The organism is Parabacteroides sp. AF18-52, from assembly GCF_003479145.1.
GTDB lineage: Bacteria > Bacteroidota > Bacteroidia > Bacteroidales > Tannerellaceae > Parabacteroides > Parabacteroides faecis.
On sequence record NZ_QUGR01000004.1, the window covers coordinates 115,344 to 230,686 of the forward strand.

At 46.0% G+C, this 115,343-nt stretch carries 83 protein-coding genes (2 of these 83 cut by a window edge); 59 read left to right on the forward strand and 24 right to left on the reverse strand.

Annotated features, from left to right (window positions below):
• The 6 genes from DWX23_RS09130 to DWX23_RS09155 form a co-directional block, all read left to right on the forward strand.
• Window positions 1–403, forward strand: the end of a protein-coding gene (locus DWX23_RS09130; protein ID WP_122374253.1) for an ADP-ribosylglycohydrolase family protein. It extends 1,154 nt beyond the left edge of the window; only the last 403 of its 1,557 coding nucleotides appear in the window; the start codon falls outside the window, past its left edge; it ends in the stop codon at window positions 401–403.
• A gap of 9 nt (window positions 404–412) precedes the next feature.
• On the forward strand, window positions 413–1,426 hold the full coding sequence (locus DWX23_RS09135) for a nucleoside hydrolase (protein ID WP_122374254.1): 1,014 nt from the start codon (window positions 413–415) through the stop codon (window positions 1,424–1,426).
• A 7-nt stretch (window positions 1,427–1,433) separates the two neighbouring features.
• Entirely contained in the window at window positions 1,434–2,435 is a 1,002-nt protein-coding gene (locus DWX23_RS09140; RefSeq protein ID WP_122374255.1) for a GRP family sugar transporter, read from the forward strand.
• A 155-nt stretch (window positions 2,436–2,590) separates the two neighbouring features.
• Window positions 2,591–3,346, forward strand: coding sequence for a hypothetical protein (locus DWX23_RS09145; RefSeq protein WP_122354923.1), 756 nt, complete (start codon window positions 2,591–2,593; stop codon window positions 3,344–3,346).
• Window positions 3,321–3,701: a GtrA family protein gene (locus DWX23_RS09150; RefSeq protein ID WP_075557103.1), complete on the forward strand. Its 381-nt coding sequence runs from the start codon at window positions 3,321–3,323 to the stop codon at window positions 3,699–3,701. The genes DWX23_RS09145 and DWX23_RS09150 overlap by 26 nt, the downstream gene beginning before the upstream one ends.
• 5 nt (window positions 3,702–3,706) lie before the next feature.
• Complete coding sequence (locus tag DWX23_RS09155) at window positions 3,707–4,639, forward strand: glycosyltransferase family 2 protein (protein WP_122374256.1); 933 nt, start codon at window positions 3,707–3,709, stop codon at window positions 4,637–4,639.
• A gap of 82 nt (window positions 4,640–4,721) precedes the next feature.
• On the opposite strand, the gene msrA is transcribed toward DWX23_RS09155, so the two are convergent.
• Window positions 4,722–5,228, reverse strand: a complete 507-nt coding sequence (msrA, locus tag DWX23_RS09160; protein ID WP_122374257.1) for a peptide-methionine (S)-S-oxide reductase MsrA — start codon at window positions 5,226–5,228, stop codon at window positions 4,722–4,724.
• A 63-nt stretch (window positions 5,229–5,291) separates the two neighbouring features.
• Between msrA and DWX23_RS09165 the strand changes: the two genes are divergently transcribed.
• From DWX23_RS09165 to DWX23_RS09190, 6 genes are all read left to right on the forward strand, one after another.
• Window positions 5,292–6,482: a uracil-xanthine permease family protein gene (locus tag DWX23_RS09165; RefSeq protein ID WP_122362527.1), complete on the forward strand. Its 1,191-nt coding sequence runs from the start codon at window positions 5,292–5,294 to the stop codon at window positions 6,480–6,482.
• Window positions 6,483–6,622: 140 nt separating this feature from the next.
• Window positions 6,623–8,005 (forward strand): polyamine ABC transporter ATP-binding protein, encoded by a 1,383-nt coding sequence (potA, locus tag DWX23_RS09170; RefSeq protein WP_122362526.1) that lies wholly within the window; start codon window positions 6,623–6,625, stop codon window positions 8,003–8,005.
• 38 nt (window positions 8,006–8,043) lie between these two features.
• Window positions 8,044–8,817 (forward strand): ABC transporter permease, encoded by a 774-nt coding sequence (locus DWX23_RS09175; RefSeq protein ID WP_122354913.1) that lies wholly within the window; start codon window positions 8,044–8,046, stop codon window positions 8,815–8,817.
• A complete protein-coding gene (locus DWX23_RS09180; protein WP_122354911.1) occupies window positions 8,814–9,605 on the forward strand; it encodes an ABC transporter permease in 792 nt (263 codons plus the stop codon). Before DWX23_RS09175 ends, DWX23_RS09180 begins: the two co-directional genes overlap by 4 nt.
• 22 nt (window positions 9,606–9,627) lie before the next feature.
• A complete protein-coding gene (locus DWX23_RS09185; protein WP_122354909.1) occupies window positions 9,628–10,956 on the forward strand; it encodes an ABC transporter substrate-binding protein in 1,329 nt (442 codons plus the stop codon).
• A 17-nt stretch (window positions 10,957–10,973) separates the two neighbouring features.
• Window positions 10,974–11,579 (forward strand): HAD family phosphatase, encoded by a 606-nt coding sequence (locus tag DWX23_RS09190; RefSeq protein WP_122374258.1) that lies wholly within the window; start codon window positions 10,974–10,976, stop codon window positions 11,577–11,579.
• Window positions 11,580–11,707: 128 nt separating this feature from the next.
• Here DWX23_RS09190 and DWX23_RS09195 read toward each other — a convergent pair whose 3' ends face one another.
• Complete coding sequence (locus tag DWX23_RS09195; RefSeq protein ID WP_122374259.1) at window positions 11,708–12,391, reverse strand: queuosine precursor transporter; 684 nt, start codon at window positions 12,389–12,391, stop codon at window positions 11,708–11,710.
• 99 nt (window positions 12,392–12,490) lie between these two features.
• Window positions 12,491–13,159 (reverse strand): DUF2490 domain-containing protein, encoded by a 669-nt coding sequence (locus tag DWX23_RS09200; RefSeq protein ID WP_122374260.1) that lies wholly within the window; start codon window positions 13,157–13,159, stop codon window positions 12,491–12,493.
• Between the two features lie 92 nt (window positions 13,160–13,251).
• On the opposite strand from DWX23_RS09200, the gene DWX23_RS09205 reads away from it, so the two are divergent.
• Complete coding sequence (locus DWX23_RS09205; RefSeq protein ID WP_122362521.1) at window positions 13,252–13,923, forward strand: SGNH/GDSL hydrolase family protein; 672 nt, start codon at window positions 13,252–13,254, stop codon at window positions 13,921–13,923.
• Between the two features lie 222 nt (window positions 13,924–14,145).
• Window positions 14,146–14,700 (forward strand): GNAT family N-acetyltransferase, encoded by a 555-nt coding sequence (locus tag DWX23_RS09210; protein WP_122374261.1) that lies wholly within the window; start codon window positions 14,146–14,148, stop codon window positions 14,698–14,700.
• Between the two features lie 98 nt (window positions 14,701–14,798).
• Here DWX23_RS09210 and DWX23_RS09215 read toward each other — a convergent pair whose 3' ends face one another.
• The 7 genes from DWX23_RS09215 to DWX23_RS09245 all read right to left on the reverse strand — a co-directional run bounded on the left by DWX23_RS09215 (window position 14,799) and on the right by DWX23_RS09245 (window position 20,827).
• Window positions 14,799–15,560, reverse strand: a complete 762-nt coding sequence (locus DWX23_RS09215) for an exodeoxyribonuclease III (RefSeq protein ID WP_122354893.1) — start codon at window positions 15,558–15,560, stop codon at window positions 14,799–14,801.
• 117 nt (window positions 15,561–15,677) lie between these two features.
• Window positions 15,678–16,418, reverse strand: coding sequence for a LytTR family DNA-binding domain-containing protein (locus DWX23_RS09220; protein ID WP_122354890.1), 741 nt, complete (start codon window positions 16,416–16,418; stop codon window positions 15,678–15,680).
• A complete protein-coding gene (locus tag DWX23_RS09225; protein WP_122354888.1) occupies window positions 16,415–17,551 on the reverse strand; it encodes a sensor histidine kinase in 1,137 nt (378 codons plus the stop codon). Before DWX23_RS09225 ends, DWX23_RS09220 begins: the two co-directional genes overlap by 4 nt.
• 5 nt (window positions 17,552–17,556) lie before the next feature.
• Window positions 17,557–18,231: a DUF2490 domain-containing protein gene (locus tag DWX23_RS09230; protein ID WP_122354886.1), complete on the reverse strand. Its 675-nt coding sequence runs from the start codon at window positions 18,229–18,231 to the stop codon at window positions 17,557–17,559.
• 21 nt (window positions 18,232–18,252) lie between these two features.
• Window positions 18,253–18,936, reverse strand: a complete 684-nt coding sequence (locus tag DWX23_RS09235; protein WP_122374262.1) for a DUF4956 domain-containing protein — start codon at window positions 18,934–18,936, stop codon at window positions 18,253–18,255.
• Window positions 18,920–19,699, reverse strand: coding sequence for a polyphosphate polymerase domain-containing protein (locus DWX23_RS09240; RefSeq protein ID WP_122374263.1), 780 nt, complete (start codon window positions 19,697–19,699; stop codon window positions 18,920–18,922). Before DWX23_RS09240 ends, DWX23_RS09235 begins: the two co-directional genes overlap by 17 nt.
• 240 nt (window positions 19,700–19,939) lie before the next feature.
• Window positions 19,940–20,827 carry an Rpn family recombination-promoting nuclease/putative transposase gene (locus tag DWX23_RS09245; RefSeq protein WP_122374264.1) on the reverse strand — a complete coding sequence of 296 codons (888 nt, stop codon included), beginning with the start codon at window positions 20,825–20,827 and terminating at the stop codon, window positions 19,940–19,942.
• A 779-nt stretch (window positions 20,828–21,606) separates the two neighbouring features.
• Between DWX23_RS09245 and DWX23_RS09250 the strand changes: the two genes are divergently transcribed.
• From DWX23_RS09250 to DWX23_RS09260, 3 genes are all read left to right on the forward strand, one after another.
• On the forward strand, window positions 21,607–23,220 hold the full coding sequence (locus tag DWX23_RS09250) for a carbohydrate-binding domain-containing protein (RefSeq protein WP_122374265.1): 1,614 nt from the start codon (window positions 21,607–21,609) through the stop codon (window positions 23,218–23,220).
• An 84-nt stretch (window positions 23,221–23,304) separates the two neighbouring features.
• Window positions 23,305–24,546: a PLP-dependent transferase gene (locus DWX23_RS09255; RefSeq protein WP_122374266.1), complete on the forward strand. Its 1,242-nt coding sequence runs from the start codon at window positions 23,305–23,307 to the stop codon at window positions 24,544–24,546.
• Window positions 24,546–25,196: a response regulator transcription factor gene (locus tag DWX23_RS09260; protein WP_122374267.1), complete on the forward strand. Its 651-nt coding sequence runs from the start codon at window positions 24,546–24,548 to the stop codon at window positions 25,194–25,196. Before DWX23_RS09255 ends, DWX23_RS09260 begins: the two co-directional genes overlap by 1 nt.
• A 32-nt stretch (window positions 25,197–25,228) precedes the next feature.
• On the opposite strand, the gene DWX23_RS09265 is transcribed toward DWX23_RS09260, so the two are convergent.
• From DWX23_RS09265 to cysK, 5 genes are all read right to left on the reverse strand, one after another.
• Window positions 25,229–26,833 (reverse strand): MFS transporter, encoded by a 1,605-nt coding sequence (locus tag DWX23_RS09265; RefSeq protein WP_122374268.1) that lies wholly within the window; start codon window positions 26,831–26,833, stop codon window positions 25,229–25,231.
• Between the two features lie 47 nt (window positions 26,834–26,880).
• Window positions 26,881–27,951, reverse strand: a complete 1,071-nt coding sequence (locus tag DWX23_RS09270; protein ID WP_122374269.1) for an HlyD family secretion protein — start codon at window positions 27,949–27,951, stop codon at window positions 26,881–26,883.
• A gap of 18 nt (window positions 27,952–27,969) precedes the next feature.
• A complete protein-coding gene (locus tag DWX23_RS09275; protein ID WP_122374270.1) occupies window positions 27,970–29,280 on the reverse strand; it encodes a TolC family protein in 1,311 nt (436 codons plus the stop codon).
• Window positions 29,258–29,698, reverse strand: a complete 441-nt coding sequence (locus DWX23_RS09280; RefSeq protein WP_122374271.1) for a MarR family winged helix-turn-helix transcriptional regulator — start codon at window positions 29,696–29,698, stop codon at window positions 29,258–29,260. Before DWX23_RS09280 ends, DWX23_RS09275 begins: the two co-directional genes overlap by 23 nt.
• Window positions 29,699–30,015: 317 nt before the next feature.
• Window positions 30,016–30,963 (reverse strand): cysteine synthase A, encoded by a 948-nt coding sequence (gene cysK / locus DWX23_RS09285; RefSeq protein ID WP_122374272.1) that lies wholly within the window; start codon window positions 30,961–30,963, stop codon window positions 30,016–30,018.
• A gap of 151 nt (window positions 30,964–31,114) precedes the next feature.
• On the opposite strand from cysK, the gene DWX23_RS09290 reads away from it, so the two are divergent.
• The 5 genes from DWX23_RS09290 (at window position 31,115) to DWX23_RS09310 (ending at window position 40,616) form a co-directional block, all read left to right on the forward strand.
• Window positions 31,115–31,657: an RNA polymerase sigma-70 factor gene (locus DWX23_RS09290; RefSeq protein ID WP_122352378.1), complete on the forward strand. Its 543-nt coding sequence runs from the start codon at window positions 31,115–31,117 to the stop codon at window positions 31,655–31,657.
• Between the two features lie 105 nt (window positions 31,658–31,762).
• The gene (locus DWX23_RS09295; protein WP_122374273.1) at window positions 31,763–32,740 is read left to right on the forward strand and encodes a FecR family protein; all 978 of its coding nucleotides are present in this window, start codon (window positions 31,763–31,765) and stop codon (window positions 32,738–32,740) included.
• Between the two features lie 169 nt (window positions 32,741–32,909).
• Window positions 32,910–36,305, forward strand: coding sequence for a TonB-dependent receptor (locus DWX23_RS09300; RefSeq protein WP_122374274.1), 3,396 nt, complete (start codon window positions 32,910–32,912; stop codon window positions 36,303–36,305).
• A gap of 12 nt (window positions 36,306–36,317) precedes the next feature.
• The gene (locus tag DWX23_RS09305) at window positions 36,318–38,018 is read left to right on the forward strand and encodes a RagB/SusD family nutrient uptake outer membrane protein (RefSeq protein WP_122352381.1); all 1,701 of its coding nucleotides are present in this window, start codon (window positions 36,318–36,320) and stop codon (window positions 38,016–38,018) included.
• A 117-nt stretch (window positions 38,019–38,135) separates the two neighbouring features.
• Window positions 38,136–40,616 carry a hypothetical protein gene (locus tag DWX23_RS09310; protein WP_122374413.1) on the forward strand — a complete coding sequence of 827 codons (2,481 nt, stop codon included), beginning with the start codon at window positions 38,136–38,138 and terminating at the stop codon, window positions 40,614–40,616.
• 141 nt (window positions 40,617–40,757) lie between these two features.
• Here the strand turns inward: DWX23_RS09310 and DWX23_RS09315 are convergent, their stop codons facing one another.
• Entirely contained in the window at window positions 40,758–41,351 is a 594-nt protein-coding gene (locus DWX23_RS09315; RefSeq protein WP_122352604.1) for an RNA polymerase sigma-70 factor, read from the reverse strand.
• A gap of 141 nt (window positions 41,352–41,492) precedes the next feature.
• Here DWX23_RS09315 and DWX23_RS09320 point away from each other — a divergent pair, with 141 nt between their 5' ends.
• From DWX23_RS09320 to DWX23_RS09345, 6 genes are all read left to right on the forward strand, one after another.
• Entirely contained in the window at window positions 41,493–42,425 is a 933-nt protein-coding gene (locus DWX23_RS09320; protein WP_122374275.1) for a FecR family protein, read from the forward strand.
• 160 nt (window positions 42,426–42,585) lie between these two features.
• Complete coding sequence (locus DWX23_RS09325; protein ID WP_122374276.1) at window positions 42,586–45,987, forward strand: TonB-dependent receptor; 3,402 nt, start codon at window positions 42,586–42,588, stop codon at window positions 45,985–45,987.
• Between the two features lie 12 nt (window positions 45,988–45,999).
• Window positions 46,000–47,700: a RagB/SusD family nutrient uptake outer membrane protein gene (locus DWX23_RS09330; RefSeq protein WP_122352384.1), complete on the forward strand. Its 1,701-nt coding sequence runs from the start codon at window positions 46,000–46,002 to the stop codon at window positions 47,698–47,700.
• Between the two features lie 157 nt (window positions 47,701–47,857).
• Window positions 47,858–49,765, forward strand: coding sequence for an FAD-dependent oxidoreductase (locus DWX23_RS09335; RefSeq protein WP_122374414.1), 1,908 nt, complete (start codon window positions 47,858–47,860; stop codon window positions 49,763–49,765).
• Window positions 49,766–49,781: 16 nt separating this feature from the next.
• Entirely contained in the window at window positions 49,782–51,641 is a 1,860-nt protein-coding gene (locus tag DWX23_RS09340; protein WP_122374277.1) for an FAD-dependent oxidoreductase, read from the forward strand.
• A gap of 197 nt (window positions 51,642–51,838) precedes the next feature.
• Complete coding sequence (locus DWX23_RS09345; RefSeq protein ID WP_122374278.1) at window positions 51,839–53,494, forward strand: glycoside hydrolase family protein; 1,656 nt, start codon at window positions 51,839–51,841, stop codon at window positions 53,492–53,494.
• A gap of 651 nt (window positions 53,495–54,145) precedes the next feature.
• On the opposite strand, the gene DWX23_RS09350 is transcribed toward DWX23_RS09345, so the two are convergent.
• A complete protein-coding gene (locus DWX23_RS09350) occupies window positions 54,146–54,706 on the reverse strand; it encodes an RNA polymerase sigma factor (RefSeq protein WP_199673258.1) in 561 nt (186 codons plus the stop codon).
• A 660-nt stretch (window positions 54,707–55,366) separates the two neighbouring features.
• Here DWX23_RS09350 and DWX23_RS09355 point away from each other — a divergent pair.
• The 8 genes from DWX23_RS09355 (at window position 55,367) to DWX23_RS09390 (ending at window position 70,056) form a co-directional block, all read left to right on the forward strand.
• On the forward strand, window positions 55,367–56,251 hold the full coding sequence (locus DWX23_RS09355; RefSeq protein WP_122374279.1) for a FecR family protein: 885 nt from the start codon (window positions 55,367–55,369) through the stop codon (window positions 56,249–56,251).
• A 212-nt stretch (window positions 56,252–56,463) separates the two neighbouring features.
• Window positions 56,464–59,832 carry a TonB-dependent receptor gene (locus tag DWX23_RS09360; RefSeq protein ID WP_233587559.1) on the forward strand — a complete coding sequence of 1,123 codons (3,369 nt, stop codon included), beginning with the start codon at window positions 56,464–56,466 and terminating at the stop codon, window positions 59,830–59,832.
• A 22-nt stretch (window positions 59,833–59,854) separates the two neighbouring features.
• Entirely contained in the window at window positions 59,855–61,714 is a 1,860-nt protein-coding gene (locus tag DWX23_RS09365) for a RagB/SusD family nutrient uptake outer membrane protein (protein WP_122374281.1), read from the forward strand.
• 30 nt (window positions 61,715–61,744) lie between these two features.
• A complete protein-coding gene (locus tag DWX23_RS09370) occupies window positions 61,745–62,233 on the forward strand; it encodes a hypothetical protein (protein ID WP_122374282.1) in 489 nt (162 codons plus the stop codon).
• 94 nt (window positions 62,234–62,327) lie between these two features.
• Window positions 62,328–63,836, forward strand: coding sequence for an endo-alpha-N-acetylgalactosaminidase family protein (locus tag DWX23_RS09375; RefSeq protein ID WP_122374416.1), 1,509 nt, complete (start codon window positions 62,328–62,330; stop codon window positions 63,834–63,836).
• Between the two features lie 20 nt (window positions 63,837–63,856).
• Window positions 63,857–66,901, forward strand: a complete 3,045-nt coding sequence (locus DWX23_RS09380; RefSeq protein ID WP_122374283.1) for a glycoside hydrolase domain-containing protein — start codon at window positions 63,857–63,859, stop codon at window positions 66,899–66,901.
• Between the two features lie 50 nt (window positions 66,902–66,951).
• Window positions 66,952–68,679 carry an endo-alpha-N-acetylgalactosaminidase family protein gene (locus DWX23_RS09385; protein WP_122374284.1) on the forward strand — a complete coding sequence of 576 codons (1,728 nt, stop codon included), beginning with the start codon at window positions 66,952–66,954 and terminating at the stop codon, window positions 68,677–68,679.
• Window positions 68,680–68,706: 27 nt separating this feature from the next.
• Window positions 68,707–70,056 (forward strand): endo-alpha-N-acetylgalactosaminidase family protein, encoded by a 1,350-nt coding sequence (locus tag DWX23_RS09390; RefSeq protein ID WP_158607064.1) that lies wholly within the window; start codon window positions 68,707–68,709, stop codon window positions 70,054–70,056.
• A gap of 6 nt (window positions 70,057–70,062) precedes the next feature.
• On the opposite strand, the gene DWX23_RS09395 is transcribed toward DWX23_RS09390, so the two are convergent.
• The gene (locus DWX23_RS09395; RefSeq protein ID WP_122374286.1) at window positions 70,063–72,207 is read right to left on the reverse strand and encodes an outer membrane beta-barrel protein; all 2,145 of its coding nucleotides are present in this window, start codon (window positions 72,205–72,207) and stop codon (window positions 70,063–70,065) included.
• A gap of 174 nt (window positions 72,208–72,381) precedes the next feature.
• Here DWX23_RS09395 and DWX23_RS09400 point away from each other — a divergent pair, with 174 nt between their 5' ends.
• Window positions 72,382–73,842 carry a HAMP domain-containing sensor histidine kinase gene (locus DWX23_RS09400; protein ID WP_233587560.1) on the forward strand — a complete coding sequence of 487 codons (1,461 nt, stop codon included), beginning with the start codon at window positions 72,382–72,384 and terminating at the stop codon, window positions 73,840–73,842.
• Between the two features lie 10 nt (window positions 73,843–73,852).
• Window positions 73,853–74,524: a response regulator transcription factor gene (locus tag DWX23_RS09405; protein WP_122374288.1), complete on the forward strand. Its 672-nt coding sequence runs from the start codon at window positions 73,853–73,855 to the stop codon at window positions 74,522–74,524.
• A gap of 10 nt (window positions 74,525–74,534) precedes the next feature.
• On the opposite strand, the gene DWX23_RS09410 is transcribed toward DWX23_RS09405, so the two are convergent.
• Complete coding sequence (locus tag DWX23_RS09410) at window positions 74,535–75,806, reverse strand: Gfo/Idh/MocA family protein (protein WP_122374289.1); 1,272 nt, start codon at window positions 75,804–75,806, stop codon at window positions 74,535–74,537.
• A 568-nt stretch (window positions 75,807–76,374) separates the two neighbouring features.
• On the opposite strand from DWX23_RS09410, the gene DWX23_RS09415 reads away from it, so the two are divergent.
• From DWX23_RS09415 to DWX23_RS09430, 4 genes are all read left to right on the forward strand, one after another.
• Window positions 76,375–76,911, forward strand: coding sequence for a hypothetical protein (locus DWX23_RS09415; protein WP_122374290.1), 537 nt, complete (start codon window positions 76,375–76,377; stop codon window positions 76,909–76,911).
• Between the two features lie 101 nt (window positions 76,912–77,012).
• Window positions 77,013–80,195 (forward strand): SusC/RagA family TonB-linked outer membrane protein, encoded by a 3,183-nt coding sequence (locus tag DWX23_RS09420; RefSeq protein ID WP_122374291.1) that lies wholly within the window; start codon window positions 77,013–77,015, stop codon window positions 80,193–80,195.
• Between the two features lie 15 nt (window positions 80,196–80,210).
• Window positions 80,211–81,698: a SusD/RagB family nutrient-binding outer membrane lipoprotein gene (locus tag DWX23_RS09425; RefSeq protein ID WP_122374292.1), complete on the forward strand. Its 1,488-nt coding sequence runs from the start codon at window positions 80,211–80,213 to the stop codon at window positions 81,696–81,698.
• A 104-nt stretch (window positions 81,699–81,802) separates the two neighbouring features.
• Entirely contained in the window at window positions 81,803–82,822 is a 1,020-nt protein-coding gene (locus DWX23_RS09430) for a metallophosphoesterase family protein (protein ID WP_122374417.1), read from the forward strand.
• Window positions 82,823–82,982: 160 nt separating this feature from the next.
• On the opposite strand, the gene DWX23_RS09435 is transcribed toward DWX23_RS09430, so the two are convergent.
• Window positions 82,983–84,152 carry an MFS transporter gene (locus DWX23_RS09435; protein WP_122374293.1) on the reverse strand — a complete coding sequence of 390 codons (1,170 nt, stop codon included), beginning with the start codon at window positions 84,150–84,152 and terminating at the stop codon, window positions 82,983–82,985.
• 227 nt (window positions 84,153–84,379) lie between these two features.
• Between DWX23_RS09435 and DWX23_RS09440 the strand changes: the two genes are divergently transcribed.
• The 9 genes from DWX23_RS09440 to DWX23_RS09480 all read left to right on the forward strand — a co-directional run bounded on the left by DWX23_RS09440 (window position 84,380) and on the right by DWX23_RS09480 (window position 95,379).
• Window positions 84,380–85,561 (forward strand): 6-bladed beta-propeller, encoded by a 1,182-nt coding sequence (locus tag DWX23_RS09440; protein ID WP_122374294.1) that lies wholly within the window; start codon window positions 84,380–84,382, stop codon window positions 85,559–85,561.
• Window positions 85,562–85,654: 93 nt separating this feature from the next.
• Window positions 85,655–86,956, forward strand: coding sequence for a phenylacetate--CoA ligase family protein (locus tag DWX23_RS09445; protein WP_122374295.1), 1,302 nt, complete (start codon window positions 85,655–85,657; stop codon window positions 86,954–86,956).
• A 22-nt stretch (window positions 86,957–86,978) separates the two neighbouring features.
• The gene (locus DWX23_RS09450; RefSeq protein ID WP_028726750.1) at window positions 86,979–87,404 is read left to right on the forward strand and encodes an amino acid-binding protein; all 426 of its coding nucleotides are present in this window, start codon (window positions 86,979–86,981) and stop codon (window positions 87,402–87,404) included.
• Between the two features lie 67 nt (window positions 87,405–87,471).
• Window positions 87,472–88,284, forward strand: coding sequence for an outer membrane protein assembly factor BamD (locus DWX23_RS09455; protein WP_122352405.1), 813 nt, complete (start codon window positions 87,472–87,474; stop codon window positions 88,282–88,284).
• A gap of 25 nt (window positions 88,285–88,309) precedes the next feature.
• Window positions 88,310–88,642 carry a DNA-directed RNA polymerase subunit omega gene (locus DWX23_RS09460; RefSeq protein ID WP_122352406.1) on the forward strand — a complete coding sequence of 111 codons (333 nt, stop codon included), beginning with the start codon at window positions 88,310–88,312 and terminating at the stop codon, window positions 88,640–88,642.
• Between the two features lie 76 nt (window positions 88,643–88,718).
• Window positions 88,719–89,180, forward strand: coding sequence for a DUF4293 domain-containing protein (locus tag DWX23_RS09465; protein ID WP_122352407.1), 462 nt, complete (start codon window positions 88,719–88,721; stop codon window positions 89,178–89,180).
• 369 nt (window positions 89,181–89,549) lie between these two features.
• Complete coding sequence (locus tag DWX23_RS09470; RefSeq protein WP_233587563.1) at window positions 89,550–92,819, forward strand: TonB-dependent receptor; 3,270 nt, start codon at window positions 89,550–89,552, stop codon at window positions 92,817–92,819.
• Window positions 92,820–92,830: 11 nt separating this feature from the next.
• Entirely contained in the window at window positions 92,831–94,789 is a 1,959-nt protein-coding gene (locus tag DWX23_RS09475; RefSeq protein ID WP_122374297.1) for a RagB/SusD family nutrient uptake outer membrane protein, read from the forward strand.
• Window positions 94,790–94,935: 146 nt separating this feature from the next.
• Entirely contained in the window at window positions 94,936–95,379 is a 444-nt protein-coding gene (locus tag DWX23_RS09480; protein WP_122374298.1) for an HU family DNA-binding protein, read from the forward strand.
• 358 nt (window positions 95,380–95,737) lie between these two features.
• On the opposite strand, the gene DWX23_RS09485 is transcribed toward DWX23_RS09480, so the two are convergent.
• Both DWX23_RS09485 and DWX23_RS09490 read right to left on the reverse strand, forming a co-directional pair.
• On the reverse strand, window positions 95,738–98,842 hold the full coding sequence (locus tag DWX23_RS09485; RefSeq protein ID WP_122374299.1) for a glycoside hydrolase family 2 TIM barrel-domain containing protein: 3,105 nt from the start codon (window positions 98,840–98,842) through the stop codon (window positions 95,738–95,740).
• Between the two features lie 5 nt (window positions 98,843–98,847).
• Window positions 98,848–101,163, reverse strand: coding sequence for a family 20 glycosylhydrolase (locus DWX23_RS09490; RefSeq protein WP_122374300.1), 2,316 nt, complete (start codon window positions 101,161–101,163; stop codon window positions 98,848–98,850).
• A 511-nt stretch (window positions 101,164–101,674) separates the two neighbouring features.
• Between DWX23_RS09490 and DWX23_RS25135 the strand changes: the two genes are divergently transcribed.
• Window positions 101,675–102,121: a two-component regulator propeller domain-containing protein gene (locus DWX23_RS25135; RefSeq protein WP_255419759.1), complete on the forward strand. Its 447-nt coding sequence runs from the start codon at window positions 101,675–101,677 to the stop codon at window positions 102,119–102,121.
• Window positions 102,122–102,178: 57 nt separating this feature from the next.
• Window positions 102,179–105,601, forward strand: a complete 3,423-nt coding sequence (locus DWX23_RS09495; protein ID WP_233587565.1) for a hybrid sensor histidine kinase/response regulator transcription factor — start codon at window positions 102,179–102,181, stop codon at window positions 105,599–105,601.
• Window positions 105,602–105,612: 11 nt separating this feature from the next.
• On the opposite strand, the gene DWX23_RS09500 is transcribed toward DWX23_RS09495, so the two are convergent.
• On the reverse strand, window positions 105,613–106,281 hold the full coding sequence (locus DWX23_RS09500) for a porin family protein (RefSeq protein ID WP_122374301.1): 669 nt from the start codon (window positions 106,279–106,281) through the stop codon (window positions 105,613–105,615).
• Window positions 106,278–108,077, reverse strand: a complete 1,800-nt coding sequence (locus DWX23_RS09505) for a LysM peptidoglycan-binding domain-containing protein (RefSeq protein WP_122352415.1) — start codon at window positions 108,075–108,077, stop codon at window positions 106,278–106,280. Before DWX23_RS09505 ends, DWX23_RS09500 begins: the two co-directional genes overlap by 4 nt.
• An 80-nt stretch (window positions 108,078–108,157) precedes the next feature.
• On the opposite strand from DWX23_RS09505, the gene DWX23_RS09510 reads away from it, so the two are divergent.
• From DWX23_RS09510 to DWX23_RS09535, 6 genes are all read left to right on the forward strand, one after another.
• Window positions 108,158–109,537, forward strand: coding sequence for a gliding motility-associated C-terminal domain-containing protein (locus tag DWX23_RS09510; protein WP_122352416.1), 1,380 nt, complete (start codon window positions 108,158–108,160; stop codon window positions 109,535–109,537).
• Window positions 109,515–110,489: a transglycosylase SLT domain-containing protein gene (locus tag DWX23_RS09515; RefSeq protein ID WP_122374302.1), complete on the forward strand. Its 975-nt coding sequence runs from the start codon at window positions 109,515–109,517 to the stop codon at window positions 110,487–110,489. The genes DWX23_RS09510 and DWX23_RS09515 overlap by 23 nt, the downstream gene beginning before the upstream one ends.
• Window positions 110,490–110,507: 18 nt before the next feature.
• Complete coding sequence (gene uvrA, locus DWX23_RS09520) at window positions 110,508–113,351, forward strand: excinuclease ABC subunit UvrA (protein ID WP_122374303.1); 2,844 nt, start codon at window positions 110,508–110,510, stop codon at window positions 113,349–113,351.
• Between the two features lie 2 nt (window positions 113,352–113,353).
• Window positions 113,354–113,572 carry a hypothetical protein gene (locus DWX23_RS09525; protein WP_122352419.1) on the forward strand — a complete coding sequence of 73 codons (219 nt, stop codon included), beginning with the start codon at window positions 113,354–113,356 and terminating at the stop codon, window positions 113,570–113,572.
• A gap of 3 nt (window positions 113,573–113,575) precedes the next feature.
• Window positions 113,576–114,172, forward strand: a complete 597-nt coding sequence (locus DWX23_RS09530; RefSeq protein WP_122374304.1) for a YigZ family protein — start codon at window positions 113,576–113,578, stop codon at window positions 114,170–114,172.
• 102 nt (window positions 114,173–114,274) lie between these two features.
• Window positions 114,275–115,343: the 5' portion of a sodium:proton antiporter gene (locus DWX23_RS09535; RefSeq protein WP_122352421.1), read on the forward strand. It continues 134 nt past the right edge of the window; the window shows 1,069 of its 1,203 coding nt (coding positions 1–1,069); it begins with the start codon at window positions 114,275–114,277; its stop codon lies off the right edge, out of view.

Below are 115,343 nucleotides of genomic sequence, written 5' to 3' on the forward strand. Positions count from 1 at the left end.
AGACCAGGTACTTATTTCCTGCCAGCAGCCTGTCCCTGTGAAATTGGAGAAAGCATTCGACGGCTTGTATCCTGTAGATCGTATCGGTGTCAATAAGCGTGTTGCCGATGTGGGAAATGTCGGATTTGAAGGAACCGGTATTGTCTTTAAAGGACATGTGCAGTCGAATAATAATGAATATGTGGCCCGTGTGGAAATGTATATGGACGGGGAGTTGGTCGAAACAGCCAACTTGCCTGCTTCGTATATTACGCGCCGCCATGAATTGTTCTGGAAATATCAGTTGCCGAAGAAACCGCATACAGTCTCTTTCAAGTGGCTGAATCCGCAACCGAATGCATCCGTTAATTTCGGAGAAGCTATCGTTTATTCCGATACCCCGTTGAAAATAAACCATCAATAATGTCTTATCATGAAACAATCCTTTTTGTTAATCTGTGTATTATCCCTGCTGGTCGCCTGTAACGGAACAGCGAAGAAAGCAACGCAGGAAGCTGCCGTACAACCAGTGAATCTGATTCTGGATACCGATTTGGGCCCTGATTACGACGACGTAGGGGCGATGGCTGTTATGCATGCACTAGCCGACAGCGGTTATGTGAATATACTCGCAACCTTGTCTTCTAACCACGATGAGTTGGTTATTCCTTGTATAGAGGTGTTGAATACATATTTCAACCGCCCTGATATTCCGTTGGGAGCACCTAAAAGCGAAGGTGGTGTAACAATGACTTCCGGTCATAAAATAAAATGGACGGAGATATTACCGGCTAAATATCCGCATAAGACCAAAAGGACATCGGACGCTCCGGATGCAGTCCAGGTATATCGTAAAATATTAAGTTCGCAACCGGATGGCAGCGTTGTCATTTGTACTGTCGGCTTTTTCACGAATCTGAAGGACCTGCTGCTTTCTGTCGGTGATGAATACAGCCCGTTATCAGGAAAGGAACTGGTTGCTAAAAAGGTAAAAAGAGTCGTGGCGATGGCTGGCTTGTTCCCGCAGGGACGTGAGTTTAATGTGCTTTGTGACACACCGGCATCGAAAGTAGTTGCCGAACAATGGCCTACAGAGATCGTTTTCAGTGGCTTTGAGATCGGTAATGTCATTTTTACCGGGAAGAAACTGGTGGCATCCGATATAGATAATAGTCCTGTCAAAGACACCTATGCACAGTGTTTTGCAGAAGGCGATCCGGACGGTCGGATGAGCTGGGACCTGACGGCGGTTCTGGTTGCGATCAAAGGTTATGAACCGTACTATAACGTAGAACGGGGAATCTTTAAGGTAATCGATGAAGAAGGCAGCAACACCTGGATCCCGGATGAGAACGGCCGGGACCTTCGGCTGATCGAAAAAGTTCCGGCCAGCCAGATGGCAGCTTTGCTGGATAATTATATGATGCATCAACCTGTATTAAAATAGAAAAGTTATGTTTATCGTACAAAGTTATACTTTAGCAATCGTTTTCTGTGTCGTTACCATGCTATGCTGGGGCTCCTGGGGAAACACACAGAAGTTGGCTTCCAGAACATGGAGGTACGAGTTCTTTTATTGGGATTATGTGATCGGAGTACTTTTATTCTCCATCCTTTCCGCTTTTACCCTGGGTAGTTTTGGTTCGGAAGGGCGCAGTTTTCTGCCCGACCTGATACAGGCGGACTGGAACAATATAGGCAGTGCTTTTCTGGGAGGTGTTATTTTCAATGCTTCCAATATTCTGCTTTCGGCGGCAATCGCTATATGCGGAATGTCCGTCGCTTTTCCAGTGGGAGTTGGGTTAGCCTTGGTGCTGGGCGTGCTGATCAATTATTTCGGTGCGGCAAAAGGAGAACCGTCCTATATCTTTGCAGGTGTAGCTTTGATCACGGTTGCCATTATATTGAATGGCCTGGCTTATAAAAAAGCCCTGGTCGGATCGAAGAAAGTATCCGGTAAAGGTATCTTTATTTCTGTTGCCGCCGGTGTGATTATGGCTTTCTTCTACCGTTTTGTAGCTGCTTCGATGGACCTGGATAATTTTGCCTCTCCGGCAGCCGGAAAGCTGACACCTTATACGGCTGTATTCATTTTTGCTTTGGGGGTTTTTGCCAGTAATTTCCTGTTCAATACGATCGCGATGAAGAAGCCGGTGGAAGGTGCGCCTGTCTCCATAAGCGGTTATTTCAAAGGCAATATCCGGACTCATCTTGTCGGAGTATTGGGAGGTGTGATCTGGTGTGTCGGGCAATCATTCAGTATGATCGCATCCGAAAAGGCAGGAGCGGCAATATCCTATGGTTTAGGGCAGGGAGCGACGTTAGTCTCCGCCTTATGGGGGATCCTGGTTTGGCATGAGTTCCGGGGAGCACCTAAATCTTCCGATTATTTGAATCTGGGTATGTTTATCTTTTTTGTCATAGGATTGGGTTTCCTCATCTACGCGGGTGCCTGATACTTTGTAATTGAAAGAAATCCGGGGATAGAGTGCTTTTTATGGGCCTTTATCCCCGTTTTTGTACGATAATACCAAAAATATCGGGAAAAAGCCTTACTTTTGTCTTAGTTTCTTGTTTATTGGGTATAGTATATAACTAAAAAAACAGGTCTATGAAAGAAGAAGGCGATGTATTCAAGAGGTTCCGTGACTCTTTTAGTAAGATGGACGGACATTTCCATATTTTAGAACAGCGTGTTCCGGTAGAACTTCAGATGGAATATTTCAAATATTCCGAACAGGTTCGTAAAGGCAAAGTGAAGCAAGATTTGGATGATATGGATTATACAGCCTTCCGCGAAAGTCTGTCTAATCCGGAGGCGACAACCGATTATAAGAAATATATTTTATCCATGTTAGCCACTTCAAAGGAAGTGAAGGCCTATCGGATGCTGGAAGATTATGTGCAGCATCCCGATGAAGATGTCAGCAATTGGGCATATATGGCTTTGATGGAAAGCCGTATCTCGTTGGAGTCGGAATTGTCGGATGAGAAACAAATATATATTTCAACAGGGCTGGGAGGCAAAGGTGAAAAATTGCGCTTTTACGTATTGATGTTGTCCAAGGACAGGAACCCTTTTCTGGACTATCAGCGTAAAGTGATCGAACGTGAATTCGCTTACTTTTTGCCGCAGGCAGACTGTGAGATAGAACGGTTGACGATCGGTGAACAATATGTGGAACTGGTATTTTTGATACCGGTGCGTGCAGACATCAAGTTAACTCTCGACAGGGTTATCAATGAATGTAATCAGTACGGTGATTTCCTTTCGGATATCTTTACGATAACGAACGTAAAAGAACTTACGCAGCAGGAGATTACTGATATTATAAATAAGAATGGAAACAGTAAAACAAGCCATTAAGTATGGCGTGGTAGGGGTGAGTAACACCTTGATAACAATGGCTGTTATCTGGGTGATGATGAAACTCTTCGGATGTCGGGAAGGTTTATCTAATTTAACGGGATATGTAGCAGGATTGCTGAATAGTTTCATCTGGAACAAGCAATGGACTTTCAAGGGAAGTTCTACCGGGTGGACGAAAGGTGCAATCCGCTTCGGTATTGCGTTTGCGGTATGTTATGTCCTGCAATACGGGCTGGTACTTCTATTAAATTCCCAGTTAACGATCGATCATTATTACAACCATTTAATAGGTATGGTTTTCTATACAGCGATCAATTTTTTAATAAACAAGTTTTATACCTTTAAGGCTTAACGGAAATGAAGAAGCTCGCAGTCATAGTTCCCTGTTACAACGAAGAGTTAGTCATCGGTGAATCCTATCGCCGTACGAAAGCTGCTTTGCAGTCCATGCCCATCGATACCGAGATCATTTATATAAATGACGGAAGCCGGGATAAAACCCGGGAGTTGCTGGATGGCATTGCCGCCTCCGACCCGCATGTGAAGGTAATCCATTTTTCCAGAAATTTCGGACATCAGCCGGCGGTTACTGCCGGTATCAATAATTGTGATGCAGATTTGGCCGTTATACTCGATGCCGATATGCAGGATCCTCCGGAGTTGATCCCCGGCATACTGGAACTGCAGGAGAAGGAAAATGCCAATGTCGTGTATTGTGTGCGTAGGTCGAGAGAAGGTGAGAGTCTTTTCAAGAAGTTTACGGCAAAAGCCTTTTACCGTTTGCTCAATTATATGAGTGATGTCAGTTTTCCGTTGGATACGGGTGATTTCCGTATGGTCGACCGGAAGATCATGGATCAGTTCGATCGTTTCCAGGAACGGGGTAAATACATCAGAGGGCTGATAAGTTGGCTCGGCTATAAACAAGTACCGTTTTACTATGAACGGGAAGCACGTATTGCCGGCGAGACAAAATATCCTTTCAGCAAGATGTGGAAGTTCGCTTCGACAGCCATGTTGTATTTTTCCAAGAAACCGCTTCGTCTGGCCACCAGTTTAGGTTTTATAGCCGTCGTGGTCGGTATCGTTCTGGCTGCCTGGTTTACGCTCGGGAAGATATACGGGTTCAGTAATGCGGAAAGTGGCTGGACTTCCATTATGACATCGGTTATTTTCTTTGGCGGCGTTCAGTTGCTGACGGTGGGTGTCCTGGGGCAGTATGTCGGGATTCTCTTTGATGAGATCAAGGCGCGTCCCGAATATATTATCGACGAAAAGAGGAATTTCTGATAAATACATTCTTATAGTTCCTTTCGGATGAAAATTATATTTCATCCGAGAGGAATTTTATTTTCTTCCGAAGGGAATGGAATCAGTCATGGAATATCTTTCGATAAATATGACAGTAAGGAGTTTCTCCTTTTTTGTCGTAATAATGCTGGTGATAATCTTCCCCGATCCAGAACTTTCCGGCAGGTTCTAATGCCGTAGCCACTTTAAATCCCATTCCGAATAATTTGCTGATATATTCTTCTGCGATCGCTTTCTGTTCTTCGCTGCAATAGAAGATAACCGAACGGTATTGACTGCCGATATCCGGTCCTTGTCCGCCAACCTGTGTAAAATCATGTGTTTCGAAGTAAAGACGTACTAATTGTTCGAAACTGGTTTGAGACGGATCAAAGATCACTTCCACTGTTTCCACATGGCCGGTAGTACCGGTTTTTACTTCGGGATAGGACGGATTATCAAGAGTTCCACCCATATAGCCGACATGCGTACTGTCTACACCTTTTACTTTTTCGAGATGGTATTGTGTTCCCCAAAAACAGCCGGAAGCGAAATAAGCTGTTTCCTTATGAAAATTATTCTGTGTCATATTCTTTCTTAGCGTTTGGATTATTCTGATTATATTTGTGCAAATATAATCTTTTATTTCGCAATGGACAGCAAAAAATCACTGGGCCCTGCTCAAAAGACGGTAGTAGGCGTTCAATTTCTCTTTGTAGCCTTTGGTGCCACCGTCTTGGTCCCTCTACTGGTGGGTTTAGATCCTTCGACAGCCCTTTTCACTGCCGGATTAGGAACATTGATCTTTCATTTGGTAACAAAGGGGAAAGTGCCGATTTTTCTGGGAAGTAGCTTCGCTTTCGTGGCACCCATCATTAAAGCGACTGAATTATATGGTTTACCGGGGACAATGTCGGGACTGGTGGCTGTCGGTGCTGTCTACGGACTGATGAGCATGTTGGTGAAGTGGCGTGGCATCGGGTTCATCAAGCGGTTATTTCCGCCGGTTGTGATCGGGCCGGTCATCATATTGATTGGTCTGTCGTTGGCGGGTTCGGGTGTGAATATGGCGAAAGAGAACTGGCCGCTGGCTCTGATCGCTTTGTTTACTGCTGTTCTGGCATCGTTGTTGGGACGGGGGATGATCAAGCTGATTCCTATCTTCTGCGGGATTATCGTCGGATATATTGCTGCATGCTTTTTTAAGGTGATCGACTTCGAGCCGATCATTGCGGCCCCCTGGTTTGCGTTGCCTCAGTTCGTCAAGCCGGAGTTGTCGTGGGAAGCTGTGATCTTTATGATCCCGGTGACGATCGCCCCGATCATAGAACATATCGGAGATGTATATGCCATTAACGAAGTGACGGGCAAAGATTTTGTGAAAGATCCGGGATTGCACCGGACTATGCTGGGCGACGGTTTAGCTTGTGTGGCTGCCGGGCTGATCGGCGGACCTCCTGTAACCACTTATTCAGAGGTGACCGGAGCTATATCGCTGACGAAGATCACGGATCCGGCCGTTATCCGTATTGCAGCGGTGGCAGGGATTGTCTTTTCCGTTTTCGGCAAGGTCAGTGCTTTCCTTAAATCGATCCCGCCTGCCGTACTGGGCGGAATTATGCTGTTGTTGTTCGGAACGATTGCTGCTGTCGGTATAAATAGTCTGATACAGAACAGGACAAATCTGGGGGATACCCGTAATCTGATCATAGTCTCGTTGATTCTCACCTTTGGTATCGGCGGAGCCTCTCTGGAGTTTGGTGAATTTACGATGGCGGGGATCGGCCTGGCGGCTCTGCTGGGAGTGATCCTGAACCTGGTCTTGCCCAAGGGAAGCCAATAAAGTTGGATATTGTTCTTTATATATATCCATCTCTTAACGCTCCAAACCCTTTGTATGTCCCCTAAATTGTATACCTTTGTGCCGCTTTTTAAGAAAGCAAGCGATTATATGTTTAACTTGTAAGGAAAAGGGATAAATCTATGCAAAAGTCCGACTGCATTATTGGTGTGGAACATGTCTCCAAGTTCTTTGGCGACAAGGCCGTGCTGAATGATGTAAATTTGTTTGTCCGCAAGGGCGAGTTTGTTACTATTTTAGGACCTTCCGGTTGTGGAAAAACAACCTTGTTACGTCTGATAGCCGGATTTCAGACAGCTTCGGAAGGGGAGATCTCTATTGCAGGAAAAGAAATAACGCAAACGCCGCCGCATAAACGTCCGGTCAACACGGTGTTCCAGAAATATGCATTATTCCCTCACCTGAACGTTTTTAATAATATTGCTTTCGGTCTGAAACTGAAGAAGCTACCGTCTGCCGTGATCGAGAAAAAGGTCAAACAGGCGTTGAAGATGGTAGGTATGACCGACTACGAATACCGCGATGTGGATTCCCTTTCGGGCGGACAGCAACAGCGTGTGGCGATTGCCCGTGCCATCGTGAACGAACCGGAAGTGTTGCTGCTCGACGAACCGCTGGCTGCCCTCGACCTGAAGATGCGCAAGGATATGCAGATGGAGTTGAAGGAAATGCATAAATCGCTCGGTATCACTTTTGTTTACGTAACTCACGACCAGGAGGAGGCATTGACTCTGAGCGATACGATCGTCGTTATGAGTGAAGGCCGTATTCAGCAGATCGGAACTCCCATCGATATTTATAACGAACCGATCAATTCGTTCGTTGCCGACTTCATCGGTGAAAGTAACATCTTGAACGGATTGATGATCAAAGATAAACAAGTCTCTTTTGCCGGACATGACTTTGAGTGTGTCGATGAAGGCTTTGGAGAGCAGACACCGGTAGATGTCGTGATCCGTCCGGAAGATATCTATATTTTCGATCCGTCGGAAGCGGCGATGCTGACCGGTACGGTGACATCTTCTATCTTTAAAGGAGTCCATTATGAAATGATGGTACAGACTCCCGAAGGTTATGAATTCATGGTACAGGACTATCATTGTTTCGATGCGGGACAGGAGGTTGGATTACTGGTGAAACCTTTCGATATCCATGTCATGAAGAAAGAGCGCGTCTGCAATACGTTTGAAGGCAAAATGATCGATCCGACGCATGTCGAGTTCCTGGGAACAACCTTTGAATGTAAGGAAGTGACGGATGTGGAAGGCGATACTCCGGTAAAAGTCGAGGTCGATTTCCGTCATGTCATTCTGGAAGACAATGAGGAAGACGGTACACTGACGGGTGAAGTGAAGTTTATCCTTTATAAAGGAAACCATTATCATCTGACCGTGTTTACAGACTGGGACGAAGATATTTTCGTCGATACGACAGATGTCTGGGATGACGGTGACCGTGTCGGTATCCGGATTGCCCCTGAAAATATACGTATTATTCATAACTAAAAGGGAAGGAAGTGATAAATAAAGTTGCAGCTTTTTTCATGCGTCGCAGGAACTGGACAATTCCTTACGCACTATTTCTGGCAGTATTCGTAGTCATGCCGTTGCTCCTGATCGTCCTGTATGCGTTTACAGATACGGAAGGAGCCTTTACCTTTGCCAATTTCCGTAAGTTTATGATGCATCCCGAGGCGTTGAATACCTTCGTCTATTCGATCGGGATTGCTATTATAACCACGCTGGTTTGCCTGATACTGGGATATCCCGCCGCTTATATATTGAGCCAGGCCCGGTTCAATACTTCCCGTACAATGGTCGTACTGTTTATCTTGCCGATGTGGGTGAACATCCTGATCCGTACGCTGGCAACGGTCGCTCTGTTCGACTTTCTGAACCTGCCGCTGGGCGAGGGAGCTTTGATCTTCGGTATGGTGTATAACTTCCTGCCGTTTATGATCTATCCGATCTACAATACGTTGCAGAAGATGGACCGTAACCTGATCGAGGCGGCACAGGACCTGGGGGCTAATCCTTTTCAGGTGTTTATGAAGACAATCTTTCCTTTGTCGATGCCTGGTGTGATGAGCGGTATCGTGATGGTCTTTATGCCGACTGTATCGACATTCGCCATTGCCGAGTTGTTGACAATGAATAATATTAAGCTGTTCGGTACGACCGTTCAGGAAAATATCAATAACGGAATGTGGAACTATGGAGCCGCCCTTTCTCTGATCATGTTGCTGCTGATCGGCATTACGATCTTGTTCACCAATGAGGAAGATAATGCTTCAAATGAAGGAGGAGGTGTGATATGATGACGAAAATAATGGCGAAAGCCTACCTGTGGCTGCTTCTTATCCTGCTTTATTCCCCGATCCTGATCATTATGATCTTCTCTTTTACCGAGGCGAAGGTGCTCGGTAACTGGACCGGTTTCTCAACAAAACTGTATAGTTCGCTGTTTACCGGAGGTGTGCAACGCTCGCTGGTAGGGGCTTTGTGGAATACATTTGCGATCGCTATGCTGGCAGCATCGATCTCGACAATTCTGGGAAGTATTGCGGCTGTAGGTATCTTTAACCTGAGGTCCCGTCCGCGCCAGGTAATGAATTTTACGAATGCCATACCGATGATGAATGCCGATATCATCACCGGTGTTTCTCTGTTTTTGCTGTTTGTCAGCCTGGGAGTTTCCCAGGGATTCACGACTGTCGTGCTGGCGCATATCACCTTTTGTACGCCTTATGTGGTATTGAGCGTGATGCCGCGTCTGAAAAAGATGAACCAGAATGTGTATGAAGCAGCACTCGATCTGGGAGCAACCCCGTTCCAGGCACTCCGTAAAGTGATCCTGCCGGAGATTCGTCCGGGAATGATCAGTGGCTTTATCCTGGCTTTTACTCTTTCGATCGATGATTTTGCCGTTACGATCTTTACGATTGGTAACGAAGGGCTGGAGACACTTTCCACCTTTATCTATGCGGATGCCCGGAAGGGAGGGCTTACCCCTGAACTGCGTCCGTTGTCGACGATCATCTTTGTCACCGTACTGGTATTGCTGATCGTGATCAATAAGAGAGCCGATAAATCATCCGCTAAGTAGCGTCAAAAACAGGAATAGAAGAATGAATAGACTGATTAAAATAATATGTGTGCTGGTTGCTTGTCTGGGTGTTTTGTCTTCCTGTGCACGCACGGAGAAGGAACGCAGCAAAATATTGAAGATATACAACTGGGCAGATTATATCGATGAAGATATCCTGGATGAGTTCCCGGTCTGGTATAAAGAACAGACAGGCGAAGACATCCGCATTATCTACCAGGTTTTCGATATTAACGAGATCATGTTGACCAAGATCGAACGGGGTCATGAAGATTTCGATCTGATTTGTCCTTCCGAATATATTATCGAGCGAATGCTGAAAAAGGGCTTGTTGCTTCCTATCGACCGCAATTTCGGTAAGACTCCCGATTATCTGGATAACATATCTCCCTATATTCAGGAACAATTGAATAAACTGAGCCAGCCGGGTATGAAAACGACCGACTATGTGGTTCCTTATATGTGGGGAACGGCCGGTTTGTTATATAATAAAAAGTTTGTATCGAAGGATGAAGTAATGACCTGGGATTGTTTGTGGAATCCTAGGTATAAGAACAAGATCCTGATGAAAGACAGCTATCGCGATGCCTATGGAACGGCTATTATCTACGCCCATGCCAAAGAGTTGGCCGACGGAACCGTTACGGTAGAACAGCTGATGAACGACAACTCGCCGGAAGCCATCGCCATCGCAGAAGATTATCTGAAACGGATGAAACCCAATATCGCCGGATGGGAAGCCGACTTCGGTAAGGAGATGATGACCAAGAACAAAGCATGGCTGAACCTGACCTGGAGCGGTGATGCCGTTTGGGCTATGGAAGAGGCGGATGCTGTCGGTGTCGAGCTGGGGTACGAAGTCCCTCTGGAAGGCAGTAATATCTGGTATGACGGCTGGGCGATCCCTAAATATGCCCGTAATGTAAAAGCTGCCAGTTATTTTCTTGATTATCTTTGTCGTGCGGATATTGCTTTGCGTAATATGGATGCCAATGGGTATGTGAGTGCTGTGGCTACTCCCGAAATACTGGAAGCAAAGATAGACACGACGGTTGAAGAGTTCTCGAACCTCAGCTATTTCTTTGGCCCCGGAAACGATAGTATCCAAATCAATCCGGTGCAATATCCCGACCACAAGGTGGTGGAGCGGTGTGCCATGATCCGTGATTTCGGCGACGAGACCGAACTGGTTCTGGAAATGTGGAGCCGCGTAAAAGGGGATAACCTGAATACGGGGATCGTTTTGTTGATCTTTGCCGTCTTCGGCCTGTTATTGGTCTGGGTACTTTACCGCAGAATACGTGAATATAAACAGAAAAAGCGTTATCACAGACGTCGCAGACGCTGGTGAATAGATTATTATGAAGTATGGATGGAATTAAAAACTTGATTATAGACTTTGGTGGGGTGATTATCAATCTGACCCGTAACCGTTGCGTGGAGGCCTTTGAAAGTTTTGGTGTACCCAATGTCCGCGATTGTATTTTGAACAGCAAGGACTTGTTCATGCAGATAGAAATAGGCACTATCACATCGACGGAGTTCAGGGATGGGATCCGCCACCTGACCCGTCAGCATCTGACCGATGAACAGATCGATACTGCCTGGATCGCCATGCTCGACGATATTCCCGCTTATAAGCTGGAACTGCTGATGGAACTTCGTAAGAAATACAACACGATGCTGCTCAGCAATACGAACGAGATCCATTGGCAATGGGCGGAAAAGAACAGCTTTGCTTATCAGGGTCACCATGCCGGGGATTTCTTCAATAAGATCTACCTTTCTTACGAGCTGAATATGCTGAAACCCAATGCTGATATCTTTGAATATGTATTGAAAGATGCTGTGATAAAACCCGAAGAGACCCTGTTCCTGGACGATTCCGTCCCTAACTGCCGTACTGCAGAATCTCTGGGTATCCGTACATATACACCCCAGGCCAGAGAAGACTGGTCGTATCTGTTTAAATAAGTGAAGTGGCTTTGCCAGCATTATATGGCTATGGTGCTGAGTTCGCCATCCTGGCCAATTGACTTAGCTATCTCAATAAACTAGCATAGGCATCCCGTCTCGGTGAGATAGCGAAGCTGGTCTGGAAGTTATATATCCTTCACCTTTAATATATTATAGGACGTTCCTATATCATACACATCATTGCCGTCTACTTTCTTTATGTATTTCACAACGCGGACGGTTACCGGGAGGATTATCACTTCATACAAAGACTTCAGGACTGCCTGCGTTCCGATCATGATCAGTAGTTCCTTAGCCGGTATCAGTCCGGCGAAAGCTATCGGGAAAAAGATCATAGAATCAGCACTTTCACCGACTAAGGTCGAGACGATTGCCCGTACGGAAAAGTGTTTCCCGTTCGACGCAATTTTCATTTTACTCATAACGTATGCATTCAGGAAAGAACCGACCAGGAAAGCGATCAGGCTGGCAATGGCTATGCGCGGCGCCATCCCGAAGACGAAATTAAATCCATCTTCGCCTTCCCAGAAAGGGGCGGCAGGCAACATAACAGCCAGTTGGGCAAATCCGATAACCAGGAAATTGGATGCGAACCCGCTCCAGATGATCAAACGTGCTTTCTTGAATCCCCATACTTCGGCTATACAGTCGTTGATAATATAGGAAATAGGGAATACAATCAGTCCGGCAGTGGCGGTGATGCCGAATACCTGTACGACTTTTGTCTCTAAAAGATTGGAAGCTACCAGGCATATATTAAAGAGAATACCCAGCAGCATGAACGGGATTGTGACAGTTGTTCTCTGCATAATTCTTGTTTTTTACGAGGTTTATCAAGCACTCGGGAAAGCACGGGCTTTCCGTATCATGTCTTTTTATTTATTCAGGTTGCAAAGGTAATTATTTTTTTAGAATCTGTGCGAATAGGTCAGCCCTATTGCATGTTTGTAGTTGACAGGATCGTATACATTAAATATGTGGTAACGGTAATATAGTTGTAACGCATTTTGCTTATTGATTTTATAATCGCTTCCGGTAGAGAGGCGGATACGCTCTGTGTACATATTCCCTTGGTGGCCGGTGTTATTGAACAATTCTCCGTAAACGAAAGGGGAGAAGCCTGTTTTACCGATTTTGTATGAAACGGTCAACATAGTCCTGAGATAATTTTTAGGATGTTGGCCACCCGTCTTAAAAGTACTTTGAAATCTTTCCCGTAAAGAGAAAGAAAGGTTGCCGATCGGATAAGATGCCGAAGCATACACATAATAACGATTGCGTAATTCTTCCGAAGCTTTATACTGGCAAAGCAGCATATAGGCCACTCCGGCTTTTACATACGGATTGAATGTATAGTTGACTTCCCCTGTAGTCAGAAACCATTCTGCTTGCTTGAAATTGGATTTAGGGCGGATGTCTTCTTCAAATAAAAAGGAAAACTTATGATAAATCTTTCCCGACAAACTGACCTTAAATGCCATACCGGCTCCGTCTATTGCATATAAGGAAGAATGAAACAGAAGTATCCAAAAAGCAGACAGAATAAAGAAACGATTTCTTCTGAAATAGTTTTTCATGAGAATATGACGTGTTTTTGATTTAGATTCTTTGCAAAGATAAAGATAAAAGCGTTACTTTTGTTTCTTCTGGAACTTAATAAAATCATATTATGAAGAACATTAAGAAATGTTTTATGTTGGCAGTATGTATATTCACTGCATCGTCTCTTTTCGGCCAGCAGAAAGATTGGGCACAGTTTGGCCGTTACGCAGAGGCTAACAAGACAGTGAAAACTCCCTCCAAAGTAGTTTTCATGGGAAACTCGATTACAGATGGGTGGTGGTCGACCGATTCGTTATTCTTTAAGACAAATGGATTTATAGGCAGAGGCATCAGCGGACAGACAACGGCAGAAATGCTAGTCAGATTCCGTGCAGATGTAATTAACCTGAAACCTAAGGCTGTCGTGATCCTGGCCGGTACGAATGACATCGCGCAGAATAACGGATATATAGCAATGGAGAATATCCTCGGAAATATAATCTCTATGGTTGAGTTGGCAAAGGCTAATAATATAGATGCGATCCTTTGTTCCGTATTACCCGCATACGAATTCGGATGGCGTAAAGGCTTGGAGCCTGCCGGTAAAATTATCGAACTGAATAAAATGATCAAGGCTTATGCCGATCGTAACAAGCTGACTTATATCGATTATCATTCCCGACTGGCTGATGAAAGGGGAGGATTGCCCGAGAAATATTCAAAGGACGGTGTACATCCCACTTTGGATGGATATAAAATAATGGAAGAAATACTTCTTCCGGCACTGAAACGTTATTGACCGGATTATTTTATTATATTTGCTCCCGAATTATAAAAACAGTTTTTTGAAAACACTACATTCTACATCTATAAGTGCGTAATAACAGCCTATAACTCTTTATAGGCTGGCCACTTTTCTTTTTCGGATATATATCTTTATCCGAACCTTCTTTTTATTTTCTTTTTTGTACGAATAAAGTGTTCCCATAAGGGAGCATAATAACCATTAATATAAATAATCATGAATTTGAATGACGTACATGTTAGGAAGGCTACTTCCGACGATTTCAGTGACGTAATGAACGTCGAACGGCTTGCTTTTGGCGAGGAAGACGAAGCTCGACTGGTGAAGGATCTGCTTGCAGATGCGAGTGCCGAACCATTTGTTTCGCTACTTGCCTGTTACCAGGGGGAAGCCATAGGGCATATTCTTTTCACCAAGGCCTTACTGGAGGGATCCAATCCTTCTCCTTCTGTGTATATCCTGGCTCCATTGGCTATAAAACCAGCATATCAGAAGCAAGGAATTGGCGGTTTATTGATCCGCGAAGGGTGTCGGATATTGAAGGAGATGGGTGTGGAGTTGGTATTTGTTCTGGGGCATAAAGAATATTATCCCCGCCACGGATTTATAGGAAAGGCAGAAGAGGCCGGTTATCCGCCTCCTTATCCGATCGAAAGCATCTATGCAGATTGTTGGATGTATCAGTTCCTCATCCCGAAAACGAAAGATTTCCCCAAAGGGAAAGTTAAATGTGCTGAAGCGTTGGATAAGCCGGAGTATTGGCGGGAGTAGGTTTAAGTAGATATATCAAAACAAATAAACCGGACGCAGATGTCTTAGAATTCTGCGTCCGGTAAATATCGTCTTTTGATACAATTTCTTCTTGTCTTTTATTTGATTTCCAATACCGCCGGGCAATGATCCGAGTGTATGGCATCGTTCAATATGTAGGCTTCTTTCAGTAACGGCTTTACCGGTTCGCTCACCATGCAGTAGTCGATACGCCAGCCTTTATTGTTTTTGCGCGCATTGAAGCGGTAGCTCCACCAGGTATATTGCTGCTTGTCGGGATTCAGGAAACGGAACGTGTCGATAAATCCGGCATCGAGAAACCGTGTCATCCATTCGCGTTCTTCAGGAAGGAAACCACTATTGGTCGCATTCCGTACAGGGTCATGGATATCTATCGGCTCATGGCAGATATTATAGTCGCCGCAAAGGATCAGTTGCTTGCGTGTTTTCTGCAATTCTACTACGTAGTTCCGGAAGTCTTCCAGCCATTCCATCTTAAACGCCTGGCGTTCATCGCCGCTGGTTCCTGAAGGGTGGTAGACGCTAACGACAGAGATATCGCCGTAATCTGCACGGATAAAGCGTCCTTCATTATCGTATTTCTCTATTCCCATGCCGGTTTCCACATGATCGGGTTCTTGTTTGGTCAGGATGGCGACGCCGCTGTATCCCTTCTTTTGTGCACTGAATAAATAGGCTTTATAGCCCAGAGCCTCGAATGCTTCTGCCGGAAACTGGTCCGGTTGCAGTTTGGTTTCCTGCAGGCAAAGTACATCCGGTTGCTGCTCACCGAGCCATTCGGGCAATCCCTTTCCAACGGCTGCACGCAGACCGTTTACATTGTATGTGATGATCTTCATATGAACTGTTTGTTTGTCCGTTTTTATATGAATTCAAAGATACGATTTAACGTTTGGATCTGCTAATATTTGTTTGATAATTCTGTAAGATGCCTTATATCTACAGATAAATAACATCTATTTCCCGAGGAAGCGGGTATCCAGATATTGAGTGAATTTATCTTTATACTGGTTGCCGATAGGGATATAAGTGTCCTTTCCGAAAATGATACGGTTATTGGCTACTGCCGTTATCTTTGAGAGGTTTACCATATACGAACGATGCACACGCATGAATTTGCCCGAAGGTAATTTCTCTTCCAGTAATTTCATGCTGATAAGAGACATGACCGGCTTCTGGTCTTCGGTAAAGATGCGGACATATTCATTCTGGCTTTCGATATACAGGATCTTGCTCATATCTATCCGGATCATTTTGTAATCCGCTTTGATGTAAAGGTCTTTGCTTTCCGACGGGCTGTTTTCATCTTTTACTTCAGGGACTATGGCGGATGGTTTTAGTAATTCCATCTGTCGCAATGCTTTGTTTGCCGCTTTCAGGAAATCGCCGTATCCGAATGGCTTTAGCAGATAATCGAGCGCATCCACGCGGAAACCTTCTACGGCATATTCCGAATAAGCGGTTGTAAAGATAACAAGCGGTTTCTTTACCAGTGACTTAACGAAATCCATCCCATTCAGATCCGGCATATTGATGTCGGCAAAAATAAGGTCGACGGGTTGCGAAGCAATCACGTCGAGTGCTTCGAGTGCACTCGAACAACTTTTGACCAGTTGAAGAAAAGGAACTTTTTCTATATAACCGGTTATTTGTGTGAGCGCCAGCGGCTCATCATCAATGGCAATACATCTGATCATGATTGTATGGGTATTATCAGTAAAACACGATATTCATTATTCTCACTTTGGATATCCAGCGTATAATCATTGTCGTATAACAAACGGAGCCGCTTCTTCACATTTTCAAGTCCTATCCCTTTGTGTTGTTCGGTCGCATTGTTGAAACTGCTGTTGATCACGAGGCATTCTATTTCGTTCTCTTTAACCTCCATCGACAAGTGGATGAATGACTTCCGGCGGTAACTGATCCCATGCTTGAACGCATTTTCAAGAAAAGAAATGAAGAGCAGGGGAGGAATCTGTATGTTCGGTATCTCTTCCGGGAGAGATACCCCTATTTCAACCTGGTCCGTATAGCGGAGTTTCATCAATCCGATATAATTATCCAGGAATGCGATCTCTTTAGCCAGCGGCAAGGTGGGCTGGGTGGCATCATATAAAACATAACGCATCATTTTGGATAACTCAAGAACGGTCTCTTTCGCTTTTTCCGTATCCAGGTCGATAAGCGCATGGATATTGTTGAGCGTATTCATAAAGAAATGCGGATTGATCTGATGTTTCAGGTATTCCAGTTCTGTTTGTAAGGTATGTTTCTCCAGTTCCTTCATCCGGTGCTCGTCACGGATCGATTTGAACAGGAGCTTAATGGCAACATTCAGACCGAGTACCAGGATAGCTGTCAGGATGAAGTTTACCATAGGAGAGATCATCCCCGGCATCTGCCACATCGGTGGGCGCATAGCTTGCCTGGGCGGTTCTTTCTCCATCGGGAATTTAGGTCCCGGCATTTCCTCTTTCGGCGGCCGGTTCATCATAAATTCGCGTGGCGGATGTTTCTCCATTCCTCCGGGTCGTTTGAGTTTGACGAAAGGATTCAAGGCAAATATCAGGCAGACAGTCAGCAAGGAGAATAGCAGGTAAAGCCATGACTTTTTCCTTATCAGTAAAAAAGGAATAAGCACATAATTATTGATCAGGAAAAGGATAAAGAAAGGTGCGATCATTTTCCAGGCGCGGAAAATATCGTTCCAGTTGATCGTCTCTCCGTTATATTTATGTTCCAGAAGCGGGGACACCAGAATGACTACCCAGATAATCAGGTAGATCAGGTTTTCCAGTAGCTTCTGTCGTCGTTCCTGTTTCTCCATTGCTGTCAGAATTTATATGAATATCCCAATCCTATCATATGTTTACCGTTTCCTTCGTCATCGTCTTTGAAGTTGACGTAACGATAATAGAGTTGTAACGAATTACGCTTGTTCAGCTTATATTTGCTTCCTGCCGTGTATTTCAACTTGTTCATCTTATTTCCCTGCGGATCGTTCAGTGTATTGTATAGCTCAACAGAGGCAAAAGGCTCGAATTTGCAATTCCTTATATCGTATTCCACCTCCAGACGGCTGCGAAGATACAGTTTCGGGTTTGCCCGTTTGCTTGTTTCCTTCACTCCGACACGGTAGGTACTCTGAAAACGCTCCCGTAAAGATACGGTAAAGCGGTTAATACGGTAAGAACCGGTGGCAAAAAAATAATACCGGTGGCGCACTTCCCAACCTTTCGTCTCATGGTTATAGTTGATCAGGTTGTAGGCACCGCCTAATTTCAGGAACTTCCAGGGCTTATAACTCAGTTCGAGTGTAGTCGAAAAACGGTCGACCTCACTCAGGTTATCACGCAGCCGGAAGTCTTCTTCCAGCGACAGGTTCAACCCGGGGATGATCCTTTTAGTAATGTCGGCGCTAAGGGAGGAGCCCAGGTCGTCCTGTGCTGAAAGAGTATGGATAGTCAGCAGGGAAGCGGTAAAAAATAGTATCTTTAGCTGTTTCATGATCGATATATTTAAATGTTTTTATTCTCCTTCCCGAGGGAAACGGGTTACTGTATCGACCGAATTGATCTCCCTCACTTCGGATTCATAATATACCTTGATGAATGCCGCATCGCGCAGGAAATCGATATGCCCGATCTCAATCTTTTGTATATTCAGTCCGGTACGGTGGCGGAGGTCTGCTATCAGCTCTTTGCGTTTTTCCGGAACGATCAGCTGGATTTTATCATACAGGATTAGTTTGCAGGATACATGTTTCAGCCAGCGTTCGCTTTCCAGCAGCCAGGTGACAAGGATAAAGATACAGTTTGTCGCAATCAGTTCGGCATAACTGATCTGTACAGACAAGGCATTGATAACGGATAGGGCGATAATGATGAAGAGATACGTCATTTCGCGGATAGGGACCGATTCTGTCCGGTAGCGGATGATCCCGAAGATGGCAAATATACCCAGGGCAAAACCGATCTTCAGCTTCACGCTTCCCATCAGGATGATCAGGAAAAAGACACTGACATTGATCAGGGAGAATGTGAAATAGTAATCCCTCCGCCGGCTCTTCGGGTAATAAAAGAAATGGATGATGATCCCGACAATCACGAAGTTGAAAAAGAACCGGATAAGCAGTTGCATGAACGCTTCCGTATCCATTACGGGAGTGCCCATCAACTGCGTTTCCTCTACGATATCAAATAATGTATCCATAAGAATAGTTTGCTAGTTTATTTATTTGAGTGAGTTTCTTTTTAAAGCGGTTGCGTTTGGCTTCCGGGTTCGTCAGGAGCATACCCAGGCAATATTTACTGATACTTACCGAGTGGATATGTAATTGCGAAAGGTATACTTTGGCGCGGGAGGGGATATTTCCGTCCTGCTTCAGTTCGATAATGACCAGTCCGGGTAACGATTGTTCTTTTCCGGAAGAGAGATGGCGGAAGCAGAGATCCGTATCGATGGTAAGCCGTTCTGTTTTCTCCCGGTTGACCAGGGTGATACGGTTGAACTGGTTTTCAACCTGTAACGTTAAGTCTTGCAACTGAAAGGAAGCATGTTCATAAAGAAACACTTCTGCTTCCGTGACCAGGTATGAGTTCATAGAGGAGAGGGGCATTCGTACTTTTCGTGTTCTTCCTTTATTGTTTTTATCTTTTATCTCAAGGAAAGTCCGGCAGGAATCTATATAGGAACGCATGCGTATTTTTTCGCGGGTTTTGCGTCCGTTCTGGTGTGCCAGATACATGGATAGTCCCGGTGTATCCAGATAGACGGTGTGATAGGGGCTGACACGTTTACCGTTTATTTCCTGTATATAATAGTCCTTTTGCAACAGGCGAAGGAAACAGACCAATTGCTCCGACGTTGTCGTGTACTTGGTATCTATCCGGTTCATCAACCGGACACCCTCCATCTCACTCAGGGAGATGGAGGGGAAGCTTTTTAGAATAGTGTCGATAACCTTTTCTTCCATATTACTTTTCAGACTAATAACTAAACCTCTTACTAAATCTCTACATTGTGGTTTCAAAAATAGAGATGCTTTTATTGATAGGAAAAAAAAATCAGTGAAGTGGCGGTTTTATTCAATGAAAATATTTTTTGAGATATAGGTAGGAGAGAAAGATTCATTAGTAGAAAGAAATGAAACAAAAAATCAGCAAAGTTGTCCGAAGGCTGGATTACTTTGCTGATTGAACATAATATGAACAAATTACAATCGTTCTATTTCTTCAACAGGCAGACTGGTACATTTGGCAATTGTTTCAACATCTATGCCCTGTCTTTTCATATTTACAGCAATCAGACGTTGTTCTTCCGCTTTGCCTTTCTCAAGCCCTTTCTCCATCCCATCCTCGAAGCTGGTATCGAGGGCCGCGGAAAGGTCACGTTCGACAGAGATGCTTAATTCATATTCCAGACGTTGATCGGGCGTCATACTCGCTACTTCCACAATGCTTTTAAGCTTGCGGAAAATTTGGTTGTTGAGTTCTTTGGGTAATCGTTCCATGATCTCGATATTGTTTAATACATATAACCACTTCTTATAAAGAGTGTCGCATAAACGCAAAGGTAACACAAATTTCGGCATTTCAAGATAAATCTCGTTGAGCGTTTCGCTGAAGGGCACCTTCAGTTCGCGGTCCATACGCACGATATCCCAGCGGTATTTCTCCGGGAGGGAAGGGTCCATAATATAATTCAGTACGCAAATAACATACACTTTACTAATGTGATAATTCCATTGTTTACGAATTTTTTCATCAGACTCCTTTGCCAGCTTTTCCTTTACGATCATGGATTGTTGCTGGATTGCAAAAGAAGCATAGTATAACACCCTGTCTGAAAAGTATTTCTGCCGACTTTTCTGCATCTCTACGATGAAGACTTCCCCCTTTTCATTCTCACAGAAGATGTCGAATACGGCACGCCGCTGGTCTTGTTTCAGCCCTAACATCTCTACATTCCTAAAAGTGATGTCTACGATTACTTCTTGTTGAATTACTTCATTCAAGAAGCTGATGATAAGATCTTTACTTACTTCACTGCCGAAAATACGTTTCCAGCCGTAATCCGAGAAGGGATTGATAAATTTGTTCATAGCTAATTGTTTTTAGTTACCTCCTAATGGAGTTTCAACAAATATAGCCAATCTTTTTTTATTCGTTTATATTAATTGATTTATTTCATGGTAAATAGTAATCTGACAGAGTTGATACTCTGATATGGAAATGCACAGACTCAAATCTGATAATTTCTGAATCAAAATTTTCGGAACTCCGATCAGGCATAATTAGATTGTAGGACCAAATGTTTTGATCCTAGTTCTATATCGTACAATTAAAGAAATTAAGTTATACGCTGAGTTATACGTTTCCTATACGCTGCATCGATTGAATTTCAGGTATCCAAAACAAGTTATAAAACACACCTTATACACACGGACCGGTCTCTCTTTAAATATAGATAGAAGTATCTTTAATATAGAATTTATAATAGGGCATTTTTTCAATTTTTTTAGTAGAGGTCAAACCGTTCTCTAACGCTCTATTACAAAGTAAATCATTATCCAAAACATATATGTTTCGTTTGCAAATCATATATGTTTTGTCGTTAAAACACCTATGTTTCGACAGCGGTTGTCAGCTCTTTTTCCAATAAAGATTAACTGTCTTTATCCAGCACTAACCATCCCTATCTGCTCCTATCCGGTAGTCACTTTTCAGTTGTACTTACTTTTGTGAGGTTATCGATAATCTGATAATAAATGAAATAATACAATATAAGATTTATTTCATTGATAAAAACATCCCGTTTACAGATTCTTTTTTTAGAAGATAGGAGGGAACGCTATTTTTGGAGATCAAAAAACAAAAGGATATGATAAAATATACCATTGTAAAGAGCTATCTGTTTGCTGTTTCCCTGTTCATACTGGTACCGTCTTTACCGGCATGCAGTGCAGACGACATTTCTTCCGGTGAGGAAACAAAGGCTGTCCCGGACGATGAGAATGATCAGGTAGATAACTCTTCTTTTTCCAGTACGGTCACGGTTTCTTTTGATAACACGGTCACAGTCTCCAACCCGATGTCGGACAACGGCGTATCTGTTCAGATTAGTGACGGACAAGTGACGATCGTTTCGACAGCCGAAGAAATGGAATATGTTCTCTCCGGTTCGACGACCAACGGGATGGTAAAGATTTACAGCGACTATAAATTCAAGCTGACACTGGATGGTGTATCCATCACCAACCCTTCCGGTCCGGCTGTTAATATCCAATCACATAAACGGGTATTTGTCCAGCTGAATGATAACACGCAGAATATATTGACGGATGGTTCCTCCTATGCAACAAATGGCAGCGAAGACCAGAAAGCAGCCTTTTTCAGTGAAGGCCAGCTGATTTTCAACGGTAACGGCTCGCTGACGGTCAACGGTAATAACAAGCATGCCATTTGCAGTGACGACTATGTTCGTATTTATGAAGGAAATTTCATGCTTACCAGTAAAGTCTCGGACGGTATCCATACGAACGATGCCGTCATAATAGACGGAGGAACCTTGACGATCCATGCGGTAACCGACGCCATAGAATGTGAAGAAGGCTATATCCTTATCCAGGACGGCGATATTACGATCGTCAGCGGTGATGAAGGAATCACCACCTCCTACGAAGGCTCCGATTCATCTATTAATCCCTACATGGATATCAACGGAGGAACGATCCGTATAACGACAACGGGCACTTCCGCCAAAGGAATAAAAAGCCTGGGCAACCTGACTATCAACGGAGGAAATATAACGGTAAAAACCTCCCGTTCGGAAGCGGAAGGTATCGAGAGCAAGCGCGAACTGGTCATTAACGACGGCTATATCATCGTCGAGGCTTACGATGACTGTATCAATGCCGCCACTTCCATTGTCATTAATGGCGGAGACATTTATTGTTACAGCACCGCAAACGACGGCATCGACTCTAACGGCACGTTGACGATTACCGGAGGCACTGTCATCTCCATCGGTACATCTTCGCCGGAAGATGGTTTTGACTGTGACCAGAATACATTCAAGATCACCGGCGGCACAATCATCGGAGTAGGAGGAAGCACCAGCACACCGACCACTAACGCATGCACTCAATCTTCCCTGATCTACGGTGGAAGCGGTACTCAAAATACATTATTCCATATAAGCTCGGATGATGGTGCCGATATCCTGACTTTCAAGATACCGCGTACGCTCCAGCAAATGACATTATTATTCAGTAGTCCTGCCCTTACATCCGGTTCGGGCTATACCATCTATACCGGAGGAACAGCTACGGGTGGCTCTGATTTTTATGGCTTATATACCGGATCGACCTATTCCGGCGGTACACAGGCCGCCACCTTTACCGTTAGTTCGATAGTCACAACTGTCGGTTCTTACTCCGGCGGACCGGGCGGCGGAGGGAATATCGGCGGTGGCGGAAGACCGGGAGGATGGTAAAAAAATCTCATTTTGTATACTCCGAATGTAAATGAATCATACATTTGTACCGGCAAAAAGAAAATTACTCAAGGATAGTACAAAATGAAAGAAAATAGCATTGAAGCCCGTTTGCTTCATACTCCTTACGAAAGGCCGGATGCCTACAACGCGTTGTCTATGCCGGTCTATCACACAGCGGCCTACGAATTTGATTCCGCCGAAGCCATGGAAGCCGCTTTCTGCGGCTGCACGACCGACCATGCTTATTCGCGGATAACGAATCCGACCGTGCAATATTTTGAAGATCGCATACAGGCTATCACCGGAGCGATGAGTGTGACTGCGCTCAACTCCGGAATGGCTGCTATCTGCAATACCTTGATGGCGATCGGCTTCTCCGGGGCGAATATCGTGACTTCTCCCCATCTCTTCGGTAATACCTATTCGCTGATGAAAACGACATTGGCCGCATTCGGAGTCGAAGCACGTTTCTGTGACCTGACAAATCCGGATGAGGTTCGTGCAAATGTCGATTACAATACCTGCGCTGTATTTGTGGAAGTGATCACCAATCCTCAATTGGAAGTGGTCGATTTAAAGCTATTATCGTCTATCGCCGGAGAGGCCAAAGTTCCCTTGATCGCAGATACGACGATCGTCCCTTTCACGGTTTTCCACGGAAAGGATTTCGGGATAGACATCGAGATCGTATCCAGTACCAAATATATTTCCGGAGGTGCAACGAGTGTAGGAGGGCTGATCCTCGACAACGGAACATTCGACTGGAGCCGTTCATTCATCCTGAAACATTGGTATGAACAATATGGCGAACGTGCATTCACAGCCCGCCTGCGTAAAGAGATCCACCGGAATCTGGGAGCCTATATGACGCCGCAGGTCGCTTATATGCAGACATTGGGCCTGGAAACTATGCAGCTCCGTTTTGAACGGCAGGCTTCCACCTGCCTGGAGTTGGCAAAACGTTTGCAAAGCCTGCATGGCATCGTGTCCGTCAATTATACCGGGCTGGAAGATAATCCGTATTACCAACTGAGCACTTCCCAGTTCGGTCGTTATCCCGGAGCGATGCTGACGTTCGACCTGCCTGCCCGCGAAGCCTGTTTTGCCTTTATGAATCGCCTGAAGTTGATTCGCAGGGCTACGAATCTGTTTGATAACAAGACATTGGCTATCCATCCTGCCAGTACCATCTACGGCAGTTTCACGGAGGAGCAGCGTCGGGATATGGATATCAGTCAGCAGACGGTCCGCCTGTCGGTCGGCCTTGAACCGGTCGATGATCTGTACAATGATATTGAACAAGCCTTATCCGTAACCAGCTGATGCGAACATTGATCATAGCCGATAATCAGGATATCACGAAAGCCGGCATCTTATATCTGACTGATAAGATGCCGGACTTCTCGCTTGTAACCGAGGCTGCCGGTAAACATGAACTGCTCCAACTTCTGCAACAATATCCGCAGGCTGTTGTCCTGCTCGATTATACGCTTTTCGACCTGGCGAGTGCCGACGAACTGCTGATCGTGCAGGAACGTTTCAAGCAGGTATCCTGGATACTTTTCAGTGACGAGCTGAGTGAAGATTTTATCCGCCGCATCCTTTTCAGCAGCGAGGCATTCGGTATTGTCCTGAAAGATGCTTCATCGGATGAGATACAGGAAGCCTTACGATCGGCTTTGCATTCCCGGCGTTTTATCTGCCAGCGAATCCATCACCTGCTTTCGAATAAGAACTCTGTTCGTGAACCGAAAGAGCACCCGATACTGACCTCCACGGAAAAAGAGATATTAAAGTCCATCGCTTTGGGAAAAACGACCAAAGAGATAGCTTCCGAACGTTTCTCCAGCATCCATACCATCACCACCCACCGAAAGAATATCTTCCGAAAACTGGAAGTCAACAATGTGCATGAAGCAACCAAGTATGCGTTGCGTGCCGGGATTGTCGATACGACGGAATATTATATTTGAATCTACTTTTTCATCCAGAGAAAAGTAACACATTACACCATATCATCTCCCGTCTTCACAATCTCCACTTTTAGTGTCTTATGGAAAGGAGTAAAGCGAGAAATAACCATTATTACGATGGCGAATATCAACACATAACCGATAATCGTTTTCAGCGCAAGCAGTAAACTTTGCGATTGCAGCGTTGCATACAAGCTATTGGTTGCAAGCTGGGTGGCATCGGTCATATTATGCCCCTGTGCCAGCGCATTGTTGAGAGACTGATTATATTGCTGTGCCGCCAGTGGGTTTTGCAGGTCCATATTTTCCGAAAGGGTTGTCATACCCCGTAATTGCAGGCGGTAAAGTATATTGTTAAAGAATGCCGACGACAGGGCAGGAGCTATCACCGAACGGCAACTGATCAGGAAGAAAGCATTATATATCATCAACTTCGGATTCATATCCTCCACCGCATACACCCCGAAAGCGATAAACAGGATCATCATCCCCATGCCCCGGAGGAACATCGGAAGATACAACATTTCATACGTCCCGTCCGGCGTGATTCCGAAATAAAGGATAGCAAGATAAAACACATAACACGCCATTCCCGAGGCTATCAGTATACGGAAACGCCACCGCTGCCAGCGGAACCACCAGAAGCAAACTACCGCCCCGCCGATAAAGCCCGGTAGCATCCAGAGGTTCAGAAAGTTGGCATGCACGCTGTCGACCCGTATGATGTTATTCATATAGCTTGTGACCAGCGAACTCGTAGCCGAAAAGAACATGACCAGCATCATAAAGAAATAACCGATCAATGCTTTGCTGCTATTCAGTATTTCCAGCCGGATATAAGGATTTTTTTGTGTCTTTTGCCGTGAAACGAACAACCAGGCCAATACCGGCAATGACAATACGTACAGGGTGATCTTGGCGGATGAGAACCAGTCGAGCGTTTTGCCGTATGTGGCCGACCAGATCGTGAAGAGCAGGATAGAGGCCATGATCAGGATGCTTTTCCAGTCTATCTCCTTAAAAGGAAAATGAACGGGGCGCTTCGCATACCGGAAAAACATCAGGACAAAAGAGATGGCGACCAGCAACAGCAGGATAACGAAATAATACATATACTGCCATTGATAGTAGTAGGCGAGCTGTGCCGTGATTGCCATCGATATCTGCCCCGCCGAAAAGACGATAGGGTAGAAATAGGCATAAAACTCGCTGCGGACATTCTGCGGACTGAAAAGCGGGCGGATCATCAGGATGATTTCCAGCATGGCAAACCCTTTCAGGAAACCGATAAAGAAACTACAGACAATGATGATATCCATCTGGTTCACCTGTGCACAAATAAAGCTCAATATAACCTGCAACAGCAGGTCGATCAACAGGATTGTCTTGGTCGTTACCACCGGGCGGACCTTGGGGATAAGCGGGTAGGAGACTGCCATGCCTGCCGATGTCGCATAGTAGGCCATACTGATATCCTCGCTCAATACGCCGAGCGTTCCCGAAACTTCGGTGATATTCCCCGTATAAGCTCCGTTGATGAGGATGATCGGCAGCATGACGACAAAGGCCGTGACAATCCCAAGCCACCGGGGAACCCAGGGGCGTATCGGGACATTCAGTAAAACCTGTTGAGCCATATGCTTCTATTTGCTTTAAATAAGAAAATCCGTGTAATACGTATCTTTCACTGTTTCTTCAATGCTTCCGTCTCCACCATCATTCCGGCACGGAGCAGATTCATATCTTCAGGCGAAACATCTGTGAGGTCGATCCGCACGGGGATACGTTGCTGTATCTTGACAAAATTACCGGCCGAATTATCGGTCGGGACCAGCGAATATTTCGATCCTGTCGCCTCGGAGATAGCCGTTACTGTGCCGTGGAAGATACGGTTGTCGATGGCATCCACCTTGATACGGACCTGCTGCCCGATGTAGATGTGGCTGATTTGTGTCTCTTTGTAATTGGCAGTGATCCATTTGTCGTTGCCGCGGACGAGATAGCTGAGGGTTTGCCCTGCCTGCACCAGTTGCCCGGTTTCCAGTGTACGCCGTCCCATGTATCCGTCGAAAGGGGCGGTGACAACCGTATAGGAGAGGTTCAGTTGCGCCATCTCCAGGTCAGCCTCCTTGCGAAGAATCGTGGCTTCGACGCTGCCGCTTTTCTTGCTCGTTTCCGTGTATTGGGACTGGGCGGCATTCTTTTGGCGCAACAAAGCATCGTAACGGGCTTTCATAGCTTCGTAGTTTGCTTTGACCTGTTCATATTGCTGTTGTGAGACGGATTCTTCCGCCAGCAGGTTGGCATACCGTTGATAATCCTGTTCGAGTTGCCACAAACGGGCTTTCGTCTCCGCGATATTCGCTTCCTGAATACCGATATTCACCTGCGAGGTTTCGATGCCGGAGCTTAAGATGTCTTTAGACGCATGTGCATCCAGAAGGGCCGCCGCAGCATCTTTTAGTTTGATGCGGTATTCACGGTCGTCGAGGATAAGAAGCGTGTCGCCTGTCTTGACTTGCTGATGTTCGGTGAAACGGACTTCTCTGATGTATCCCGGTACACGGATATTAACGGGGATGATATACTGGTCGACTACGGCATCGTTGGTGATCTCGTAGTTCACGTATTTCCAGAAATAGTTCACAGTCCACGATATTCCGCCGAAGGCAAGCAGGATACAGACCGTGTTGAGCGTGATGTTCCTGATCTTCAACCGTAGTAATTGTTTTCTTTTCTTATGTAATGCTGACATACAGAATTGTTTTATCGGTTATAAATTGCCGCACGAACGCATCAGTTCGTAGTAGCTGTAAACGGCCTCGGTACGGGCATTCGTCAGTTGCAGTTCGGCTTCGAGCCTGACACTGCTGGCATCGAGCAGGTCGGTCAGGATGGATAACTGGTTCAGATAACGGTTCCGTACGATGCGATAGTTCTCTTCGGCCTGCCTGACCGATAACAGGAGTGCCTGTACACGGTCGAGTGCTTCGTGATGCCTGATCCAGGCACTTCTGACATTGATGCGGATATCCTGCCGTATCTGGTCTTCCCTGTTTTTCCGGAGGCGGACGTATTGTTTGGCCTCGTGCATTTTATGCTTGTTCTGATAGAGGGAAGACAGGTTGTAAGACAGGCTTAACGCTATATTCCAGTTATTGGAAAACATATCTTCCATCGTAGTGCTCAACGGGCGTGACAGTGTATTGGCGGCCCGGATGGAAAGGGAAGGCAGATAATCTGCTTGCGACAGGCGAATGTCGTTTTCCGCCAGTTTCGTGTTATAGCGGGCGATTTGCAACTCCGGATAGTTGCTGTAAGCCTGCAGAACGTATATCTCGTAGTCTTCCAGCGAAACAGCTGTATAAAGCAGTGTCGTATCGGGTTGCAGAAGTAACGACTCGTCCAGTCCGAGCAGGACGTCGAGCTGTTGTGAAACAATGGAAATATCGTCGTCTGCTTCACGGCAGGCTAGCTGGTCGTTGGTCAGTTGCAGTTCGCTGCGCAACTCATCGTTACGGGTGACGACGCCTTCCTTCTTCAACCTGCGGATATCGTCCAGCCGGTGTGTGGATTCTTCCACGTTGCGGGCGAATACGTCTCTTTGTTTATAAAGGCTGAAAAGGTCCATATACCGGCGCAGCAAAAGGAGTTTGATCTCTGCCTCGCTGTTGGTCGAGTTCAGTGTGGCAATCTCTTTTTCCAGGGAAGCCCGCTTGATGTTATAATGGATTTTCCCTCCGCGGTAGACGGGTTGGGTCACCTCTACATTATAATTGTGCGACCAGTCGGGCAGGTCGGGATGCACGGGCTGCGCCAATCCTTTACGGAAGACGGTAGACTGTCCGATATATCCGGTCGTCGCACCGATACTGATACCGGGTAGGCGTGAGGTCTTTGCCGTCTTTTCCTTGTCGTCCGCGATGACTTCCTCCATGCGGGAGGCTTGCAGGCGCAAACTGTTCTCTGTCCCCAGACGGAATAACTCGTCGAGAGAAAGCGAGTAAGCCTGTTGGGAATAAGTCGCAACAGGCTTACAAATAAACAGTAACATTAATAAACTATATCTGATCAAATATCTCATTCAATTTATTCAGATGCTTCATGCAGGCTTCCATGTGGCGGGTATTCATTTGGTTGCCTATCTGTGTGTACATATCTTTTAGGAGTGACTTTATCTTTTCAGCCACTTTTTCTCCTTCCGGCGTAAGAAATATGAGTTTGTTACGCCGGTCGTTGGTATCTTCCCGGCGTACGACCCATTCTTTTTTCTCCAGGTTGTTGATCAGGTTGGTGAGGCATGCCTTGTCCTTCGCCGTTTTTTCCGCCAGCGTTTGTTGGCTGACACCCTGTTCTTTCCATAGGCAATGCATGACCTGAAGCATCTCGAAGGTCATATCGACATTGTTTTTTTTAAGTAATCGTTGAATCGTTTGCCGGAATGTCATCCGGGTCTTTAATATCAATAAATTAAGTTCGTGTGCTAATTCACTATCCGTCATACTTGCTGTTTTTGGGATGCAAAGATAGGAATTTCTTTGATATTAGTTTAATATTTGACTATTATTTGTTGGGGAAGAGATAACAAGCAAGGCTTGCTTGTTACAGGTTCATTTGCCGTCAGTTTTAACTGACGGATTTGTAAATGGCTATTTCTTTGGACTTTAGTCCCATTTTAAAATATATCCCCATTAAAGAGAAATGTGGCTAAAGCCAAAAGAGATAAACTATCTGCAAACCGTCAGTTAAAACTGACGGCAAATGAACCTGTAACAGCTAAGCCTCTTTTATAATGGTACAGTTCATTTCTGATATTCACTTACAACGGATACTCTTCAAACGCGTACAGTACCGTAGAAAGATACCGTTCCCCTGTATCCGGCAGTAAGGCGATGATTGTCTTTCCGGCATTCTCAGGCAGTTCTGCCAGTTTCAATGCCGCATACACTGCTGCACCCGAAGAGATGCCGACAAGCAAACCTTCTGTCTGTGCCAGTTCACGGCTGGTCCGGATAGCATCGTCGTTTTCAACCTGAATGATCTCATCGACAAACTTGCCGTTATATGTTTTAGGGATGAAGCCGGCTCCGATACCTTGTATCTTATGCGGTCCCGGTTTTCCTCCCGAGAGGACGGGGGAGTCGCTCGGCTCTACCGCTACGATCTTTATATCCGGATTATGTGCTTTCAAACCTTCTCCGACACCGCTGACTGTTCCACCTGTGCCGACACCTGCCACGAAAATATCGACTTTGCCGTCCGTATCACGCCAGATCTCCTGGGCAGTCGTTTCCACATGTTTGGCCGGATTAGCCGGATTTTCGAATTGTTGCAGGATGATGGAACCGGGTGTTTCGTCACGTAATGATTCGGCTTTGGCGATGGCTCCCTTCATGCCGTCGGCTCCGGGAGTTAATACTAGGTGGGCTCCAAGTGCTTTTAACAGGTTACGACGTTCTATACTCATCGTTTCAGGCATCGTCAGGACTAATTTATATCCTTTGGCAGCCGAAACGAAAGCCAGTCCGACTCCGGTATTTCCGCTTGTCGGTTCGATGATGGTCGCTCCCGGTTTCAGCAGTCCTTTCTTTTCTGCGTCTTCGATCATTGCCAGAGCAATGCGGTCTTTCACACTTCCTGCCGGATTGAAATACTCCAGTTTGCCGATCAGTTTCGCTTTTACTCCCTTGCTTGCATTGAAATTCGAGAACTCCAGTAACGGTGTGTTACCGACCAGGTCTGTCAATGATTTTGCTACTTTTCCCATATTCTTTTATGTTTTTAAATTGTTTCTTATCTATGCAACAAAGATAGGTATCGGATTGATTCTGATATATACCATAAACAGGGTATATTTTGTTTTTATTTATTAACAATAAAATAATTCTCTTATATTTGCAGTATTCTGGACGAACGAGATGGAGGATAATGAACTCATATTATTGTTAAAACAAAGTGATAAAGATGCTTTTACTGCTTTGTATAAAAAGTACTGGAGGCAAGTATACAACTTCAGTCGGCTTTATCTGACCGGTAAGGATGCGGCAGAGGAGGTCGTACAGGAAGTTTTTATCAAAATCTGGGAATCGCGTGACTTTATGCGCCAGGAAGATAATTTCAAAGGACTATTATTTATTATAACTCGTAACCTGATCTTTAACCAACACCGTAAGAGCCTGAACGAAGACTTCTATAAAATGACCGTTATCTCGGCTATGGAAAGTTCGTATGATATAGAAGAAGAGATAGAGGCTAAGAACCTGAGTGACTATATCGATCTGCTGATCAATGAACTCCCTCCGCGTCGTCGCGAAATATTTAACCTGAGCCGGAAAGAAAATAAGAGTTATAAGGAAATAGCCGAACTATTGCATATTTCAGAAAAAACTGTAGAAAATCAGATCAGTGAAGCTTTAAAGTATTTGAGAAAGAATATATCGATGCTTGCTCTTTTCCTGTAAATAGGTTATCTCTTCTCTTTTATTTCAGAAAATCGAAAAAAATCTATGGCCGGATAGGGGGACACGCTCGGGTTAGGTGTATTTATTATAAAGCACATAGAAGAAATGAATCAGAATGATAAGAAATATATACTGAAGAAACTGATGCAGGATGCATTGGCAGAGGAAGAAGTAGCTGCCCTGAACGATCGGGTGGCTATAAAGGAACGGATGGGCGATCAATGGGAAAATGCCCCGGATGCGGCAGCCTTCGACCGGACGGACGGGGTGCATATATGGCAGTACATACGCAGGCGGATAGATGGTAACAGACCGGGGAAAACGCAGTTCTATAAAATCTATAGTGCCGTCGCCTCCATACTGCTGTTACTGGCGTTGGGGGGAATGACTTACCTTTTCCTGGAAAAGAGGAATGATTCTCCGATGTATATTGTCAGTTCGGGTATTCAGAATATGCAATCGGTGTCGTTGCCGGATGGAACGGAGGTCCAGTTGGGTCCGGGCAGTAAATTGACCTACCCGTCGGAGTTTTCCTCCGGAAAGCGGGAAGTCAGCCTGGATGGACAGGCATTCTTCGATGTTTATAAGAATCCTCATAAGCCGTTTGTTGTCCATACTGCTGATATGGATATAGAAGCTCTGGGCACTGCATTTGAGGTTTTCAGTTATGGTATAGAGAATAAGTCGGAGGCCATTCTGTTGAATGGAAAGATAAGGGTGAATTGCAACGGCTCTCTGAATAATAAGAATGGCGGATACCTTCTGTCGCCGGATGAGAAAATAGTATTTGACAAACGAGATAATTCAGCCTCCGTGCAGGATGTCGATGCGGATAAATATACAGCCTGGCGAAAGCAACGGATACTGAGTTTCGAGAATGAAAAGTTATCGATGATCATTCCCCGTCTGGAACAATGGTATGGGCGTAAGATCATGTGCCAGCAGGATCTGGCGGATAAGTACCGGTTTACATTTAAGATCAGGGATGAATCTCTTGAAAGAATTCTTTTTATGATGGGAGCCTCATCCCCGTTAAAGTACAAGGAAACAAGTAACGGGAATTATCAATTGAATCTCAAGTAAATAATTAATAACTTAAAACGAATACGTATGGATGGATAAACAGTTAACCTAAAAAATTGGAAGATACCGGCAGGTACCTTCCAATCAGAATGTTTTAGACCAAATGCATGTCTTAAGGAGTCCAAGCCAATGACTTGCATTCATTATTTATCAAAAACAATACAAAGTTATGAAAAAAAACAATGACAGGGATTGTTGTGTCCCGTTATTCAGAAAAACAATTCGTATTATGAGGATCACAGTTTTATTTTCACTGGCTGTAGCCTGTTGTATTTCTGCTTCTACCTACGCGCAGGATTACAAAGTCTCAATAAACAAACAGAACAGTAGTATAATTGAGATTCTGAAAGAGATTGAAAAAAACAGTGAGTTTACATTCTTTTTCAATGATAACCATGTAAATGTAAACAGGAAAGTGAGCGTAAAAGCGAAAGATGTTTCTTTGGAAGAGGTGCTTGCACAAGTTTTCAGGAATACCGGATATGAGTATCAGATCATAGATCGCCAGGTGCTGATCAAAGTGGCAGCCGGGGGGCGTTTGAATGCTCTTGTGGGCCAGCAAAATACAAAGTCGGTTTCCGGTGTCATTTACGACGAAGAAGGACTGCCGGTTATCGGTGCGAATGTCGTGGAGAAAGGAACGACCAATGGTACCATTACCAATGCCGAAGGGAGCTTCTCCCTTCATGTTGCGTCTGACGCAACATTAGTGATTACTTATATAGGATATGTGACAAATGAAATATCCGTAGCCGGTAAAAATACGGTAACCGTTACTTTGAAAGAAGATTCGGAAATGTTGGATGAGGTTGTTGTCGTTGGGTATGGTACAATGAAAAAAAGGGATTTGACGGGAGCGGTTGCTGCCGTCAAAGGTGATGACCTGGCATCCCGTAAAACCACACAGTTATCGACGGCTTTGCAAGGTTCTGTTGCCGGAGTGATGGTGACCCGCGATAATAGTGCACCGGGAGCTGCTGCCGGTAGTATCAGGGTCCGTGGTATTACGACTATCGGTGATACCAGTCCGCTGGTGATAATAGATGGTGTTCCGGGGGGTATTAATGACGTGAACCCGAATGATGTAGAAAGTATGTCGGTCTTGAAAGATGCTGCATCCGCTTCTATTTACGGTTCACGTGCCGCTGCCGGTGTTATTTTGATCACAACCAAACGTGCCCAGGAAAAGAGCCTGTCGATTGATTACAATTTTGAATACGGGTTGGAGATCCCGACAAAACAACCTGAATATGTCGGTGTCAAACGTTTTCTGGAAACAACCAATGAACTGCGTTATAACGACAACAAATCCGGAGGTTGGAACCAGGCCTATTCGGAAGAAGACATAAACAACTGGGAGAAAAATTATCTGACGAACCCTGATAAATATCCGATGACGGATTGGGTAGGGATGATCCTGAAAGGATCGGCTCCGCGCCAAACCCATACGATCAGCGTGGCGGGAGGTTCCAAAGCTGTAAAATCGAATGCTTCGTTCGTTTATGACAAAGTAGATGGCCTGTATGCCGATCGTTATTACGAACGTTTTATGATTCGTTCCAATAATGACTTTACGGTAAATAAATATCTGGGGGCAACGTTGGACTTTAATTTTAAACGGACCAAGAATCACCAGCCCCATTACTCCCCTTTCGCTAACATGCGTCTGGCTCCTATGATTTATCCGGCTGTATGGGCCAATGGGGAATATGCAGACGGAAAGAATGGCAACAACCCTTACGCAAATGTAAATTCGGGAGGTTTTAAGGATGAGTGGTATAACCAGCTTGGAGGACGTGCTGCAATCAATATTACTCCGCTCGACGGTTTAAAGATCTCGGGTGTAATTGCTCCGAATTATACGTTTGAGAAAAAGAAACATTTCCGTAAGGCAGTCTCTTATTCTTTGGCCGACGATCCGAATACGGTTGGTGGTTATATGGAAGGTTATAATACGACAAAATTGTCTGAAGATAGAAATGACAGTTACAATGTGACCATCCAGGGCATAGCGAATTATATGAAAACCTTCGGCAAGCACGATCTGAACCTGATGGCAGGTTATGAAATGTATAACTCTTTTGCGGAAAACCTGGGAGCTTCCCGTGATCAGTATGAGTTGATAAACTTCCCTTATCTGAATGTCGGTCCGTTAGACCTCCGTGATAACAGCGGTAGTGCTACGGAATTATCTTATCGTTCGTGGTTCGGACGGGTTGCCTATAATTTTGATAACAGGTATTTGTTGCAGGCGAATGTCCGCTACGACGGATCTTCACGGTTCCATTCCGATTATCGCTGGGGATTTTTCCCTTCTTTCTCCGCCGGTTGGGTGATGAGTGAAGAGGCTTTTATGAAAAATGCGGACATCGATTGGTTATCTTTCCTCAAGTTGAGAGCTTCTTACGGTACTCTGGGAAATGAGCGGATTACCGATAAGGACGGAAATGCCCTTTATTATCCGTATCAGGCATTTATTAACTTTAGTGACGTGCTGTTTTATCAGAATGGAAATGTTGTGCCGGAGTTATCGGCTGCACAATGGGCTTATGCCGTCGAGAATATTTCCTGGGAGACTACCCGTTCTGTGGATGTCGGTCTGGATGCTACTTTCTTTAATAACCGTCTGCGCTTTAGCGGCGATTATTACAACAAGCAAACCAAAGATATGTTACTGGCATTGGAAATTCCTGATTATGTAGGATTCGATAACCCTCAGAGAAATACAGGAAAGATGTATACCAACGGCTACGATCTCGAGTTGGCATGGAATGACCGGATCGGTGATCTGACCTATGGTATATCGGTTAACTTCTCAGACTTTGTTTCTAAAATGGGAGATCTGGGCGGTACCGAATTCCTGGGTGATCAGGTGAAGATCAAAGGCAGTGAGTTCAACGAATGGTATGGTTACCTGAGTGACGGCCTGATGTTGACGGATGAGGATTTGAAAGGCCCGAAGCTGAACGATAATGTTCAGTTGGGAGACATTAAATATAAAGACATATCCGGACCGGATGGTGTTCCCGACGGAAAGATTTCACCGGAGTATGACCGTGTTCTGTTAGGTGGCTCTTTACCCCGTTTCCAGTATGGCGGGACATTGAACCTGGGGTATAAAGGAATTGATTTTTCTGTAGCTTTCCAGGGAATCGGTCGGAGAAATACACGTTTGTCTCCGGCTATGGTACAACCTCTTCAGTCCAATTGGGGAAATACTCCGGCTATTATCGATGGTTATTATTGGTCGGAGAAAAATACGGAAGCTCAGAATGCACAGGCTCTTTATCCTCGTTTATCGTATGCCAATAACGCTATTAATTATGCCATGTCAGACTTTTGGATGTTCAATGGGCGTTATTTCCGTCTGAAGAATCTGACTTTGGGATACACGTTGCCTGCTGCCTGGACAGAAAAGGTGATGATTAAACGGGCCCGTGTTTATGTTGCAGCGAACGACCTGTTCTGTATAAGTAAGTATCCGAAAGGATGGGATCCTGAAATGGGCAGTTCTTCCTATCCGATCACTACATCTGTGTTGTTTGGATTATCCGTTAAATTTTAAAAGAATAAAAAGATGAAACATACATTGATTATATTATTAGGATGTTGTTTGGGATTAAACTCTTGCAATGACCTGGATCTGAATCCTCTTTCACAGGCTTCCAGTGAAAATTGGTATTCCAATGAAACGGAAATAGAAATGTCTGTTAAGGGGTTCTACCGCGATGACTTCTGGCCGTTGGACAATGAAGATAAAACGGACAATTTCATTTATCGGGAAACTCCTTCGGAGATCATAAAAGGTACTTTTAACGGGCAGAGTGGCGACGTAACGACCTTATGGGCCAACCAGTATAAATCGATTGCCCGGGCAAATACGATCCTGGCAAATATGGATAAGGCGGCAAGTATGGGAATATCGGAGGTAAAGCTGAAACAATACGAAGCCGAAGCCTTATTCCAGCGAGCTTCCTGTTATGCGAGGCTGGTCACTTATTTCGGAGATGTCGTTTATGTGACGGAAGTGGTCGATATAGAGGAGGCATTCAAGCTCGGACGTACTCCGAAATCAGAAATTATACCGAAGATTTATGCCGATTATGATAAGGCGATCGAGGGATTACCTGAAAAATATACAGGTGTCTCTTCCCAACGTGCCACAAAAGGGGCTGCATTGGCATTGAAAGCCCGCTTTGCCTTGTATATGGGAGACTGGGATATTGTAGCAGACGCTACAAAGAAATGTATGGATTTGAATATTTACAAGTTGTATCCGGATTATGCCGGCCTTTTCCTGACCTCGACAAAAAATGCGGAGGAATCCATATTCTTACTTCCTCGTTCTATCGAATATAAAGTAACATTGGGTAACTGGACGGTGATGAATGAGGTGTCCAGAAATACCGGAGGCTGGGGAGCTTTCGCCCCTTCATGGGATTTGCTTGCAGCGTATGATTGTACGGATGGATTGCCTGTCGATGAATCTCCTTTATTCGATCCGCATGATCCGTTCAAGAATCGTGATCCCCGTTGTACGGCTACTATTGTCGAATTTGGAACTCCGCATCTGGGATTTGAATATAACCCTCATCCGGATGCCGTGGAAGTAATGAACTATAATACCGGCAAAATGCAAAAGAACAATGATGCCCGTGTGAATGCCCAGTTCGCTTCTTTCAACGGATTATTATGGAAAAAAGGAATTGATGAAACATGGCTGGAAAACGGGAAGGATGTGGCCCCGGATAAGATTATTATCCGTTATGCAGACGTTCTGTTAATGTATGCGGAGGCGAAGATCGAATTGAATCAGATCGATCAATCGGTTCTGGATGCGATCAACCGGGTACGTGCAAGAGCGTATGGTGTCGACTATACCAATATAAGTGCCTACCCGGCAGTAACTACGACCAGCCAGCAGAAACTACGGACGATCTTGCGCACGGAACGGCGTGTGGAGTTTGCAAAAGAAGGATTGCGTTATATGGACCTGGTCAGATGGAAGATTGCAGGCAAGGCTTTGACACGGCCGAATTATGGTATGTTGTATCCTGTTAATCTGTTACAGGAGAAAGTGGTGAATAAAGGTTTGTGGTTCTGGCCCGGCATTCCACAGGTAGACGAAGATGGAATCCCTGACTTTTCCGCTATGGAGAAAGCCGGATTGATAGCCCCGATGTCTCAGCGTATGTGGAACGACCGCCAGTATCTCTGGCCGATCCCGACGAAAGAGGTGCTGATCAATGAAAACCTGAAACAGAATCCGGGATATTGATAAGAATAGGTTAGCACTATTAAATACCAGAGGCTCTTCTCTGCTTTTCAAATGAAAACCTGGCCGGAGAGCCTCTGTATAAACATTATTTTCAGAAATAATTAAAAGAAGATGAAGATGAAATTAAACAGTACGATAGGTCTGATGGCTGTACTATCGGTGATGAGTTGTTCAGCGCAGAAAGAAACCAAAAGAATCCCGGATTCCGTTTCCGGCATTTATCCGCGTCTGGCATATTATAACAATGAGGGAGAGTGTGGAACCGGGGCGGTTGTTCCCTGGGCAGACCGCTTGTGGGTCATAACCTATGGACCTCATTTGCCGAACGGATCATCCGACAAATTGTATGAAGTGACACCGGATTTCCGGCAGATCGTACGTGACGAGAGCATAGGGGGAACCCCGGCGAACCGTATGATACATAAAGAAAGCGATCAGTTATTCATAGGTCCGTATGCCATTGATAAAACCGGAAAAGTTCGTGTGATACCCTACCAGACGATGCCGGGACGCCATACCGGAAATGCCCGTCATCTGACGGACCCGGCAGGTAAAATCTATTACGGGACGATGGAAGAAGGCTTTTATGAAGTAGATGTCAATACGCTGGAGGTAAAAGAACTGTATCAGGACGGAAATAACAAGAAACAGAAAAAGAATGATACGGATGCCGGTCCGATCAACGCCTTATTACCCGGAGTACATGGGAAAGGGCTCTATTCCGGCCAGGGTGTCATGCTCTTTACCAATAACGGGGAAGGCACCCAGGAAGCGTTGAAAAAGTTTGACGTGGAAGCCGGTGTCCTGGCGGAATGGGATGGCAAAGACTGGAAAACAGTTCGCCGGAATCAGTTCGTGGAAGTGACGGGACCGGGCGGCATTTACGGAAATACGAATCCGGAGACCGATCCGTTATGGGCGACCGGCTGGGATCATAAATCAGTTATACTGGGAGTACGCGATGCGAAGAAAGGCTGGTCGTTCTACCGTCTTCCGAAAGCAAGCCATAGTTATGATGGGGCTCACGGATGGAATACGGAATGGCCGCGAATCCGCAATGTCGGGACGGAAACCAATCCGGATTACCTGATGACGATGCATGGTCTGTTCTGGCGTTTTCCCGGACAGTTTACTGCGGAAAACAGTGCCGGTATCCGTCCGCGGTCAGCTTATCTCAAAGTAATCGGCGATTTTACCCGATGGAATGACCGGTTGGTATTTGGTTGCGACGACTCTGCTCAAAAGGAATTTCTGAATAAACGAAAAGCAAAAGGAAATATAGAAGGACCGGGACAGTCTAACTCCAATTTGTGGTTTACCTCTTTCACAAAACCGGATGAACTGGGGCCGGCTACGGCTGAAGGGGCGGTCTGGGCCAAAGAAAGTATCAAAGCGAATGAGGCTTCCGAACCCTTCCTGTTTGCCGGTTGGGCGAATCGTACCGGTTGGATCAAAAATGAAGGAAAAGAACCGGTGACCTTTACCTATGAAGTCGATGCAACAGGTACGAACGAATGGAAAAGGTTAAGGGCTGTAACCGTGAAGCCGGGTAAAGCGGCCTGTGTACTATTTACCGCTACAGATAAAGGAGAATGGATCCGTGTAAAAGCGGATAAGAATACGTTGGCGACGGTAAGTTTCTCATATACCACACCCGATACCCGTTCTTCGCAACCTGCTGCTATGTATAAGGGCCTGGCTTCTGCTGCGGAAACAAACCTGACGGGCGGATTATTGTACGGTCTGGGAGATAACCGTCGTGCCCTGGGAGTATTGGCAAATACCGTTACGAATGGCCGGGTTGCGGAAACCGGTTATTATGAAATGGGAGAGAAGCTCGAACTGGTCCGTAAGGACGATCCTGTTGTTGCTGATTTCATCCGAACTAAATTTGCCATTCCGCAACAGGTCGTTTCAATAGAGAACAGTTCCGTTTTAATTGTCGACGATTTAGGACGCAGATGGCGTTTGCCTTTGGGTGATGAGGCCTATGCATCGTTGACTAATCGGGGAGAACTCCGTGTTTGCCGGGAAGTGGCTACTGAGCGTGACCTGTTCTCTTGTATGGGAACGTTCTATGAACTTCCGGCCGAGAATGCGGATGGCTATGCCAAAATACGCCCGGTATCGACTCATAACTATCGCATCAACGACTACGCCTCTTATCGCGGAATGCTTATTCTTACAGGAGTAAAGCCGGAAGAAGGAAAAGATAATGAACACATTCTCGTTTCCGATGACGGTAAGGCTGCCGTATGGGTCGGAGTTATCGACGATCTGTGGCAGCTGGGTAAACCGGTAGGTAAAGGTGGCCCGTGGAAAGATACGGATGTAAAGGCCGGTATCCCGTCCGATCCTTATCTGATCGGCCTCTATGACAGGAAGCAGTTAGTTTTATCCCATCAATCTGATAAGGATGTGACGTTTTCTATCGAGGTAGACCCGACAGGAAATGGAGACTGGATGGAATATAAATTACAGCAGGTGAAGGCTGGAGAAAAATGGGCGTATGAATTTCCGGAAGAGTTCCAGGGGTGTTGGATTCGCTTCTCCACGGATGCGGATACGAAAGCTACGGCCTGGCTGGAGTATAAATAAACGTATAATTTAAAAATCAGTTTGTTCTTTTATATTCCCTGCTGTTAACTCCGGTATGGAGTTACCGGTAGGGAATGTATGGAGTCAGTGCCAGTGAATGCATGAGTACAGTCTCAGTAAATTATTGAGTCCGGTTCCCGGCTATTTGTCGAAAATAGAAGTGAACAACATGAACAAAGGCAAATAATCTTTTAACTCTTCCTTCAGTATTTCTATCGCCTTGCTCTTATATCTTTTTACAGTCCGGGTGGAGACGCCCATTATTTCTGCTATTTCTTCAATGTTTTTATTCTCGAAACGATTCAGCTCGAAAGCCAGTCTGTATTCGGGAGGAAGTTTTTCGAGCGTTTTGTTCAGCAGGTGCTGCAGTTCCTGCAATGTATAAAGATCATCCTGATTCTCGAAATATATAGGGATGTTCTTTTGGATAACTGTTTCATATTCCCGTTTGTATCCCTGGTTACGCAGGTAGTTCAGGCTGTGGTTCTTGACACATGTTATCAGAAAGTTCTTGGCGGAGACGGAAGGGGTGATCGTTTTTCTTTTATCCCAGATGGTGAAAAACACATCCTGTACAATATCCTCCCGCGTTTCCTGATCGTCGATATATCGTCTGGCGAATTGGCATAACGAAACGTAATACTGTTCGAATAATGAACGGTATGCGACCTGGTCATCGTTATTGGAGATACTCCATAAGAGATAGTCTATGTTTTCAGTTACAGCTTTTTCCACGGATAAATATGCGTTGAATCTCTTTCTTTTGTCAAACAAAGATAGCAATGAGAAAATATAAACCTTACTTTTTTGAAAGAAAAATAGAATTCGGGTGTCCTCTTTTCCCTTTTGGTGTGTCTAGTAATAAACAGAAATAAAATGGAACCAGATAACAAAGATATAAAAGAATACCTCCTTCTCGCAAAAGCGATCAATGACGATATTGTTGATTATGAGAATTATAATATAGGAAGGGCCTTTCTGAGGAATCAGCGGAGAATAGCCTCCGGTTCCCGAAAACAAAGACTTGTCAGGAGTGCCTTACGGATTGCGGCAGTCTTGTTATTACCCTTTATTTTGTCGACGGGGATATTATCTTATTTGTATATCGGCCAGATGCAAAATGATAAAGAGGTATCTTACCTGGAGGTCGTTTCTGCTCCGGGAGTTATAACGAAAATGGAATTGCCGGATAAATCGAAGGTATGGCTCAATGCCGGTAGTTCACTCCGTTATCCGTCCCGTTTCACAGGAAATGAGCGAAATGTTTATTTGTCGGGAGAAGGATATTTTGAAGTACAGTCGGATAAACAGAACCCTTTTTATGTATCTGTAAATGACAATATGAAAATAATGGCACATGGGACGAAGTTCAATGTAAATGCCTATGGCGATGAACAGTGGATTGAAACGACGCTCGAGACGGGATTGGTTGATGTCATTATGAATAAGCAATCCGTATTGCTGAAACCGAGTGAGTTGGCCTATTATGACAGATCGAACCAGAAGTTATCGATCCGCCCGGTCAATGTGGATGAAAAGACGGCCTGGAAAGACGGACGTCTGATATTCCGGAACACTTCGCTGGATGAGGTGGTGAAACAGCTCTCACGCCGTTATAATGTAGATATAGTTATGCATAAGAGAACGAATATCGATTATAAATGCCGGGCATCGTTCTCTACGGAAAGTATAACCCAGATACTCGATTACCTGAAACTGGTTGCTCCGATGAAATGGAAAATAGCGGAGACAAAACAGTTGCAGGACTCATCCTATCCGCGTCAGCGTATAGATATTTGGTTAAAATGAAGCTATAAACCGATTAAAGAAAGGAGGTTATATAAGAAAAAGATCCATGTAAAAAAAAGGACAAGCATAAGCGCCAACTTATACCTGTCCCCAAATCAAAAAATTAAGTCCGAGACCAATCGGGCCTAATTAGTTTAATTAAAAATCCAAGTACAAAGTTATGAAAATTCTAAAACAATCCAATGGGGATATCCCCCGATGTATACCTAAATCAATGCGTGTTATGAGAATCGGTCTGTTCTTGTTATTTGTCATGATCGCCCAGCTACATGCAGAAAATTTGTATTCACAGAATACGGTTATCAATCTGAAGCTGGAGAATGCTACTGTAGAGCAAGTGTTGGACAAGATAGAAAAAGAAACGGATTTCTCGTTCCTGTTCACGGATAAGTCTGTGGATATTGACTGGAAAGTGAATGTAGATGTGCACGATAAGAATATAAATGAACTATTAGATATCTTGTTTGGAGGGACCAACGTGCAATACCGTATTGTCGATAAACAGATCGTGTTATCCAATAGGCCGTTATTGGCGGAAAATGTGAACCAGCAAAAGAAGATCAGCGGAAAAGTGATCGATGCAAACGGCGACCCGGTCATTGGGGCGAACGTCGTAGAAAAGGAAACAACGAACGGTACGATTACCGATATGAGCGGTAATTTTGTTTTGTCCGTTAACCCGAATGCCGTGTTGAGCGTTTCCTATATAGGGTATGTCTCAAAAGATATTCAGGTGAAAGACAGATCCAGCTTTACCATCTCTCTGGAGGAAGACTCCGAATTATTGGATGAGGTAGTCGTTGTCGGATATGGAACCATGAAAAAGAAAGACCTGACGGGAGCTGTCGGAACCCTGAAGGGAGAGTCCTTGTCTGCACGGAAGACAACGCAGTTGTCCACCGCTTTGCAAGGGGCGACCTCTGGCGTTCTGGTTACGCGTGACAACAGTGCTCCGGGAGCTACGGCATCTATCAAGATACGTGGTGTGACAACTATCGGCGAATCGAGTCCGTTGGTCATTGTCGACGGGGTTCCCGGCGATATCAACCAGGTAAATCCGGATGACGTGGAAAGCATGTCCGTATTGAAGGATGCGGCTTCCGCTTCTATTTACGGTTCGCGGGCTGCGGCAGGTGTGATTGTGATCACGACGAAACGGGCAAAAGAAAACGATCTGTCACTCAATTATAATTTTGAATATGGCTGGGAGATGCCTACGCGGCTACCTGAATATGTAGGTGCCCAAAGGTTTATGGAAATGGTCAATGAACTGCGTTATAACGATAATAATGCAGGAGGTTGGTATCAGACCTATTCGGAAGACCAGGTCAACAACTGGATAAAAAACAATGCGACCGATCCGGATGCCTATCCAATCACCGACTGGCAGGATGAGATCCTGAAGAACTCAGCACCCCGCCAGACGCATTCGATCAATATCGCCGGCGGTAGTAAAGTCGTCCAGACAAAAGCCTCTTTCCGGTATGATAAAACAGACGGTATCTATGTGAACCGGAACTATGAGCGTTACATGATCCGGGTCAATAACGACTTTAAGATCAACAAATATATAGAAGCTCATTTAGATGTGAATTTCAAACGCTCCAAGTCAGAGGAACCGCATAGAAACCCGATGGACCTGCAATATCGTGCTACTCCGCCTATTTATGCGGCCCGGTGGAGCAACGGGATGTGGGGAGATGTGAAAGACGGCGAGAACACATTGGCTATGATCACCGACGGAGGTCTGAAGACTTCCTGGTATAACCGTTTGGGCGGTAAGGCGGCTATCGATATCTCTCCGATCGAAGGACTGAAGATATCTGGCGTGATCGCCCCGACCTATAACTTCGATAAAGTAAAAAGTTTCCGTAAACAGGTTCCTTTTACTTATGCCAACGATCCTAATACAGTAAAGGGATATATGAATGGTTTTACGACGACCAAGTTGACCGAGAACAGGAATGACAGTTACGATGTAACCACTCAGTTTTTCGCTAATTATAATAAATCATTCGGACAACATGATCTTTCCGCCATGATTGGGTATGAAGATTATTACGCATTCTGGGAAAACCTGAGCGCATCCCGCGACCAGTATGAACTGATGAATTTCCCTTATCTGGATATTGGTCCGGAGAATTTGAGGGACAATGGAGGCAACGCCGAAGAATATGCCTATCGTTCTTTCTTTGGCCGTATAGCATATAGTTATGCCAGCCGTTACCTGTTGCAGGTGAATTTCCGTCGTGACGGTTCGTCCCGCTTTGCCCCTGACAGCCGGTGGGCTAACTTCCCATCGCTTTCGGCAGGATGGGTTGTCAGTGAAGAACAGTTTATGAAGAACCTGAACTGGAACTGGCTCTCGTTCCTGAAGTTAAGAGGTTCGTGGGGTACGTTGGGCAACGAACGTATCACGATGACTAAAAACAGCAGCACCGTACAGAATTATTATCCGTATCAGTCTGCTCTGAATTTTGGTTCAGCCTTGTTTTATAGCGGAAATTCCCTGAACTCCCTGTTGAGTGCCGCCCAGCAATATTATGCTGTGCGTAATATCTCCTGGGAAACGACAGAGACATGGGACATCGGTCTGGACGCTAATTTCCTGGATGGACGTTTACATTTTTCCGGAGACTTCTATAAGAAAAAGACCAAAGACATGCTGCTGGCCCTCGAAATACCCAAGTTCATCGGATACGACAACCCGAGTGTGAATACGGGCAATATGCATACGACCGGTTATGATCTGGAAATAGGATGGCGTGACCAGGTGGGCGATTTCAGATATTCCGTTTCGGCCAATTTATCTGATTTCATCTCGAAGATGGGTAATCTGGGAGGTACTGAATTTCTGGGAGAGAAGGTGAAGATGGAAGGCAGCCAGTTCGACGAATGGTATGGTTATATCAGCGACGGGTTGTTCCAGACACAGGAAGAGGTGGATAATTCACCGAAACTGAATAATAACGTGACGGTTGGCGATATCAAATATAAAGATATTTCCGGTCCGGACGGCGTGCCCGATGGTAAAATATCTTCTGAATACGACCGCGTATTGTTGGGAGGTTCTCTTCCCCGCTACATGTTCGGCGTGAATTTCTCGGCTTCCTATAAAGGCTTTGATTTTTCAATGATGTTCCAGGGAGTAGGTAGTCAGAATTCCCGTATCAGCAGAAATATGATCGAAGGATTGAATACGAACTGGGGCGGATTCCCCTCCATCCTGGAAGGTGATTATTGGAGTTCGAACAATACGGCTGCGGAAAATGCAGGGGTGAAGTATCCCCGCCTGACACGTAATAGCGTGGATGCCAATATGAGCATGTCAGATTACTGGATGTTCAACGGACGTTATTTGAGAATGAAGAATCTGACGGTAGGTTATACGCTTCCTGGCGTATGGACGAAGAAGATAAGCATGGAGTCTGTCCGGTTCTATCTCTCCGGCAATGATCTGTTCTGCCTGAGTAAATACCCTCGCGGCTGGGACCCTGAAGTAAGTACGACGGGCTATCCTATTACGATGTCGGTGCTGTTAGGTGTATCTGTTAATTTTTAAATGAAAAAGACCATGAAACGAAATAATATAATAGTTTGCTTATTCAGCGGTATCACGCTGCTTACTGCCTGCCATGATTTGGATTTGAACCCGTTGTCTTATGGCTCGACAGAAACCTGGTATTCCAACGAGATAGAGATAGAAATGGCTGTCAACGAATTGTATAGAGATGCATTCTGGCCGTTGGATGAAGAGGGTAATACCGATTGGTCTGACGATAATATCTATCGCGAGTCCCTGACTCCTTTTCAGAATGCAACCTTGAACGGGCAGACGGATAAGGTGACGGACTTGTGGTCCAAACAATATAAAGTCGTTTCCCGTGCCAACGGGGTTATTCTGAAAGCACACCGTGCCGTCGAGGCCGGAGCTTCTGAATCGAAGATCAATGGTTTTGTTGCTGAAGCCCATTTTCACAGGGCATGTGCCTATGCGAAATTGTCCTCGAAGTTCGGAGATATCCCTCTGGTAGAGACCGATATCGACATAGAGGAAGGGATGGCGATGGGACGCACGGATATTGCCCTTGTAAAACAATTTGTGTATGACGAGTTCGATACCGCTGCGGAAACCTTGCCCGTTTCCTATTCCGGAGTCCAGCGGGCCACGAAAGGCGCGGCTCTGGCAATGAAGGCCCGGTATGCACTTTATATGGGCGATTACGAGGTGGTCGTTGCTGCAACGAAGGCTGTTATGGATTTAGGAGTGTATTCTTTGCATAAAGATTACAGGAACTTATTCCTGACAAGTACTAAAAATGCGGAAGAGTCTGTTTTCCTGATTCCCCGTTCCGTTGAATATAATGTCGTAATGAATGTGAGAGGCTGGTTGCCCCGGAATTCCGGCGGATATGCGGTCCCGAATCCGACCTGGGAATTGTTCGCTTCGTATACCTGTACGGACGGATTGCCGATTGATGAATCTCCGTTGTTCGATCCCCATGACCCGTTTAAGAACCGTGATCCCCGCTTGTCCATGACGATCGTTCCGTTTGGTGAGACTTTTCTGGGGATAGAGTTCAACCCCCATCCGGAAGCGTTGGAAGTAATGAATTATAACACAGGTACGATGATCAAGAACAACGATAGCCGTGCAGTCGCTCAGTATGCTTCCTACAATGGCCTGGTATGGAAAAAGGGAATGGATGAAAGTTGCCTGGAAAATGCTTATAATATTGATCCTGATAAGATTATCGTTCGCTATGCGGATGTCTTGTTGATGTATGCGGAAGCAAAGATCGAATTGAATCAGATCGATCAGTCTGTACTGGATGCCATGAATGAAGTTCGGGCAAGAGCTTACGGTGTCGATAAATCTGCCGTAGGTCAATATCCGGCGTTTACTTCTACCGACCGGAATACGTTGAGGTCTCAGTTGCGTATGGAAAGACGGGTGGAGTTTGCCAAGGAAGGACTTCGTTACATGGACCTGATGCGTTGGAAGCTGATGGATAAAGTAATGAGCAAGAAGGTCTATATGATGCTTTATCCGGCTTCACTGCTGATAGAGAAAGTAGTCAGCCAGGGTGACTGGTTCTGGCCTTTTGCTCCGGAGATCGACGAGAATGGCCTGGCCGATTTTTCCAAAATAGAGGCAGCGGGGAAGATTGCTGTTGTGGCACAGAAGAAGTGGGACAATCGCCAGTATTTGTGGCCGATACCTACGACTGAGATTCTGATCAATCCGAATATGAAACAAAATCCGGATTATTGATCAGAAAGGTAAAAGGTATTTTATTTTTCGTAAAAGGAAGATAAAATGCCTTTTCTTTCCTGATAGATACTTCGTATCTGAGAAAAAGATTGAAAGAAGAAGGACAGTTGATCTTATAGTCTTCTTATGCTATTAGTAATAATAAATGTCGATTTTTATGAAACAATGGTGGATTATAATATGCATGATACTCTCTCCTTGTTTAAAAGCGGATAACCTTTTCATAGAAGCGGAAAGCTTTGACAAAAAAGGCGGATGGGTTCTGGATAACCAGTCTATGGGGCAAATGGGGTCTCCCTATCTGCTGGCACACGGGATGGGAGTCCCGGTGGAAAATGCCTCGACTCTCCTGCAGGTCCGGGAGGCTGGTGAGTATCGTGTCTGGGTACGAACCAGGGATTGGGTGAAGCAATGGGATAAGCCCGGTTCTCCGGGACGTTTTGAAGTGCTGTTGAATGGAAAAGCTTTGCGTACGACCTTCGGGACGGAAAAGGCGGTCTGGCATTGGCAGGATGGAGGAACAGTTCTGCTGAAGGTCGGTGAAAATAATCTGGAACTTCATGACCTGACAGGTTTTGAAGGCAGGTGCGACGCTGTTTTTCTGACATCTTCGCTGGATTTACTACCCCCGGACGGAGGAAATGAATTGGCTGATTTTCGCCGGAAGATGTCGGGGTTGCCTGCTGAACCGGAAGAGGCGGGTGAATATGATCTGGTTGTCGTTGGCGGCGGTATGGCAGGATGCTGTGCAGCTCTCAGTGCTGCTCGTCTGGGTTGTAAGGTCGCATTGATACAGAATCGTCCGGTGTTGGGTGGGAACAATAGCTCGGAAGTCCGTGTCGGTCTTTCCGGGCTGATTGCCAGCCAGCCGTACCCTAACCTGGGCAATTTGCTTGATGAGTTCGGCGTTGTGGGGCATTGGAACGACTGGGAAGCGAAACAAGACCCATCGTCGGCAAGAAGTAAACAGATCCGGGAGATTTTACAGCGTCACCCGGAAAAGAAAATCCATAATGCAGGCCCGGCGACAAATTATGAGGATGAGAAAAAACAATCTTTGTTGCAGGGGCAGGAAAACCTCAGCTTATTCCTGAATATGCAGGTGTATGATCTTAGAAAAGAAGGGGATAGGATTACTTTTGTGATCGGGAAAAGCATTATTTCCGGAAAAGAATATATCTTTAGAGGTCGTTTATTTGCTGATTGTACGGGGGATGGTGAAGTAGGATTCCTTGCCGGAGCCGATTATCGGGTAGGCAGGGAAAGCAAGGATGAAACGGGTGAACCCAGAGCTCCCTTAAAAGCCGACCGGTTGGTCATGGGAACGTCTGTACAATGGTATGCGGAGGATGCGCCTGACCGTTCCGGGTTCCCTGATTGCCCGTGGGCTATCCGCTTCACAGAGGAAACCTGTGTTCCCGCCACGCGGGGCGACTGGGATTGGGAAGCTGGTCTCGACAGAGATCAGATCACGGAGATTGAATATATCAGAGACCATGCCCTTCGTGCCGTTTATGGTAATTGGGCCTTTCTGAAAAATCAAAGCAGTAAGAAAGAACAGTTTGCCGGAAAGAAATTGGCATGGGTCGCTTATATCGGCGGAAAACGTGAGTCCCGTCGTTTGCTGGGAGATATCGTTTTGCGTGAACAGGATTTGCTGGAGAATATTTCTTATGAAGATGCTACCTTTACGACGACTTGGGGAGTAGACCTGCATTATCCTAAACCGATAGCGGGAATGGACGAAGAACCGTTTCTGTCCTATTGTGATGTGCAGGAGATAAAACCCTATGCCGTTCCGTACCGTTGCCTGTATTCGAGAAATGTCGGAAATTTGTTCATGGCAGGCCGGAATATAAGCGTGACACATGTCGCACTCGGAACGGTACGGGTGATGCGTACCGGTGGAATGATGGGAGAAGTGGTTGGCATGGCGGCTTCGTTGTGTAAAAAGTTCGACACGTATCCCAAAGGGATATATGAAATGTATTTGCCGGATTTGCAGACGTTGATGCGGCAGGGTGTGGGTAAACCCGGCTTTCCCGATGCTGATAAATTAGACTAATGTAAATATATGTATCATGAAAACAGTACTGACATTCTTTTTATTATTGAGTTTTGGAACGATACGTGCCGCCGATCTGTTCGTCGAAGCCGAGAGCTTCACTCATAAAGGCGGTTGGGTTGTCGACCAGCAGTTCATGGACCTGATGGGGTCGCCTTACCTGCTGGCACATGGCATGGGTGAACCGGTGGAGGATGCTTATACGGAAGTGACTTTCCCCGAAACAGGAACCTATTATGCTTATGTCCGGACGTATAACTGGACTTCTCCCTGGAAAGACGGGGAAGGCCCCGGCAAGTTCAGCCTGTCTGTCGGAAACAAAAAGTTGATTTCTCCCCTGGGAGCCGAAGGTTCAGCCTGGATGTGGCAGGTTGCCGGGAAAATATCCGTCAAGGATCGGAAGACTGTCCTGAAGCTGCAGGACCTGACCGGTTTCGACGGCCGTTGCGATGCAATCTATTTTACGACGGAAGAGGGGAAAGTGCCGCCTTCAGATGTAAAAGAGCTGGAAGCTTTCCGGCGCGAGGCATTGGGTTTGCCTGATACGCCTGCCCTCGCAGGACAGTATGACCTGGTTGTCATAGGGGCCGGGATTGCAGGGATGAGTGCGGCGGTATCCGCTGCCCGGCTCGGATGCAAGGTCGCGTTGATCAACGACCGTCCCGTTGTCGGAGGTAACAACAGTTCGGAGATACGTGTACATCTGGGTGGCCGTATCGAGGCAGGTCCTTGCAAAGAACTGGGAAACCTGCAGAAAGAATTTGGACCGACCCGCGGAGGAAATGCACAACCGGCGGATTATTATGAAGACCGGAAGAAGCTGGACTGGCTGGCAAACGAAAAGAATATAACTCTTTTCCTCAATTATCGTGCTATCGGTGTCGCGAAGGATGGCAATAATATTACTTCGGTCGTGGCCAAACATATTGAAAGCGGCGAAGAACTCGAATTTAAGGCTCCTTTATTCTCGGATTGTACAGGTGACGGAACGATCGGTTACCTGGCAGGTGCCGATTATCGTATGGGTCGTGAGAGCCGGGAAGAATTCGGTGAAAATACCGCACCGGAGAAGCCGGATAAAATGACAATGGGTGCATCGGTCCAATGGTATTCGGTCGATAATAAAAAGCCTTCTGCATTTTCTCACTTCAACTACGGTGTGGAATTTAACGAAGAGAATTGCGAAAAGGTGATGATGGGAGAATGGACCTGGGAGACAGGAATGAATTATGACCAGATAAAAGATTTCGAACGCATACGTGATTACGGATTATTGGTCGTATATTCCAACTGGAACTACCTGAAGAACCGTATGAAGGATAACTCCCAATACCGTAACCGTAAGTTGGGTTGGGTCGCCTATGTGTCCGGCAAACGTGAGTCCCGCCGTCTGATGGGAGATTATATATTGAAGGAAGACGACCTCCGTAAATACGTGATGCATGAAGACGGGACAGCCGCTACGACCTGGAGTATCGATTTACACTATCCCGATCCCGCTAACACGAAGAACTTCCCGGGGCAGGAATTCAAATCGATTGCCAAACACATCAATATTTATCCGTATCCGATTCCTTACCGCTGCCTGTATTCCCGGAATATCGACAATCTGTTTATGGCAGGCCGTAATATAAGCGTGACTCATGTTGCTTTGGGAACTGTCCGTGTTATGCGTACAACGGGAATGATGGGGGAAGTGGTCGGAATGGCTACCTCTATCTGCAAGAAATATGGTGTCAAGCCCAGAAACGTCTATCAATCCCATTTGGATGAGTTGAAGAAACTGATGGAAGACGGTACCGGAAAGAAAGGTTTGCCTAATAACCAAACGTATAATGAAGGAGGAACATTGAAGGAGAAACCGGTTGTCAAATAGTATTTCTTAGCTATATATTCCCAGCCACCTGATATAGTTCTGTCAGGTGGCTGGCTTAGTTATGCTGCTCACCTGTCTCAGGTGTACCGGGAGAAGGAACTACGCAAACCTTTGCGTAGTTTTTTTTCATATAACCGGCTGTATACAATATATAAAAGTTATACATTTGAGGTATTAAAAGCTTAATAATTAATACTATGAAACTCTATTCTTTATTATTGTGTACATCTGCCGCTCTCTGTATCGGAACGCAAAGTCTGACTGCACAGATAACCGAAAGGCCGCGTCCTGCCGAATGGGATAACCTGGTGGAAGGTGCCCGGTTCATAGACCGCTTTCTTCCCATGCCTGCCGGAAAACTGAGTGCCGATGTCTGGGGAGCCAAGGAGGTGGTTCCGCGTTATGTGGATAACGGGATTGAAGACAATGTCCGTTCCTATTGGGGTGGTAATATCCTGAAAGAGAAGGATAACAAATACCATCTGTATGTCTGCGGATGGCCGGAGAACTCGCCGAAAGGGCATATGTTCTGGCCTAACTCGACAGTCTATCATGCTGTATGCGACAATTCGACAGGCCCTTTCATCATCAAAGATACGATCGGACCGGGACATAATCCGGAAGCCTTCCGCCTGAAAGACGGGCGTGTGGTCGTCTATGTCATCGACGGTTATTATCTGGCGGATGACCTGAACGGTCCGTGGACCCGTAAGAAGTTTGATTTCGACAACCGCGACCGCCGGATCATAGAGGGCCTTTCAAACCTGACATTCGCCCGGCGTGAGGATGGCTCTTACCTGATGGTCTGCCGGGGAGGGGGCGTATGGATCAGCCAAACCGGACTTTCCCCTTACAACCAGATTACGGATAAACGGGTATACCCTCCGGTAAAGGGTGAGTTTGAAGATCCTGTCGTGTGGCGCGACCATATCCAGTATCACCTGATCGTAAACGATTGGCTGGGCCGTATCGCCTTTTATCTTCGTTCAAAAGACGGTGTGAACTGGGTAACCGATCCGGGGGAAGCTTATCTACCGGGCATATCCGTACATGAAGACGGTAAGGTGGAAAATTGGTTCAAGTACGAGCGTATCAAGATATTGCAGGATAAATACGGCCGTGCCATTCAGGCTAATTTCGCTGTGATCGATACCTTGAAAAATGAAGACCTGCCAAATGACAATCATAGTTCCAAGAATATAAGTATCCCGTTGAATCCGGGTCTGTTGCTGACCGTTCTCGATGCTGCTCCCGTTACGGATAAAACAAAAACGATCCGTGTAAAGATCACTGCCGAGGAAGGTTTTAACCCGCAGACGGATATCGACCTGGCTTCTTTGCGTTTCGGCGCATCTACCGAGGTCAATCATGGCAGAGGTTGCCGGGTGCAGAGCACGAAGAATGACGGGAAAGACCTGATCGTCACATTCGATGCAAAGGGTAACGGCATAACGGCCGAAGAGTTCGCCCCTAAATTATTGGGAAAAACGACTTCCGGCAAATTACTTTACGGATATGCCCGTTTGCCCTGGATCAGCTATAACGACCCGATCCTTTCTGCCCGTCTGCCGGTATTTGCTTCTGACAGTCAGGATATACATGTAGTGGTGGAGAATTTTGGTCAGGTAGCTTCCGGACCTGCCGTTCTGAAACTGGAACAGCTTCAGGATGGAAACAGGAAGGAGATCGGACAAACTAAATTGACTTCTCTGTCCCCTTATGGCAAAACAAATGTGAGACTAACCCCTAAAATAAAGTTTGAGAAAGGAAAAGCATACGATTTTGTCCTGACTATCCGTACGTCGGACGATGTCGTATCCACTTTCACTTTTCAGACTACCCCGGTTGAATGAGTTTATTTTGAATATAGCCATAGGTTATTCTGTTTACTGAAAATTGATCTTGGCAAAATGATTTCGTATTTCCTATTTCTGTATTAATATGTCAGATATATTGCTGAATGGGTTACGGGTGATCTTCTGGAAGAATGCTTTTAGAAATTTTTCGGTTACAATAATTAACAAATATTCCCCGGAATCGTTTTCTAAAACAAATTTTGGAAAAATAGTCAGTTCGTTTAAAACGAATTTTTTTTCATTTTAAATGAGTAGGTGATTCGTTTAAGACGAAAAAAGTGTTAAAAGTAGTTGCGCGAAGGATAGACTGATGCTTTTTTTAGCTTGAATAGTATGTTTTCTAGCAGTATTTATCTCTGGAGTGTCTGTGAAAAAGTTAGAAAATAGAGTGTTATAAGTAATGGAAATATCTGATTTGTAAAATAAATGGATATAATATAGGGGTAAATGTTATCTATCTGTTCTGTTATTTTGTCATAAAGCATCCTGTTTGATAAACCTAAACCCTCGGAGAATACAGTAAAATTCATCAGTTCCATCCCTTGCTGGTATAATCGCTCCAGACATAGGTTGAAATAGCATTTTGACACATTTGACATTTTGCCTGTCGGAATGAATGAGAGTTGTATGTATATTATATTTCATGAGTCAATACCTTTTCTTCAGATAAGCATGTATTTTCTTATAGCCGGTAGCAATATGGGCTTCCACCGTTTTTTGTGATATTTCCAGCAAAGTGGCGATTTCTTTCTGTTTAAGTTTATCGGAAAGAAACAATCTGAATACTTCCCTGCACTTTTCCGGTAAAGAGTTGATCGCTTTTTGTATCAGTTCCCGTTGTTCCTCATCCAGTAGTCTGGATTCAGGATTATTGTTGTCCGGTATCACTTCGATATGGTACAGATCCAACGGAGCTTTTTCCGGCTCGTTCGTCCGGCGGATATAATGTAATGCCTGATGTTTTACGGAGGTATACAGGTAGCTTTCAATATTTTCTATTTTATCCAGCGTCTCTCTTTTCTTCCATATAATAAAGAATACGTCGGATACCGCTTCTTCAGCTTGTTCCTTGGATGACAGGTAATAAAAAGCTTGATGGAACAACTGCTGATAGTACATGTCAAAAAGCAGACGAAAGGCTTTTTCGTCTCCCTTGGTGATTTTATCAATCAAGGATGATTTCGTGTATCCGCTCATTTTGAATTTCATACGTACTGCGTTCAGTGGTTTATCTCGATACTAAGGAAAAAGCAGTTTTTACAGGAGTAAATATACGGCTTTTCTTTTACGTGCAGTTTGTTCTCTGTGTTTTTAATAAAATAAATGGCAGAGTAATGTTCCTGTAAATCAAATGGATATATAGGATGAATCAATGATGGACGTTTGCTTTTCATAAGGTAGACCTATTTGCTTATCCGAAAATTCCCTGTCCGGATTGAACATAAAGAAAGCGTGGGAACTGCTGAATGTACCTAAATACGAGGTTCTAGACTACCTTAGTAACCGATACAAACAACATACCCACGCTCTTTATTTGATATATAGGTACACCCATGGGTATACGTACGTATATAACAAGATAAAGAACATGAGCGTTTGTTGTCTACTACCCGGTTACTATGAAATTGTCTAGATTTCGTATTTAGGATAATATCATTAACGCTTATGTTTTTAACATGTGAATGTGCCGCAACGCTTTGCTTTTTAAGCACGAAACAAATATATATAAAAAAGCCGAAAGGTGTATATCCGTATATATAATTTTCTGCCCCTTTCATTAAAATGTTAAAAATGAAATTCTTTATTAGGGTTTTTTCCGGAAGCTGTCATCTATATAAGTGAACAGGATAATTATCATAATAAAAAAAGATGTCGGATATAAAAAATAGAAGAGACGAAGAGATTATAGGACGCATTCGGTTTAAACCGGTTAAAACAGAACCGGATGTTGTCTACGATAGACTATGGCAGCGGGTAATGAATTCGGATACGATCATAATGGGTGTTTCTTCCGTCTGGAAATATGCATCGATCGCTGCTTCGGTTGCCTTGCTGGTCGTTTCTTCTTTCTTATATAAGATGTATACGGAACCGAGGCCGTTGGCTTATCTGGAGGTTACTTCCATGATAGGTTCAAAGACACAGGTTTTGTTGCCGGATAGTACCGTTGTCTGGCTGAATGGAAATTCACATATCCGGTATCCTGAAGTGTTTGATAGTAAAACAAGGCAGATTGAGTTGACGGGTGAAGCGTTCTTTGATGTAACCGAGAATAAAGAGAAACCTTTTATTGTAAACCTGGAGGGCATGCATGTGAGAGTTCTGGGAACAGAATTCAATATCTGGGCAGATCCGGATTCGGATTTGATCGAAACGACGCTGGTTAAAGGCTCGGTTGCATTATATACTGATACAAACAGTACCCCGACACCCGATGAGATTTTGATTCCGGGTGAACAGGCCCTGTTCGATAAGCAGAGTGGAAGTATCGAAGTACGTCCGGTAAGGACCTCTTCCTATACTTCGTGGATGACAGGTGACTTCTTTTTCGAAAAAATCACATTCGGAGAAATCCTCAGTGTACTGGAACGTTCTTTTAGTGTGAAGTTTCATTTGAAAAACGAATCAATGAAAGATGTATTCCTGACGGCACAATTTACGCATAAGGAGTCGCTGGAGGAAATATTGTCTATCCTTCAAATCTCGATGAGATATAAATTTGAGATAAAGGATAGGGATGTGTATATCAGATAAACGATTGTTGAACCTTAAAAATTAATTGAAGACCATGAACAGTACGTAAAACAGTTAAAAAAATTGGGAATGCTACCAACATCCCCAATTTATGCTCTAAGCGCAGATCATTTAAGTAAAAGGCAACTACCAATTGCCATAAATAATCAACTAGATTTTGCAAATGTATGAATAAACATTTAATTAGAGTGTTTCATGGGGCAAAAAGCTCTATGAATGAGGGAAATATTTCTCATAAGACACGCAATCAAGTTTTAAAAGTAACGAAATTAGCCTTATTGTTCCTCTTTGTTTGTTTATGGGAAGCCACAGCCGCATTATCCTATTCCCAGGTAACAAAATTGAACCTTGAAATGAATGGAACGATCCTTCAGGTGTTAAATTCCATAGAGAGCCAGTCAGAGTTTACCTTCGTGTATAAACTGAATGAGGTGAACCTGGATGAGAAAGTCTCCGTCGATCTGAAGAACAAATCCATAGATGAAGTATTGGAAGTATTGCTCCGTAACAAATCGTTGGGATACAAAATAACGGACAGACATATCGTTTTATTTAAGAAAGAAGAAGTAAAGCAACAGTCACAACCTAATACGATTGTTACCGGAACGATTCTCGACGACTTCGGCGAGCCAGTTATCGGTGCCAATGTCCTGGTAAAAGATCAGGCAGGTATAGGTACAACGACCGATATGAACGGAAAATTCTCCCTGGATCTGAGAGATCTAAAGTCTCCGGTTTTGGTCGTCTCTTTTATCGGTTACACAACACAGGAAGTGGTTGTAGGTAATAAAACAACATTGAATATCACACTAAAGGAAGACTCGAAAGCACTGGAAGAAGTCGTTGTGATCGGTTACGGTACCAACTCAAAACGTAATCTTACTTCAGCGGTTTCGACTGTGAATGCTGAGAAAATGAAAAACGTACCGGTAGCTAACGTAACAGATGCGTTGGCGGGGCGTGCTACAGGTTTGATCGTTACTTCAGCCGGTGGTGGTTTGAATAAACAATCCACGGTTTCTATTCGTGGTGGCGGAACGCCTATTGTTGTTATCGATGGATTTGTTTCAGAGTATAATGACTTTGTTAATTTAAACTCAGACGATATCGAATCAATGTCTATTTTGAAAGATGCCGCTGCTGCTGCCGTATACGGACAACGTGCCGGAAATGGCGTATTGGTGGTGAAGACGAAGAATGGTTTGAAAGGTCTTCGTGTAGATTATAGTTTTAACCAGAGTTGGAGTGAACCGACTTATTTGGAAAAGAAACTGGATTCATACGAACGGGCATCATTCGATAATACTGTACGTAATCTGTATGGTTTGGAACCTCGCTGGACAGATGAGGAAATCGAAAAATACCGTACGGGATCTGATCCGTATAATTATCCGAATACGGACTGGCAAAAGATCATGCTGCGTAATTTAACTCCGGAAACTAAGCATTCGCTGGCAGTACGTGGTGGTTCGGAATTTAATAAGTATTATGTTTCTTTTCAGGCATACGACCAGAAGTCGATGTACAAAGCCGATACGGAATGGTTTAAAAGATACAATGTCAGAATGAATGAAGTATCGGAGTTTAAGGATCTGGGATTGAAACTGACGTTTGGTTTGGATGGTTATATTTCGACTATGCAAACTCCACGTTCCCAATATTCAACCGGCTACTGGCAAACCTGGGGACACATCCAGAATCAGGGACCTATGGGATTAGCATATAATAAAGACGGACAGATCTATGTAGGGTACGACAATCCCGTTGCTGAAGTCTCTTCTGAATCCGGTTATTTTAAGTTTGATAACAAGATGATTACCGGTCTTTTTAATGCCGAATGGAATGTATACGGTGTGGAAGGATTGAAGGTAAAAGTGGGAGGTAATTACCGTTTTGGAATGTATGATACCAAAGAATGGAACAAGACTGCTCCCCAATATGATTTAGAGGGAAATAAAGGGCCGGATTTTCCTGTTAGCTTGCAATATACAACTTCCAACAATCGTATGTGGACAATGCAGTACTTTGTAGATTACAATCGTTCCTTTTTGGACGAAACGCATAACGTGTCAGCCACATTGGGATATGAGCAAAGTTACGCTTTTGGACGAGGTTTCGATGCCAAACGTAAAAATTATGTTTTTATGATCGACCAGATGGGGGCCGGACCTTCTGATACAATGGAAAACGGTGGTAATGAATGGGAAAGAGGAAGTGCCGGCTTGGTGGCCAGGGCTTCTTATAATTATAAGAAAAAATATTATATAGAAGGTTCTTTACGCCATGATGGCAGTGACTTGTTTCCGAAAGATCGCCGCTGGGGTAATTTCTTTTCCGGATCTGCAGCCTGGGCTGTATCGGAAGAGAATTTTTTCAGGCCGTTGAAAGAACGTAATATATTGAATTTCCTGAAACTTCGTGCCAGTTATGGCCAGGTCGGGATGGCAGATGTAAGCCGGTTTAGCTATTTGACATCTTATGGTTTGACAGAACGCGGTTATGTATTGGATGGTAAAATTGTTCCGACTTTCAGTGAGGGAGATTTGATCAGTGACGATATAACCTGGTATACGATTAACTCTACTGATATTGGTTTCGACTTTAATACATTGGGAGAACGTCTGTCTGGTAGCTTTGACTATTTTTATATGAAAACGACAGGTTTTCTGACATCACCTTCTAATGTCGGCTATGCAGATCCGTTGGGATTATCTCTTCCGAAAGTGAAGTCTAATGGCGAACACCGCCGTGCCGGTTATGAATTTAATCTTTCCTGGAAAGACCATGCGGGTGATTTCAATTATGAGGTAGGTGCTAACTTTACTTATTTCGATCAGTTGGTAGCCGTTGCCTGGGACGAAGACCTGGCAAATCAGAAGAATCCCTATCTGAGAGCTGTTCAGCAGACCGGATATTATGGTACGGGTTATACGAACCAGGGATATTACCAGAACTCTGATCAGACATTGAATTTACCCCGTCGCGACGGTTCTTCCAATCTGGTTGCCGGTGATATCATTTATAAAGATATGAATGGTGACGGATTCATTGACGGTGCCGACCAGTGGCGTATCGGGAAAAACAGTTTTCCGCGCGGCAACTATGGTATATATGCCAATCTTTCCTGGAAGGGATTTTCTGCCAATATCTTATTCCAGGGAGCAACTTCACGTGACATGTATATTGAAGATGTGGTACGCGGACAATCAACCGGTGGTTATACTATGGTGTATCCTTATCAGCTGGATTATTGGATGCCGGATAATACGAATGCTAAATTTCCGAGAATAGCGATGAACTCGAGTGTGAATGGAAATAATAACTATGTTACCTCCGACTTCTGGTTGGTCAACGGACGTTATATCCGTTTGAAATCGCTTCAGTTGGGTTATGATTTTCGTTCAGTATTGTTGAAGAACATCAAATGGCTTTATAAATGTCAGGTAGTGTTGAGTGGTCAGAATTTATTTACGATTTCACCTGCTACGAAATATGGCTTTGACCCGGAAAATGGTAGTACAAACAACTATGATTATCCGATGCAACGTGTATATGCCATTAGTTTGAACCTTGGATTTTAATCATTAAATAAAGAATAGACTTATGAAACTAAAGAATATAGTATCATTGGCATCCTTATCGCTTTTACTGGGAGTTGCTTCTTGTAATGTGTTGGATACTCAACCCTTTGAAACGTATGATGAAGCAACCGTATGGGGATCTAAATCGACAGCCGATGCTTTTGTTACGGGAACGATAAGTAATGTGATGTATGGTTATGTGAACGGAAACCAGACAACTTGGGAAGAACGTACAGGTAATGCTGTTCATTCCAACGGAGGAATAGGTTTCGTTCGTGAACAGATGGACCGGTACAGTGGTGATGGAGGATTAGGGGACTTCGGGAATATTCGCCGTTGCAATCTGATTATCGAGAAAGCGACTGAATATACAGGGCAAGGTCTTTCGGATGCAGATTCTAAAGATCTGATAGCGAAAGGCAAGTTATTACGTGCATTGCTCTATTACCGTCAGGCTCGTACGATGGGACGTTTTGTATGGGTCGATCGCGTATTGGCTCCGGCTGATACGGCTAGTAATGGAATGATGATGCCTACTACAAAAACAACAACGGAAAGTTATACTTATATCTTGAACGATCTGGATGCTGCTATTCCTGATTTACCTACTTCTGTAAAAGCAGGGGAATTGTCTCGTAATATGGCTTATGCCTTTAAGTCGGAAATAGCGTTGCAGGCTGCCGCTTACGAAGCGGACGCTGCAAAAAAGAAGGAATGGCTGAAAGCCTCCATTGCTGCAGCTGATGCTGTGGAAGGTGCTTCTTTAGGAACCAGTTACGGAAATATCTTCAATGAAAAAGATCCTTATTCCAGTGAGATTATTTTTGCTATCTACCGGGATAAAGCTAATACGAATACGGATGCCATAGCACCGTTACAGAATGTGATGCCTAATACCAATAATGACAACCTTGTAAAGAATGGCTGTGGTCCGTTGTTCCAGACAAATGGCGGACAACCCTTTATCGGTTGGTTATGGTGGGCTCCTACACAAAATTTGGTGGATGGCTATGATGTTATCGATGAAGCGACCGGACAGGGGGTGGTTTGGAACGAATCGACCCAGTTCAAAAATAATGTGACGCTTGTTCAGGGTTCAGCTCCTGATTGGGCGATCGATCAGGAAAAGGCAGAAGTATTGTTTTATGGAAATACGAAAGGTGATAAGCTTATCAACGAGCTTATGTATAGCAACCGTGATGCCCGTTTCTATGATACTTTCGTGTACGATGGGACGACCTGGTGGAATGAAGATATCCATTTGACTGTGAATGGTAACTTGTGGCGTAAGGTGAACGGTGGTTTAGGGCCTCATATGGGATTGACCAATTATTACTGGCGTAAAGGCGTGTATAATGTGGAACCTCGTGTTCTGGCCGGAACCCCGACTAATTACCATTATGTGGTAACTCGTTATGGTCGCGTCCTGCTGAACAAAGCCGAGGCCATCTTGTGGCTGGCAGGAATGGGAGAGGGCAACTATGCCGATGCTGTAGCTATCTGCAACCAGACCCGTACCGTTCATGGTAAATTACCGGCTAAACAGGTGAATAGCCTGGAAGAGGCCTGGAAGTTCTACAAACAGGAACGCCGTTGTGAGTTGACGATGGAAAACGATTATTACTGGACCCTGCTACGTTGGGGTAAACACGGAGGATATGCCAATAACGGTGTGGCACCGGGTGGTAAGATTGCCGGATTTACAGAAATACCGACTTATGTTGAAATTAAGAATGACCGTAAATCATTCTATGTTGGTAAGGTGACTCATGGTGACAATGATATCCGCGAGTTCCGTGAAGACCGTCGTTATCTCCTTCCTATCCCACAAGGACAGATCGACCGTAACGCTAATTTAGGTCCTCAGAATCCGGGTTGGTAATAGATGATTAATCATTAATACAAATGAAGTATGAAAAAGAATATGATAAAACTGATGAAGAGTAGTCTGTTGTTAATGTTTGTCCTGGTATGTTCTTCCTGTCTGAAAGGCAACCTGGATGATCTGCCTGCTTTTGAAGAGGCCAATATCACGGATGTGAAGTTCGACTTTCGTTATAAAGATCCGACAGATGAATGGATCAACGGAGAACCGATCGTGAAAGTAGTCACTCTGACTGTATCCGATAAGGTTATCAACGCCGAAACCGGTACGATCACCTGTACGGTCACGGTACCTCCAGCCGACGGTCCTTTTACGGAAGCGATCCGTAATACGGTTACCCTGACTAACCTGGTCGGAAAGTTCAACCTTTCCACTGCGGCAGTTATTGCTCCGCAGGACGGTGCCCCGACATTAGGTACACCCGGTGATTTTTCTGCCACACGCAGGTATCTGGTGACAGCTGCCAACGGTACGAAAAAAGATTGGACAATCCAGGTTACTGCATTGAATAAGTAACTATATTTATACCCTTAGATCTGAAATCCTGAGGCTGTCCGCTACCTGTATGGGGACGGACAGCCTTTTCTCTATCAACTAATGTAGAATGAATATGAAGAAGAAAACTCATTTCGGATTATTGTGTTTAGCCTTTTTGTTGGCCACGCATTCTTTATTCTCCCAGGGCACTTCCCCGGAATCGTGGCGGAATATCTCCGGAGAGAAATATGACTGGACGAAAACGATGTGTCCCGAACAGCCTTATATGCATGCCTATCATCAGATGCAGCTGATGAAGATCATGTTGTCTTATCCGGATGAGAAAGGCAATCCGGTTATTTGTTATACCTTTGAACAGGTCCTGTCCCTGGTAAAACAGATGGATGCTGTCACACGGGGACTCCCGAAGACGCTCTACCTGGTAGGATGGCAATATAACGGGCACGACGATAAATATCCGGCCTGGTTTGAAGTGAATAACGCACTGAAAAGGGAATGCGATGCTACCGGGCGGGAATCTTTGCTCTGGCTGGCTAAAGAGGCAAGGAAATATAGTACCTGTATCAGTGTCCATGTGAATATGACGGACGCTTATGATGACAGTCCGCTTTGGGATGAATACCTCTCCAAGGGTTTTATCTCCCGGAATACCGACGGGACACCGATGCAGATCGGCGTATGGAACAACCGTAAAGCCTACCAGATCTGTTATAAAAACGAGTGGGAGAGCGGCTATGCTGTCAGGCGGATCGATGCCTTACTGGAATTACTGCCTTGTATCGGGGAGGCCGGTTCGATCATGATCGATGCTTTCTTCGTGCGGGACAACCCGTATAAAAAGATCTCGTGGGAAGAGGAAGAGAGCTATCAGCGAAGAATATTCCGTTATTTCAGGGGAAAAGGTATCGACGTCACTCACGAAAGTTTTAACCGCTTGCGGGAAGGCAAAGACCTGTTCATCGGGCTGACTCCCTGGTATCTGTGGTTTGAAGCGACCGAAGCAGACTATATGAAATATCCCGCTTATCTGACAACCGGCGGTGCATCTTATCTCTTTGCCAAACAATTCCCGGACCTGACGAAAGAACAGCTCCAGCTGGGTTTCCTTTTCGGTATGAGCGGACGTGGCGAAGATTGCTTCGGTAATCTGGAAAACGGTTCTTTACCTGACGTCAACTGGATAGATAAATACCGTTACCAGTTTTATACGGGAACGTTACCTTACGTCTATCTGAACCGTTACAAACCGGAAAAACTGACAGGGAAAGGCGAGAATCGTGTCGTTTATTATAACGATGACCTGACCGCTTCGCTTAAGGATTCGACTATCATTCATCACAAACGTTTGTTGAGGGATAAGGACGATCTTTTTATACCGGTTCTCTGGCGTGACGGTCGTGAGTATATGGCCTATTCCGTAAAAGGCTACTCCGGTAAATCCTGGCAGTTGCCACCCGACTGGTCGGACGTACACAGCGTGGATATTTATAAGATAACGTCTTCCGGTATCTTTTATAAAACCAGCGAGGTCTGCACTGACGGATCTGTCCGCCTGTCGCTCGAACCGGATGAGGCTGTCTCTGTGTTTCCTTCTACCGGATGTCATAAATCAGGTTTTTAGCCTATTAAAATTCTAATAACATGAAACATATATTACTGTCTATCTTATTTGCCTGTCTCGGATTTTCCTGTGGTGGAAATACCGTTCAGGCTCCATACTCTTATGCCGTAGCAGAGACTCCGTGGGACGAGGCTCTGGGTAATCACCGTGCAGTATTGACCGTTGCCGCCCCGGCCGATGCCGTCAGACTTTCTTTCGACTGGCGGCGTCCGGATAAAGAGGTGGAGGATCGCTGTTTTCTGATAATCGATGCGGAGACAGGGGATACGATCCCCAATATCCAAAGGCTGAAAGTGGATAATGAACAATGTGAACTCTTGTTCGGTCCCGTCAGCAGGAAGGGAATTTATATCTTCTATTATCTGCCTTACCGCGTACAGGAAGGCTGGGGGAACTATCACCGGGGATACTATCCGAAGGAAGAAGCACCTGACCGGCAATGGCTGTCTGCTACATCGTCCGTCTCTTCTGCCGGACAGTTTCCGGAAGCTACGATCACCCGCGTGGAATCGCGTACGCAGTTCGATAGTTTCTTCCCGATGGAAGTAACGGCCTCGGCAGGCGAGAAAGAGCAATACAGGCAAGCCAATCCCGGCCGTTTCCTGGTCTTTCCGGAGGATCGTTCTTACCCTGTGCGGATGAAAACGGACGTACCTTACAAATGGCTACAAGGTCAGGACCGTTCTTTGTTTAAAGGAGCTGCCATGCCTAACGAATATTATGCGTTCCAGTTGGGTATATGGGCGGGAAACCAGGAACTGAAAAGCATTACTTATGAAACATCCGGCCTAAAAAGCGGAAACAATGTGATCCCGGCGAAAGCTATTACCTGTTTTAATATAAACGGAGTGAATCCGTTGGGAAAACCTTTTACCAAAAAGGTGAGCGTAGCACCCGATGCGGTCCAGCCGTTGTGGTTCGGGGTGGATCTGAAAGCAGACCAACCCGGCGGTACTTATAAAGGCGTTATTGTTGTTTCAGACGAAACAGGATATGCTGTCCCTGTGGATATCGAATTGAAAGTGTCCGGTAAAATGCTGGCAGACCGCGGAGATAACGAACTCTGGCGTCATAGCCGCCTGCGCTGGCTTAATTCTACCCGAGGAATCAGTGACAAACCGACAGAGGGATATACCGATATGTCTCTGTCCGACAATCGTATTTCCTGTCTGGGGCGTACGGTATCGCTCGATATGCAGACCGCCCTGCCGGCCTCTGTCGACTCTTGGGGGCATGAACTGCTGGCTTCTCCCGTACGCTTTATCATCCGTACTTCTTCGGGAGAAAAGAAACTGAACGGAACTGTTGACTTGACCGGGCAATCCGAAGGAAAAATGTCGGGTAGCTGGAAAGCTGAAGACGATGATCTGACACTGACCTGCAACGGTACGATGGAGTTTGACGGCTGGATCAACTACGTTTATTCCGTCATTCCCAAAAAGGATTTACAGATCGAAGATATCCGGCTGGAGATACCGATGAAAAGCGAAGCAGCCCCTTATTTTATGGGATTGGGCCTACCCGGACAGGAGACCCCTGCTAACTATTCCGGAGGCTGGGAGACACAGGGAAAGACGGTACATGATTACGCCGTATCTATCCCTACCTCCAAAAGTACTTCCTGGTTATGGCCTTTCGACAGTTTCTGGTGTGGTTCCGAAAAAGCCGGTATTCATTGCGAATTACGCGGAGCGAGTTATACCGGCCCTTTGCTGAACCTCTATCGTCCTGCTTATCCCGAAAGCTGGTATAACAACGGCAAGGGTGGTTTCCGCATCAACCGTAGCGGAAACCGGACAACGGCTACTGCATACAGCGGCGAGCGTACCCTCAAAGCCGGCGAGAACCTGACGTTCGATTTTGCCTTATTGATCACCCCGGTAAAGAAAGTGAATAGCCATAGCCAGTTTACCGACCGTTATTACCATAACGGCGGAGCACCTACCCCGGGACAGGAGAACCTCGACGCCGGTATTAAGATCATCAACGTACACCATGCCAACGCGCTGAACCCGTTCATCAACTATCCGTTCATTACGGCCGACAAGATAAAAGACTTTGTGGATGAATGGCACGGCAAAGGTTGTAAGGTGAAACTTTATTATACGATTCGTGAACTGACGAATGTAGTCCCTGAGATATGGGCCTTACGCAGTCTGGGAGACGAGATACTGCAAGGTGGTAACGGTGGCGGTTTCCCCTGGTGCCGGGAGCATTATGTAACCGATTATACTCCTCAATGGTATCAGCATCTGGAAGATCAGCAGCTGGGCGTGGCAGCCGATGCTTCCGTCCTGACAGCAACGGGCGATTCCCGCTGGTATAATTATTATGTGGAAGGACTAGCCTGGCTGGTGGAGCATACCGGTATCGACGGGCTGTACCTGGATGATGTCGCTTTCGGTCGCGATATGCTGAAACGGATGCGTCATGCGATGGAAGAAGTGAAGCCGGGTTGTATCATCGACCTGCATTCAAATACTGGTTTCTCACGCGGACCGGCTACCCAGTATGCGGAATATTTCCCTTATGTGGATAAGGTTTGGTTCGGCGAAAGCTTTATGTATGACGAGATGTCTCCGGCAAACTGGCTGGTGGAAGTCTCCGGTATCCCGTTCGGTCTGATGGGGGATATGTTGCATGGCGGCGGTAATAAATGGCTGGGCATGCAGTACGGCATGACCGTTCGTCAACCCTGGCTGACGGAAGGGGTATCCTGCGATCCTCAATATATCTGGAGGTTATGGGATGACTTCGGGATCATGGATGCACAGATGATCGGTTTCTGGGAAAAGAATCCAGCTGTAACCACTTCGGATAAAGAGGTGAAAGTAACGGCGTACGTGAATAAAGGCAAAACGCTTCTCTCGATCGGTAACTATTCCGGAGCAAAGAAGCAGGTTAAACTGAATATCGACTGGAAGCAATTAGGTCTGAATCCGTCGTCTGTCCGTATGCAGGCTCCGGCTGTTACCGACTTTCAGGAAGCACAGGAGTTTACGCCAGCCGATCTGATCCCGGTCGATCCGAAACACGGATGGCTGATCATTGTATCTGAAATTTAGACTCACCTTTTTCTCTTTTATCATATTACTCTGTGTAAACAAATTATTTTATGAAAACACTTTTCTATATTCTAACAACCCTGTTCTGTCTGTCCTGTAGTATGCAGAACAAACTGGAGGAGATTACTATCCGGCTGGATAAGGAAACCCTGAACCCTGTCCGTAATCCGGGTGAACGGGGAACTCTTCATGTTACCGGTCGTTATTCCAATGGAAAGACCACCGATCTTCCTTTGTCCGATATTGCTTTGTCCGTACGTACGGTCAGTGCCAGCGGAAATGTCGAGGTTATCGCTTTATCCGGCGATCAGTTGATCCCGAAGGACGGCGGACTGGCAGAAGTGACTGCCGTCTACCAGAAAGACGGTGCGACTTACCAGGCGAAGAAGAGAGTCGTTGTCGCTCCGTATTACCGCGACTATCACCAGACACTGGTATTGAAACTCTTTATGGGGTATGACGGCGAATTGAACGAACCCGATCCGAACAACGTGATTTTCCAGCATGAAGACCCGTCCCGCCTTTGTACATTCGGCCACGCGCTCGATGTCGTGAAACGAGTGGATAATCTGACACGCGGTATTCCCAAGATCATCTACCTGGTCGGTTGGCAACGGGGTGGTCACGACCATCTCTATCCTGACTGGAGTATCGTCAACCCCAAGCTGAAACGGGAAGAAGATGCCACCGCCCTTGAAAGCCTCCGCTGGCTGATCCGTGAAGCGCGTGCCTATAACACAACGATCAGCCTGCACATCAATATGGTCGATGCTTTTGAGGAAAGCCCCCTGTGGGATACCTACATCAAGAACGATATTATCGCCCGCGATGCCAACGGCAATCTGAAATCTATCTGGGAATACGTCAAAGGCCATAAAGCTTATCATCTGAGCTATACGAAAGAGTGGGAGAAAGGCTTTGCCAAACCCCGTATCGACCATCTGATCGACATGATTCCCGAACTGAAAGACGGCCATACCATCCATATCGACGCCTTTATGGCGTACTGGCAACCGGAGAACCGTCCGCTTAGCCCCTGGCATGCCAAGCCCGAAAACGGAGGCATCGACATCTACAAAGAGGTGGAAACACAACGGAAGATATTCAAATACTGGCGGGAAAAGGGCTTCGACGTGACGGGAGAGGGCATTTTCTGGGCTCATCCTGCCGGCGAAGGCTTTGTCGGTCTTCAACCGATGTCGTGGTGGTTCCCGGACGATAAGAACTTCCAGATGGAGATTCCCGAACGTCTGTCGGCAAGGGGGCGTACCCACCGGGAAGGGCAGGGCGATTTCCGTTTCGGTTCCAGCATGCAGGGAGAGGAGATTTTCCAGAAAGATCTGGCCAATCTACCCGGCTTCCTGTCCCAGTTCTGTACCATGACATTGCCCTGGTATTACCTGAGCCGCCTGGAGCGGGTTGCCTTTGTCGATGAGGCCCTGTATTACAGTGAGGGAGTCGTTGCCCGTGTGGAAGACGGAAAGAACATCATCCGTAAAGGCGATTTCATCCTGCGTGAGAACGACAACCTGTTCGTTCCGGCACTTTGGAACGACAACGAGATCATCGCCTATTCCGGCGACGGATACGAAAGCCATAGCTGGCTGATGCCGGAAGGGTGGGAGAAGGTCGGTGCCGTAGATGTTTATTCCATCTCCATGAACGAACCGGCACGGAAACTATCGGCAATACCTGTGGACAACGGACTTCTCAAGCTGGCGTTAGGGAAAGGAGAGGCTGTTTCGATCGTTCCGGCAGGACAGTCGCTTACCAGATAAACTGATTAAAATAATATGAAAATAAACATGAAAAGATTGTTAGTACTTTTTATTTGTCTGTATGCCTGTACCTCTTTGGTACGGGCACAGTTCAACCATGATTACTCGCAGACATGGGTGACGAAAATGGCGTTGGCTTCACTCGACGAGCGCGGCGATTGTATAGTGCGCCTCACTTTTGAGCAAGCACTGGAAATGATCCGCCAGTCGGATAACCTTTCGCTGGGTGTGCCGAAGATCGTTTATCTGGTTGGCTGGCAATATAACGGGCATGACGATAAATATCCTGCCTTCTTTGAAGTGAACGAGCATCTGAAAAGGGAAGCCGATACCTCCGCCCGTGAGAGCCTGCGCTGGCTGATGCGTGAAGCACGGAAATATAATACGGTCGTAAGCTTGCATATCAATATGACCGATGCCTACGACGACAGCCCTTTATGGCCTGAATACGTAGCAAACGACCTGATCTCGAAGAATGCCGACGGCAGCCTGAAAGTGATCGGCGTATATAACGGTCGCAATGCCTACCAGATCAACTACCGCAACGAGTGGGAGTCCGGCTATACCCAGATGCGTATCGACCGCCTGCTGGCTTTGCTGCCCGAATTGGAGGATAGTGGTACGATCCATGCCGATGCCTGGATTGCACGTCCGAGCGAAGGACATAACGAAACGGTCATCGTAGAGGCTGAATATCAGAAGAAAGCCGCTGCATACTGGCAGGCCAAGGGGCTGGACATCACCAGCGAATGGATGATGGATTACATGGTCGGCTGCGTTCCTTACGCCTGGCATTTTAATGCAGCTACCCAGGACGATTACCTGCGTATCCCCGCCAATGTCTATACCGGCACGGGCCTTAACCCGGATATCCGCAGCAACGACCATGACCTGGGATTTCTTTTCGGCACTTCCAGTTATGGCGAGCCCATCTGGAAGATAGCAGAGAATTATTCCTGGCAACCTCTTCTCTCCGAAGACTTCATGTTGAAATGTCCGCAATATTTTTATCTGAACAGTCTGAAGCGCCTTTCTGTGGAAGGAGAGGGGAAAAACCGTATCTCCCTGTTCAGCGACCAGGTCAGCGTTTCGCTTTCCGACAGCACAGTCCGGCAAAAAGACCGTATCCTGCGTAATAAAAACACCCTCTGCATCCCGGCCGTATGGCGTGACGACGAAGGTGTGATCGTCTACAGCCGGGACACGAATGGCAAGACCTCTTTCGATATCCCTTATTTATGGGGCAACCCCAAATCGGCGACCGTCTATAAGGTGACGGCCGAAGGTTTGCAGGAACCCCGGAAGATCCATATAGCTAATGCAAAAATGGTCATCGATATAACTCAAGGGATACCTTATTATGTAATGCCGGAGTAAACGTTTTTACGTTCCGAACCGTGACGTATCTACCGCCTTTACCTTCTTCTCCTTGTAGCCGCCGAAGCTGTAACGGATTGTCAGCAAGATCGAACGGTTGTCCTGGAACAGTTCCATGCGGCTCTTCTGACCCTGCTGGTCGATGTGGGTGAGCGGCTTTTGGCTGTTCAATAGGTCGTTGCCTTTGATGGTCAGGCGAAGCTTCTGTTTGGGAAGCGTCCATACCAGGGCGGCATCCAGGCTGTAGAGCGGGTCGATATCGTAAAGGCCCTGTATCACCTTCGTACAGTAATAGCCCGTGAGGTCGAGGGAGAGGTTTTTGTCGCGGGTCAGGAAGATCGTGTTAGTCAGCATGGCCCGCCCGAAGAGCTTCTTCCGGTCGAAACGGACATCGACCAGCGTCCCTTTGTCGTGGATACCGAAGCCCATCAGTGTCAGCCGCGAACTAAGCACCTCGCCGGCACGGAAAGGAACGATCGCCATCAGTCCGAACATATTGTGCGTATCCAGGTTGATCGTATGGAAGACCGATTGCAGGCGGTCGGGCGACTGGTACGACATCTGTTGTATCTTATCCGGCTGGAAATTGGCGAAGGCTCCCAACACATACTTGTTTTTGAGGATATAGGTCAGTTGCACCGAATAATTCAACTCCGGTTTCAGTTCCGGATTGCCTTTGATTACGCTGTAAACATTCATATAATAAGTATTCGGCGTAGTCGCCCAATAAGAAGGATATTTCCGGTTGCTCGATAAGGAGAACTGCAACATGTTGGCAGGATCGATCCGGTAAACGAGCGACAGGGCAGGGAAGAGGTCCGCCCTGTCCCATAACGTATTTTTCTTTCCGGCCGAGTCGATCGAAGCCTTGTAATACCGGACGGTCAGCGAAGCATCCAGTGTCAGCTTCTTCCCGAACGAACGCGAGAAACCGCCGAAAGCGCCGACCGAATGTTCCCTCTGCGTCAGGTCGAATGTCCCTTCGCGTTCTTCCGTATTGTTGAGTAGCGCTTCCGCCTTGTTGTCCGTCCCCGACAACGAAGCCTCCAGCCCGTAGGACAGTTTCCATTTGTTCGCGGTAACGACGAAATGGTTCAGGTAGATATTGGCCCGTTGCGTCTGCTGGCGGCTTTCGTTGCGCCTGTCCTGGTCGGTGTCGTCTTCAAAATTGTTGACCAGTTCCTGCAACGATTTATCTTTGTAGAAGGTATAGTCGATACCCGCGTTCAGGTTCTTATGACCGTTGTAATCGATACGTGCACAGTGGAGGGAGGTCGGTCCGGTCGTCCGGCTGGCGGTGTTTACCGTTTCGATGCCTGTGAACTCCGTCCGTCCTCCCCGGTGGGAAGCGGGTCCGTCCTGTACATACCGTCCCGTGTAGGAAGCCGAGAGTTTGTCCTTGTTGTCGAAGTCATATTCGAAAGCACCCCGCAGGTTGTGGGCGATGCTTTTGTTCTCCGACCAGTTCTTTTGCAGGATATCGTACCTCTGTCCGTCGACGGTCGGTTCCGCATGCATATCTTCCGTCGAGCGGCTGTGCCGGTAGCCCGCCGAGTAGGAGAAGTCCGTCGTATATTTCTTTCCCGTGTACGACAGGTTCATCCGTCCCGAAGGTGAGAAATAATACCCCTGTTCCCCCGTCAGCGACACTTCCCCTTTCAGGATATCTTTCAGGCTCTTGTCGTTCTCGATGACCAGGTTGATGGAGGCACCCTGTACACCGTATTGTGGCGGAGTACTGTACATCACTTCCACCTTTTTCACCTTATCGGAAGAGGTCGACTTCAGCATGTCGGCCAGCTGCTCCGGCGTCATGCTGCTTTTCCGGCCGTTGATGATGATCGTCGTGCCCGATGTTCCGAGCAGCGAGATATTGTCGCCTTTCTTTTCTACGCCCGGCAGTTCACCCAGGACATCGAACGCATTGTCCACCGGTTTGCTTTTCATCAGGTTGGGAATGTCGTACTGGAGTTTTCCTTCGGTCATCTTCACCAGTGGGCGTTCGGCTTTGACGAATATCTCCGGCAGTTCCAGTGTGATGCTGTCGTTCACCAGGATCGTACCTTTGCCGTCAGTCTGCTTTTGTGCCGATAACGGGGCGGGTAGTGGGAGCAGGCTGGCTATCAATAACAGGTAATAGATTCTTTTCATGTTCTTGTGCTTTTCGTGATTTTTATACGAAAGGTAGAAAGGGCCCTGAACAGTTCCAAAAAACGCCTGCATTTGGTAAGACTAAATAACATTCGTCCGAAACTGTGTTATTTTGGTTTAAAGCGGCAGGCAGCAAGCCGGAGAATCCCTATATTTGTTTGCATGAAATCATCCATGAAATATATCATTGCACTGGTGATCGTGTCGTTATCCGGGATATTCGCCTACCAGTTGTTCTGGATCAACCGGCTGTACCATTCCCACCAGCAGCAGAACAGGGAATATATCATCGAAGCAATCCGCAATGCCGACCATATCGAACTGTTCAGCCGTGCCGATACTATCAGCCGGTTAGCGAACAAGCGGCGGGAGACCTTCTCGCAGGCCGACGACCGGGGAGGTATCGCCCTGACCACCCGTTTCCGGAGTAAAGACTCGGTGCCGGCGACCGTCCGGATCGTCGAGAAAGAAGCCGGACTCCCTCTTATGCCCGAGGTGGATGCCGAGATGAAGAAAGTACTCGAAAGCGGCAAAGTCAGGGTAGGCGATGATTTTAGTTCACTGGGTCGGCTGGGGTTGCAGATGCAACGCAGCCTCCACGAGGTGATCGATACGATCTTTCCCGTCGACCTGGCGAAGTTCGACAGCCTGCTGACGGTCGGTCTCCGGGAGAAAAACCTGCACCTCCGCCATTTCACGGAGATACGGTCGCTTACCGACAGTACGGTGGTCACCTCTTCCGTCCCCACTGGGGAAGACCCGGCGCATTACGACCGTTATACCTGGGAGTATACCACCTATCATCCGAAAGCCTATTATGTCTATGTGGAACCGACTCGGCTGGCTTCGCTGGCGGGAATGACGGGTATCCTGGTCTCTTCGTTCCTGATCCTGTTGATCCTGGTATTGTCGTTCGCCTACATGATCTGGTTCCTGCTCCACCAGAAGACGGTGGAGCAACTGAAAGACGATTTCACCCATAACGTGACGCACGAGTTGAAGACCCCCATTGCCATATCCTATGCCGCTATCGAGTCGATCATCCATTATAACCTCCTGGGAAATAGGGAGAAGGCCGACAAATACCTCCACCTCTGCCATGAGGAACTGGAGCGGCTGGGCGGAATGGTCGAACAGATCCTGACCCTTAGCCTGGAAAAACGGAAAGAGATCCGTCTGGTGATGGAGGATATCTCGTTGAATGCTCTGATCGGCAAGATTCTGGAACAGCAGAAGATCAAGTCGTCACGCCCTTTCCGCATCCGCGTGGAGTCTGTCCCGGAGGAAATAACCCTGAAAGCCGACCGCGTACATTTGTACAGTATCATCAGCAACCTGGTGGATAATGCCGTCAAATATGCGGACAAGGAACCGGAGATAACGATACGGGCGGAGGCTGCCGGAGGAAAGGTGCAGCTGCGTGTGCAGGACAACGGCCCCGGTATTCCCGAAGAGTACCGCCGGCATCTCTTCGATAAGTTCTACCGGTTACCTTCCAGCCGCCATTCGCAGGTGAAGGGCTACGGCATCGGACTCTTTTACGTGAAGACAATGGTGGAGAAGCATGGCGGGACGGTCACCGTAGAGAGCGTGTCCGGCCAGGGTTCCTGTTTTATAGTTACATTACCGCAATAACCCCAAGCTTATGGATATTTTATTAGTAGAAGACGAAATCTCCCTGGCCATGATCGTCAAAGACGCATTGGAGGAGGAAGGCTATGAAGTGGCGGTAGCACGTGACGGACTGGATGGGATAGAGCATTATTTTAAAGAGCATCCGGCACTGATCATTGCCGATGTGATGATGCCGGAGGTGGATGGTTTCGAGATGGTGCGCCGCATCCGTCGGATGGATAAGGAGGTGCCCGTCCTGTTCCTCAGTGCCCGCTCGTCGGTAGACGATATCGTGCAAGGGTTCGAACTGGGGGCGAACGATTACCTGCGGAAGCCTTTCAGCCTGCGCGAACTGATTGTCCGTGTGAAGGCCTTGATCGTCAAAAGCAAGGCTGAGCCTATCGCCGTTGCGTATCACGAAATCGGGTTGTACACGTTTTATCCGTCTACACAGACCTTGGAGGCAGGGGGTGAATCAGTCGAGCTTTCCTTCAAAGAGTCGGAGTTGCTCCGGTTGCTTTGCGAGAGCGGTAATTTTCCGGTCAATACCAAGGATATTCTACTTGAACTGTGGGGAAATGACAGTTTTTACAATACCCGCAGCTTGCATGTCTTCATCACCAAACTCCGGCATAAACTGGAAAAAGACCCCCGTATCAAACTATTGAATGTACGGGGGATCGGATATAAATTGATCTGCTAGAGACTCTTGCCTAAGGGTTTGGGAGAGTTACCACTTTTCCCTCCTTCCTACTTCTTTCGGCTGCAAACGCTATCAGGTGGCTTTCCAGCGACTCGTCGAGCGGTGTGCTCATCAGGCTGGCATCCTGGCGGCGGATGGCCTCTATCCAATCGCGGATCATGCCGGCATCGCCTCCTCCGTGGCCGACACCTTCGTAGTTGAGGGCATCTTCAGCGTTGGCGTTGTATGTTTTGGACAGGCCGGTGGCGAAATCGGTATGGGTGAACTCTTCCATATCGCCGACGATATCGCCCCGTGTCCCCATGATACGGGTGCGGCGTCCGCCATAGGAGGTGAAAGCCTCGATCGAGAAGTTGACCGTAACGCCTCCTTCAAACTCCATCAACATCATATAATGATCCGGCTGGTTGTTTTGGCAGTGGTAAACGCATTTGCCGTACGGGCCCGTCTGCAGGTTCTCCAGGATGACGTCACCCTGTTTGTCCGGGTCTTCCGGAAGGTCGAACACATAGAGCCAGGTACGGTCGCGGTGATAAATCTTCAGGGCGGAGTAGGGGCAGGTCGCTTCTGCCGGACAACCGTCGGTACAACGTGCCGGGGCACTTTCCGGAGCATTCTCCGCTTTGAAGTGCGTCAGCTCACCGAAGGCGACTACCTTCTTACAGGGCTTGCCGATCATCCAGTGCAGGATATCGAGGTCGTGGCTCGATTTCGCCAGTACCAGCGGCGTGCTCTTTTCCGAATCGCGCCAGCTTCCGCGTACATACGAATGGCACATATGCACATGTTCTACTGGCTCGAAATGCTGGATGCTGACCAGCTCGCCGATCGCCTTGCCGCTGATCATTTCTTTCAGCATCAGGAAATAAGGCGAATAACGGAGCACATGGGTAAGACCTACGATCTTACCTTTCTCCCTGGCATAAGCCACCAGACGGCGACACTCTTCGTCGGTCTGTGCAATCGGTTTTTCGAGCAGGATATCGTATCCCAGGTCGAGTGCGCTCATGCAGGGGGCATAGTGCAGATGGTCAGGGGTGGCAATGATCACGGCGTCGGCAAACTTGGGACGGCTGAGCAGCTCTTCCCAGGTGGCGACACGGTTCTCCTTTGGGACATGGTATTTGTCGCCGTATATGTTACGCCGTAGTTCGACTAATTCGGCTATACCTGTTATCCGTAGGTCGTCCGGGTGCTCCAGTGAGTAGTCGCCGTACAATTTTCCTCGTCCGCTGGCTCCCAGTACGATTGCGGTGACGGGAGTAGTTTTCTCTGTATTCATAGTATAAAAAGCATAAAAGATTAATTTTCTTCAAATATAGGATAATTTCTTTACAAACCGGTTATAGGACTACCCCATTAAATAGGGGGTTGATTTAGAAATAATTGAACTATCCGAGCAAGCGATCAGTCATACATAAGACATGCTTAGTTACAGGTTCATTTGCCGTTGGTTTTAACCAACGGATTAGTAAATGCTCTCTCTCTTTGGACTTTAGTCCCATTTAAGCAGTCTCTCTATTGAAGAGAAATGTGGCTGAAGCCAAAAAAGAGAGAAAACTTGTAAACCGTCAGTTAAAACTGACGGCAAATAGACCTGTAATAGCTAAGTCACTTTGATAAGGGGGATAGCTCGAAATTGATAAGATCAGAACTTATTGCTATTTTCATTGGCACATCAGCATATTGGCTGATTAGCTCATTTTGATAACAACCCAACCTGCTGCCACTCAGGGCTTGTCTACCCCCTTGTAATAGAAAGGTAAATATAACTTAATTTCTTTGTATCTGTTTTGTAATATGCCTCTTCTACATTTGCAGCGTAATTTAATAGAAAAAGAAAAACAGTTATGAAAAAGAGTTTAGTGTTATTAGTTGTTTTATTAGGTACTTCGTTCTCCATGTTGCATGCCGTGACAGTTGTCGATGGAGATAATGACAAGGCTGGCAAAACAAGTGTGGAAGCTGCTCCTGTCGAAACATGGGAGTTCTATTCCACCCAACAGGAACCTACTGCTGAAGAACTGGCTAACGCAAACAATCATAAGTTCGGTAAGGAGGTCGGATGCTTGTATAATGCGTTTATGGATATGTATGTGGTGAAAGAGGAAGTGGTTCCGGGTGATCCTGCCCGCCGCACGGTGATCCGCAAACCGGGTATCTACAATGCGGTCCGTTCCATCGAAAAGCAGTTGAACAAGGATGTGAAAAGCAATAAAATGACGAAGGAAGCTGCAGCAGACGAGTTCGCGAATGTCCTGAAGATCGCCCTGGCCGCTATCGACTCCGACACCAACACCTTTGAAGAAGCCCTCCAGGGTAATAAAAAAGACTCATCACGCCTATTGGCTATCTTCGACAACGTTAAACTGAAAAACCTCTATTAATTTCCCCCCTCTTTCCCCTGATAAGTTTTGTTGATAAATAAAGTTTTAGGGCAGGTCTGTTTCCTGCCTCCGGCTTTCTATGTACACCAATTAATTTAGATATGAAGAACAAATTTTACTTAATGATTTGCGGACTCCTTATCTGTACCTCTCTGGCTTTTGCCCAGTCGGTGAAAGTGACCGGTACGGTAACGGACAAGCTGGGTCCTGTGATCGGAGCTGCAGTAGTCGTGAAGAACTCTACGGTCGGTACAGTAACCGATATAGACGGTAACTACGAGATTGAAGCGCCGAAGAACGCTACCCTGATATTCTCTTTTGTCGGATACGAAACGGTGGAACGCCCGATAGGTGACCTGAAAGTGATCAATGTAGAGATGTCTGATGACGTCAAGCTGATCGACGAGGTGGTGGTAACAGCCATCGGTATCAAACAACAGAAAAAGAAATTAGGTTATACCACCCAGCAAGTGAGCACGGAAGCCCTTGAACAACCGGGTACGGTGAACGTGGGTAATGCCCTCTCCGGTCAAGTCGCCGGTCTGACCGTTAATAACCCGACAGGTATCTTCCAGGCACCGAGTTTTTCTCTGCGGGGTAAAACACCGCTGATGGTAGTGGACGGTATTCCGGTGGAGTCAGACCTGTTCGATGTCTCTCCGGAGAATATCGAAAGTATCAACGTGCTGAAAGGTACGGCCGCCGCAGCTCTGTACGGTTCGCGGGGAAAGGACGGTGCGATCCTGATCACGACCAGGCTGGCGAAAGAAGAGGGTCTGGTGGTAACAGCCGGCATATCCAGCATGGTAACGGCTGGTTTCACCGTGTTTCCCGAGACACAGAATGAGTTCGGTTCCGGTTCAAACGGACAGTATGAGTTCTGGGACGGTGCCGACGGCGGTATCTCCGATGGGGATATGACGTGGGGGCCCCGTTTTGAAGGGCAGAAGATAGCCCAGTGGAACAGCCCGATCCGTGACAAGCAAACAGGTGAAGTGATCCCCTGGTGGGGCGATGTCTCCGGCTCTGTCTACGACGACCGTACACGCTACGAACGTGTTCCGATCACCTGGGAGGCACACGACAACCTGAAGGATTTCCTTCGTACGGGTGTGATCACCAAAGCTACTTTCTCCGTGGCAAATAAGACAAAGAAAGCCAATTACAACTTCAATGGCGATTTCTCCAAACAACGCGGACAGGTCCCGAATACCTCGATCTATACAGGCGGTCTGAACTTTAACAGTATGTTCAACCTGAGCAATACGGTGACTCTTTCTTCCAACCTGTCATATAATAAGGTTTATTCCCCAAACTATCCCCGCTATGGCTACGGACCGAAGAATCACATGTACACGATCCTGTTGTGGATGGGTAACGATGTGAACGGGAAGGAACTGTCACAACATCTGTATCGTCCGGATTCGGAAGGAACCCGGCAGGCAAACTATAACTATGCCTGGTATAACAACCCTTATTTTGCAGCCAATGAGCTGACACAGAAACACGACCGCAATACAGTGAACGGGCAGGTGAAACTCAACTGGGATGTATTGCCCGGACTGACCCTGCAGGGACGTGCCGCCGGTCGTCTGGAAAGTACGTTTGAAGATATGAAAAGCCCGAAGTCGTATATGAACTACGGCGATTCACGTAACGGTGATTATAAGACCTGGAACAGCGATCAGCTGGATATCAATGCGGATGCGTTGGCCACTTATACACAGGCAGTCAGCAAGGATTTCGCTTTTACGGCTAATCTCGGAACTTCACTCTACTACCGCCAGATACGCAAGGAAACACAGGCTACCGACGGACTGATCGTTCCGAAAGTATATAATATGGGAAATAGCCTGAATCCGGTCAGTGCGACCAACCTGATGAACGAGAAGGCAATCGAGAGTGTCTATGGCTCTGTGAACATCGACCTGTTTGAAGCGCTCTTCCTGACGTTCACCGGACGTAATGACTGGTCGTCTACGCTTTCGGCTGCCAACAATTCTTATTTCTATCCCTCTGTTTCTGCCAGTACACTGGTGAACGAATATGTGAAGCTACCTTCGTGGATGGATTATCTGAAGGTCAATGCTGCTTGGGCACAGGTATCCAGCGACCTCGATCCGTACGCCTTGCAGGCGACCTATGCAAAAGGTATCCTCTATGGCAGTACGCCTTCGGTGACGTATCCGAATGACGTGACCGATCCTTCCGGCTCCGGAACGGTGACAGCCCTGGTGAATCCGGATATCCTGCCTCAGAAGACCTCTTCCTTTGAAGTCGGTATGTCGACCTCGTTCCTGCATAACCGTCTGGGGTTGGATTTGACTTACTACCGTATGCTCGACCAGAACAGTATCATCAAGCTGCCTATCTCCGAGGCTTCCGGTTTCCCTTACCGCTTTGTGAACGGCAATGAATATACGACGAACGGTTTTGAACTGATCGTGAACGCCACACCTGTACAGAATAAGAACTTCACCTGGAATGTGTCGACCAACTGGAGCAGTAATATCCGCAAGCTGACAAAGATTTACGGCGGTCAGGATAAATTCGGCGACCTGAAGGTGGGCGACCGGGCGGATGCTATGTACGCTACCGAATGGGAAAAGACTCCGGACGGCCAGCTGATACTGGATGCTAACGGCATGCCGACCCAGAGCGCGTTTACCACCCATATCGGTAACCAGTCGCCCGACGTTCGCTACGGACTTCAGAATACGTTTAAGATCAAAAAGTTTACCGTCAATATCGATATGGACGGAGCGATCGGCGGCACATTGGTGTCGACTACCACCCAGAAGATGTGGTGGGGCGGAAAACATCCGAAGTCGACCATGTACCGTCAGGAAGAATATGAGAACGGCGGCAAGGCGATCTATGTGCCGGAAGGCGTAAACATCGTCAGCGGTGAGGTTACCTATGATGTGAACGGGAATATCCTGACAGATACCCGTGTGTACAAGAAGAATGAAACGGCTGTCAATATCCAGACCTGGGCACAGAACTATCCGTATCGTGCCGTGGTTCGTACCAGCGAGAACGAGTTGTTCGCCAACACTTTCAACCGCTCTTACCTGAAGCTGCGCCGTGTGGCTGTGTCTTACGACCTGAAGAACCTCTTTGAGTCGAATGTGATCAAGGGCCTGGATCTGACCCTGTTCGGCAACAACCTGGCAGTCTGGAAGAAAACTCCTTACCTCGATCCCGACTTCGGTGCCAGCGACTCGGACCTGCAGGACCCTTCCGCCCGTTATATCGGTATCAGTGCAACCATCAAATTATAATCCTACGATAAAGCAATGAAGAAATATCTGAAATATATAGCAGCCGGTGCCGCTCTGGCATTCACCTGCAACTCGTGTATCGACCTGGAAGAGATGAATGTCGATCCGAACAACCCGACGACCACCGATCCGGCACTCTTGCTTACCGGGTTGTCTTTCAAAACATTCGAAGAATCGGATGCACAGGTTTGCCACGCTACGAAACAGTTGGTGTTGACTTCCGGCGAAAGTCCTTACCAGGTGTATAAATGGACACGCGGCGGCTTCGGTTACTACAGTAACCTGCGCGATGTGACGAAGATGAAAGAGGAAGCGGAGAAGAGCAACGAGACGGCTTATGAGGCTTTGGCTCTTTTCTTTGAAGCACATTATTATTATATGTTGACGATGATGTTCGGTGATGTGCCTTGCAGCGAAGCCTTGCAGGGCGAAACGAACGAATTGTACCAACCCAAATATGACTCGCAGGAGACGGTACTGTCTACCGTGCTGGCCAAACTGGATGAAGCAAATACGTTGTTGACCGACAATAATAGCATTATCAGCGGCGATATTATCTATGGAGGCGACCTGCTGAAATGGCGCCGCCTGATCAATGCCTACCGGCTGCGGGTCCTGATGTCCTTGTCGAACAAACAGACCGTAGGCGGGATAGATGTGAAGTCAACCTTTGCCCGTATCTTCCGGGACGAACCGCTGATGACCGGCGAAGCCGACAATGGCCAGCTGGTATTCCTCGATCAGCAGGATGACCGCTATCCTTATTTCAATGACAGCGACTTCGGTTCGGGGCGTTATATGGATTCTACTTATGTGGCTGTCCTGGCTACCCGTAAAGATCCCCGTTTGTTTGCTTTCTGTACGCAGACCCCTGCTGCGGAAAAGGCGGGACTAGCCGTGGACGATTTCGCCTCCTATGATGGCGGCGATCCGGCAATCCCTTACAGCCTAGTGAACGATAAAGTCTCATTGGGTGGTTGTTCCAAACCGGCTACCCGTTATTACCAGCATCCGACTAACGAGCCGATGATTCTGCTGGGATATACCGAGCAGCAGTTGCTTCTGGCGGAGGCGGTGGTTCGCGGCTGGATTTCCGGAGATGACAAGGAGTTTTACGAATCGGCGGTCAGGGCTTCTTTCCGCTTTTATGAGAAATATGCCTCTTCCGTAGCCCAGTATTTGGGGGAAGATGCTGCTGATACCTATCTGCAGGGCGACAAGGTGGCTTATGCTTCTTCGCTGACAAAAGAGCAGAAGATAGAGCGTATCATCCTGCAAAAGTATATCCCTACTTTCCTGCAAGGCAGCATGTGGATGCCTTACTATGACCAGTTGCGTACCGGTTATCCTGAATTTCGCCGGGCATCCGGAGTGAGTCTGCCATACCGCTGGATGTATCCGCAGGACGAGTATAATAATAATGCAGCCAGCGTACAGGCTGCCCTTCAGTCGCAGTTCGGAGGAAACGACAGGACATCTGATCCTCTTTGGTGGATTAAATAAAAAGAAATGGCATGAATAGAAAGGAGTTTTTACGGACATCGGGGCTTTTGCTCCCGGTGTCTTTTTTAGGAGTTTCCGGCGCAGAAGCAATCGGAAAGGGTACGATGAAAGAGGTTGCAGAGACGGCTACCGGAGCGTCTTACCTGGATAGTGCGTCTTATAAAGCGCATGCAGACAAGTTGAAGTTTAATGCGGACGGTAAATTCAAGATCGTACAGTTTACCGATGTGCACTGGGTTCCGGGCAACCCGGCTTCGGAAGAGGCTGCCGAATGCATGAACGAAGTACTGGCTGCCGAAAAGCCTGATTTCGTGATCTATACGGGTGATATCGTGTTTGCCAAGCCGGCAGCGGAAGGGTTTCGAAAGGCGTTCGAACCTGTTATCTCCCGCAATATCCCGTTTGCCGTAACTTTGGGTAATCACGATGACGAACATGACATGACGCGTCAGGAGATCTATACGTTCATCAAGGATATGCCGGGCAGTCTGACCGGCACGGTGGAAGGGTTGAGCGGTGTTACCAATTTCATCTTGCCGATACGAAGCTCGAAAGATACGAAAGAGGCTTTTATCCTGTACGGCTTCGACAGCCTGGCTTATTCGCGGAAAGAGGAAACCAAGGGTTACGACTGGATCAAGCCGGATCAGATCGACTGGTACAGGAAATGCAGTACTGCGCTGACGGCAAAGAATGGGGGTAAGCCGTTTCCGGCACTCGCCTTTTTCCATATCCCTGTGCCTGAATATAACCAGGCGGCTTCCGACGAGAATACGTTGCTAATTGGTATCCGTAAAGAGAAAGCTTGTGCACCGGTAATCAATTCCGGGTTATTCACGGCTATGCTCGAAGCCGGGGATGTGATGGCTACGTTTGTCGGCCATGACCATGTGAACGATTATGTTGCCCGCTGGAAAGGACTTCTCTTGGGGTACGGACGTTTCACAGGAGGCAAGACGGTCTACCATGACGTACCCGGAGGAAACGGAGCACGTGTATTCGAACTGACCGAAGGCGAGCGTTCTTTCAAATCCTGGATACGACTGAAAAATAATCAAGTGATTTCATCCATTCACTATCCGGCGGATTTTGTAAAAGGTGGGGACAGCAATCCCTTTACCTGAGCGTGTCCGTATAATTTCCCCGGTAGGAAACTCCAGTTCCCTGCCTGGGAAACTCGCGTTTCTTGCCTAGGAAACTCCGGTTCCCTCCGCAGGAAACTGGAGTTTCCAGACCGGGGAATTACGAGGAAACTGTAATCTCTTGTCAGTTAGTCAGGTAAGCTTATTTCTCTTCTTTCGCTTTTGAGGCCAATTGTAACCAAAGGAACAATGCTCCCGGAACCAGAATAATAGCGGCTGATACCAGCAACGCGGTACGCAGTGAATAGACGTCGTTCAACCAGCCGATAAACGGGGCAATGGCGGCAAACATCAGCCGGATGATGAAGTTACGGATAGACAGGACCGTCGCCCGCATCTCCGAGAATGTCATCTGGTTGATATACCCTTTTAATATCGGCGTAGCAAACCCTCTGATCACGTAAAAGACGAGCAGGATAACCAACCCGGCATACGTCAGGTTGAACGCCAGCGCCACGTAACCGCCTGCTACGAATGTCAGGATCAGTATCCCCATCTTCTTAGGTCCGAAATAGCGGTCCACACGGTCTGAATAAAGGGCGGCGATGCCGACAGTCAGGTTCAGTACCGTCCAGATCACCCCGAACCAGGAGGTTGGCGTATTCATATACATCAGGTAGGGTTGCACGAACCAGGCCATTGTCAGAGTCGCAGCCCCGATGATACCTGAAAACATGATATTATAGCATAGTCTCTTATTCGTAACCAGCGAGTATTTGATGATCCGCATGATCTCCTGTATCGGGCTTTGTATCTTACTCTTGATATTCAGCTCCCGCAGTGCAAAAGCGGCAGGAATGCCGCTGAAGGCGATCACCGCCTGGGCATAAAAAGGATAGCGTAGGGAATAGGCGGCCAGCAATCCGCCGAAGATACCGGCAACGGCTTCCGCAAAGTTTCCGATCATGGTGATACGTCCCTCGTAACGCAGATACAGATTCTCTTTTTTATATTGCACGGTCGTATCGTACAGCAAGGCGGAGTCTGCCCCGTTGACCAGCGTCTGCCCTGTACCCAGCAGTATTTCGGCGATAACGAAAGCAGCGAATGTGGACGTAAAAGAATAGCAAAGATATCCGAAGAAGAAAAGAATACATCCGACTATCAAGCATTTACGCCGTCCCCACACATCGGCAAGATATCCCGACGGTATCTCCAGCGCTACGGCAGCAATCGAATAAACGCTTTTCAGGATGAATACGTCTTGCAGTCCCAGTCCGTGATCTTCATAGAAGAGCACGATGATCGGCATGACCAGGGTGAACCATTTGGATAATTTAATAATGTATAGTGCAAGTATGTTTCGTTTCATTCGGGAGTTTCTTCTCTGGAATCTCCCGACAAAAGTATATATTTTTTCAATAAAGAGCTAATGTGCCAATGGAGATAGCAATAAGTTCAGATCTTTCTAAGTGATTTCTCTTTAACTATCTTCTTTTTACGAATATATTTAAAATATTACGAAATAATCGTATTTGTCTTGCCGCTTTGAAATATAATCCTTTTATTTGCGATGTGTTATATTAAATTAATAAGGTTATGAAAAAGATAGGACTATGTTTGGCTACTGTGATGTTGTTGATGGGGATGAATGGGTGTAAAGATCGTGCGGGAAGTGAAGGACCCTTGCCGGTGCTCGACTTTCGTGCAGATATACCGGATCAGGAAGTAGCTTTGCAGGATTTAGGCAAGGTGCGTTATTTTCGTTTGCATACACCAGGGGATGTGTTGCTGGGCGATCAGATGAAGTTGGCACCGGGTGAGCACGGTTTGTTCTTCTTTGGGCCATCCAGCGGAGATGTGATAGGCTTTGATAAGAAGGGGGAGATGATTTGCCGTTTTAACCGGAAAGGGCAGGGAGGTGAAGAATATGTCAGGATACGCCATATCCTGTATGATGCAAAACGGCAGGAAATCTTTCTGGATGCAATCACCCAAATGCAGGTATATGATCCGGAGGGGAACTTTAAAAGAACATTAAAAATTCCGGAATCTTATCAGATGGATGTCGTGGAGTCTGTGGACGAGAATACGATGGTTTTTCTGGATATGCAAGGCGCTCTCTTCGTGAAAGAAGGGGAGACAACCCGGATAGATGATAATCCGGAAGCAAACAACCAGCCTTTTGTCGTAATGGATAAAGATACCGGAGAAAAGATAGAACGTCTTCCTCTTGTTTCGAACGAGCGTTACCGCAGTATGATCGTGACCACGCGTGACGGACGTCCTTTTGTCTTGTTGAATCGCATGAGAAACCTGCTTACCTGCGACGGAGGAGGTTGTGTGATCAGTGAACCGGCAGCCGATACGCTTTATTTGTTATCCCCCGACCGCCAACTGAAACCGGTCTTTGCCAAGCTCCCGCTATCGACCGAGAAAGACGGCAAGATCGCTTGCGAGATCAGGGCTTTGACACCGGATAAAATGCTTGTCAACGCTGTTTTCCTGAAAGACGAAGGCCAAATGACATTACGGAACGAGCTTTATCTATATACAGTAAAAGAAAATACCTTCTCTCACGTCAAACTGGCGAATAAAGATTGGAAGAACGGAGACATGATGAATTTTGTATTCAATAATAACAAGCTCTATTACATCTTATATCCTTTCACGTTACTCGAAGCGATGGAAAAAGGAGAACTCTCCGGAGAGCTGGCGGAGATAACCAAAACATTGGACGAAGACGAGAATCTGATCCTTATGGAAGTCGATCTCGATTGATTTGACGTTATTATTTATTGTTAGTTAGTAAAAAAGTTATTACTTTGCGACAGTTTTATACTACTAACAATTAAATGATAACAAACTGATACCATGATTTGGAACGAAACTATTGAATGTATGGACCGCGAAGAAATGCGGAAATTACAGAGCATCCGGTTGAAACGGGTTGTCGAACACGTTTATCATAATACCCCCTTTTACCGCAAGAAAATGCAGGAGATGGGTATTACTCCGGATGATATTCAATCTATTGAAGATATATCCAAGCTGCCGTTCACGGTTAAGCAGGATTTACGCGATAATTATCCCTTCGGACTGATGGCTGTACCGATGTCCGAGATTGTTCGTTTGCATGCCTCTTCGGGTACGACCGGAAAACCGATCGTTGTAGGATATACCCGCAAGGACTTGTCCATCTGGTCGGAAGTGGTGGCACGCTGCCTGACGGCTTATGGTATTACAAAGAATGACTCCGTGCAGGTTTCCTATGGCTACGGTTTGTTTACCGGAGGTCTGGGGGCTCATGGCGGCGTGGAAAATATCGGCGGGACAGTGATCCCGATGAGTAGCGGTAATACGCAGAAACAAATCCAGCTGATGCACGATTTCGGTGCGAAAGGACTGGCATGTACGCCTTCGTATGCCCTGTATTTGGCGGAGACGATCCACAGTTCTGGTATCCCTTTGGAAGAATTTCAGTTGAGAGTAGGAGCCTTCGGTGCCGAACCCTGGACGGAAAACATGCGTAAGGAACTGGAAGATAAACTGAACATCAAGGCATACGATATCTACGGACTGACGGAGATCTGCGGTCCCGGTGTCGGAGGCGAATGCGAATGCCAGAACGGGACACACCTGTGGGAAGACCATTTCTTCCCGGAAATCGTCGATCCGGTAACCCTGCAGCCGGTTGCTCCGGGCGAACAAGGCGAACTGGTGTTCACGACATTGACCAAGGAAGGTATGCCGATGATCCGTTACCGTACACGTGACCTGACACATCTGATCTACGAAAAATGCGAATGCGGCCGTACGGCTGTCCGCATGGGCCGTATCCTCGGACGTAGCGACGATATGATGATCATCCGCGGTGTGAACGTATTCCCGTCGCAGGTAGAGTCCGTATTGCTGGAAATGCCGGAATTTGAACCGCATTACCTGATTGTGGTAGATCGTGTGAACAACACCGATACTTTCCAGATCCAGGTGGAAGTACGTCCGGACTATTATTCGGACGAGATGAACAAGATGATCGCGCTGAAGAAGAAGATCGCCGCCCGCATGCAGAGCGTGATCGGTATTCAGCCTGATATAAAGATCGTCGAACCGCGTAGCCTTGAACGCAGTCAGGGCAAGGCTAAACATGTGATCGACAATCGTAAATTAGTTTAACCCCTTAAAAGAGTAAAATGCTATGCTAATTAAACAATTATCCATCTTTCTAGAAAATAAGAAAGGCCGTTTTACGGAAGTAGCAAAGATTTTAGGTGAAGCCGGAGTGAATATGTCGGCCTTTACGGTGGCAGAAAATTCGGATTTCGGTATTCTGCGTCTGATCGTGTCGGATACGGAGAAAGCTATTCAGGTTCTTCGTGAAAAACTATATGCGGTGAGTGTGGCCGATGTCGTATGCCTTCATTGTCCCAATCAGCCGGGTGCGCTGGCTAAGGCGATGGAGATCATTACTTCTGCAGGTATTTTTGTCGAATATATGTATGCTTTCTCGCAGGGAGAGGCGGCGAATGTGATCATCCGTCCCGACAATGTGGAGAAGTGTGCAGAGGTGCTGAAAGCCAATAAACTGGAGCTGATTGCTGCCAGCGATTTATATAAGTTGTAAATATTAACGTTATGCGCTTCGTTATTTTACCGAAAATAATGTAACTTTGCGCGCTAAAAGTATGTGAATGAAAAAGGTTGTATTTTTATTGATGATGATTACGGTCTTGTTATCCTCTTGCGGGGAGTACAACAAGATACTGAAAAGTACGGACTATGAGCTGAAATATTCGTATGCAAAGAAGTACTTCAATGCAAAGCAATATAACAAGTCCGCTACCCTGCTGGATGAACTGGTTACAATCTTTAAAGGAACTGCTTATGCCGAAGAATCCTTGTACCTGCTGGCCCAGAGCTATTACGGACAGAAAGATTATCAGACGGCTTCGCAATACTTTAATACGTATTATACCACCTATCCGAAGGGCGAATACACTGAATTGGCCCGTTATTATTCAGGATATGGCTTGTATCTGGATTCGCCCGATCCGCGGTTAGACCAGACACAGACGTATGAAGCTATCAACCAGTTGCAGCTCTATCTGGAGTATTATCCGCAGAGCGAACGTGCTGCCGAAGCCCAGAAGATCATGTTCGAATTGCAGGAGAAACTGGCTTACAAGGAACTGCTGGCTGTAAGATTGTATTATAACCTGGGTACTTACATGCGCGACAATAACTATTTGTCTGCCGTGATCACTGCCGAGAACGCGTTGAAGAACTATCCTTATTCCAAATATAGGGAAGAGTTCATGTTCTACGTATTACGCTCGAAGTATGAACAGGCTATAAATAGTGTGGAAGAGAAGTTACAGGGTCGTTATCGTGAGGTTGTGGATGAATACTACACTTACATGAACGAATATCCGGAAGGCAAATACGTAAAACAGGCACAAAAGTTCTACGATTACGCCAACAAGAGAATAACAGATACGTATTAACGATATTATTTAACAATAAAGTAAAATGGATTACAGAAAGTCTAACGCTCCTTCGAATACGGTTACCCGTGACATGATGAAGTTGTCAGCCGACACGGGAAATGTGTATGAAACAGTAATGATCATCGGTAAACGAGCTAATCAGATTAGTGTTGAAATGAAGCAGGACCTGGAAAAGAAACTGCAGGAGTTTGCATCATACAACGATAACCTGGAAGAAGTTTTCGAAAACAGAGAGCAGATCGAGATCTCCCGTTATTATGAAAAACTTCCGAAGTCGACGCTGATCGCAGCACAGGAATATGAAGAAGGTAAGGTTTATTATAAGAACCCTGCTAAAGAAAAGAATAACTTCTAAGAAGAAATATTGTGTAAGATATGAAAAGGCTGACCCTGATAGAGTCGGCCTTTCCATTTAAAATGAACTAATAACCATGTTACAAAGAATACAAACAGTTTATTTACTTATTATCGTGGGCCTGATGGTAGCCACGCTGTTTTTACCTCTTGCCTTGTTGCAGGCGGGAGATCAGTTTTACTCTTTCGATGCGACGGGTGTCAGCACGATCGCCGCTGAAGCGGAGTTGGTTTATCCGACGTGGGGACTTTTTGCATTGACGGCGGTGATCTCTATCCTGGCGTTGCTCACCATCTTTTTATTCAAGAAAAGAATCCTGCAGATCCGTCTGTGTGTATTTAATGCCATCCTGATGTTGGGTTTCTATGCTTTGTTCGGTTTCTTTGTATGGATACTGAAAGAAGAACTGGCAGGTGCCGCTCTGAGTGTAAAGATCGCTTTGTCTTTCCCGGTAATTGCCTTGATCCTGGATTACCTAGCTATCCGTAATATCGGTGCCGACGAGGCTCTGGTTCGTTCGCTCGACCGTTTGAGATAAGTCGATAATAATCCTCCGAGAGGATGGAATATATATATGTATGGCGCAGTCATGTTATCAAATAACATGACTGCGTTTTTTGTTTGTTAACGAAGACGAAATTAAATCGGAATAATGTCAGATACTATCTTTGAGTACCTCCTGTCGCTTGTTTAATAAGAGATTTATTGAAAAACGAACATTCTTTAGACGATATTGGATATTGAATAAGGGCTATATAACTTCTTTTGTCATGTGAAATAAATAAAAAATAGCCTATGATTAAAAAAAGAGAACATAATGGTGAAAGGGATAAACCACCCTTAAGAATCTAATCAGAGTTAATTAAAAATTATCCAGGAAAAAACTTAAAAGAAAATGACATTAAACATGAAGAGAGAGAATTTCCGGAGAATGAGAAGCTGGAATGCGGCGTTTGCCCTTCTTTTTTTATTCTCAACCGCTGAGTCGAAGGCGGATACAGGAAAAGGTTCAGAGACCTTCTATCCTACTATTGAAGAAAATGTCGGTGTTACAATCACCCAACAAAATGAACGGACAATAAAAGGTGTCGTTAAGGATGCCACAGGCGAAACTGTTATTGGTGCCAATGTGTCTGTCCTTGGAACAACTACCGGGACTGTAACTGATGTCGAAGGTAACTTCTCATTGAAGGTACCGGTTGGTGCCACCTTAAAAATTTCATTTATCGGTTATAAGGATTTTACTGTTAAAATAACGAACCAGCAAAGTCTGGATGTTATATTGCAGGATGATTCGCAGGCATTGGATGAAGTTGTTGTTGTTGGTTTTGGTACACAAAAGAAAGTAAACCAGACAGGATCGGTTGCTGTTGTCGATGCCAAGAAACTTCAATCCCGACCAGTGGCGACCGTAACGGAAGCTATGCAGGGGTTGGTTCCCGGTATGAATTTTTCTTATGGAGGATCAGGAGGTGCAGAGATAAATCAGAATATGAAAATCAATATTCGTGGTACAGGTACTATTGGTACTGGTTCAAGTGCTTCTCCATTGGTTCTGATCGACGGAATGGAAGGTGACATGAATGTCTTGAATCCAAATGATATAGAGACTATTTCGGTCTTGAAGGATGCTGCTGCTTCATCTATTTACGGATCTCGTGCTCCTTTCGGCGTTGTTTTGATCACGACTAAAAAAGGAAAGGCAGGTAAAGTAAGCATTAACTATAATAATAACTTCCGTTGGACAAAAGCCATAAATATGCCGCATGTGGCTGATTCGTATACATTTGCCCAGTATTTTAATCGCGCAGCAGTTGCTGCTGGCGATACTCCGGCTTTTGATGACGATACAATGAAACGCATCGAAGGATATCAGAACGGGACGTTTACCGATACAACAATACCTAGTTTGAGTGATCCTAATACTTGGGATTGGGTAGGTAACAGTAATAATGACTGGTACGACTTATTATTCGGAAATACAGCATTTTCACAAGAACATTCGCTTAGTATGAATGGCGGATCTGAAAAGTTTCAGTATTATCTATCCGGTAATTTCATGGATGAAAACGGTCTTATGAGTTATCGTCCAGACAACATGAAACGCTATACGATGACTGCTAAAATTAATGCAGAGTTATTCCCTTGGTTACATGTAAATTATAACACTAAATTCATGCGGAAAGACTATGATAAAACCTCTTATCTAGGTAATCAATTGTATCATGAGTTAACAAAGAGATGGCCTACCGAACCGGTACTCGACCCTAACGGATATATATTGAATGACCAGATATCCGGATTGGTAAACAGTGGTTCCGACAATACACAGACGGACTGGTTATACCAACAGTTCCAAGTTGTATTGGAGCCGATAAAAGGGTGGAAAATATTCGGGGAGATCAACTATAAAACGATAGATCAGTTCTGGCATAAACATACTTATAAGTTACCAAAATGGCAGGTAGACGGAAGTGTATTTTACAAAGGAGGATTTGATGTTACATCTGCAGAGGAGTCGGCGGAACGTACAAACTTCTTCAATCCGAACGTCTATACCGAATATATGAAAAGCTTTGGAGGAGGACATACGATGAAAGTGATGGTCGGATTTCAGGCTGAACAAAATAAATATCGTAAGTTGGGAGCAAAGAAAAATGATCTCATTACCGACAATGTACCTAATATATCGCAGGCAACCGGACAGGAAAAAATCACAGATTCCAAACTGGAGCATTGGGCTACTGCCGGTTTCTTCGGTCGTGTCAATTATGACTATAAAGAGCGTTATTTGTTGGAAGTAAACCTCCGTTATGACGGTACATCCCGCTTTGCAGAAGATAAGAGATGGAATTTATTCCCTTCTTTCTCTGTTGGATGGAATGCAGCCAGGGAAGAATTCATGCAACCATACGAACATATAATTAATACCTTGAAGTTCCGTGGCTCATGGGGTGAGTTAGGCAATCAAAACACTGAATCTCTCTATCCTTACATGCAGTTGATGAAATTTACTGCTGCCGATAAGGATGGCAAATGGTTGATAAACAATCAACGTCCTAATACGTCAAATGCTCCGGATTTGGTTTCCGCTTTATTAGGCTGGGAAACGATGCGTTCCTGGAATATAGGTGTAGACCTCGGTTTCATTCAGAATCGTTTGACAATGAGTTTTGACTGGTTTAACCGAAAGACAGTAAATATGGTTGGCCCGGCACCTGAACTTCCCGTAATTTTGGGTACGGCAGTTCCTAAAACGAATAATGCCGACTTATTGTCTCGTGGATTTGAATTGGATTTATCCTGGAGAGACCAAATAGGTGAAGTACAGTATGGTGCCCATTTGCTTTTATCCGATGACCGTCAGAAAATATTGAAATATCCGAATGAAACCGGTTCATTGAATACCTGGCGTGCAGGTGAATATATGGGTGAAATTTGGGGCTTTGAAACGATCGGCATAGCTAAGACTGACCAGGAAATGTCTGATCATTTGGCAACGTTACCCAACGGCGGACAGAATGAGCAAGGCAGTAAGTGGGCAGCCGGTGATATTATGTATAAAGACCTGGATGGGGATGGAGTTATCCATGCGGGCGAAACGATCACAGCCCCCGGCGATTTAAAGATTATCGGTAATAGTACCCCTCGTTTTAAATTCGGTATAGACTTGGATGCTGCCTGGAAAGGATTTGATATAAGAGTGTTCCTGCAGGGAGTTGCAAAGAGAGATTATTGGTTGGATGGTAATATGATGTTTGGTGCGAGTGGAGGAAAGTGGGGTTCTACTGTATTCACTGAGCATATGGATTTCTTCCGTCAGGAAGGGGATGCATGGGGAACGAATTTAGACGGTTATTTCCCTCGTCCGAATTTTGAAGGCGATAAGAATCAGAAAAAACAAACACGTTATCTTCAAAACGCAGCTTACTGTCGTTTGAAAAACTTCCAGATCGGTTATACTATTCCGTCTGAGTTGACAAGAAGAATAGGGGTACAAAACCTCAGATTGTTTTTCTCGGCTGATAACTTGTTCACTTTGACTTCTTTGCCTAATAGTTTTGATCCGGAAACTTTAGGTACAGGATATGGAGCGGATAATAATACTGCCACTTCTACGGCTAAAACATATCCGCTTTCACGGACTATCTCAACAGGATTTAGTGTTAATTTTTAATTGAAATGACAATGAAAACATGGAATAAATATTTAATTCTTTTAGCCGGAGGACTATTGGGATTATCATCATGTAGTGATTTCCTCGATTTGAAACCGGAGGATAAAGTTACGCCGGAAGATTTTCTTTGGACGGAATCGGACCTTGCTTCTTATGCCGTTAAACATTATGAGTTTACTACACATGACGGATATAATATCGGTGCGTGGAAAGAAGATAATCATACAGACAATCAGGTTACGGCTTCATTCGATAACCGATGGGTACCAGGCGAATGGAAAGTGAAGGAGTCGTACAGTAAAAGAGAAGATGACCCCTGGAATTTTGATGCGATAAGAGAATTGAACTACTTTCTGGAGATTGTGATACCCCGTTACAAGGAAGGAACGATTACCGGAGTGGATGCGAATGTCCGGCAGTATATCGGGGAGATTTATTTTCAACGAGCCTGGAAATATTTCAGTAAACTACAGACATTCGGTGATTTCCCAATCGTGAAAACAACTTTACCGGATGAAAAGGAACCTTTGGTCGAAGCAAGTAAGCGCCAGCCGCGGAATGAAGTTGCCAAATTTATTCTGAGCGATTTGGACGAAGCGATATCTTATCTGAGTAATACACCTCCGGGAGGAAAAAACAGAATTACCCGGAACGCTGCTTTGTTGGTAAAATCGAGAGTCGCTTTATTTGAAGCAAGTTGGTTGACCTATCATAAAGGTACGGACCGTGTACCGGGAGGCTCCGGATGGCCGGGGAAAGACTTTTCCGGTAATCTCGATTCAGATATCGCTTATTTCCTAGAAGAATGTAAAAAAGCGGCTTCTGAATTAGCCGATCAGGGTTTGCTTGCAGAGAACATTGCGGGAGAAAGGAAGATGGGAAATCCTTATTTTGCACAGTTTACGCTTGAAGATATGGAAGGTTGTCCGGAAATTTTATTCTGGAAGAAGTATAATAATACAGATTTCGATATCTTTCATTTCGCCACATCTTATCTTCCTAGTGGCGGTAACTCCGGATTTACCCGTCAATATGTAGAGACATTTCTGATGAGTAACGGTTTACCCATTTATGCATCAGGCTCGGGGTATAAAGGCGATACATCTGTTGATAATGTGAGAGAAGGCAGGGAATCGCGCCTGGATTTATTCATGATGAAACCGAAAGAGGTGCTGGATACGAAAGTAGGGCTGACCTGGGGATCGAAAGAGACTGGTGCTCCCGGCATTCTTAATCTGGCTGAAAGCAGAGCCGTTACGGGTTACGGATTGCGTAAAGGTTTGAGTGATAATTATTACACAGGAGGCCAGACAAGTATAGAAGGTTGTCCTATATTCCGTGCAGCAGAAGCTTATCTTAATTATGTGGAAGCTTCTTGTATTGAAAATAATGGTACAAGTATCGATTCAAAGGCGCAGGCTTATTGGAATGTTATTCGCGAGAGGGCAAAATTACCTGATTATAAAGTGACCCTCGATGCAACCGACTTGAGTAAAGAATCAGATTGGGGAGTATATTCGGCAGGACAGCAAGTAAGTAAACTATTATATTGCATTCGTCGTGAACGCCGTTGCGAACTGGTGGAAGAAGGTTTCCGAATGATGGACCTGAAACGATGGAGAGCGCTTGACCAGGTGAAGAATTATCAGGTTGAAGGAGTTAACTTGTGGGAGTCTGATTTGAAAGATGCTTATAAGGATGCCGATACAGGTAAGAATCTGTTAATTCCGCAAGGACAGGAAAACCCGAATGTTTCCAGTTATGCGGAAAGCGGCAAATATTTGCGTCCTTATCAGATCGTAAAAACGAATAATATCATATTTAACGGATATAATTGGTGCGATGCTCATTATTTATCTCCGATTGCTTTGACCCATTTCAGGATTACGGCAACCAATCCGGATGATCTGTCCACTTCAGTGATTTACCAGAATCCTGGATGGCCGCTTACGCCTTCCGGAGCTAAATAATAAGAGCAATAGTTCTTTAGGTAGAATATACATAATTGATGTGGAAAAGTTTCCTCCTCTGTGAAGAGGGGGGACTTTTATCGATATGTCTTTTATTATAACGTTGTTTTATTCAATTATCTATTAATAATTTAAAAATTACAATCATGGGAATCTTAGTAAAAGCAATACAGCGGATCAACCCCAGAAATAAGAATGCGGCCAAGAAATGGTTTGCCGTTCAGAACTCTGCCGGACTGGTCAGTGAAACGAAAGTTGCCGAGTTGATCGCGGACGAAACGACTTTAAATGCGGCGGAAGCACTGATGTCTATTCGTCAACTATATAAAATACTGCTCCGTTTGTTGTTGAGTGGTAATAGTGTGAAACTGGGTAATTGGGGAACGTTCTCCATTACTCTTAATTGTAAGGGAGTAGAGAAGAAAGAAGATTTGAAGGCTACGGATATTATGCGTGTCAATATTAATTTTCAGCCGGGTGAGGAAATGAAGATAGCTTTACAGAAAGCTGAATTTGTCTGGATAGATAAGCTTGTTGAAGGTAAAGTCAATGCAGGGGGCGGTGGTTCTGATCGTCCTGAGATAGAGTAAATATTTTGTTCTCTGAATGTGAAAGGTTTCTCCGGATTATGGTGAGGAACCTTTTTTTGTATCAGGTTCTGTGAGATAAAGGATTGGGTTTTGTGAGATAAAGGACTTGTCGTTGTGAGATAAAGGACTCGCCTTCATGAGATAAAGGACTCGCCTTTGTAAGACGAAGAAGTCACGATTGTGAAATAAGGGATTCGGTTTTGTGAGATAAAGAAACTTGCATCATGAGATAAAAAAGTTAGTGTTATAAGTAACCATTCTCCTCTTAAGAGGGGAATGGTTACAATTTTTCATTTAATCAGACACACAAAATATCCGCACTGTGAAGTCAGGGTGTACTGGGTATCTGCGTAACCTGTTATTCGACAGGTCGAATAACAAATTCGAACGTAGTCTTTTCCACCGGTACCAAATACTGTGGCAATACACCTGGTCCGCAAGTAGCTGTACCGACACCCGCCTGTTCGGCATCCAGATGGACAGTCACTGTACCGCTTCTCTTTAACTGATTGATATGGGTGGAAGCATCTATATTGCTGTCCGTAAAAGGTACGATGCTAAACTGCCAGGGAGTAGTGGCTGTTACGTGCAAGCCGTTTCCCGCTTCGTTCGTGATTGTTGCCCAACGCATATCCGTACGGTTACCGGTCGACTGAGGTTTGACGTAATAATGGAACATTCGTTCCGCGTCCGTCTTGTCGAGGGCGATCCGTCCGCTTTGGATGCGGTCGGCGTATGTTTCTCCGGTGCGTCCCAGGTAAGAAACCTGTGCATATTCGGATGGCATTTCGAAGGTCAGTCCGATACGTGCCAGCGATTTGACGATAGCGGTATCCGGAGTGAAGGAGGTTGCTATCTTTACTGTGCCGTCAGGGGTCAGTTGATAGTGCTGCGTGGCTGTCCCTACTGTCTCACCTTTGCCGTTCAGGAGTGCCAGCGTTGTCTGGACACTGTTCTTTCCTGCCCGGAAGGCTTTTGCCTGTTGGCTGAGCGCGTTAAGGCCTGCCGTTTTCCACAAGCGGGCACCGTTACGGTCGCGGTTATCGTTGTCCGTGATGGGGCGGTAGAGGCTGATCATGAGCGGTGTGGAAAGCATTTCTTTTCCGTCGAGCTTATAAGAGGTCATGGCCCCTGTCTCCGGAGAGAAGGAGATGCTGATGCGGTCGTTGCTGAATGTGTTGTCGTCCTGTTTCAGGGCAGAAGCCTTCAGGGTGGGATATTCCGGGCGATAGTTCTTGTTGGCGGTCCATACAAACTGATCGTAAGCCACTTCATGGGTGACCGGGATGAACGGACGTGCCTGCTTTGGTGTCCAGCTCAGATTCAGGAATACCTCTTTACAGTTTTTCGGTAAGGAGGTTTTACCGAGTGTCAGTGTGGTGGTTTCGTGTGGCAGGCAGTCGACGGTTTCTGTTCCCTGGCGTACAACCTCTCCGTTGTCTGTGACCAGTTGCCAGTTCAGGGTATATTCATTCAGATTGCTGAAATCATACCAGTTTTTGACGGAGAGTGTCAGGTTGCGTTCGTCAGTCAGACTGGCCTTGATATATTGGTAGACCTTTTTCACTTCGTTCAGATGTGGATGCGGTACGCGGTCGGCACCGATCAGACCGTTACAGCAGAAGTTGTCGAAGCTGGGGATGCCTTTAGGACCATAATCGCCTCCGTACGACCAATACCAGTTGCCGTTCTCATCCAGTTCGCGGAACGACTGGTCCACCCAATCCCAGACACAACCGCCTTGTGCCATCGGTTCGTTTTCGAATACATCCCAGTATTCTTTCAGGCCGCCGACACTGTTTCCCATTGCATGCACATATTCGCAAAGAATGAAAGGGCGGTAGATTTTCGGCTCTTTCTGGTTCAGGTATTCTTTGATAACGTCTACGCTGCGGTACATACGGCAGTAGATATCCGTGTTGTAGTTTTGCTCGGCACGTTCGTACTGTACTGGCCGGTTCTTTTCGACAGATTTGAGCCAGTCGTAAGTACGTTCGAAATTAATGCCGTTGCCGGCTTCGTTACCCAGCGACCAGATCACGATGCAGGGATGATTCTTGGAACGTTCGTACATCCGGCGGGTGCGGTCCATATGGGCAGGGAGCCAGGTACTGTCTTTAGCCAGCGATTCGGGACCGTATCCCATGCCGTGTGATTCGATATTGGCTTCATCGATCATGTAAAGACCGTATTCATCGCAGAGTTCGTACCACAACGGATCGGTCGGGTAGTGGGAGTTGCGCACGGTGTTGATGTTATACTGTTTCATCAGTTCGATATCTTTCAGCATCAGTTCGCGGCTGACGGTACGACCCAGCTGCGAATGTTCGTGGCGGTTCGTTCCTTTGACCAGTGTCGGTACACCGTTCACGCAGAAGCGGCCGTCTTTGATTTCGGAGGTGCGGAAGCCGACTCTGCTTCCCGTCAGTTCAGTCTCTTTGCCGTTACTGTCTTTCAGCGAGAGAAGAAGCGTGTACAGGTTCGGATGCTCTGCACTCCAGACTTTTACACCGGGGATAGTTACGCCTTTGAATGTGATCCGGTTATTGTCTCCGGCGGGAACTTTGATTTCCTCTTTCAGGACGGTTTTGCCATCGGTATCTTTCAGTTGGTAGGCGATGCGTGTGTTGGGATCAGATTTGCCTGCGATCCGGACATCCAGGTTGAAGATACCGTCCCGATAGGTGTCCTTGTCGAGTGTAGAGACAACTTTGTAATCGGCAATGTATTGCTGCGGAGTACTGTAGAGGTAGACGTTGCGCTCGATACCGCTCAGGCGCCACATGTCCTGACATTCCAGGTAGGAGCCGGAACTCCAGCGGTACACTTCCAGCGCGACGGTGTTTTCACCCGGTTGCAGTTTATCGGTGATATCCCATTCTGCGGGCGTTTTGGAACCTTGGTTGTAACCGAGTTTTTCCCCGTTCACCCATACATAATAGAAAGAGATGACACCTTCGCAACAGAGTACCACGCGGCGGCCGTCCCATGATGCCGGTATGGTAAAAGTACGGCGGTAGGACCCTACTTCATTTTCTGCGTAGGGAACCAAAGGCGGGTTTTTCTTGAAGTTGAACATCGGATCGTCGAACTCATAGGTTTCATTTACATAGATAGCCGTGCCGTATCCCTGGCGTTCCCAGTTGCCGGGGACGTTGATGTCTGCCCATCCTCCGGTATAAAAAGAAGGTTTGTAGAAATCCTTCGGACGGTTGTCGGGGTTCTTTGTCCAGTGGAATTTCCATTTGCCGTTCAGGCTTTGATACCAGGGCGACGATTCGTGGTCGCGGGCTGATACGGCTTTCTCGTTTTCAAAAGGCCAGACGTAGGCGTGCGGTTCCAGTTTGTTCAGACCGATTGCGTACTGGCTCTGCCACTCGGGCGTGTTGTCTGCAGGCTCTGCTGCAGCCTGGAACATTCCCAGGCTGCACAGAGTGAAAATAGATAACAGAGTTTTTTTCATTGTATTTATAGAATTATTATTTCATCTGTATATATCCATGTACCTTGTCCCGGCCGTGTATGATCTTCAGGGCATTTCCCGGGATTCTTCAGCTCGACTTTCAGGTAACGGCCTGTAGATGCCAGGTTGTCGAATGTCTTGTCTTCGATACGGATACCTTCACGGAATATCTCTTCCGGCGTGAAGGAACGTTCAGCAATACGTGTATATGTCCGGTTATCGTTTGAAACGGATAACGTAATCTTTGCCGGGATATGTGCCCCTATTCCGTAATTGGTGATGCAGCCGATCGTTATCTGTCCGATATTTTCTTCTTTTCCGAGGTCGATCGTGAAGGAGGCATCTTTGTCATACCATCCGCACCATTCGAAATCGGATTGCTTGTCACTTCCCCTTAGTCCGTTGGTCAGGCGGTAAGTCTGCTCGTTACCGTCGATGACCGGACGGGCTGTTGCCTTGTTCCGGTGAAGGGGCAAGGTCAATGTCTGCCCTTTTTGCTCTCCCGACGCAAAGGTCGCCGCTTTGATCGTAACATCGTCGGTGAAGGCTAATGAATCCGTGTAGAGCGGGGAAGAAGCCTGTGGCTCGCTGCCATCCACCGTATAACGTATCTCCATATCCGGGCGGATACAGGTGAGGGCGACTTTCAATGTATCGTTATCCCCTGTTACCTGATGATCGATGTTGAACATGGAACGGGCATAGTTTACTTCCAGATAGTCGTAATGCCCGGTCAATACATCGAGGCGTTTCAGGAAGCCGGGCCAGTCTTTCTGATCTTTTCCCGACCAGGCTATTTCGGCAATGGCTGCCAGACGCGGGAAGAGCAGGTATTCGACATCTTTCGGCGAGTTGACAAATTCGGTCCATAACGAACCTTGCACTCCGAGCAGGTTGGCGGCTGCTTCCGGTTCCCATTCCGGTTGTATCGGTTCATAATCATATACGTTTTTCAGTGTATTGTTCCCGAAATAAGTGCGTGGCTCAAACCACTGCGGGCCTTGGTAACGGATCAGATATAATACACGCGCCGGGGTCATAATGAATTTGTGACCCATTTTACCCGCTTTGTATCCGGCAGTTCCTAATCCCTGCCAACCATAGATAACGGCATCTTCGGGTATTTTGCTGTTTGTCAGTTCGTCCCAGCCCATTACCTGCTTGCCTTTGCTTCTGACATAGTCTGCCATCCGGTTCATAAAGTAACCTTGCAGGTCTTCTGCGTCTGTAATACCTTCTTTCTTCATCCGTGCCTGGCAGAGCGGGCATTTCTTCCAGTTCACTTTCGATGCCTCGTCACCTCCCAGGTGGATATAAGAAGAGGGGAACAAGTCGGCCACTTCATCGATCACATCTTCCAGGAAAGAAAAGACTTTCTCGTTCCCTGCGCAGTAAACGATCTCTGCCGCATGTGCCCCCATACCGGGAATGACACCGATAAAGTCTTTCACAACGGGACAGGCCAGTTCTGGATAGGCAGCCAGCGAGGAGTTGGTGTGTGCAGGCATTTCTATCTCAGGGATGATCTCGACCTGGCGTGCAGCGGCATAGGCGATGATCTTTTTCATATCCTCCTGCGTATAGAATCCGCCTACAGGTGTCTCTTCTCCCGGTTGGGCGTTTTTACGTTGGGAGAAATCCGTGTCACGGGCCACTCTCCAGGCTCCGACTTCCGTCAGGCGGGGATATTTCTTTATTTCCAGACGCCATCCGTTACCATCGACCAGATGCAGGTGGAGTTTGTTCAGTTTCAGCATCGCCATATAGTCGATTATCCGGATCACGTTTTCTTTAGGAATGAAAAAGCGGGAAACATCGAGCATTAAACCACGGTAAGGGAAGCGGGGACTGTCCTGTAAAGTCAGTGCCGGTACGCTCCATTCGATTCCGTCGGCCGGTACTTTGCTTTCTATGGCTGGCGGGAGTAGCATACGGATGGATTGTACGGCATAGAAGAAGCCGCAGTTATCAGCTGCTTTTACGGATATATGGGAAGGCGTTATTTGCAGTTCATAATTTTCTTTAGCGAGTGTTGTGTCGGTAGAAAAAACGACGGAAGCAGTCTTGAAGGACGAACCGGTTCCTATTGTCGGAGTGAATCCGGCGGAGGTCGTAAATAAGTCGGCTAATAATCCGGCTACAGCTTCCTGCTCCTGATTTTCGATCCGGATCGTTGTCGATTTGTTAAAGGTGAAATGCCCTTTACCGGTGGTTTGTTGTTCCGGCCGGGGAATGATGTTTACCCCGGAAGGAGTTGAGTTTGTGCATCCTGTAACCAACCAGACAAGAAAGGTTATAAGGAGTAGTTTGTCTTTCGCCATTCGACCTGCTTTTAGTGTTAACATATTCATCCGTGTTAATTAGATTATCCGGAAGACAAATTTATATGTATGTGTGTGGTCGAATGTCCGGTTTTGTACAAAAAAGTTCAATATTTGTCCAAAAAGGGTAGAAATGATTGATTTTAAATATTTCTGAAACTATTAGAGTTCCGTAAGAACTCATGTTCTTTAGATTTCAGACAAAGATATAAAAAGATTATTTTACACATGGGTACTTTTCTTAAACTTTATAGAACAAGCTTTTATTTCATCTTTTGACTGATATGGCTGGTTTCCTTATCCGGAACAGGCAATAGAATGACTATAAAATAATTACATGGACAAACTTTAATATAGTAACAGTTTGCAAGAATAATCCGATAGAAAATCTACCCATATAGCAAATAAGGTTTATACTGAATGATTAATAGATTGGTATTCTATTAATTAAAAGATAATGACATGAGTTCTTACGGAACGCTGGTATTAAATTATTAAGTAAACCTTTAAGATGCTGATCATAAAGAAATATATTTATTTGTTTTTTCTGATTTTCTATTGTTTGTCCGTTACGGGAACTGTACCTGAGTATTATTTTAAGCAGATTTCATTAGGGGAAGGGTTGTCAGAATCTATGGTGAAATGTGTATTGACGGATCATAAAGGCTTGATTTGGATCGGAACTCGTTTTGGTTTGAATAATTTCGACCGCGAACGGGTGAAGAATTACTATCATGATAAAAAAGATACTTACTCTATTCCTGACAATGAGATCATCTTTTTAGTAGAAGACTCTTTACAAAATCTCTGGGTCGCAACAGAGCAAGGAATGGTTTTATATAATCGTGAAACGGATAATTTTCTACCGGCTACTGCTGATGGACGTTTGTTGGTCGTGCAGTCGTATGTATTTGTAAAAGATGGTCTTTTATTCTTCGGGAAAGGAGCATTTTTTTAATATACTTATGCGGATAAAAAGATTGTTTCCCTACCAGTTTTTCCGACAGAGAAAACGATGACTATTTTTGAAAAGGCATACATTTACGATGAACAGGCAGGGCAGATTTTGTTGGCTTCGCGTTGGAACGGATTGTGGGAATATCATTTACAAACGGGGATTTTGCAGCGGACTACATTTGTAAAAAACAACTGGATTGCAGCACTTTTTGTAGACTCTTCCGGTTGTATATGGTTGTCGCCTTACGGTAAAGGGCTGGTGGGGTATGGTCCGGATAAAAAACAAATATGCCATCTGAAAGCTCCTGAAAAATTATCCAACGGGATTATCCTCGACATAAAGGAAAGAGACGGTAAACTTTGGTTGGCAACCGATGGGGGAGGAATCAATGTCTATGATCGGACTTCTGGTTCGGTCACTGTGATCAATTATGTACCGGGAAAACAATCTTCTTTACCTACAGGTTCTTTTTGGTGTCTGTATAATGATCCTGATAATAATATATGGGCGGGAAGTATCAGGGGAGGGCTGATCGGGTTGAAGGAGATTTTTATCCAGACTTACCAGGATGTCCGGTTGAATTCTTCCTATGGTTTGAGTGATAAGACGGTGGCAGATATGTATGAGGATAAAGACGGCTTTATCTGGCTGGGGACTGACGGAGGTGGTATGAACCGTTTGGAGCCGCAGACTGGGCAATTCCGCCATTATCCTTCGACTTATCAGTCAAAGATTGTGTCTGTCATAAGTTATGGAAAGACGAAACTCCTTTATTCCTGTTTCGGAGAAGGCTTGTTTTTGTTCGATAAGCAAACTGGTTCGATCGAAAAATATCCTGTTATGAAAGAGGAAAAGCGCGAACAGTTATTCAGAATGGGTAAATCGGTTTTTCTATTACGTCCGGACGAGACACGTTTTTATTTGCTGGCAGATAGTGTCTATCTGTATGATCAGTCGGTCGGCAAACTGACAACCGTGCAGAACCGGGATACCGGACAGGTCGTTTTCTCTTATAGCCTGGTCGCTAAAGAAACTAACGGATGTTATTTGCGGGGAGAAAAGGATTTACTTGAACTGGATTATGTAAGCAATACGATGCAAACGGTTTATTCGTTAGCGGATTCAACCGGGATAATTACTGCTGCATGTAAAGATGACCGGGGACATTTCTGGATAGGTTGTACAACGGGATTGTTTTGTTATGACCCTTCCGGCAAAACTCTGACATTTATAGAAAATAATCGTTTATCAGGAATTACCTCACTGGGCTTCGACCGTGTCGGGCGGTTATGGATAGGTACGCATAATGGCTTGTTTGCCTATACTCCGGCTGACGGTAAAACGATGGTGTTAGGTGAATCGGACGGAGTATGCGCAAATGAATATATTTCAAGGTCACCGTTCATGACCCGTAATGGTGATTTATACTTAGCCGGAGTGTCCGGGTTAGTCCATGTTAAAAGTAGTAATTCTTTTACAGATGATCAGGAACCTGTCATTACTCTGCTGGATATCTCGTTGAATGGTGCTTCGATGAATATGGAGACTGGAAAATATACGGGTAGTATATCAGTGCCTTGGAATTATACCTCTTTGGTGATGAAAGTGATTATCAGGGAAAATGATCTGATGCGGAAGAAATTCATCCGTTATTATATAAAAGGTGAACAGGAAGAAATGGTGGAATCGGATAATCACGTGATCGCGTTTCATAGGTTACCTTCCGGAAAATATGATGTTTGGGTCTCTTGTAGCAAGAAAAACGGAGACTGGAGTGTTCCTGTGAAACTGTTGTCCATCAAAGTAACCCCACCTTGGTGGAGAACAAACTGGTTCATATTCTGTTGCGCTCTATTTGTAATAGCAAGTTTTTCCCTGACCATTTGGCTGTTTATGAAACGGCAGGAGAACAGGATGATCTGGGCAATGAAAGAGCATGAGCAGCGGACTTATGAAGATAAGATACGTTTTCTGATCAATCTTAATCATGAATTACGTACTCCTTTAACTTTAATCTATTCACCTCTTAAACGCTTGCTGGCTTCGGAAGAAGGATTTAGTATAGGCCATTATAAGCAGTTGGCGGATATTTTGAGGCAGGTCCGGCGGGTTAAAGATATAATCAATATGGTGCTGGATGTTCGTAAGATGGAGACAGGGGGAGAGACTTTGCACATCAGGCCATATCATTTGAATGACTGGATACGTGAGGTTTCAGATGTCTTCAAGGGGGAATTGGAATATAAACAGATCCGTTTGGAGTATAACCTGGATGATTCAGTTGGAGATGTACCGTTCGATGAGGCGAAATGCGAAATGGCACTTTCCAATTTGATCATGAATGCCCTTAAATTCAGTGACGAAGGTTCATGCATAACAATCTCTTCCCGATTGGAGCAAGGGTATGCACGTGTGTCGGTTTCCGATCAGGGGATTGGCTTGGATCATGTCGATATCTCGAAGTTGTTTGAACGTTTCTATCAGGGAGAACATGGGCGGAAAGGTTCCGGTATCGGTTTGTCGTACACTCGTTTACTGATAGAATTGCATGGGGGACGTGTAGGGGCAGAGAATAATACTGGCAAAGGGGCCACTTTCTTTTATGAATTGCCTTTGGAGAATGCGATAACCTCGATTGAAGCAAGGCCTTACCTGAATGAATTGTTGGCATCGCCAGAGGTTAAAGTGAATACGATTGCCGATTTTTCTGTCCGGAAATATTCCGTCTTGGTCGTGGAAGATGAACCCGAGCTCCGGATTTATCTGAAAAACTCGTTGAAGGAATATTTCAGGCAGGTCTATGTAGCAGAAGATGGTGTTGAGGCTTTTGATATGGCCGTACGTTATCAGCCGGATATCGTAGTCAGTGACGTCATGATGCCTCGCATGGATGGTTTTGAATTTTGCCGGAAGTTAAAAGGGAACCTGGAAGTTAGCCATATTCCGGTTATATTGCTGACAGCACGGACAGATCAGTCTAGTGCGATACAAGGATATAAAGAAGGTGCTGACTTTTATTTGCCGAAACCGTTCGACCTGGAATTTCTTCTCGCCATAGCCCGCAATATTCTGAAAAACCGGGAGGCTGTCAAATTACGCTATAAAGAGGGTAAAGAGTTAATTTCGCCTAAAGAAGATACGATCAGTAATGCCGATGAAATGTTTATGAAGAAACTGAATGGCTTGATAAGCGAACACCTCGATAATCCGGAACTGGACGTGAATTTTGTCGCAACACATATGGCAATGAGTCGTGCCTCTCTGTATACAAAACTGAAAGCGTTGACCGATGTCAGTATCGGCGACTATATCAATAAGTTCAGGATGGCACGTGTAATAGAACTGTTGGCGGATAAGGATCTGACCATTCTGGAAGTTTCAGAGAGGGCAGGTTTCACCAACCAACGGTATTTCAGTACGGTATTCAAACAGATATACGGGACGACTCCGTCTAAATACCGTCAGGAACATTTCAACTGAAAAGATATTTCCTATTTTTTCCGGATAGGTAGCAGATAAATGATACGTGCGGAGAAAACCTGGCCGGCCGATTTGTTGAAATAATCCGTTTTACGGTTGTGGAAGATGTCTCCCAACGCATAGTAATAACGTCCTTCGAGCAGGAAATAACCGATGCCGGTACGCAGTTCGATACCGGGACCACCACATAATCCCCAGTCGAACTTTTGTTCGATAGGCATGTCGTGCTGGTTGTTGGCTCCTGCATTCTGATTTTTCTCATTGGGGTTCTGATCGGTCTTTTCGCTGATAGCGAAGCCGACCTTCGGCCCCAGGTTTACGTAGAACTTGAACTTGTTACTACCGAAATAAATATGGGTGAAGAACGGTATCTCCAGGTAATTGATCGTACGTGTATATTTGTAAGTCGGGTTCTCGTCGAATTGCTCGTCCCAACCCTGCTGGCTGAAATTCAGTTCCGTCTGTAGCCCCAGATTCTTTTCCGTGTTCCAACGCAGTACCAGGCCCCCGTTGTATCCCTGTTTCATCTTGGTGTAGACCTTCGGGTTGAAGCTGACAGATGAGAAGTTCATGCCGAAAGAGGCACCTACGGATACTTCCTGGGGAAATTTATTTTGTGCCATAACGCCGGTTATGACGGCCAGGTATAAAAAGGATATGATTGTTATCTTTCTGATCATCTTACTTCGCTACGTGTTACGTTATAGTCACTCTGGTAATGAACGATAAATGTGCTGGTATTGATGAATCCGCCCCAGTTGTTTACCCGTTCAAAATCGAAACAGGTCTGTATGCCCTTGTAACGAATATTGCCCAGGTTGTTCTCGAAGTTGGAACCGTATTTCCGGATGGCATCGAAAAAGAACATACCTGTGTCGAAACCTAATATACCATATTTAGGGAATATGTTAATCAGGGTCTTGCTATACCATGTCTTATATTTGGAATAAAAGTCGGAGACTTCCGGCGAGAGGTTGTCAGCATAGAAGAAACTATATATATAGGTATTCAATGCAAAGAAGTCGTCGAGGCACTCGTTGGTATAAGTTTGCCATTCCGGATAACCGAACATCGTGATGTTGTATTCCGGTTTTGTCTCTGCCAGCATACGCAAAGGCGCTTTGAACTTGTTCAATGCTTCCAGGCTGCCTGAAGTAGGGATAATGACACTGCGTTTGTCTGTGCTGAGCATCGCTTCCATTTCGACCGGGAATGTCTCGCTCGAATAAGTTAGTTCGCGCCAGGAGATGTTGCGTTGCTTCATCTCTCCTTGCAGGGCTTTGACGAAGTCGGTCTTTTCTTCGGTACCGGGCACTTTCAACAGGATGATGTTGTCGTTGGCAAACAGGTCACAACCGGCTTGTGATGCTTTGGCATACAAGTAGGAGTGAGGGGTGTTTACCTGGAATATATTTGCATTGGACAATACATCATCGTTTTTGGAGGTGAACGGTATCACATATTTGATATTATTCTTTTCTGCAAATTCGGCAACCGGCGCGATCTGGTCGTTCTGTACGGCTCCGATGATCAGGTTGGCTTCTTTCAAGACATCTTCTTTCAGGATTTCTTTCACCTTTTTGGTGCCGTTGCCTGTATCGAATACGGAGAGTTCGATCGAACAGCCGCTGTTACGCAGACTGTCGACGGCCAGTAACAAGCCTTCATAATATTCGATGAAACGTTGCGTGTTGGAGGACGGTTTTGCCTCATTTGTCATGAAGGGTAACAATAAAGCTACTTTGATCATGTTGACCCGTTCGATCTTTTTCGGGGTCGATAGCAACGCATTTACGTCTCTTTCATGCATGACCGGAGCTGTTTCCGTAACTGTCTCTTTGGTTTCCACCGGTATTTTGATGACCATTCCGGCCTTTACCCCGTTCTTCAGTTCGGGGTTTCGTTTGATCAGTTCCGTGCTCGATATGTTGAATTTCCGGCAGATGCGGTACATCGTTTCTTTCTTGGCGATCGTGTATTCGATTTCTTTGGTTACCGACTTTACTTCCTTGGTGGGCAGTGTCTCGATAGGTGTTGCCGGGATACGAATCGTCTTGCCGATCGTGAAGGTGGAAGTCGACAGTCCAGGGTTTGCCTCGATGATATCGGTTCCGGGTACGGCATACCGGATAGACAACGAATAAAGTGTTTCTTTCGGTTGTATGGTGTGATACAGGAAATTATCCTCTGCTTTCCCCATTGGAGCCGTACCGGCATCCCGTTGCGGAATCTTTAATGTAGCACCCGCTTTGATCGATTCGCGGCTTTCCGGATTCAAACGGTAAATGTCATCGACGGTCACTCCATACATCGTTGCGATTGAGTATACTGTCTGTCCCCGCTCAATCGTATGATAAAATATATTATCATTTAATTCGTTAGTAGTAATAATTCGTGCTTTGTTGTTCTGTGAATACAATGAAACACTACAGAAACTCAGGCACAACGTCAATACGTATATACTGATCTTATTCATTTGTTAATTCGAATATTTGCAGCAAAGATAGTGTATGTCCGTATAAAATACTAATTTTGGAAGCTAATTAGGTTATATATATGCAAAGGAATTTTATAAGAAGAGTGGTCGGGACGCTCTGTTTTTTATTATTGATACTTGCAGCACATGCTCAAAAATATACGGTGACAGGGGGGAAAGGGACTCCTTTGTTGGCTTTTGATAATAAACAACCCACCAGTAGCCAGTTTCAGGTTTACCTTGTATATGGCATGGATAATGTAGAAATACGATATACTCCTACATCAGGTTCGTATCAATGGTATCGCTATAAGACTAAAGCGAAAGCAGGGGTTGGTAGCGATGCCGAAAAAATATCATCTGTTCAGGAGGGTAGTGAAACAGTCATTCGAAATCTGGAAGAAGGATATGGGTATTATATATTGGAAGACGATGCTTATTCGAAAGCTGGCGGGTATGTATGGATTATAGACTACAGTAAATATGTTTTTGAGGCGACTAGCCTCTATATAGATGCGCAAAAGAGCAATTGCGGCAAGATGTATTTGGGTGGGGATGTTGATATGAAGGAGATGAGATATTATGATCCGTCAGGAGTACCTGGAATATTGAAGCGTGAATTTGATGTTACTTACCAGACGATGGATATATCGGAAGATCAAACGGCATATCTGCCGAAAACAGTTACTGATACGGTGGAAGATATTTTTACAGTCGGTATCGAAGCCCCTCTTTGCGACACCGATGTCACTCTGAAAGGAGATTTGTTTGCCCGTCATTTCGGAGTGGAGAAAACAATGACGACAGGTGTCTACCAGGCAATCGCAGTGAAAGTCGTTTTGAAAATAGATACTTTATCATATACGAACGCAACCAATATGGTTGCAAAAGGGGATAGCCTTTCCGCCCCGGTCGAGTTCAATTTTAAAGCTGTTTGCAATACGCCGGTTGCTGCCATTTTCAAGTGGGAGATCTATAAAAAAGATGGAACCGAGGGAAAGGGGACAAAAGTGATCGACTTTAACAAAGGAGAAGAAGTAAGCTATATATTCAACCAAAACGGTACTTATACGGTTTATTTATCAGTATCAGATCGTACAGCCCAGTGTACATGGGAGCCTGAAGATCCGGTTACGATCAACATCTCGGACTCTTTCCTCGATGTTCCGAATGCTTTCTCACCCGGTACGTCACCTGGCATAAACGATGAGTTCAAAGTGGCCTACCGCTCATTGACCCGTTTCAAATGCTGGATATTCAACCGTTGGGGAGTACAGATGTATTACTGGACAGACCCGTCGCAGGGTTGGGACGGTAAGAAAGGCGGTAAATATGTCCCGCCCGGAGTTTATTTTTATGTGATAGAGGCAACCGGCTCAGACGGTAAGCCAATAAAGAAAAAAGGTTCAATTAACATTTTTAGATCAAAGAGTATAGATGATGAAATTATCGAAGAATAATATATTCAGTTTTTTGTCGGGTGGTCTGATCTGCCTGACTGCGTGTTTGTCTATCGGATCGAGCGATTCGGAAAAGGTGCTTGATGGGCGTCCGGTGGTGATGTCGATGACTTCGTCGCCTGATATACCCTCGTCGGTCACTTTCTGTGGAACGCCGATCGACCTAACCCGCTATAATATGCGTGAAGGATTCGACCGGGAGATGAGTAGTTTCACATACTTCCATTCGACCACTATGTTGCTGATCAAACGCGCCAACCGTTATTTTCCGGTTATCGAACCGATATTGAAAGCCAACGGTATTCCCGACGACTTCAAATATCTGGCGGTCATAGAGAGCCATCTCGACCCGCGTGTGTCGTCTCCGGCACGTGCCGTGGGTATGTGGCAGTTTCTCGAAGGGACAGGCAAGCAATATGGGCTGACTGTTACCCCGACCGTGGATGAACGCTGTCATGTGGCTAAAGCAACCGAAGCAGCATGTAAGTATTTGAAAGCTGCTTACGACAAATACGGTGACTGGGCAAATGTGGCCGCTTCTTACAATGCGGGCATGGGGCGTATCTCCGGCGAACTGACCAAACAGGAAGCCGATAGCACCTTCGACCTCTGGCTGGTAGAGGAGACAAGCCGTTATGTATACCGTATCATGGCGATCAAGCAGATATTTGAGAATCCTTATAAGTACGGTTTCGTGCTCCGCGCAGAAGACCTTTATAAACCGATTGCCTGCGAAGACGTGGCTGTATCGTCGGACATTCCCGACTTGTCTGCTTTCGCACAGAAGTATAATATAACGTATGCCGATCTGAAACGCTTCAATCCCTGGTTACGCGACCGGAAATTGCAGACACTGGGCAAGACTTATACGCTACAGGTCCCGAAAGAAAATGAAATGTATTACAAGACACCTAACACCTACGTGCATAACTCGGCTTGGGTGGTAAGATAAATTCCCTTGATAAAAAGTATGAACGATAAAAATGCATTGGAAGGCGGTCGTATTTCCGTTTTAGGCGCCCGTGTTCACAATTTGAAAAATATAGACGTCGAGATACCGCGAAACAAACTCACCGTGATAACCGGTATGAGCGGTAGCGGTAAATCTTCGTTGGCTTTTGATACAATCTTTGCGGAAGGACAACGCCGCTATGTGGAGACATTTTCCGCTTATGCCCGTAATTTCCTCGGCAATATGGAACGTCCGGATGTGGATAAGATTACCGGATTAAGCCCGGTCATCTCGATCGAACAGAAAACGACCAATAAGAATCCCCGTTCTACCGTAGGTACTACGACAGAGATATACGACTTTTTTCGTCTGCTTTATGCAAGGGCGGGAGAGGCTTACTCGTACCTGAGCGGGGAAAAGATGGTGAAGTACACCGAAGAACAGGTGCTTGACCTGATCCTGGAACATTACGAAGGGAAGAAAACCTATCTGCTGGCTCCGCTTGTCCGTAACCGTAAAGGACACTACAAGGAATTGTTTGAACAGGTTCGTAAGAAGGGTTACCTGACAGTCCGTGTCGATGGTGAGATAAAAGAGATATTTCATGGCATGAAGCTCGACCGCTACAAGATGCACAGCATCGAGGTGGTGATCGATAAGATGGTCGTGTCGGCTTCCGACGAACGCCGCCTGAAAGAAAGTCTGCGTACAGCCATGAAGCAGGGCGACGGGCTGGTCATGCTGTTGGATGCCGATACCGATGAGCTGCGTCACTACAGCCGCCGCCTGATGGACCCGGCAACCGGACTTTCTTATAGCGAACCGGCTCCGCACAACTTCTCTTTCAACTCGCCCCAGGGGGCGTGTCCGAAATGTAAAGGATTGGGACAAGTGAACCTACTGGATATGGAAAAGATCGTACCCGACCCTTCCCTTAGTATTTATAACGGTGGGATAGTTGCTTTGGGTAAATACAAGAACTCCCTTATCTTCTGGCAGATCGAGGCTCTTTGCGAAAAGCACGGCGTGACGATCAAGACGCCGATCAAAGATATCCCGGCAGAGGCGATCGATGAGATCATGAACGGGACGGACGAACGTCTCCAGATCAAGAACGAATCGCTGGGTTCTTCCAATTATTTCCTGTCTTACGAAGGTGTTGCCAAATATATCCTGATGCAGCAGGAGAGCGAGGCTTCGGCTTCCGCACAGAAATGGGCAGGACAGTTCATCAAAATGACTACATGCCCGGAATGTAACGGCCAGCGTCTGAACAAAGAGGCGTTGCACTACCGCATTGCGGGAAAGAATATAGCAGAGGTCTCTTCGTATGATATTTCCGAGCTTTACGAATGGCTGGACGGTATCGAGGAGCGTCTGGACCAGAAGCAAAAACAGATTGCCATAGAAATATTGAAGGAGATACGTTCCCGCCTGAAGTTCCTGCTGGATGTGGGACTGGATTACCTGTCTCTCAACCGTGCTTCGACAAGCCTTTCCGGTGGGGAAAGCCAGCGTATCCGTTTGGCAACCCAGATCGGCAGTCAGCTGGTCAACGTACTTTATATCCTCGACGAGCCGAGTATCGGATTGCATCAACGCGATAATGTCCGTCTGATCAACTCTTTGAAAGAGCTTCGTGATACAGGTAACTCGGTAGTGGTTGTCGAGCACGACAAGGATATGATGCTGAATGCCGATTACGTGATCGATATGGGACCGAAAGCCGGGCGTCTGGGGGGTGAAGTCGTTTATGAAGGAACGCCGCAGGATATGTTGAAAGTGAATACACTGACCTCTGCATACCTGAACGGGGAGACTGAGATTGCTGTTCCTGCCGAACGTCGTCCGGGAAACGGCAAGTTCATCACCATAAAAGGAGCTGGCGGTAACAACCTGAAGAATGTTGACGTGACCTTTCCGCTCGGAACGCTGATCTGCGTCACGGGTGTGTCGGGTAGCGGAAAATCGACGTTGATCAACCGTACCCTGCAACCGATCCTGAGCCAGCACTTCTATCGTTCACTGGAAGATCCGTTGCCTTATAAATCCATCGAAGGTATCGACAACGTGGATAAGATCGTCAATGTAGACCAGTCGCCTATCGGCCGTTCGCCACGAAGCAATCCGGCTACTTATACCGGTGTCTTTTCCGATATCCGTAACCTTTTCGTCGATCTTCCCGAATCGAAAGTCAGGGGATACAAACCCGGACGTTTCTCGTTCAATGTATCCGGCGGACGCTGTGAAACCTGTAAAGGGAACGGCTACAAGACCATCGAAATGAACTTCCTGCCGGATGTATTGGTGCCTTGTGAAGACTGTCATGGAAAGCGATATAACCGTGAAACGCTTGAAGTCCGTTTCCGCGGTAAATCCATAGCTGATGTGTTGGATATGACAATCAATATGGCTGTGGAGTTCTTTGAGAATATACCGACCATCCTTTCTAAGATCAAAGTCCTGCAGGATGTGGGATTGGGTTATATCAAACTGGGTCAACCTTCCACCACCTTATCCGGAGGAGAAAGTCAGCGTGTAAAACTGGCTACTGAACTGGCCAAAAAGGATACCGGCAATACCTTATATGTATTGGACGAACCGACTACCGGTCTTCATTTCGAAGATATCCGTGTCCTGCTGGGTGTTTTGAACAAGCTCGTGGAAAAAGGCAACACCATCATTGTGATCGAGCATAACCTCGATGTGATCAAATGTGCCGACTACCTGATCGACATGGGCCCCGAAGGTGGCCGAAAAGGCGGCCAGGTCTTATTCACCGGCACTCCCGAGGAAATGATCAAGAAGAAAAACAAGAGTTATACGGCTCCGTTCCTGAAAGACGAATTAAAAAATAAATAGATATGAAGAATCCTATCCAAATGATCAAACAATGCGTAGAGAAGGAAGAACCCTACTTTCTGCTGCGCGGACAAGATATATGTGCTTTGGCGGCGATTGAGACCTATTACGCCGAGGTGAAGAAAAAAGTTAAAGATCCTTACTTTATAGAAGAGATCGAAGAGATAATGAAAGACTTCCGGGCCTTCCGGGAGGAACAGGAAACCCATATCCCGGATTAATTTATGGCGGACGACAGTTACAGAACCATTAAACAAGTAGCAGAGGGCTATTACACGGAGAAGCGCAGTCGCTTTATCTCGTATGCCATCCCGGTGCGTACGGTCGAAGAGGTGAAGGAGCAACTGGATAAATATCGTAAACAATATTACGACGCCCGCCATGTCTGCTGGGCCTATATGTTGGGGGCCGATCGCCTGACTTTCCGTGCGAACGATGACGGCGAACCATCATCCACAGCCGGTAAACCGATCCTGGGACAAATCAATTCCAACGAGTTAACGGATATCCTGATCCTGGTCGTTCGCTATTTCGGTGGCATCGAACTGGGCACCAGCGGCCTTATCGTTGCGTACCGTACAGCTGCCGCCGAAGCGATTGCCGCAGCCGAGATAGAGGAACGTACGGTTGACGAAGACATTACGGTCGCTTTCGAATATCCTTACCTGAACGGGATCATGCGTATAGTGAAAGAGGATAATCCCCTTATTGTCTCTCAAAAGTTTGAAATGGACTGTGAAATGACTTTGCGTATACGCAAAGGAGAGGCGGAAAAGTTGAAGAACCGCTTATTGAAAGTCGAGTCGGCCTATCTGAAGTAAATTATTAATAATCTGAAACATGAGTTACCTACTATTTTCGATTTGAGAGGATTTCTTTATTTTTGTACTCTGAAATCTAAACAAGCAAATAGTGGTAATATAATGAAGAAGATTCTGTTATTTTCTTTTTTCTTAGTGGTTGGTTTGGTTGTCTCGCAGTTTCTTCCTTCTCTTGTAGGAGCGAATTATTCGTTGGTGAAGACAGTATCCAATTCACTGTTGTATGTGTGTCTGGCCTTTATTATGATCAACGTAGGCCGGGAGTTTGAAATGGATAAGACTCGTTGGAGGTCTTATACGGAGGATTATTTCATAGCGATGGCTACCGCTGCTTTTCCCTGGATATTTGTGGCATTGTATTATATGTTCGTCCTGCTCCCCGACATCTATTGGTCGAGTGGGGAAGCCTGGAAAGAGAACTTGTTGTTAAGCCGTTTTGCGGCTCCCACGTCTGCCGGTATCTTGTTTACCATGCTGGCTGCTGCGGGACTGAAAGCATCCTGGGTATATAAAAAGGTACAGGTGCTGGCCATTTTCGACGACCTCGATACAATCCTGTTGATGATCCCGCTTCAGATCATGATGGTTGGCTTGCGTTGGCAGTTGGGAGTGATCATTCTTATCGTGATGGTATTGCTTATGATCGGATGGAAGAAGATGGGAACCTACAATATGCGGCAAGACTGGAAGGCCATTCTGCTTTATGCCATTGTTACGTTGGCATTTACCCAGGGAATCTATCTGGTGTCCAAACATTTTTACGGGGAGGAAGCGAGTATCCATATAGAAGTGCTGTTACCGGCCTTTGTACTGGGTATGATTATGAAACATAAGCATATCGATACGAAGACGGAGCACAATGTGGCGACGGCGATTTCATTCCTGTTCATGTTCCTGGTAGGAGTGAGCATGCCCGTGTTCTTTGGGGTCGATTTTGCCAAACAATCGGCGGAAGCATCGACCATTACCGGTGCACAGCCGATGATGTCATGGCCGATGATCCTTCTCCATGTGGTGATCGTCTCTTTCTTATCCAATATAGGAAAGCTTTTCCCTCTGTTCTTCTATCGCGACAGACGTAAGCGCGAACGTCTGGCCTTGTCGATCGGTATGTTTACACGGGGTGAAGTAGGGGCAGGTATTATTTTTATTGCCCTGGGATATAATCTGG

Excerpts from the sequence above, each read along its gene's own strand:
- DWX23_RS09505 (WP_122352415.1), bottom strand. The coding sequence starts at position 108,077 with ATGAATAAGATCAGTATATACGTATTGACGTTGTGCCTGAGTTTCTGT.
- DWX23_RS09140 (WP_122374255.1), top strand. The coding sequence starts at position 1,434 with ATGTTTATCGTACAAAGTTATACTTTAGCAATCGTTTTCTGTGTCGTT.
- DWX23_RS09350 (WP_199673258.1), bottom strand. The coding sequence starts at position 54,706 with ATGAAATTCAAAATGAGCGGATACACGAAATCATCCTTGATTGATAAA.
- DWX23_RS09135 (WP_122374254.1), top strand. The coding sequence starts at position 413 with ATGAAACAATCCTTTTTGTTAATCTGTGTATTATCCCTGCTGGTCGCC.
- DWX23_RS09275 (WP_122374270.1), bottom strand. The coding sequence starts at position 29,280 with ATGAGATATTTGATCAGATATAGTTTATTAATGTTACTGTTTATTTGT.
- DWX23_RS09470 (WP_233587563.1), top strand. The coding sequence starts at position 89,550 with ATGAAGAGAGAGAATTTCCGGAGAATGAGAAGCTGGAATGCGGCGTTT.
- DWX23_RS09295 (WP_122374273.1), top strand. The coding sequence starts at position 31,763 with ATGAATCAGAATGATAAGAAATATATACTGAAGAAACTGATGCAGGAT.
- DWX23_RS09280 (WP_122374271.1), bottom strand. The coding sequence starts at position 29,698 with ATGACGGATAGTGAATTAGCACACGAACTTAATTTATTGATATTAAAG.
- DWX23_RS09440 (WP_122374294.1), top strand. The coding sequence starts at position 84,380 with ATGAAAAAGATAGGACTATGTTTGGCTACTGTGATGTTGTTGATGGGG.
- DWX23_RS09225 (WP_122354888.1), bottom strand. The coding sequence starts at position 17,551 with ATGGAGAAACAGGAACGACGACAGAAGCTACTGGAAAACCTGATCTAC.
- DWX23_RS09435 (WP_122374293.1), bottom strand. The coding sequence starts at position 84,152 with ATGAAACGAAACATACTTGCACTATACATTATTAAATTATCCAAATGG.
- DWX23_RS09485 (WP_122374299.1), bottom strand. The coding sequence starts at position 98,842 with ATGAAAAAAACTCTGTTATCTATTTTCACTCTGTGCAGCCTGGGAATG.
- DWX23_RS09365 (WP_122374281.1), top strand. The coding sequence starts at position 59,855 with ATGAAACTAAAGAATATAGTATCATTGGCATCCTTATCGCTTTTACTG.
- DWX23_RS09375 (WP_122374416.1), top strand. The coding sequence starts at position 62,328 with ATGAAGAAGAAAACTCATTTCGGATTATTGTGTTTAGCCTTTTTGTTG.
- DWX23_RS09475 (WP_122374297.1), top strand. The coding sequence starts at position 92,831 with ATGAAAACATGGAATAAATATTTAATTCTTTTAGCCGGAGGACTATTG.
- DWX23_RS09150 (WP_075557103.1), top strand. The coding sequence starts at position 3,321 with ATGGAAACAGTAAAACAAGCCATTAAGTATGGCGTGGTAGGGGTGAGT.
- DWX23_RS09205 (WP_122362521.1), top strand. The coding sequence starts at position 13,252 with ATGAAGAACATTAAGAAATGTTTTATGTTGGCAGTATGTATATTCACT.
- DWX23_RS09260 (WP_122374267.1), top strand. The coding sequence starts at position 24,546 with ATGCGAACATTGATCATAGCCGATAATCAGGATATCACGAAAGCCGGC.
- DWX23_RS09515 (WP_122374302.1), top strand. The coding sequence starts at position 109,515 with ATGATGAAATTATCGAAGAATAATATATTCAGTTTTTTGTCGGGTGGT.
- DWX23_RS09490 (WP_122374300.1), bottom strand. The coding sequence starts at position 101,163 with ATGGCGAAAGACAAACTACTCCTTATAACCTTTCTTGTCTGGTTGGTT.
- DWX23_RS09300 (WP_122374274.1), top strand. The coding sequence starts at position 32,910 with ATGAAAAAAAACAATGACAGGGATTGTTGTGTCCCGTTATTCAGAAAA.
- DWX23_RS09460 (WP_122352406.1), top strand. The coding sequence starts at position 88,310 with ATGGATTACAGAAAGTCTAACGCTCCTTCGAATACGGTTACCCGTGAC.
- uvrA (WP_122374303.1), top strand. The coding sequence starts at position 110,508 with ATGAACGATAAAAATGCATTGGAAGGCGGTCGTATTTCCGTTTTAGGC.
- DWX23_RS09290 (WP_122352378.1), top strand. The coding sequence starts at position 31,115 with ATGGAGGATAATGAACTCATATTATTGTTAAAACAAAGTGATAAAGAT.
- DWX23_RS09265 (WP_122374268.1), bottom strand. The coding sequence starts at position 26,833 with ATGGCTCAACAGGTTTTACTGAATGTCCCGATACGCCCCTGGGTTCCC.
- DWX23_RS09465 (WP_122352407.1), top strand. The coding sequence starts at position 88,719 with ATGTTACAAAGAATACAAACAGTTTATTTACTTATTATCGTGGGCCTG.
- DWX23_RS09395 (WP_122374286.1), bottom strand. The coding sequence starts at position 72,207 with ATGAAAAGAATCTATTACCTGTTATTGATAGCCAGCCTGCTCCCACTA.
- DWX23_RS09385 (WP_122374284.1), top strand. The coding sequence starts at position 66,952 with ATGAAAACACTTTTCTATATTCTAACAACCCTGTTCTGTCTGTCCTGT.
- DWX23_RS09185 (WP_122354909.1), top strand. The coding sequence starts at position 9,628 with ATGAATAGACTGATTAAAATAATATGTGTGCTGGTTGCTTGTCTGGGT.
- DWX23_RS09270 (WP_122374269.1), bottom strand. The coding sequence starts at position 27,951 with ATGTCAGCATTACATAAGAAAAGAAAACAATTACTACGGTTGAAGATC.
- DWX23_RS09215 (WP_122354893.1), bottom strand. The coding sequence starts at position 15,560 with ATGAAGATCATCACATACAATGTAAACGGTCTGCGTGCAGCCGTTGGA.
- DWX23_RS09525 (WP_122352419.1), top strand. The coding sequence starts at position 113,354 with ATGAAGAATCCTATCCAAATGATCAAACAATGCGTAGAGAAGGAAGAA.
- msrA (WP_122374257.1), bottom strand. The coding sequence starts at position 5,228 with ATGACACAGAATAATTTTCATAAGGAAACAGCTTATTTCGCTTCCGGC.
- DWX23_RS09165 (WP_122362527.1), top strand. The coding sequence starts at position 5,292 with ATGGACAGCAAAAAATCACTGGGCCCTGCTCAAAAGACGGTAGTAGGC.
- DWX23_RS09400 (WP_233587560.1), top strand. The coding sequence starts at position 72,382 with ATGAAATATATCATTGCACTGGTGATCGTGTCGTTATCCGGGATATTC.
- DWX23_RS25135 (WP_255419759.1), top strand. The coding sequence starts at position 101,675 with ATGCTGATCATAAAGAAATATATTTATTTGTTTTTTCTGATTTTCTAT.
- DWX23_RS09220 (WP_122354890.1), bottom strand. The coding sequence starts at position 16,418 with ATGATCAGATGTATTGCCATTGATGATGAGCCGCTGGCGCTCACACAA.
- DWX23_RS09230 (WP_122354886.1), bottom strand. The coding sequence starts at position 18,231 with ATGAAACAGCTAAAGATACTATTTTTTACCGCTTCCCTGCTGACTATC.
- DWX23_RS09390 (WP_158607064.1), top strand. The coding sequence starts at position 68,707 with ATGAAAAGATTGTTAGTACTTTTTATTTGTCTGTATGCCTGTACCTCT.
- DWX23_RS09500 (WP_122374301.1), bottom strand. The coding sequence starts at position 106,281 with ATGATCAGAAAGATAACAATCATATCCTTTTTATACCTGGCCGTCATA.
- DWX23_RS09155 (WP_122374256.1), top strand. The coding sequence starts at position 3,707 with ATGAAGAAGCTCGCAGTCATAGTTCCCTGTTACAACGAAGAGTTAGTC.
- DWX23_RS09425 (WP_122374292.1), top strand. The coding sequence starts at position 80,211 with ATGAAGAAATATCTGAAATATATAGCAGCCGGTGCCGCTCTGGCATTC.
- DWX23_RS09210 (WP_122374261.1), top strand. The coding sequence starts at position 14,146 with ATGAATTTGAATGACGTACATGTTAGGAAGGCTACTTCCGACGATTTC.
- DWX23_RS09345 (WP_122374278.1), top strand. The coding sequence starts at position 51,839 with ATGAAACTCTATTCTTTATTATTGTGTACATCTGCCGCTCTCTGTATC.
- DWX23_RS09340 (WP_122374277.1), top strand. The coding sequence starts at position 49,782 with ATGAAAACAGTACTGACATTCTTTTTATTATTGAGTTTTGGAACGATA.
- DWX23_RS09240 (WP_122374263.1), bottom strand. The coding sequence starts at position 19,699 with ATGGAAGAAAAGGTTATCGACACTATTCTAAAAAGCTTCCCCTCCATC.
- DWX23_RS09380 (WP_122374283.1), top strand. The coding sequence starts at position 63,857 with ATGAAACATATATTACTGTCTATCTTATTTGCCTGTCTCGGATTTTCC.
- DWX23_RS09405 (WP_122374288.1), top strand. The coding sequence starts at position 73,853 with ATGGATATTTTATTAGTAGAAGACGAAATCTCCCTGGCCATGATCGTC.
- cysK (WP_122374272.1), bottom strand. The coding sequence starts at position 30,963 with ATGGGAAAAGTAGCAAAATCATTGACAGACCTGGTCGGTAACACACCG.
- DWX23_RS09325 (WP_122374276.1), top strand. The coding sequence starts at position 42,586 with ATGAAAATTCTAAAACAATCCAATGGGGATATCCCCCGATGTATACCT.
- DWX23_RS09430 (WP_122374417.1), top strand. The coding sequence starts at position 81,803 with ATGAAAGAGGTTGCAGAGACGGCTACCGGAGCGTCTTACCTGGATAGT.
- DWX23_RS09310 (WP_122374413.1), top strand. The coding sequence starts at position 38,136 with ATGAAATTAAACAGTACGATAGGTCTGATGGCTGTACTATCGGTGATG.
- DWX23_RS09190 (WP_122374258.1), top strand. The coding sequence starts at position 10,974 with ATGGATGGAATTAAAAACTTGATTATAGACTTTGGTGGGGTGATTATC.
- DWX23_RS09250 (WP_122374265.1), top strand. The coding sequence starts at position 21,607 with ATGATAAAATATACCATTGTAAAGAGCTATCTGTTTGCTGTTTCCCTG.
- DWX23_RS09445 (WP_122374295.1), top strand. The coding sequence starts at position 85,655 with ATGATTTGGAACGAAACTATTGAATGTATGGACCGCGAAGAAATGCGG.
- DWX23_RS09480 (WP_122374298.1), top strand. The coding sequence starts at position 94,936 with ATGGGAATCTTAGTAAAAGCAATACAGCGGATCAACCCCAGAAATAAG.
- DWX23_RS09245 (WP_122374264.1), bottom strand. The coding sequence starts at position 20,827 with ATGAACAAATTTATCAATCCCTTCTCGGATTACGGCTGGAAACGTATT.
- DWX23_RS09255 (WP_122374266.1), top strand. The coding sequence starts at position 23,305 with ATGAAAGAAAATAGCATTGAAGCCCGTTTGCTTCATACTCCTTACGAA.
- DWX23_RS09355 (WP_122374279.1), top strand. The coding sequence starts at position 55,367 with ATGTCGGATATAAAAAATAGAAGAGACGAAGAGATTATAGGACGCATT.
- DWX23_RS09410 (WP_122374289.1), bottom strand. The coding sequence starts at position 75,806 with ATGAATACAGAGAAAACTACTCCCGTCACCGCAATCGTACTGGGAGCC.
- DWX23_RS09420 (WP_122374291.1), top strand. The coding sequence starts at position 77,013 with ATGAAGAACAAATTTTACTTAATGATTTGCGGACTCCTTATCTGTACC.
- DWX23_RS09450 (WP_028726750.1), top strand. The coding sequence starts at position 86,979 with ATGCTAATTAAACAATTATCCATCTTTCTAGAAAATAAGAAAGGCCGT.
- DWX23_RS09145 (WP_122354923.1), top strand. The coding sequence starts at position 2,591 with ATGAAAGAAGAAGGCGATGTATTCAAGAGGTTCCGTGACTCTTTTAGT.
- DWX23_RS09305 (WP_122352381.1), top strand. The coding sequence starts at position 36,318 with ATGAAACATACATTGATTATATTATTAGGATGTTGTTTGGGATTAAAC.
- DWX23_RS09415 (WP_122374290.1), top strand. The coding sequence starts at position 76,375 with ATGAAAAAGAGTTTAGTGTTATTAGTTGTTTTATTAGGTACTTCGTTC.
- DWX23_RS09235 (WP_122374262.1), bottom strand. The coding sequence starts at position 18,936 with ATGGATACATTATTTGATATCGTAGAGGAAACGCAGTTGATGGGCACT.
- DWX23_RS09360 (WP_233587559.1), top strand. The coding sequence starts at position 56,464 with ATGAATGAGGGAAATATTTCTCATAAGACACGCAATCAAGTTTTAAAA.
- DWX23_RS09370 (WP_122374282.1), top strand. The coding sequence starts at position 61,745 with ATGAAAAAGAATATGATAAAACTGATGAAGAGTAGTCTGTTGTTAATG.
- DWX23_RS09175 (WP_122354913.1), top strand. The coding sequence starts at position 8,044 with ATGCGTCGCAGGAACTGGACAATTCCTTACGCACTATTTCTGGCAGTA.
- DWX23_RS09320 (WP_122374275.1), top strand. The coding sequence starts at position 41,493 with ATGGAACCAGATAACAAAGATATAAAAGAATACCTCCTTCTCGCAAAA.
- DWX23_RS09335 (WP_122374414.1), top strand. The coding sequence starts at position 47,858 with ATGAAACAATGGTGGATTATAATATGCATGATACTCTCTCCTTGTTTA.
- DWX23_RS09455 (WP_122352405.1), top strand. The coding sequence starts at position 87,472 with ATGAAAAAGGTTGTATTTTTATTGATGATGATTACGGTCTTGTTATCC.
- DWX23_RS09180 (WP_122354911.1), top strand. The coding sequence starts at position 8,814 with ATGATGACGAAAATAATGGCGAAAGCCTACCTGTGGCTGCTTCTTATC.
- DWX23_RS09510 (WP_122352416.1), top strand. The coding sequence starts at position 108,158 with ATGCAAAGGAATTTTATAAGAAGAGTGGTCGGGACGCTCTGTTTTTTA.
- DWX23_RS09195 (WP_122374259.1), bottom strand. The coding sequence starts at position 12,391 with ATGCAGAGAACAACTGTCACAATCCCGTTCATGCTGCTGGGTATTCTC.
- DWX23_RS09200 (WP_122374260.1), bottom strand. The coding sequence starts at position 13,159 with ATGAAAAACTATTTCAGAAGAAATCGTTTCTTTATTCTGTCTGCTTTT.
- DWX23_RS09530 (WP_122374304.1), top strand. The coding sequence starts at position 113,576 with ATGGCGGACGACAGTTACAGAACCATTAAACAAGTAGCAGAGGGCTAT.
- DWX23_RS09330 (WP_122352384.1), top strand. The coding sequence starts at position 46,000 with ATGAAACGAAATAATATAATAGTTTGCTTATTCAGCGGTATCACGCTG.
- DWX23_RS09495 (WP_233587565.1), top strand. The coding sequence starts at position 102,179 with ATGACTATTTTTGAAAAGGCATACATTTACGATGAACAGGCAGGGCAG.
- potA (WP_122362526.1), top strand. The coding sequence starts at position 6,623 with ATGCAAAAGTCCGACTGCATTATTGGTGTGGAACATGTCTCCAAGTTC.